Annotated in this window: 113 protein-coding genes and 5 pseudogenes (1 of these 118 running past the window's edge); 56 read left to right on the top strand and 62 right to left on the bottom strand. The window is 59.1% G+C overall.

Going from position 1 to position 112,592, the window contains the following annotated elements; all coding sequences use genetic code 11:
* The 4 genes and pseudogenes from SIAM614_RS25230 to SIAM614_RS32225 form a co-directional block, all read left to right on the top strand.
* Positions 1-130, top strand: partial view of a branched-chain amino acid ABC transporter permease gene (locus SIAM614_RS25230; RefSeq protein ID WP_006938949.1) — the end only. Its footprint begins 785 nt before the window's first position; 130 of the gene's 915 nt are visible here — the last part of the coding sequence; its start codon lies beyond the left edge, outside the window; it ends in the stop codon at positions 128-130.
* Entirely contained in the window at positions 127-1,122 is a 996-nt protein-coding gene (locus SIAM614_RS25225; protein ID WP_006938948.1) for a branched-chain amino acid ABC transporter permease, read from the top strand. The genes SIAM614_RS25230 and SIAM614_RS25225 overlap by 4 nt, the downstream gene beginning before the upstream one ends.
* Positions 1,123-1,379: 257 nt before the next feature.
* Positions 1,380-2,558 carry a pyridoxal phosphate-dependent aminotransferase gene (locus SIAM614_RS25220; protein WP_040441113.1) on the top strand — a complete coding sequence of 393 codons (1,179 nt, stop codon included), beginning with the start codon at positions 1,380-1,382 and terminating at the stop codon, positions 2,556-2,558.
* A 50-nt stretch (positions 2,559-2,608) separates the two neighbouring features.
* A pseudogene (locus SIAM614_RS32225) lies at positions 2,609-2,725 on the top strand (AsnC family transcriptional regulator); the annotation flags it as partial.
* A gap of 32 nt (positions 2,726-2,757) precedes the next feature.
* Here SIAM614_RS32225 and SIAM614_RS25215 read toward each other — a convergent pair.
* The 9 genes from SIAM614_RS25215 to SIAM614_RS25175 form a co-directional block, all read right to left on the bottom strand.
* Positions 2,758-4,230, bottom strand: a complete 1,473-nt coding sequence (locus SIAM614_RS25215) for an amidase (RefSeq protein WP_006938944.1) — start codon at positions 4,228-4,230, stop codon at positions 2,758-2,760.
* A gap of 2 nt (positions 4,231-4,232) precedes the next feature.
* Positions 4,233-5,468 carry an NAD(P)/FAD-dependent oxidoreductase gene (locus SIAM614_RS25210; protein WP_006938942.1) on the bottom strand — a complete coding sequence of 412 codons (1,236 nt, stop codon included), beginning with the start codon at positions 5,466-5,468 and terminating at the stop codon, positions 4,233-4,235.
* 13 nt (positions 5,469-5,481) lie between these two features.
* On the bottom strand, positions 5,482-6,885 hold the full coding sequence (locus SIAM614_RS25205; protein WP_006938941.1) for a M20 family metallopeptidase: 1,404 nt from the start codon (positions 6,883-6,885) through the stop codon (positions 5,482-5,484).
* Between the two features lies 1 nt (position 6,886).
* Entirely contained in the window at positions 6,887-8,464 is a 1,578-nt protein-coding gene (locus SIAM614_RS25200) for a gamma-glutamyltransferase family protein (protein ID WP_040441112.1), read from the bottom strand.
* 11 nt (positions 8,465-8,475) lie between these two features.
* A complete protein-coding gene (locus SIAM614_RS25195) occupies positions 8,476-9,477 on the bottom strand; it encodes an ABC transporter ATP-binding protein (protein ID WP_006938934.1) in 1,002 nt (333 codons plus the stop codon).
* Complete coding sequence (locus SIAM614_RS25190; RefSeq protein ID WP_006938933.1) at positions 9,477-10,463, bottom strand: ABC transporter ATP-binding protein; 987 nt, start codon at positions 10,461-10,463, stop codon at positions 9,477-9,479. Before SIAM614_RS25190 ends, SIAM614_RS25195 begins: the two co-directional genes overlap by 1 nt.
* Positions 10,460-11,359, bottom strand: a complete 900-nt coding sequence (locus SIAM614_RS25185) for an ABC transporter permease (RefSeq protein WP_006938932.1) — start codon at positions 11,357-11,359, stop codon at positions 10,460-10,462. Before SIAM614_RS25185 ends, SIAM614_RS25190 begins: the two co-directional genes overlap by 4 nt.
* Before the next feature lies 1 nt (position 11,360).
* Positions 11,361-12,278 carry an ABC transporter permease gene (locus SIAM614_RS25180; protein WP_006938930.1) on the bottom strand — a complete coding sequence of 306 codons (918 nt, stop codon included), beginning with the start codon at positions 12,276-12,278 and terminating at the stop codon, positions 11,361-11,363.
* A 71-nt stretch (positions 12,279-12,349) separates the two neighbouring features.
* A complete protein-coding gene (locus SIAM614_RS25175; RefSeq protein ID WP_006938928.1) occupies positions 12,350-13,861 on the bottom strand; it encodes an ABC transporter substrate-binding protein in 1,512 nt (503 codons plus the stop codon).
* 145 nt (positions 13,862-14,006) lie between these two features.
* On the opposite strand from SIAM614_RS25175, the gene SIAM614_RS25170 reads away from it, so the two are divergent.
* Positions 14,007-14,786, top strand: coding sequence for an IclR family transcriptional regulator (locus SIAM614_RS25170; RefSeq protein WP_229598013.1), 780 nt, complete (start codon positions 14,007-14,009; stop codon positions 14,784-14,786).
* A gap of 927 nt (positions 14,787-15,713) precedes the next feature.
* Here the strand turns inward: SIAM614_RS25170 and SIAM614_RS25165 are convergent.
* From SIAM614_RS25165 to SIAM614_RS25100, 14 genes are all read right to left on the bottom strand, one after another.
* Positions 15,714-16,469 (bottom strand): Crp/Fnr family transcriptional regulator, encoded by a 756-nt coding sequence (locus SIAM614_RS25165; protein WP_050789488.1) that lies wholly within the window; start codon positions 16,467-16,469, stop codon positions 15,714-15,716.
* A gap of 5 nt (positions 16,470-16,474) precedes the next feature.
* Positions 16,475-17,122, bottom strand: coding sequence for a c-type cytochrome (locus SIAM614_RS25160; protein ID WP_006938921.1), 648 nt, complete (start codon positions 17,120-17,122; stop codon positions 16,475-16,477).
* A gap of 12 nt (positions 17,123-17,134) precedes the next feature.
* Positions 17,135-17,668 (bottom strand): copper chaperone PCu(A)C, encoded by a 534-nt coding sequence (locus SIAM614_RS25155; protein WP_157140081.1) that lies wholly within the window; start codon positions 17,666-17,668, stop codon positions 17,135-17,137.
* A gap of 12 nt (positions 17,669-17,680) precedes the next feature.
* Positions 17,681-18,277 carry an SCO family protein gene (locus tag SIAM614_RS25150; RefSeq protein ID WP_006938911.1) on the bottom strand — a complete coding sequence of 199 codons (597 nt, stop codon included), beginning with the start codon at positions 18,275-18,277 and terminating at the stop codon, positions 17,681-17,683.
* 4 nt (positions 18,278-18,281) lie between these two features.
* Complete coding sequence (locus SIAM614_RS25145) at positions 18,282-19,136, bottom strand: ABC transporter ATP-binding protein (RefSeq protein WP_006938909.1); 855 nt, start codon at positions 19,134-19,136, stop codon at positions 18,282-18,284.
* Positions 19,133-19,846 (bottom strand): hypothetical protein, encoded by a 714-nt coding sequence (locus SIAM614_RS25140; protein WP_006938906.1) that lies wholly within the window; start codon positions 19,844-19,846, stop codon positions 19,133-19,135. Before SIAM614_RS25140 ends, SIAM614_RS25145 begins: the two co-directional genes overlap by 4 nt.
* Positions 19,846-20,805 (bottom strand): ABC transporter permease, encoded by a 960-nt coding sequence (locus SIAM614_RS25135; protein ID WP_006938904.1) that lies wholly within the window; start codon positions 20,803-20,805, stop codon positions 19,846-19,848. Before SIAM614_RS25135 ends, SIAM614_RS25140 begins: the two co-directional genes overlap by 1 nt.
* A 197-nt stretch (positions 20,806-21,002) precedes the next feature.
* Positions 21,003-22,379 carry an ABC transporter substrate-binding protein gene (locus tag SIAM614_RS25130; protein ID WP_006938903.1) on the bottom strand — a complete coding sequence of 459 codons (1,377 nt, stop codon included), beginning with the start codon at positions 22,377-22,379 and terminating at the stop codon, positions 21,003-21,005.
* 403 nt (positions 22,380-22,782) lie between these two features.
* A complete protein-coding gene (locus tag SIAM614_RS25125) occupies positions 22,783-23,319 on the bottom strand; it encodes a TlpA family protein disulfide reductase (RefSeq protein ID WP_006938902.1) in 537 nt (178 codons plus the stop codon).
* The gene (locus SIAM614_RS25120) at positions 23,313-24,116 is read right to left on the bottom strand and encodes a GntR family transcriptional regulator (protein WP_006938900.1); all 804 of its coding nucleotides are present in this window, start codon (positions 24,114-24,116) and stop codon (positions 23,313-23,315) included. Before SIAM614_RS25120 ends, SIAM614_RS25125 begins: the two co-directional genes overlap by 7 nt.
* A gap of 42 nt (positions 24,117-24,158) precedes the next feature.
* The gene (locus tag SIAM614_RS25115) at positions 24,159-25,112 is read right to left on the bottom strand and encodes a HEAT repeat domain-containing protein (protein ID WP_006938899.1); all 954 of its coding nucleotides are present in this window, start codon (positions 25,110-25,112) and stop codon (positions 24,159-24,161) included.
* Positions 25,113-25,122: 10 nt separating this feature from the next.
* Positions 25,123-25,356: a 4Fe-4S dicluster domain-containing protein gene (locus tag SIAM614_RS25110; protein ID WP_006938896.1), complete on the bottom strand. Its 234-nt coding sequence runs from the start codon at positions 25,354-25,356 to the stop codon at positions 25,123-25,125.
* A 21-nt stretch (positions 25,357-25,377) separates the two neighbouring features.
* Positions 25,378-27,114 (bottom strand): fumarate reductase/succinate dehydrogenase flavoprotein subunit, encoded by a 1,737-nt coding sequence (locus SIAM614_RS25105; RefSeq protein ID WP_040441078.1) that lies wholly within the window; start codon positions 27,112-27,114, stop codon positions 25,378-25,380.
* A 66-nt stretch (positions 27,115-27,180) separates the two neighbouring features.
* Positions 27,181-27,468 (bottom strand): gamma-butyrobetaine hydroxylase-like domain-containing protein, encoded by a 288-nt coding sequence (locus tag SIAM614_RS25100; RefSeq protein WP_081455350.1) that lies wholly within the window; start codon positions 27,466-27,468, stop codon positions 27,181-27,183.
* Positions 27,469-27,706: 238 nt separating this feature from the next.
* Here SIAM614_RS25100 and fdxA point away from each other — a divergent pair, with 238 nt between their 5' ends.
* From fdxA to SIAM614_RS31480, 9 genes are all read left to right on the top strand, one after another.
* Complete coding sequence (fdxA, locus tag SIAM614_RS25095; protein ID WP_006938890.1) at positions 27,707-28,033, top strand: ferredoxin FdxA; 327 nt, start codon at positions 27,707-27,709, stop codon at positions 28,031-28,033.
* 77 nt (positions 28,034-28,110) lie between these two features.
* Positions 28,111-28,926 carry a ferredoxin--NADP reductase gene (locus SIAM614_RS25090; RefSeq protein ID WP_040441076.1) on the top strand — a complete coding sequence of 272 codons (816 nt, stop codon included), beginning with the start codon at positions 28,111-28,113 and terminating at the stop codon, positions 28,924-28,926.
* Entirely contained in the window at positions 28,923-29,636 is a 714-nt protein-coding gene (locus SIAM614_RS25085; protein ID WP_006938884.1) for a putative sulfate exporter family transporter, read from the top strand. The genes SIAM614_RS25090 and SIAM614_RS25085 overlap by 4 nt, the downstream gene beginning before the upstream one ends.
* Complete coding sequence (locus SIAM614_RS33590) at positions 29,615-29,944, top strand: putative sulfate exporter family transporter (protein WP_081455349.1); 330 nt, start codon at positions 29,615-29,617, stop codon at positions 29,942-29,944. Before SIAM614_RS25085 ends, SIAM614_RS33590 begins: the two co-directional genes overlap by 22 nt.
* Before the next feature lie 656 nt (positions 29,945-30,600).
* The gene (locus tag SIAM614_RS33385; protein WP_006938881.1) at positions 30,601-30,732 is read left to right on the top strand and encodes a hypothetical protein; all 132 of its coding nucleotides are present in this window, start codon (positions 30,601-30,603) and stop codon (positions 30,730-30,732) included.
* A gap of 463 nt (positions 30,733-31,195) precedes the next feature.
* Positions 31,196-32,068, top strand: a complete 873-nt coding sequence (locus tag SIAM614_RS25080; protein ID WP_040441074.1) for a transglutaminase family protein — start codon at positions 31,196-31,198, stop codon at positions 32,066-32,068.
* A 610-nt stretch (positions 32,069-32,678) separates the two neighbouring features.
* Positions 32,679-33,065 (top strand): hypothetical protein, encoded by a 387-nt coding sequence (locus tag SIAM614_RS25075; protein ID WP_157140080.1) that lies wholly within the window; start codon positions 32,679-32,681, stop codon positions 33,063-33,065.
* Between the two features lie 69 nt (positions 33,066-33,134).
* Positions 33,135-33,278: a hypothetical protein gene (locus tag SIAM614_RS32220; RefSeq protein ID WP_157140079.1), complete on the top strand. Its 144-nt coding sequence runs from the start codon at positions 33,135-33,137 to the stop codon at positions 33,276-33,278.
* 114 nt (positions 33,279-33,392) lie between these two features.
* Positions 33,393-33,557, top strand: coding sequence for a DUF3309 family protein (locus SIAM614_RS31480; protein ID WP_006938877.1), 165 nt, complete (start codon positions 33,393-33,395; stop codon positions 33,555-33,557).
* Between the two features lie 299 nt (positions 33,558-33,856).
* Here SIAM614_RS31480 and nhaA read toward each other — a convergent pair whose 3' ends face one another.
* Positions 33,857-35,200 carry a Na+/H+ antiporter NhaA gene (gene nhaA / locus SIAM614_RS25070; RefSeq protein WP_006938876.1) on the bottom strand — a complete coding sequence of 448 codons (1,344 nt, stop codon included), beginning with the start codon at positions 35,198-35,200 and terminating at the stop codon, positions 33,857-33,859.
* A gap of 480 nt (positions 35,201-35,680) precedes the next feature.
* Between nhaA and SIAM614_RS25060 the strand changes: the two genes are divergently transcribed.
* From SIAM614_RS25060 to SIAM614_RS31475, 8 genes are all read left to right on the top strand, one after another.
* Positions 35,681-36,415 (top strand): Crp/Fnr family transcriptional regulator, encoded by a 735-nt coding sequence (locus tag SIAM614_RS25060; protein ID WP_040441102.1) that lies wholly within the window; start codon positions 35,681-35,683, stop codon positions 36,413-36,415.
* A gap of 290 nt (positions 36,416-36,705) precedes the next feature.
* The gene (locus SIAM614_RS25055) at positions 36,706-37,185 is read left to right on the top strand and encodes a DUF992 domain-containing protein (RefSeq protein ID WP_006938873.1); all 480 of its coding nucleotides are present in this window, start codon (positions 36,706-36,708) and stop codon (positions 37,183-37,185) included.
* Between the two features lie 306 nt (positions 37,186-37,491).
* Positions 37,492-38,250, top strand: a complete 759-nt coding sequence (locus SIAM614_RS25050) for a transglutaminase-like domain-containing protein (RefSeq protein ID WP_006938872.1) — start codon at positions 37,492-37,494, stop codon at positions 38,248-38,250.
* 133 nt (positions 38,251-38,383) lie between these two features.
* Positions 38,384-38,686 (top strand): hypothetical protein, encoded by a 303-nt coding sequence (locus SIAM614_RS25045; RefSeq protein WP_040441073.1) that lies wholly within the window; start codon positions 38,384-38,386, stop codon positions 38,684-38,686.
* Positions 38,683-39,036, top strand: coding sequence for a hypothetical protein (locus tag SIAM614_RS25040; protein ID WP_006938870.1), 354 nt, complete (start codon positions 38,683-38,685; stop codon positions 39,034-39,036). Before SIAM614_RS25045 ends, SIAM614_RS25040 begins: the two co-directional genes overlap by 4 nt.
* Positions 39,037-39,392: 356 nt before the next feature.
* The gene (gene hflK, locus SIAM614_RS25030) at positions 39,393-40,475 is read left to right on the top strand and encodes an FtsH protease activity modulator HflK (protein ID WP_006938868.1); all 1,083 of its coding nucleotides are present in this window, start codon (positions 39,393-39,395) and stop codon (positions 40,473-40,475) included.
* Positions 40,472-41,506, top strand: coding sequence for a protease modulator HflC (gene hflC / locus SIAM614_RS25025; protein ID WP_006938867.1), 1,035 nt, complete (start codon positions 40,472-40,474; stop codon positions 41,504-41,506). Before hflK ends, hflC begins: the two co-directional genes overlap by 4 nt.
* Positions 41,503-41,898, top strand: a complete 396-nt coding sequence (locus tag SIAM614_RS31475) for a hypothetical protein (RefSeq protein WP_006938866.1) — start codon at positions 41,503-41,505, stop codon at positions 41,896-41,898. The genes hflC and SIAM614_RS31475 overlap by 4 nt, the downstream gene beginning before the upstream one ends.
* A 1,041-nt stretch (positions 41,899-42,939) precedes the next feature.
* On the opposite strand, the gene SIAM614_RS25015 is transcribed toward SIAM614_RS31475, so the two are convergent.
* Entirely contained in the window at positions 42,940-43,743 is an 804-nt protein-coding gene (locus tag SIAM614_RS25015) for a substrate-binding periplasmic protein (RefSeq protein WP_006938864.1), read from the bottom strand.
* Between the two features lie 369 nt (positions 43,744-44,112).
* On the opposite strand from SIAM614_RS25015, the gene SIAM614_RS25010 reads away from it, so the two are divergent.
* Positions 44,113-45,267 (top strand): ROK family transcriptional regulator, encoded by a 1,155-nt coding sequence (locus SIAM614_RS25010; protein WP_006938863.1) that lies wholly within the window; start codon positions 44,113-44,115, stop codon positions 45,265-45,267.
* A 438-nt stretch (positions 45,268-45,705) separates the two neighbouring features.
* On the opposite strand, the gene SIAM614_RS25005 is transcribed toward SIAM614_RS25010, so the two are convergent.
* Positions 45,706-46,335, bottom strand: coding sequence for an FMN-dependent NADH-azoreductase (locus SIAM614_RS25005; protein ID WP_040441070.1), 630 nt, complete (start codon positions 46,333-46,335; stop codon positions 45,706-45,708).
* A 110-nt stretch (positions 46,336-46,445) separates the two neighbouring features.
* Between SIAM614_RS25005 and SIAM614_RS25000 the strand changes: the two genes are divergently transcribed.
* Positions 46,446-47,363 carry a LysR family transcriptional regulator gene (locus SIAM614_RS25000; RefSeq protein WP_006938861.1) on the top strand — a complete coding sequence of 306 codons (918 nt, stop codon included), beginning with the start codon at positions 46,446-46,448 and terminating at the stop codon, positions 47,361-47,363.
* A gap of 84 nt (positions 47,364-47,447) precedes the next feature.
* Here SIAM614_RS25000 and SIAM614_RS24995 read toward each other — a convergent pair whose 3' ends face one another.
* The 4 genes from SIAM614_RS24995 to SIAM614_RS24980 all read right to left on the bottom strand — a co-directional run bounded on the left by SIAM614_RS24995 (position 47,448) and on the right by SIAM614_RS24980 (position 52,597).
* Complete coding sequence (locus SIAM614_RS24995; RefSeq protein WP_040441095.1) at positions 47,448-48,464, bottom strand: DUF1214 domain-containing protein; 1,017 nt, start codon at positions 48,462-48,464, stop codon at positions 47,448-47,450.
* A gap of 82 nt (positions 48,465-48,546) precedes the next feature.
* A complete protein-coding gene (locus SIAM614_RS24990; RefSeq protein ID WP_157140078.1) occupies positions 48,547-50,187 on the bottom strand; it encodes a DUF1254 domain-containing protein in 1,641 nt (546 codons plus the stop codon).
* A 139-nt stretch (positions 50,188-50,326) separates the two neighbouring features.
* Positions 50,327-51,298, bottom strand: a complete 972-nt coding sequence (locus SIAM614_RS24985; protein ID WP_198137399.1) for a helix-turn-helix domain-containing protein — start codon at positions 51,296-51,298, stop codon at positions 50,327-50,329.
* 393 nt (positions 51,299-51,691) lie between these two features.
* Positions 51,692-52,597: a LysR family transcriptional regulator gene (locus SIAM614_RS24980; protein ID WP_006938853.1), complete on the bottom strand. Its 906-nt coding sequence runs from the start codon at positions 52,595-52,597 to the stop codon at positions 51,692-51,694.
* Positions 52,598-52,779: 182 nt separating this feature from the next.
* Between SIAM614_RS24980 and SIAM614_RS24975 the strand changes: the two genes are divergently transcribed.
* From SIAM614_RS24975 to SIAM614_RS24930, 10 genes are all read left to right on the top strand, one after another.
* Positions 52,780-53,823, top strand: coding sequence for an ABC transporter substrate-binding protein (locus tag SIAM614_RS24975; protein WP_040441068.1), 1,044 nt, complete (start codon positions 52,780-52,782; stop codon positions 53,821-53,823).
* Between the two features lie 4 nt (positions 53,824-53,827).
* Entirely contained in the window at positions 53,828-54,625 is a 798-nt protein-coding gene (locus SIAM614_RS24970) for an ABC transporter ATP-binding protein (RefSeq protein WP_006938851.1), read from the top strand.
* Positions 54,625-55,434, top strand: a complete 810-nt coding sequence (locus SIAM614_RS24965; RefSeq protein ID WP_040441066.1) for an ABC transporter permease — start codon at positions 54,625-54,627, stop codon at positions 55,432-55,434. The genes SIAM614_RS24970 and SIAM614_RS24965 overlap by 1 nt, the downstream gene beginning before the upstream one ends.
* A gap of 77 nt (positions 55,435-55,511) precedes the next feature.
* Positions 55,512-56,879 carry an FAD-dependent oxidoreductase gene (locus SIAM614_RS24960; RefSeq protein WP_006938849.1) on the top strand — a complete coding sequence of 456 codons (1,368 nt, stop codon included), beginning with the start codon at positions 55,512-55,514 and terminating at the stop codon, positions 56,877-56,879.
* Positions 56,880-56,893: 14 nt separating this feature from the next.
* Positions 56,894-58,060 (top strand): CaiB/BaiF CoA transferase family protein, encoded by a 1,167-nt coding sequence (locus tag SIAM614_RS24955; protein WP_031269506.1) that lies wholly within the window; start codon positions 56,894-56,896, stop codon positions 58,058-58,060.
* The gene (locus SIAM614_RS24950) at positions 58,057-58,833 is read left to right on the top strand and encodes an enoyl-CoA hydratase-related protein (RefSeq protein ID WP_006938847.1); all 777 of its coding nucleotides are present in this window, start codon (positions 58,057-58,059) and stop codon (positions 58,831-58,833) included. Before SIAM614_RS24955 ends, SIAM614_RS24950 begins: the two co-directional genes overlap by 4 nt.
* A gap of 14 nt (positions 58,834-58,847) precedes the next feature.
* Entirely contained in the window at positions 58,848-59,195 is a 348-nt protein-coding gene (locus SIAM614_RS24945; protein WP_006938846.1) for a 4Fe-4S dicluster domain-containing protein, read from the top strand.
* On the top strand, positions 59,192-60,055 hold the full coding sequence (locus tag SIAM614_RS24940) for a dihydrodipicolinate synthase family protein (protein ID WP_006938845.1): 864 nt from the start codon (positions 59,192-59,194) through the stop codon (positions 60,053-60,055). The genes SIAM614_RS24945 and SIAM614_RS24940 overlap by 4 nt, the downstream gene beginning before the upstream one ends.
* A 14-nt stretch (positions 60,056-60,069) precedes the next feature.
* Positions 60,070-61,506 carry an aldehyde dehydrogenase family protein gene (locus tag SIAM614_RS24935; RefSeq protein WP_006938844.1) on the top strand — a complete coding sequence of 479 codons (1,437 nt, stop codon included), beginning with the start codon at positions 60,070-60,072 and terminating at the stop codon, positions 61,504-61,506.
* A 10-nt stretch (positions 61,507-61,516) separates the two neighbouring features.
* Positions 61,517-61,993, top strand: a complete 477-nt coding sequence (locus SIAM614_RS24930) for a deoxycytidylate deaminase (RefSeq protein ID WP_006938843.1) — start codon at positions 61,517-61,519, stop codon at positions 61,991-61,993.
* 318 nt (positions 61,994-62,311) lie between these two features.
* Here SIAM614_RS24930 and SIAM614_RS24925 read toward each other — a convergent pair whose 3' ends face one another.
* The 4 genes from SIAM614_RS24925 to SIAM614_RS24910 all read right to left on the bottom strand — a co-directional run bounded on the left by SIAM614_RS24925 (position 62,312) and on the right by SIAM614_RS24910 (position 66,879).
* Positions 62,312-63,064, bottom strand: a complete 753-nt coding sequence (locus tag SIAM614_RS24925) for a DeoR/GlpR family DNA-binding transcription regulator (RefSeq protein ID WP_006938842.1) — start codon at positions 63,062-63,064, stop codon at positions 62,312-62,314.
* Positions 63,064-64,746 (bottom strand): ABC transporter permease subunit, encoded by a 1,683-nt coding sequence (locus SIAM614_RS24920; protein WP_006938841.1) that lies wholly within the window; start codon positions 64,744-64,746, stop codon positions 63,064-63,066. Before SIAM614_RS24920 ends, SIAM614_RS24925 begins: the two co-directional genes overlap by 1 nt.
* Entirely contained in the window at positions 64,743-65,783 is a 1,041-nt protein-coding gene (locus SIAM614_RS24915) for an ABC transporter ATP-binding protein (protein WP_006938840.1), read from the bottom strand. Before SIAM614_RS24915 ends, SIAM614_RS24920 begins: the two co-directional genes overlap by 4 nt.
* An 88-nt stretch (positions 65,784-65,871) precedes the next feature.
* Positions 65,872-66,879, bottom strand: coding sequence for an ABC transporter substrate-binding protein (locus tag SIAM614_RS24910; protein ID WP_006938839.1), 1,008 nt, complete (start codon positions 66,877-66,879; stop codon positions 65,872-65,874).
* A gap of 200 nt (positions 66,880-67,079) precedes the next feature.
* Here SIAM614_RS24910 and hisN point away from each other — a divergent pair, with 200 nt between their 5' ends.
* Positions 67,080-67,868, top strand: coding sequence for a histidinol-phosphatase (gene hisN / locus SIAM614_RS24905; RefSeq protein ID WP_006938838.1), 789 nt, complete (start codon positions 67,080-67,082; stop codon positions 67,866-67,868).
* A gap of 117 nt (positions 67,869-67,985) precedes the next feature.
* On the opposite strand, the gene SIAM614_RS24900 is transcribed toward hisN, so the two are convergent.
* The 11 genes from SIAM614_RS24900 to SIAM614_RS24850 all read right to left on the bottom strand — a co-directional run bounded on the left by SIAM614_RS24900 (position 67,986) and on the right by SIAM614_RS24850 (position 77,843).
* Positions 67,986-68,597: a GNAT family N-acetyltransferase gene (locus SIAM614_RS24900; RefSeq protein WP_006938837.1), complete on the bottom strand. Its 612-nt coding sequence runs from the start codon at positions 68,595-68,597 to the stop codon at positions 67,986-67,988.
* Positions 68,598-69,214: 617 nt separating this feature from the next.
* Positions 69,215-70,150, bottom strand: a complete 936-nt coding sequence (locus SIAM614_RS24895) for a BKACE family enzyme (protein WP_040441063.1) — start codon at positions 70,148-70,150, stop codon at positions 69,215-69,217.
* Between the two features lie 15 nt (positions 70,151-70,165).
* Positions 70,166-71,188, bottom strand: a complete 1,023-nt coding sequence (locus SIAM614_RS24890) for a branched-chain amino acid ABC transporter permease (protein WP_006938835.1) — start codon at positions 71,186-71,188, stop codon at positions 70,166-70,168.
* Positions 71,188-72,051, bottom strand: coding sequence for a branched-chain amino acid ABC transporter permease (locus SIAM614_RS24885; protein WP_006938834.1), 864 nt, complete (start codon positions 72,049-72,051; stop codon positions 71,188-71,190). The genes SIAM614_RS24890 and SIAM614_RS24885 overlap by 1 nt, the downstream gene beginning before the upstream one ends.
* A gap of 1 nt (position 72,052) precedes the next feature.
* The gene (locus SIAM614_RS24880) at positions 72,053-72,763 is read right to left on the bottom strand and encodes an ABC transporter ATP-binding protein (protein WP_006938833.1); all 711 of its coding nucleotides are present in this window, start codon (positions 72,761-72,763) and stop codon (positions 72,053-72,055) included.
* Complete coding sequence (locus SIAM614_RS24875; RefSeq protein ID WP_040441092.1) at positions 72,750-73,478, bottom strand: ABC transporter ATP-binding protein; 729 nt, start codon at positions 73,476-73,478, stop codon at positions 72,750-72,752. The genes SIAM614_RS24880 and SIAM614_RS24875 overlap by 14 nt, the downstream gene beginning before the upstream one ends.
* 56 nt (positions 73,479-73,534) lie before the next feature.
* Positions 73,535-74,821, bottom strand: a complete 1,287-nt coding sequence (locus tag SIAM614_RS24870) for an ABC transporter substrate-binding protein (protein WP_006938831.1) — start codon at positions 74,819-74,821, stop codon at positions 73,535-73,537.
* Between the two features lie 45 nt (positions 74,822-74,866).
* On the bottom strand, positions 74,867-75,793 hold the full coding sequence (locus tag SIAM614_RS24865) for a 3-hydroxyacyl-CoA dehydrogenase family protein (protein ID WP_006938830.1): 927 nt from the start codon (positions 75,791-75,793) through the stop codon (positions 74,867-74,869).
* A gap of 3 nt (positions 75,794-75,796) precedes the next feature.
* Positions 75,797-76,597: an SDR family NAD(P)-dependent oxidoreductase gene (locus SIAM614_RS24860; RefSeq protein WP_006938829.1), complete on the bottom strand. Its 801-nt coding sequence runs from the start codon at positions 76,595-76,597 to the stop codon at positions 75,797-75,799.
* Positions 76,594-76,944 carry a cupin domain-containing protein gene (locus SIAM614_RS24855; protein ID WP_006938828.1) on the bottom strand — a complete coding sequence of 117 codons (351 nt, stop codon included), beginning with the start codon at positions 76,942-76,944 and terminating at the stop codon, positions 76,594-76,596. The genes SIAM614_RS24860 and SIAM614_RS24855 overlap by 4 nt, the downstream gene beginning before the upstream one ends.
* 59 nt (positions 76,945-77,003) lie before the next feature.
* Entirely contained in the window at positions 77,004-77,843 is an 840-nt protein-coding gene (locus SIAM614_RS24850) for a cyclase family protein (protein ID WP_006938827.1), read from the bottom strand.
* A 162-nt stretch (positions 77,844-78,005) separates the two neighbouring features.
* On the opposite strand from SIAM614_RS24850, the gene SIAM614_RS24845 reads away from it, so the two are divergent.
* On the top strand, positions 78,006-78,776 hold the full coding sequence (locus SIAM614_RS24845) for an IclR family transcriptional regulator (protein WP_198137398.1): 771 nt from the start codon (positions 78,006-78,008) through the stop codon (positions 78,774-78,776).
* Positions 78,777-78,825: 49 nt separating this feature from the next.
* Here SIAM614_RS24845 and SIAM614_RS33380 read toward each other — a convergent pair whose 3' ends face one another.
* Positions 78,826-78,960 (bottom strand): hypothetical protein, encoded by a 135-nt coding sequence (locus SIAM614_RS33380; RefSeq protein WP_006938825.1) that lies wholly within the window; start codon positions 78,958-78,960, stop codon positions 78,826-78,828.
* A gap of 347 nt (positions 78,961-79,307) precedes the next feature.
* Between SIAM614_RS33380 and SIAM614_RS24840 the strand changes: the two genes are divergently transcribed.
* The 7 genes from SIAM614_RS24840 to SIAM614_RS24810 all read left to right on the top strand — a co-directional run bounded on the left by SIAM614_RS24840 (position 79,308) and on the right by SIAM614_RS24810 (position 86,451).
* On the top strand, positions 79,308-79,790 hold the full coding sequence (locus tag SIAM614_RS24840) for a TRAP transporter small permease (protein WP_006938824.1): 483 nt from the start codon (positions 79,308-79,310) through the stop codon (positions 79,788-79,790).
* Between the two features lie 2 nt (positions 79,791-79,792).
* On the top strand, positions 79,793-81,094 hold the full coding sequence (locus tag SIAM614_RS24835; protein ID WP_006938823.1) for a TRAP transporter large permease: 1,302 nt from the start codon (positions 79,793-79,795) through the stop codon (positions 81,092-81,094).
* Positions 81,095-81,112: 18 nt separating this feature from the next.
* Positions 81,113-82,123 (top strand): TRAP transporter substrate-binding protein, encoded by a 1,011-nt coding sequence (locus SIAM614_RS24830; RefSeq protein WP_006938822.1) that lies wholly within the window; start codon positions 81,113-81,115, stop codon positions 82,121-82,123.
* A 175-nt stretch (positions 82,124-82,298) separates the two neighbouring features.
* Entirely contained in the window at positions 82,299-83,279 is a 981-nt protein-coding gene (locus SIAM614_RS24825) for a VOC family protein (RefSeq protein WP_006938821.1), read from the top strand.
* Between the two features lie 2 nt (positions 83,280-83,281).
* Positions 83,282-84,775, top strand: coding sequence for a bifunctional 3-(3-hydroxy-phenyl)propionate/3-hydroxycinnamic acid hydroxylase MhpA (gene mhpA, locus SIAM614_RS24820; protein WP_006938820.1), 1,494 nt, complete (start codon positions 83,282-83,284; stop codon positions 84,773-84,775).
* A 5-nt stretch (positions 84,776-84,780) separates the two neighbouring features.
* On the top strand, positions 84,781-85,623 hold the full coding sequence (locus SIAM614_RS24815) for a fumarylacetoacetate hydrolase family protein (protein WP_006938819.1): 843 nt from the start codon (positions 84,781-84,783) through the stop codon (positions 85,621-85,623).
* Between the two features lie 36 nt (positions 85,624-85,659).
* The gene (locus SIAM614_RS24810) at positions 85,660-86,451 is read left to right on the top strand and encodes a DNA-binding transcriptional regulator (RefSeq protein ID WP_006938818.1); all 792 of its coding nucleotides are present in this window, start codon (positions 85,660-85,662) and stop codon (positions 86,449-86,451) included.
* 133 nt (positions 86,452-86,584) lie between these two features.
* On the opposite strand, the pseudogene SIAM614_RS33685 reads toward SIAM614_RS24810, so the two are convergent.
* Together SIAM614_RS33685 and SIAM614_RS33120 are read right to left on the bottom strand one after the other, a co-directional pair.
* A pseudogene (locus SIAM614_RS33685) lies at positions 86,585-86,791 on the bottom strand (IS30 family transposase); the annotation flags it as partial.
* A gap of 74 nt (positions 86,792-86,865) precedes the next feature.
* Positions 86,866-87,165 (bottom strand): hypothetical protein, encoded by a 300-nt coding sequence (locus tag SIAM614_RS33120; protein WP_006938816.1) that lies wholly within the window; start codon positions 87,163-87,165, stop codon positions 86,866-86,868.
* 43 nt (positions 87,166-87,208) lie between these two features.
* Between SIAM614_RS33120 and SIAM614_RS33585 the strand changes: the two genes are divergently transcribed.
* The 3 genes and pseudogenes from SIAM614_RS33585 to SIAM614_RS31465 all read left to right on the top strand — a co-directional run.
* Positions 87,209-87,607: a sulfatase-like hydrolase/transferase gene (locus SIAM614_RS33585; RefSeq protein ID WP_081455348.1), complete on the top strand. Its 399-nt coding sequence runs from the start codon at positions 87,209-87,211 to the stop codon at positions 87,605-87,607.
* Positions 87,571-88,065 carry an alkaline phosphatase family protein gene (locus tag SIAM614_RS30850; protein WP_157140074.1) on the top strand — a complete coding sequence of 165 codons (495 nt, stop codon included), beginning with the start codon at positions 87,571-87,573 and terminating at the stop codon, positions 88,063-88,065. Before SIAM614_RS33585 ends, SIAM614_RS30850 begins: the two co-directional genes overlap by 37 nt.
* Before the next feature lie 249 nt (positions 88,066-88,314).
* Positions 88,315-88,469, top strand: a pseudogene (locus tag SIAM614_RS31465) (zinc-binding dehydrogenase); the annotation flags it as partial.
* 5 nt (positions 88,470-88,474) lie between these two features.
* On the opposite strand, the gene SIAM614_RS24795 reads toward SIAM614_RS31465, so the two are convergent.
* The 6 genes from SIAM614_RS24795 to SIAM614_RS33365 form a co-directional block, all read right to left on the bottom strand.
* Positions 88,475-88,855, bottom strand: coding sequence for a DUF6481 family protein (locus SIAM614_RS24795; RefSeq protein ID WP_006938813.1), 381 nt, complete (start codon positions 88,853-88,855; stop codon positions 88,475-88,477).
* A 395-nt stretch (positions 88,856-89,250) separates the two neighbouring features.
* Positions 89,251-89,460, bottom strand: coding sequence for a cold-shock protein (locus SIAM614_RS24790; protein ID WP_006938812.1), 210 nt, complete (start codon positions 89,458-89,460; stop codon positions 89,251-89,253).
* Between the two features lie 422 nt (positions 89,461-89,882).
* Positions 89,883-90,110 carry a hypothetical protein gene (locus tag SIAM614_RS32600; RefSeq protein WP_006938810.1) on the bottom strand — a complete coding sequence of 76 codons (228 nt, stop codon included), beginning with the start codon at positions 90,108-90,110 and terminating at the stop codon, positions 89,883-89,885.
* On the bottom strand, positions 90,111-90,725 hold the full coding sequence (locus tag SIAM614_RS33375) for a sulfatase-like hydrolase/transferase (RefSeq protein ID WP_006938808.1): 615 nt from the start codon (positions 90,723-90,725) through the stop codon (positions 90,111-90,113).
* A gap of 13 nt (positions 90,726-90,738) precedes the next feature.
* A complete protein-coding gene (locus SIAM614_RS33370) occupies positions 90,739-91,068 on the bottom strand; it encodes a sulfatase-like hydrolase/transferase (protein ID WP_006938806.1) in 330 nt (109 codons plus the stop codon).
* Positions 91,052-91,279: a sulfatase-like hydrolase/transferase gene (locus SIAM614_RS33365; RefSeq protein WP_006938804.1), complete on the bottom strand. Its 228-nt coding sequence runs from the start codon at positions 91,277-91,279 to the stop codon at positions 91,052-91,054. Before SIAM614_RS33365 ends, SIAM614_RS33370 begins: the two co-directional genes overlap by 17 nt.
* 665 nt (positions 91,280-91,944) lie before the next feature.
* Between SIAM614_RS33365 and SIAM614_RS24780 the strand changes: the two are divergent.
* Together SIAM614_RS24780 and SIAM614_RS24775 are read left to right on the top strand one after the other, a co-directional pair.
* Positions 91,945-92,861 (top strand): annotated as a pseudogene (locus tag SIAM614_RS24780) (LysR family transcriptional regulator).
* Positions 92,862-93,027: 166 nt separating this feature from the next.
* A complete protein-coding gene (locus tag SIAM614_RS24775) occupies positions 93,028-94,419 on the top strand; it encodes an amidase (protein ID WP_040441090.1) in 1,392 nt (463 codons plus the stop codon).
* 32 nt (positions 94,420-94,451) lie between these two features.
* On the opposite strand, the gene SIAM614_RS24770 is transcribed toward SIAM614_RS24775, so the two are convergent.
* Positions 94,452-95,264: an IclR family transcriptional regulator gene (locus SIAM614_RS24770; RefSeq protein ID WP_157140073.1), complete on the bottom strand. Its 813-nt coding sequence runs from the start codon at positions 95,262-95,264 to the stop codon at positions 94,452-94,454.
* Between the two features lie 195 nt (positions 95,265-95,459).
* On the opposite strand from SIAM614_RS24770, the gene SIAM614_RS24765 reads away from it, so the two are divergent.
* The 7 genes from SIAM614_RS24765 (at position 95,460) to SIAM614_RS24735 (ending at position 104,734) form a co-directional block, all read left to right on the top strand.
* Positions 95,460-96,983, top strand: coding sequence for a M81 family metallopeptidase (locus SIAM614_RS24765; protein ID WP_006938789.1), 1,524 nt, complete (start codon positions 95,460-95,462; stop codon positions 96,981-96,983).
* A gap of 127 nt (positions 96,984-97,110) precedes the next feature.
* Positions 97,111-98,754 carry an ABC transporter substrate-binding protein gene (locus SIAM614_RS24760; protein ID WP_006938787.1) on the top strand — a complete coding sequence of 548 codons (1,644 nt, stop codon included), beginning with the start codon at positions 97,111-97,113 and terminating at the stop codon, positions 98,752-98,754.
* 92 nt (positions 98,755-98,846) lie between these two features.
* Positions 98,847-99,788 (top strand): ABC transporter permease, encoded by a 942-nt coding sequence (locus tag SIAM614_RS24755; RefSeq protein WP_006938785.1) that lies wholly within the window; start codon positions 98,847-98,849, stop codon positions 99,786-99,788.
* The gene (locus SIAM614_RS24750) at positions 99,788-100,672 is read left to right on the top strand and encodes an ABC transporter permease (protein ID WP_006938781.1); all 885 of its coding nucleotides are present in this window, start codon (positions 99,788-99,790) and stop codon (positions 100,670-100,672) included. The genes SIAM614_RS24755 and SIAM614_RS24750 overlap by 1 nt, the downstream gene beginning before the upstream one ends.
* Before the next feature lie 3 nt (positions 100,673-100,675).
* Entirely contained in the window at positions 100,676-102,343 is a 1,668-nt protein-coding gene (locus SIAM614_RS24745) for an ABC transporter ATP-binding protein (RefSeq protein ID WP_006938779.1), read from the top strand.
* A gap of 59 nt (positions 102,344-102,402) precedes the next feature.
* On the top strand, positions 102,403-103,563 hold the full coding sequence (locus SIAM614_RS24740) for a M20 aminoacylase family protein (protein ID WP_006938777.1): 1,161 nt from the start codon (positions 102,403-102,405) through the stop codon (positions 103,561-103,563).
* 40 nt (positions 103,564-103,603) lie between these two features.
* Positions 103,604-104,734, top strand: coding sequence for a M20/M25/M40 family metallo-hydrolase (locus SIAM614_RS24735; protein WP_006938776.1), 1,131 nt, complete (start codon positions 103,604-103,606; stop codon positions 104,732-104,734).
* Positions 104,735-104,879: 145 nt separating this feature from the next.
* On the opposite strand, the pseudogene SIAM614_RS33105 reads toward SIAM614_RS24735, so the two are convergent.
* Together SIAM614_RS33105 and SIAM614_RS24725 are read right to left on the bottom strand one after the other, a co-directional pair.
* A pseudogene (locus tag SIAM614_RS33105) lies at positions 104,880-105,212 on the bottom strand (flavin reductase family protein); the annotation flags it as partial.
* A 316-nt stretch (positions 105,213-105,528) separates the two neighbouring features.
* Positions 105,529-106,431, bottom strand: a complete 903-nt coding sequence (locus SIAM614_RS24725; protein ID WP_006938774.1) for a LysR family transcriptional regulator — start codon at positions 106,429-106,431, stop codon at positions 105,529-105,531.
* A gap of 91 nt (positions 106,432-106,522) precedes the next feature.
* Between SIAM614_RS24725 and SIAM614_RS24720 the strand changes: the two genes are divergently transcribed.
* Positions 106,523-107,539, top strand: a complete 1,017-nt coding sequence (locus SIAM614_RS24720) for an NADP-dependent oxidoreductase (protein WP_006938773.1) — start codon at positions 106,523-106,525, stop codon at positions 107,537-107,539.
* A gap of 123 nt (positions 107,540-107,662) precedes the next feature.
* Here the strand turns inward: SIAM614_RS24720 and SIAM614_RS24715 are convergent, their stop codons facing one another.
* The 5 genes from SIAM614_RS24715 to SIAM614_RS24695 all read right to left on the bottom strand — a co-directional run.
* Positions 107,663-108,526: a class I SAM-dependent methyltransferase gene (locus SIAM614_RS24715; protein ID WP_006938770.1), complete on the bottom strand. Its 864-nt coding sequence runs from the start codon at positions 108,524-108,526 to the stop codon at positions 107,663-107,665.
* A 269-nt stretch (positions 108,527-108,795) separates the two neighbouring features.
* The gene (locus tag SIAM614_RS24710) at positions 108,796-109,587 is read right to left on the bottom strand and encodes a hypothetical protein (RefSeq protein ID WP_006938768.1); all 792 of its coding nucleotides are present in this window, start codon (positions 109,585-109,587) and stop codon (positions 108,796-108,798) included.
* Positions 109,588-109,705: 118 nt separating this feature from the next.
* Complete coding sequence (locus tag SIAM614_RS24705) at positions 109,706-110,251, bottom strand: hypothetical protein (RefSeq protein WP_006938766.1); 546 nt, start codon at positions 110,249-110,251, stop codon at positions 109,706-109,708.
* Positions 110,252-110,435: 184 nt separating this feature from the next.
* Complete coding sequence (locus SIAM614_RS24700) at positions 110,436-111,461, bottom strand: DUF1214 domain-containing protein (RefSeq protein ID WP_157140072.1); 1,026 nt, start codon at positions 111,459-111,461, stop codon at positions 110,436-110,438.
* A 71-nt stretch (positions 111,462-111,532) separates the two neighbouring features.
* Positions 111,533-112,592, bottom strand: a 1,060-nt coding sequence (locus SIAM614_RS24695; protein ID WP_006938763.1) for a DUF1254 domain-containing protein, incomplete at its 5' end; no start/stop codon positions are given.

Here is a 112,592-nt window from a genome sequence, read left to right as displayed (position 1 = left end):
TGTCGGGCTGGCGGAAGCGTTAACGATCCAGGTCATCGGCGCTGAATGGCGCGCTGCAGTCGCCTTCGTCATTCTCGTGGCAGTCCTTCTGCTGCGCCCCAACGGACTTTTCGGAAAGGCAACGGCATGATCTTCGACCTGCTTTCCTATGGCGCGTTCTTTCTGACGATGGCCCTCAGCTACGCGGTCATCTGCCTCGGCCTCAATGTGCAATGGGGACAGACCGGATTGTTCAATGTCGGCGTAGCGGGTTTTGTAGCGGTTGGCGCTTACACCTCCGCGCTGCTGACAACCCCTTTCATCGTGGATCGCATCGGTGGTTTCGGCCTGCCTATCGTGATCGGCTGGCTCGGTGGAGGGCTTGTCGCGGGGCTCTTGTCCGCAGCCCTTGGCTTACTCACTCTGCGGCTAAGATCGGACTACCTCGCAATCGCGACATTTGGCGCTGCAGTGATGATCCAGCTTGTGCTGCTAAATCTGGTCGGTCTCACGGGTGGTCCTTTCGGTATCGGCTTTATCCCCCGCCCCTTCGGCGAATTTGCAGAGAACACCGACCTTTTCAGCTTCGCAAATCTGGCGGTGATGGCTGCGCTCGTGAGTGTGACCTATCTTGTGCTTGAACATTTGGTCCGTTCGCCCTGGGGGCGCGTCTTGCGCGCGATCCGTGAAGACGAGACCGCCGCCCGCGGCCTTGGAAAAAATCCGGAATCCTACCGGCTTCAAGCCTTTGCCATCGGCGGGTTCGTGATGGGGCTCGGAGGTGCGGCGCAAGCCCATTTCATCGGCTTTATCGCTCCCGATAATTACCTTCCGACTTTGACATTCCAGGTCTGGACAATGCTGATCATCGGCGGATCGGGCAACATGCGGGGCGCTATCCTCGGCGGCGTGCTCGTCTGGGGCATCTGGGCGGTATCAGGTAACATCGTTTCACAACTCTTTCCGGCCAGCGAGCAGGCGCGTGCGTCCTCGCTGCAGATCGTACTTATCGGGATTGCTCTGTGTGTCGTACTGCTCGTTCGCCCGCGCGGCATTCTTGGAGAAAACGCGACAGTTTCACGGCACGTCAAGGCCCGGAGAAAGCCCGCTACGGGGAGCGCCCGCCTGAGTTCCCGGACATGATTTCTACCTTTGTCCGCAGAGGCGTCCCCACGCGAATGCACGCGTGGGAGAAACAGGGATTGGACACTTCCCTGCACTGAAAAAGCCATATGTCCGGCCTTAAACCAAAGCAGGTAAATCTGCTGGCGACCTCACGGACGTGTGGGGCCCCCCGCCTGGTCATTTTCCGCCGCCCATTTCCGCCTCGGCCAAAGGCCACAAGCAGCGGGAACCAATGCAATCAATCAGATCAACCGGAGATGAAGATCGGTAAGATGATGAAACACCTTGCAAAACGCATCACCAATACATCGCCGAAATCCTTCGGCATGTACCAGAAAGCGGCAATGTCTGGGCGTGACGACTTGATTCACCTCGAAGTCGGCCGTCCTTTCGCCGACACGCCGCAACACATCAAGGACGCAACGATCAAGGCTCTTCAGCACGGCTGCGTCCACTATTCCGATCTCGCCGGGCTGCCGCATCTTCGCGAGGCCCTTGCCGAAAAGCTCAGGCGCAAGAACAGCCTGGACGTCGGCCCCGACCGGATTATCGTCACCAATGGCCTGACGCACGGTTCCTATGCCGCTCTTATGGCCTTTCTCGATGAGGGTGACGAGGCAATCCTGCTTGAACCCTACTATCCGCAGCATATCGGCAAGATCGAAATGGCGGGCGCAGTGCCGGTGATGGCGCCGCTCGACGCTGCGAACGGGTTTCGGCTCGATGCTGCGATGATCGAGGCAAAGATCACCGCACGCACCAAGGTGATCGTGCTCATCAATCCCTGCAATCCGACGGGTCGCGTCTATAGCCGGGAGGAGCTGCAGTCTCTGGCGGATCTGGCGATCAGGCACGATCTGATCGTCGTATCGGATGAAGTATATGAGGATATTCTTTATGACAGCGCCGAGCATGTCTCCATAGCCTCGCTTGATGGCATGGACGACCGCACTGTCACACTGTTTGCCTTTACCAAGAGCTATGCCATGGACGGCTGGCGTCTCGGATACATGGTCGCGCCCAAGGCGGCAATCGGTGCGCTTTTGAAGATCACCGCAAGCGACGTGACGCACGTGAACACGTTTATTCAGGAAGGCGCCGTCGCCGCGGTAACGGGCGACCCGGCGATATTGAAAGACCTGATCGCGGAAGACGCTGAAAAACGCCAGGTGGTTGTAAGCCGCCTCAATCAAATGCCAGGGATCACCTGTGAATGGCCCGAAGGCACGATCTACGCCTTCCCAGATATTACCGGCACCGGCCTTGGCTCCCAGGAATTCGCCGACAAACTTCTCGACGCATCCGGTGTTGTGGTCGAGTCAGGCTGCTTCTACGGCCCGACAGGCGAGGGCCGCGTGCGCGTCTGCTTCGGCTCTGCGTCACTTGCGGACATCGACACCGCCCTGAGCAGAATTCAGGCTTTCGTTACCGCACTCGTTCCCGAAGTGGCCTAGGTGTGGAGCCTGCCCCATGACGGCAAGCGGTGCTGCGCGCCGTGCGCAAGCACCTTCTGGAGATCCGCGCCCGGCGCTTGACCGCCTTTAACAAGCTGCATGGCAAACAGCTCATAGTGCTGCCCGGCGTGCGCCAGACCTGGATTTTCTTCGTAATGCGAGCGTGAAGGACAACGTGCCACTGTCCTATTGTGCATTATCAACCTTCCAGGATCGGCCTTGCGTTCCTGAGTGCCGTCAGGTCGGGTTTTGGCACCGCAAAGGTGTCCTCTCCGATTATCGCGGCTTCGATTTCCGCGGCAACTGCCAGCACGCCAAGGTCATCGTTGCGTTTGCCGATGATCTGCAGACCGAAGGGCATGCCAAGCTCGTCGCGGCCCATCGGGATGGTCACGGAAGGATGGCCCGGAATGGTCGAGGCGTAGGCAAGGGCCAGCCACTGATAGTAGCTTTGTGTTGCCACGCCATCGATCTCGACCGGGTAAAGTTCATGCCAGTCGCGCGGGCTGATTGTCACCGCCGGCGAGAGGATGTAGTCGTGTTTGTCGAAGAAGCCCTGCCAGTTGCGATAGTAGACACCCTGCCGGTTCATCGCATCGGCGACATCAAGTGCCGAATAGGAAAGCCCCTCCTCGACATTTGCCATGATGTTTGGCCCGAACCGTCCGGGATACTTAAGCGTATTGGCATGGTGAGCGCCGAGCATCATGATCGCGCGCAGAACGGCAAATATCCGGTCAGCGCCGGTACAGTCGGGGGACGTTTCTTCTGCTGAGGCGAAGAGTGGTGTCAGGTGCTCCACCCGCTTGCGGAAAGCGCACCGGATCACCTTTTCCGTCATCGCGAAGCCGAAATCTTCGGTGAAGGCGATCTTCAGCGCGTTCAGGTCGCGGCGTGGCAGCGTGGCAAAATCCTCAGGGTTCCACAGCGTCTTGCCGTCCATGACCCCGGTGAAAGGGTCGAGACGGTCTGGCCGCGCCATGACCGATAGCATCAGGGCCGTGTCGGCGACCGTGCGGGCCATCGGGCCGGAAGTCGGCAGATGCATCAGAGCGATGCTTCGATTGTCGCCAGGTACCACGCCCGGAGATGGGCGGAAGCCGACAACGCCGCAGAACGCGGCCGGATTGCGCAGGCTGCCGCCGGTATCCGAGCCGGTGCAAAGCGGGGCCATGCCTGTGGCAAGGGCTGCCGCCGAGCCGCCTGACGACCCAGCAGCACTCTTTGCCGGGTCATGCGGGTTGCCCGTCGGCCCATACACCGTGTTGATCGTATTGCCGCCGGCGGAAAACTCCGGATTGTTGGTCTTTCCGAGCACAAGGCCGCCTGCCAGACGCAGGGCGGAGACAATGGCGTCATCCCTGACGGCAATATTGTCCTTGAAGAGGTCCGAACCAAAGGTTGTCGGCAGCCCGGCTACATCGATCATGTCCTTGACGCCAAAGGGCAGACCGTGCACCGCGCCAAGGGCGTCGCCCTTCATCACGGCAGCTTCCGCCTTGCGGGCGTCATCTCGCAGGCGATCGAAATCGCTCGCAACCACGGCGTTGATCGCCGGGTTGATCGCCTCTGTCCGGGCGATGCAGGCCTCGGTCAGTTCAACGGGCGACAGCTTGCGCCTGCCGATGAGTTGGCGGGCTTCAATCGCTGTCAGGTCTGCGGGGTCGGACATGTTCAGAGATACCTCAGGCGGGAAGGAGAAAGTTCAGGTACCGGGGCGCTTCCGGTCGCCATCTCTTCGGCAAGCAGGGCCGCGGTTGTCGGGCCCAGAGTGAAGCCCTGGTGACCATGCCCAAAGTGGAACCACAGCCCCTTGTGACGCGGCGCCCTGCCGGCGAGTGGCAACATGTCGGGCATGCAGGGACGATTGCCGAACCAGGGCTCGGTCTCGACGGGCTCTCCCAGCTCGACCAATTCGGCCGCCGCTGCAGTGCTTCGCTGCAATTGAACGGGTGAGGGTGGTGCATCAATGGTGGCAAGTTCCGCTCCGGTCAGGACCCTCAGCCCCCGTTGCATCGGAGACAGTACAGTGGCGCTTTCGCCCAACAGCATGGGAGCGTTCAATGTGCCGCCACCGATAAAATGACGGTGGTAACCGCGCTTGCGAAGCAGGGGAATATCATAGCCGAAGCGCTTGAGAAGAACGGGCGACCATGGCCCGAGCGCAACAACGGCTTCCCTTGCCGTGACGGCTCCCTCACGCCCGGTCACGGACCAGCCGGCATCCTGTTCGCAAAGCGTGGCCGCATCCACCGTGACGATGCTGCCGCCCCTTGAGATGAACAGAGCGGCATAGGCCCGCGTCAGATCTCCCGGGTCCGCGCAGCTCCAGGTTTCGGGCCAGTGGACCGCACCGGCGAGGACCGGTTTCAAATGCGGTTCTGCAGTTGCGAGTTCCGACGCAGTTTCGAAGGTAACTTCAACTCCATACTCGCGCGAAATGCGTTCCGCCTCCTTGGCAGAGGACTCGAGGGCTTGCTGCGTTTTGTAGACAAATCGGAGGCCGGATCTGCGGATCAGATTGTCCGCACCGGCCGCGGCGATCAACGGAGCATGGTCGGCGGTCGCGCGCCGGACCAATCCGGCATAGGTCTGCGATATCTCCCTGTGCCGGGCGGGAAGGGACGAGCGAAAATAGAGCCACAGTGGACGCAGATAGGCCGGCAGCGCGGTCAGGTGGTAATTGACATCGTTGCTGCGCTTGAAAGCAATGTTGAAGAGCGTGGTCAGGGAGAGGGGCAGGGGATAAGGCTCGACGGCCTCGCTCTGAATGACCCCGGCATTGCCGTAGCTCGTCTCCTGTCCGACCTCCCGTCTGTCAACAAGAACAACATCCCGTCCGGCACTCTGCAGGGCCAGGGCGGTCGAGACACCCACCATGCCTCCACCGAGAACCAGAACATCCGACATTGCCCCACTTCCCCTAAACGCCGGAGCTGCCGGCATGCCCCCGGCCTTCTCCGATATCCCAGAACAGCCCTGTCATCATTCGTAAGGCCTCGCGGCTGGAAGACAAGAGAAGGTGCTCGTCCGGTGCGTGTTGGGAGCAACCGGGATAGGAATGCGGCAGCCAGACGGTCGGCAGTCCAAGAGTTTCGGAAAAACTCTCATTGGGAAGGGAGCCGGCAAGGTTCGGCAGAAGCACAGGCTTCTTGCCGGTTGTCTCTCCCACCGAGACCGCCACGCGCCGGACCCATGGATGATCCGGGTCGAGGCGAGTCGCGTGAAACCTGCCCCGTTCCGTTGGAACCACTTGAACGTCCGCATATCCTTCGCGGTCGAGGTGCCTGCGCAGTGCGGGGAGAATGTCTTCCGGGTCGGTGCCAACGACATAGCGGAGCTGGCAATGGGCATTCGCCCAGCCGGAAATGGCATTGACCGGGGCTTCCGGAACGCCGCTCTTTTGGGCCAGTACAGCAAACGAATTCCAGCCGAAGACCCGTTCGGAGGGTGTCAGCGATTCTTCTCCCCAATCCGTATCGACACAGGGGCCGTCAAAGCCGCCGACCGGGCAATCCTTGAGGGTTTCCCGGATTGCTGGCGACAGGCTGGTCGGCCGCCACTCCGGCACCTTGATCTGCCCCCGCCGGTCGACGATTGATGATATGGCGTGGGCAAGAACGATCGCGGGATCCTTCAACAATCCGCCCCAGTTGCCGGAATGGTGCGCGCCCTTGCGGAACTCGACGCGAAGATCGAAATTCACCGCGCCCCGCGATCCCATGAACAGCGTCGGTCTGTCCGGATGGAGGCGTGGCCCGTCTGAAGCGATCAGGACGTCGGATTGCAGAAGGTCCTTGTGAGCCGAAAACAGCGCATCGAGGCCGGGTGATCCGCATTCCTCGGCCATTTCCAGAATGACCTTTGCGTTGAAGCCAAGAGACCCGCGAGCTTCAATGACAGCCCGCAGAGCGGCAAAGTTGATCAGGTGCTGGCCCTTGTTGTCCGCAGTTCCCCGGCCATAGGCCTTGTCGCCCTCGACGACGACCTTGAAGGGGGCGAGGTCCTGCCGCCACTCATCCGTCTGGGCGCGGATCACATCGCCATGGCCGTAGGTAAGAACGGTCTCAAAGTCCGGATCTTCTATCCGCTCGGCGTAAAGGAAAGGACAACCGGCCTCGTCCGGATTTTCCAGGATACGGCAGTTGAAGCCCATGCCCTCCAGCATGGGGATGGCCGCTTCAATGAGATAGCGCTTAAGTTCAGGGCGGGCAGCCGGTTCCTGGCTTTCGGTCGGATAGGCAACCAGCCTGGAGAGCTCTTCGACAAAGCCTCCAAGATCTGCGTATTCCTCAATATTTTTCAGTGCAGAAGAGCGGCTTGTCATGTCAGTTCATCACGTCCTTTTCGGCCACGGCATCGCCCCAGGGCGACATGATTTCCGTGCAGCCGGTGTTCATTCCGTTTTCCCGCATCACGCCTGCGGGACAGGCGAAGGCATAGGGATAGACCGTTCGTTTCGTGGTTACGGCAGGCTGGATTTCTTGAAGTGCTGTAAGGATCTCGGGCGCCAGATCCTCGTCGGCGACGGTGGTCGTCCCGCCGGAATTATCGACGCGCGGCTGGTGGAAGGCCTCCTCCAGATCCATGCCGAAATCCATCATGAAGGAGGCGAGGTTCAGGGTGGCCGGCAGGATCTTACGGCCGCCAGAGGCCCCGATGGCAAAACGCCTGCCATTCTTCTCGCCTATCGTCGGGCAGACATTCATCAGGCAGCCCTTGTCCGGTGCCAGCGAGTTGGGTTTGCCGGGTTCCGGGTCGAACCACATGATGCCGTTGTTCATGAGAAGGCCGGTGGCCGGAGAGACGACACGCGAGCCGAAGATCGAAAGCAGGGTCTGGGTGACGGCGACCATGTTGCCATGCCGGTCGACGACAGAAAAATGGGTGGTGCAGGAGGGCGCGTGCGGGGCATCTTGATCGCCCATGAATTTCAGGCGGTTCCTGTAGGTGGCGCCAAGCGCCTCGACCATGGCACTGTAGCTCTTCCCGTCCGGCGTGCTGCCCGGTTCAAAGGCATTTTCCATCATTGCGAGGCATTCGGCGAGGTTCGGGCCTGCGGTCAATCCTTTGGAAGCGTGGACAAGGCCGCCGCGATAGGGAACCGCAATAGCTTCGCGCAGCTCCGCTTTGTAGGCTGCCAGATCGTCCAGACCGAGCGAACCGCCCTTGGCCCTGACGTCGGACACCATGGCGCGGGCGATGTCGCCTTCATAGAAGTCCCGGGCGCCTTCCCTGGCAAGCCATTCCAGCGTTTCGGCCAGTCGGCTCTGGTCGAGCCTTTTCTCCGACAGGGCCGTCCAGCCGGCTATCGTCGGCCATTGCCCGTCTTCCAGAAACAGACGGGCTGCATCGGGATCCTTTGAGAGCGCACGGGTGCTGGAGGCAATCAGCAGAGAAGCATACCAGTCGATCAGCAGACCTTCCCTGGCGAGTTTCCCGGCGGGCGCGAGCAGCTCCTTCCAATCGACGCGGCCGAAAAGCCGGTGCGCCAGTTCCATGCCGGCAACGGTGCCGGGGACCGCAATCGCGGTTGCGCCCTGGACGTTTCGGTCTTCCTTGACGGACGGCCAGGGAAAAAGGTCGGAAGACCGGCCGGAGCCGTCCAGCGGATAGTCCGCCGGATCGAGACCCTTGGGAGACCGCATACCGAAGAACAGGGTGTGGGCTCTCTGCTCTGCCTCGCGCCAGATCATCATGCAGCCGCCGCCGGCAGGCCCGCTCATCCAGGGCTCGACGACGCCGACCGCAAAGGAGGTCGCGACGGCCGCGTCTATCGCATCACCGCCTGCCTCCAGAATGGCGGCTCCGACTTCGGCCGCCTTGCGATGCTGGGCCGCCACGATGCCGCCACGGGTCGGGATGACCTGCTTGCGCACAGTCTGGGTGGTCGAAAAATTGCTCATGGGTTCACCGGTCATGCAGGGACGAGAGATCGTCCGTCAGCGCCTTTACGAAAGAGGTGACAATCCACCTGGGAGGTGGCGGATTGCAGATGCGGTGGCGGGGTGGTGGAACAGACGTCCCTGGCCGCCGCGCAGCGGGGGTGGAAATGACATCCCGTCGGTGGAGATATGGGATTGGGATATTGTGCACCCAGGTGGATATCCGGGACAGAGAGTGAGGGATCAGGGGTCAGCACCGATTCCAGGAGTGCCTTTGTATAGGGATGCCTGGGACCGGCAAAGAGCTCACCGGCAGGTGCTTCCTCGACAATTCTACCTAGATACATGACAGCGACCCGAGTCGCTAGATGTTCGACAACAGCCAGATTATGGCTGATGAAGAGATATGTGAGCCCGAGTTCCTCGCGAAGATCCGCAAGCAGGTTCAGGATCTGCGACTGGATCGACACATCGAGGGCGGACGTCGGCTCGTCGCAGATGACGATTTCCGGATTGATCACCAGGGCCCGGGCAATGGCGACCCGCTGGCGCTGCCCACCTGAAAGCTGGCCCGGATACCCGCGCCGCGACCGCTCCGGCAATCCGACGAGGTCGAGCATTTTCGTCACCGCCTTTTGGCGCGAGACGCTGTCGCCGATCTTGTGAACGACCAGGGGCAACGACACGATTTCCTCGATCGATTTCCTTGGATTGAGTGAGGAATAGGGATCCTGGAAGATCGGCTGAATGCGGCGGGCAAGAAGCTGGCGGTCGGCCGGCCCGATCTGCCTGCCGTCGACCAGAACCTCCCCGGTCGTCGGATTTTCCAGTCCCAGAAGGATCTTGGCCAGCGTCGATTTTCCGCAACCGGATTCGCCGACCAGGCCGAGGACGTCTTTCTTGTAAAGGCGAAGGGACACGCCACCGAGCGCCTTCAGCGGCTGCGGCTTGGAAAACATGCCCTGTTTCACCTGATAGGTTTTGGTGATGCCTGTGAGTTCGAGCACCGCTTCGCGTTTGTTCTTGCCCGACATCACGCCACCTCACTTATCAGGGTTTCATGAACACAGCGATACATGTGCTCGCCGCTGGCGGTTCGTTTCGGAATGGTCTCTGAGCAGGCGTCATTTGCCAGAGCGCAACGGCTACGGAAGGCGCAGCCGGCAACGTCGCCGACGAGCGACGGCACGATCCCGGGGATGGAGCCAAGTGGTTCTCCCGGCTTCGTCTTGCCGGGTACCGGGATGCAGTCGAGCAGCCCGCGCGTATAGGGGTGCGAGGGAGCGTCGAAGATGGCCTTCGCCGTGCCGCTTTCCACGATTTCGCCGGCATACATCACCGCAACCTTGTCGGCGATGCGGGCGACGACGCCGAGATCGTGGGTGACCAGGATCAGCGCCAGGTTCATCTCCCGCTTCAGGTCGGCGAGCAGGCGCAGGATCTGAGCCTGGATGGTGACGTCGAGAGCCGTCGTCGGCTCATCTGCGATGATCAGGTCCGGTTCACACATCAGCGCCATGGCAATCATCACCCGCTGGCGGAGGCCGCCTGAGAGCTGATGCGGGTATTGCTGGAGGCGGCTTTCAGCGGCCGTGATCCCGACCTTGCCGAGAAGATCTGCCGCCTGCGCCATGGCTTCCGCCTTCGACACCCTGCGATGAAGCTGCAAGGCTTCGCAGAGCTGGTCGCCGATGGTGTAGGCCGGGTTCAGCGAAGTCATCGGTTCCTGGAAGATCATTGCCATGCGGTCGCCTCTGAGCGCCTGCATTTGCCTGGGTGTCAGCGATCTGAGATCTCGGCCCTCGAATTCCAGCTTTGCGGCACCGACTTGTATCCGCTTGCCGAGCAGGCCCATGACGGCGAGCGAGGTCAGCGACTTGCCGGATCCGGACTCGCCGACGATGCAGAGCGTTTCGCCCCGTTTCAGCGCGAAGTCGATCCCGCGCACGGCGTGCAGGGTTCCGGAGCCAAGAGGAATGTCGACGGTCAGGCCTTCCACATTGAGGATAGTCTCGCTCATCCCTTCGCCTCCGGTGCCGTGACATCGCGCAGTCCGTCTCCCAGGAGATTGATCGCAAGAACGAGCAGGAACAGTGCAACGCCCGGAATGGTGATCAGCCATGGCTGGAACAGCATCATTTCCTTGCCCTCCGAAATCATCAGACCCCAGGAGGGGGTTGGCGGTTGGACACCGAGACCGAGGAAGGAAAGGGCGGCCTCCAGGAGGATGGCATGGGCCATTTCCAGCGTCATGACGACGATGAGGTTGTTGACCACATTGGGCATGATCTCCGAAAGCACGATGCGCGTCGTGGAGCAGCCGATCGCTCTGGCGGCATTGACATATTCCAGCCCGCGGATCTGCATGACGGAGGAGCGCATGACAACGGCAAAGCGGTCCCAGAGCAGAAAGCCGAGCACCAGAATGACGATCTGAAGCGAACCGCCGAAAAGCGCAACGATTGCAAGCGCCACCAGAACGACGGGCATGGCAAGGCGCACATTGATAAGGAAGGTCACTACGAGATCGACCTTGCCGCCGAAATAGCCTGCCGCGACACCGAGCGCCGTACCGATCATGCCCGAAATGAGAGCGGTCACGATGCCGATGAGCAGCGAGATGCGGGCACCGTAAAGCAAGCGTGCCAGATAGTCTCGTCCGAGCTGGTCGGTGCCGAGCAGGTGGTCCGGATCCCAACCCGCCATCCAGAAGGGCGGTTTCATCCGGGCAAAAAGGTCCTGCGTGTAAGGATTATGATCCGCAAGCAGTGGCGCGAAAACCGCAGCGGCAACGACCAGAGCGAGGACTGAGAGACCGAACAAAAGGCCATAGTGCCCGAAAATGCGGCGGCGGAGCATGGCGCCGGGACTGATCGCGACGATGGTTTCAGCCGTGAGTGCGGGAGCATTTGCCATGTCAGCCTACCCTGATGCGCGGGTCGAGCCAGGCATTTGCCAGGTCCGACAAGAGGGTGAAAAGAATGTAGAAGCAGGAGAAGATCAGGATCAGTGCCTGAACGGTAGGCAGGTCGTGCCGGCTGATCGATTCCCAGGCAAGATACCCGGCTCCGTGGAGGGCAAAGATGGCTTCCACGACAATTGAACCCCCTAGCATGAAACCCATCTGAACAGCGGAGAGGGAAACGACCGGGACGATTGCGTTTCGGAGCGCATGCTTGAAAAGCACCCTGCCGGCGCCGGCGCCCTTGGCCCTGGCTGTGCGGATGTAGTCGGCGTTCAGAACTTCCAGCATGCCGGCCCGCGTCAGCCGCATGATCGCGGGCATAGCGTAATAGCCCAGCACGACCGTTGGCATGATGAAATGCCGCCAGGTTTCGGAGCCGGAGGGCGGCAGCAGGCGGAACTTGATCGAGAAGACGACGATCATGATCAGGCCGAACCAGAAGCTCGGCATGGCCTGGCCGGCAACCGACAGGAAAAGGGCGGTGCGGTCAATCAGGGAGTTCGGCCGCACCGCAGCTGCGACGCCGAGGGGAACGGCCGTCAGCAGCGCAAAGGAAATGGAACAGACGCCCAATAACATGGTGATGGAGAGCCGGTCCGAAATCAGGTCAGCGACCGGCATCTTGAAATAGTAGCTCTCGCCGAAATCGCCATGAAGGGCTTTCCAGAGCCAGTCGGTATATTGCACCGTCAGGGGACGGTCGAAACCGAATTGCCGGTTGATTGCGGCAATGTCGGCCGCAGTCGCATTCTCGCCGGCAATTGCGGCTGCCGGGTCCCCCGACAGATGCAGCAAAGAGAAACTGATAACCGAGACTGTGAACGTCACAAGGACGGCCAGGCCAAGGCGCTTGAGAGCGAAGGCGAGCATGGATTGAACTCCGCAAGGCTATGCGGGTCTCGCCTCGGGCGAGAGCGAGACCCAGGCGGTGGTGGTCCGCCTTACTTCCAACTCATGTCGAAGAAGCGGACAATTTCGTCCGGCGTCGGCGTGAAGGCGACGTCCTTCGAAAACACGTAGTTGGAATTGTAGGAGAAGAGCGGGATCCAATAGGCTTCCTCCGCGATCTTCTTCAGGGCCTTGGAGTAGTTCTCCTTGCGCACTTTGTCGTCAACCGACTTGTCGCCGGTATCGAGCCAGGTCTTGACCTCTTCGTCGCGGGCGAAGTCCTGATCGCCAAACTTGAAGAACTGGCTTGTGATGGCCGACACGTCATTGATCGAATTCGATCCCCAGGTCAGGAAGCCGAAGCCTGCGCTGCCCTTTTTCTGCATATCGCGCAGAGCGGAATACTTGAGGTAATTCAGATTAGCCTTAATCCCGACGTCTGCCAGATAAGCCATCATCGCTTCGGCATAGGGTCGATTCCGGTAGGCGTAGAAATCGACCGTGAGCCCGTCCGGATAGCCGGCCTCGGCAAGCAGCGCCTTGGCTTTGGCCGGGTCATAGGAATAGGTCTCGACGTCCTGTTCGCAGCCGAACTGGCTCGGGAAGCACGCCGAGTTGACGACTTTGGAACTTCCTTTCAGGAGGTTTTCGACAATGGCCTGACGGTCGATGGCATAACCGATTGCCTGACGGACTTCCTTCTTGGCAAAAGGACCTTCGCCGCCGCGACCCGCCGCGTCCATGGTGATATAGCCGATCCGCATGGTGCTTTCATTGGCGACCGTGAACTGGTCCATGGCGGCAAGTTGCTCAGCCTGGTCAGCGGGGACATTCCAGATCATATCGATGCCGCCCGAAAACAACTCGGCCAGCTGGGTGTTGATGTCCGGGATCGTGCGAATGTCGATCGTGCCGATGGAGGGCTGCCCCTTGGGACCGCCGTAGTAGCCGTCGAATTTCTTCAGGACAAAATGCTTGCCCGGTTCGACGCTTTCCACCCTGTAGGGGCCAGTTCCCACCGGCTTGAGCGCCATGCCGGATGGGCCAACCTCGGCGTAATAGTCGTTCGGATAGATCGCGACCAGACCGGAGAGATATTCAAGCGCTGCGGGGAAAGGACCATTGGTGGTAATCCGGACCGTGTATTTGTCGACTTTTTCGGCGCCCTTCATCCAGTTGACGTTGCCGGGCACGGTGACGTGGTTGTCCGGGTTGACAACGTAGTTGACCGTGAAGACCACGTCGTCAGCGTCGAATTCCTCACCATTGTGAAACTTGACGCCTTCGCGCAGCTTGAATTCCAGGGTGGTTTCGTCGACCCACTTCCAGGATGAGGCCAGGTTGCCGACATAGTCTCCGGTTGTCTGATCCCGGTAGACCAGGCCGTCCCAGACCTGGCGCGCAAAGATGGTGCCTTCGCGGGCCGACTGAAAATAGAAATCGACGGATTCCAGTTCCTTCGAAAAGGCAGTGTGAAGCGTGTCGTCCGACTTGTTCGCAAACACCTGACCGCAGGAGAGCGCGGTGGTGAGAGCGATTACACCTGTCGCTAAGAATGGTTTCATCTGTTCAAAACCGGCACGTAGCCGACCCTCTGGTTGATTTTTGTTTTATTATTATATAATACGTTATATCGTATCTTCATTCAGTGTATTTTAAGCGGGTACTTTGTCAAGCGCCCGCTGCCGTTAGGTAGCCATGGCAAGACAAGTGACGAAAACGATTAAGGAAAAACAGGACACGCTGTTCGTTGGATCCCTGGAAAAGGGGCTGCGGATCATGGCCGCCTTCAATTCCCACCGAACCGAACTGGGGTTGACGGAGCTTGCCGACATCGTGGGGCTGGACAAGAGCGCTGCACAGCGGTTCACCAACACGCTGCACAAGACCGGTTATCTGATGAAGGATCCGGAAAGCCGGCGATTCCGCCCCTCGTTGAAGTTCCTGGAGCTCGCGGCCGCCTACATGTGGTCCGACCCCTTCGTCCAGCTTGCAATGCCAAAGCTGATCGACCTCAGCCACGATCTCGGCGAGCGGATCAACGCAGCAAGACCGGCCGGCACCGACATCATCTATGTCATCCGGATTCCGACCCAACTCACCAGTTTCTCGGCGATGCTGATCGGCAACAAGGTTCAGGCGCTGAGTTCCTCCTCAGGCCGGATCATGCTGGCACACATGAGTGAAGAGGAGCGGCGGATAGCGCTTGAAACCTGGCCCATCGACCAGATCACACCGCGAACGATCACGGACCGGACCCTGCTCGCCCGGGAAGTGGAGGAAGCCGCGCAGCAGGGATACGGGATTACGGTAAGCCAGAACATCATCAATGAAATCGGCATCGCCGCACCGGTATTCGACCGCACACGCAAGGTTGCCGGAACGGTGCAGTGTTCGGTTTCATCCCTGAAATGGTCGCTCGACCGCGTTCACGCGGAAATTGCTCCGCGGCTCATGGAAGTCGCTAATTCAATCAATCTGCCGCGCTAACCAGTGGGCCCACAGAATTTTTGGGCGGTGAGCAGCCGGCTGATTTTCCCGGCTGGCTCGCAGTATCGGAACAAAGAAACAAAGAGCCGACGGATTGAATTGCCCCGCGTTTTCCAGCCGCCATCGGTTCATCCTTGCCCCAATGGGCGCGCAAAGCCCCGGCTCATAAAAGATGCCTGGCGCCGACAGGGCCGTCTTCTGCGAAGCAGACCTGCGCAAACGATCGTTCCCCGAATGGATCGAGACACAGGCGGTTTTGCCGGGTTTGCATGAAGCCGGCAAGCGCGTCCTTTCCGTCCGCCACTTCCGGGACGAGATTGACACTGCCGAGAGTTCTTCACGCACTATCGGAACCAGGACGTTGACGCGATGGTGTCACTATTCACCGAAGAGGGCACCATCAACTATTACCCCGCCGATTTGCGAGGACCCGCCTCCGGGGGAGGGCGGAGGCATATGGGGTGCCCTGTTTGATGTATTTCCCGATCTGACCGACGAGGTGACGGCGACCTTGGGAGCGCCGATGGAAAGACCGTGACGGTTGAAGCGACCATCAGCTGCACCCAGTCGAAGGATGCCTTCGGTATCGAGAATAAGGGATTACGCCACGTCCTTCCGCATGTCTTCATCCTGCAGAGTGACGAACCGAGCCGGATTCGGCACATGGTGGCATCTTGGGACAATGCTGACTGGTATTCACAACCGGGCAGAGCTCATCTGGCGCTTAATCCATGACATGGAAGTTTATGAGCTCGCTTGTGACCAGAGGAATTTTAGTTAGGACAGCAGATAGCGCTTCGGTTCTGCGCCGCCAAGTCGGTCGTTTGCAACCTCGAATTAGCTCCCCAGAAGCAGACATTTCTTAATCTTTGATGAGACGACCGGTTTGCTCTCATATTAGCTATTGTTCCTGAAGACTTGAGCAGCTCAGGACACAACCCCTAGCAGCATTTCGTAATTTTCGATTGTCATTCGGCTGCGGCTCACCGTTATCAGTCCCTTCTTTTGAAACTTGTCGAGTGTCATGGTCGCCCACTGGCGCGTTGAGCCGACGATCGCGGCCAGGTGCTCGTGGGTGATCTTCTTTTCGATCACCAGACGGTTGCCCTCCGGCCGGCCGTGGGTATCGGCAAGGATGATAAGCAATTGCGCCAGGCGCTCGGTCACCGACCGCGTGCCGAGCATCTGCACGAGGGCTGAATAGCATTTCCCCTTGGCGACGAGGCCGTTGATGATGCAGATCGCGAAGGATGGCATCGTATCGATCAATTGCCGGATGCGCGCGCCGGTCAGATAGAGAAGTTCGACGTCTTCCTGCGCATCCGCAGACCACATATGGGTGCCGCCACCGAATATCTCCGGACCACCGACGAAATGACCCACCGTCCAGAGGGCGAGAGTGATCTCCCGACCGGAAGGACCGGCATAGAAAGTGCGCACAGTGCCCTTTTCGATCAGCCAGATGCCGCTGTGACGGTCGCCCTGGAAGAATACGCCTTCGCCCTTTGCGCACCGGACCGCGGTGCCCGCAGCTCTGACCGCGGCAAGGTCCGTCTCGTTCAGCCGGCTGAGGAAATCTGCCCCTTCGTCAAGATCGGAAAGGACTTCGCTCAGATAGACGGCAGAAACCCGGTCCGGAGCCGGGGTCGCCTGGTCCTTCATTCTGTCTGGGTCACGCAACATCCTGTTCACGGTGTCCTCTCCGGTCTGTCCTGGGCGGCGATGTAGGTCGCCAAATCCGATACGTCTTTGTCGGAAAGCTGCGCTGCGATTGTCCGCATCACGCCTTCCGGATCGTTGGTGCGAATGCCCGCCCTGAAGTCCATCAACTGCTTGACCAGATAGTCCTCGTGCTGCGCCTCCAGCCAGGGCGCGAGCAGCATCGCCGGATCCGTCGTTCCATGGCAGGACAGGCAGGCCGGGATCCGTCCGCGCCCTTCCCGGAAGATCGCCTCCGCGTCACCAATATTGGCCGCGTCCTCGACGGGGGCCGCAGGCGGCGGTGGCAACGAAGAGAAATAGTCCGCAATAGCCGGCAGGTCCTTTAGGTCGACCTCGGTTGTGATCGCCTGCATCTGGCCGCGGTCGTTCTCCCGTCGCGCAGTGTGGAAGTCCCTGAACTGCTTCTCGATATAAGTCTTCCTTTGGCCGGCCAGCTTCGGAAACCTGGACATCGGACTGATGCCGTCGAGCGAGTGGCACAGGCCGCAGACCTCCCAGGGCTGCAGACCACTCGTGTCGATCATGTCCGCCGGCACCGAAACTGCGTGCAGCGACAGGACCAGGCAGAGCCCGGCAACGACACCCGCGTGTCTAACGCTTCCGAAACCGGTCATTTGCCGAAGACCTCAGTTCATCTTCATGGAGCTGTGATCGTGGGAACCACCTGACATGTCACCCGGCTTGACGACGTCAACAGGGACTTCCAGTGTGGTTCCGGTGCCGAACTGCAGCGTCAACATGAAACGGTCGCCGGCTTCGAAGCGTTTCTTCGCGCCCATCAGCATGACGTGCAGGCTGCCGGGCGCGAAGCTCACGCTTTCCCCTTGCGGGATCGAAAGCTGTGCGACGGGTTCCATGGTCATCAGCCCGTCCGCCATGGCGGTCTTGTGGAAATGCGCCATCGCAAAGGCCGGGCTTTGGACGGCAACGAGATCGGCGTCTGAACCGCTATTGTTTGCCAGCGTGAAATAAACCGCAGCTGTCTTGATGCCCGGCGCTACGGCGGGAGACACGGCGTTCGAGACGACGATGCCGACAGCCTCCGCCTGCATGTGTCCTTGGCTCTCTTCCGCAAACGACGACGCAAGCCCAAGGCTGCAAAGGGCGAGGGCGGCGGCGAAAGCTGAGGCTCGCTTCCGGGCAAGGATCCATGTATCCACGTCGATCTCCTCTCAGTTCAGGGTTTCCAGTCCGCGCATGTGGCGGAACAGGTGGGTCGCGGTCGTTACCGGGTGAAACGGCGGGCTTATTTTCGCGGTGATTTCGCCGTCCGGATTGATCACGGTGACGGCGGCGCTGTGGGTGACGTCGTAGGCGTCGGCCTCGGGATCGGATTTTTCCAACCGGTAGAAACCGTCGATGCTTTCCACCAGCCTGTCGATTTCCGTCCGCTCGCCGGTGATACCGGTAAAGGAAATGCCGAAATGCTTGACGTAATCCCCCAGCACGTCTTGATCCCGGTCCGGGTCGACCGCGAGAAACACTACCTCGGGCAGATTGTCCGGCGTGATGAGCTGCGACAGTTCGGTGCGAACGGCCTCCAGGTTGGCGAGCGTGAACGGACAGACGTCCGGGCAGTTGGTGAAGCCCAGGAAGAGCAACGTCCAGTGCCCCTTGAGCTCTTCCTGGGTGAAGGGCGTCCCGTCCTGTGCGACAAGTGAAAATTTCGCGACCGGCACAGGCTCATCGAGCACCACGCCCTTGACGTCCTGCGCGGATACGCCGAACGAAAGGCAGATAAACAGGAGACCGAGAAACATCCGCATCATGGTTTCACCTGTTCTGCTGTTCGAACGCTCTGAGGCTTTCAGAGCGGATCTGGTCGAGGCAGATCTTCTTCAGCGCCATGAATTCCGATCCGGTCGCCATGGCTGGATCTCGCGGCCGTGGCAGTGTGACGTTGAAGTCGTCGATGACGGAGCCGGGGCTCGCACTCATGATCAGCACCCGATCGGCCAGGAAGATCGCCTCGTCCACGTCGTGGGTGACGAACACAACGGTGATACCGAACTCGCTCCAGATCGACAGGAGGTTCTCCTGCATCATGAGCCGCGTCTGCGCGTCGAGAGCACCGAAGGGTTCATCCATCAGGAGCACGGACGGATAGTTGGCCAATGCCCGGGCGATGCCGACGCGCTGCTGCATGCCGCCGGAGAGTTCGGCCGGGTATTTGTCCGCGAATTTCGATAGCCCGACCATTTCCAGGAATGTGTTGGCGATGGAGCTGCACTCGACATTCGTCCGCCCGGCGACCCTGGGGCCGAAGGCGATGTTGTCGCGGATGGTCTTCCAGGGAAACAGCGAGTACTGCTGGAACACCATTCCCCGGTCCGGCCCCGGTTCCTTGACCGGCTTGCCGTCGACGAACACTGTGCCGCTCGACGGATTTACATAGCCGGCGATCGAGTTCAGGAGCGTGGACTTGCCGCAGCCGGACGGGCCGAGGATGCAGACGAATTCACCTGGCTTGATGTCGAGCGAGGTCTTTGTGACCGCCTGGTTGGCCGTAGCGCCCTTGCCGAAGACGATCTCGACATCCTCGATTACGATATGACCGAAATCCTTCTGGGCCATGGCCTGGGAACTGTGCGGAATATGTTCTTTCAGGGAAACGACCTGCGTGTTCATGCATGCACTCCTTTTGCGGAGGAAATCTTGTGGTCACGGCCGGTAGTCCTGCCGTCCGGCAGGCCCTCGGGCGCCGGATCGGCGATGACGAGCATCGTGACAGCCAGTATCAGGTAACCGGCGGCCGACAGATACGGCCCGACCGGTTCGATCCAGAAGGATGCCGAGACACTCAAGCCCAGCATCGACAGACCGACGATCCAGCTCGGCGTTGCGCAGCAGACGACCCAGCTCATGGTAGCTGAGGTGAGGGCGACGAACCCGGCACCCAGCCCCGAGGCTGCACCCATCTTCAGACGTTTGCCGGTGGAGCAGTTCCGCTTTGAGCGCAGCAGCACGATGTTGGCAGCAAGCAGCGCGGTCAGCACCAGGACCTGGAGCACCTTGTAAGGCAGGATGTTAAGTGCCCACTCGGAAATGCCGTGGCCGAAGTCGTAGTTCATGTAACCGATCTCGATCAGGTACTCCTGGGCGACGATCGGCGGGACGTCGGAGAATGACGGCGTCGAACGGAAGATTTTCCAGACGCTTGCCGGCCAGTTGTAGAAGGTGATGTAGTTCGGCAGGGTGCCGAACCGGACGATCAGCGCCGCCATCAAGAGCGCATAATAGCCGGCCGCGAGACCCACCGACAGCATCAGCCACAGGCCCAACCTTGAGCGAACGGCACGGCTGGCGGTCATCAGTCTGGATGCGGGTGCGAGAACCATTACCGCGCTCTTTTCTGCCAGGCGAGCAGGGGCTGCATGGCGAGCCGCACCGCGTATGTGGACAGCGTGCCGAGTCCGCCGATCACCAGCATACCGACGACGATGTCGGGATAGTTGATCAGCGAATAGGCGTTCCAGGTGAAATAGCCGATACCATACTGGCCGGAGATGATTTCACCAGCGAGCAGCGAGAACCAGCTCACCCCCATGCCGATGGCAAGACCCGCCGCAATGGAAGGCAGCGCAGCCGGCAGGATCACGTGCCAGAAGATCTGCAACCTGGAAGCGCCGAGCGACTTGGCCGCGCGCACCAGCACTTCCGGCGTCTGCTCTACGCCGTGCAACGTGTTCAGCACGATCGGAAACAGCGCGCCGAGCAAGGTGATGTAGATGATCGAAGCCTCTTCCGTCGGCCACATCAGGATGGCCAGCGGGATCCAGGCGACGGCCGGAATCGGCCGCAGCACCTCGATATAGGGATAGATCAGCGACCGGATGAGCTTGGAGCGCCCCATCAGCACGCCGGCCAGGATGCCGATAACGGCGGCGGTGATGTAGCCGATCAGGATCCGCTGCATCGACACGGCGATGTGGATGTAGAAGTCGGTTTCGCCCAGATGGGTCCAGAATGCCGTGAAAACCTTCTCCGGTGACGGGATGTTTTCGAAGTTTATGTAGAAATCGACCTTGTAGGCGGTCGCGAAATGCCACAGGAAGATACCGGTGGCGAGGGAGACGACACTCAGCGCAATGTTGAGAACATTCTTCCTCAAGAAAGCCCCCCCATGCGAAAGCCCCGACTTGACGGCCCTGAGAACGTCCCCGCCGGACAGCCCTTCCGACAGGCCGGGCGCCTCCGCGAAACCGATGGAATCTTCCTTCCTCTGAACGGGTGCGGACGGTGTCGGCTCGCAAATTTTTTCGCCGGCCACATCCACGGCCTGACCCAGATTACTCATTCAACTCTCCCTCGCGAGAGCGTCGTCCGAACATGGACGAAACGCTCTGACCTTTTTGGTCGATCGGTTTGCCGCAGTCAGGTGCCACCATGTGGCTGCGAAAAACAGATCAAGACGGCGGCGGTCCCGAACGGAAACGGGCCGGAACTTGCAGGCCGGATGCCGCGCATCTCTTCGCGGCACCCGTGGTTGTGAGGCTATTCGGAAGGAATGAAGGCCGCGACAGCGGTCGGCAGGTCGATCACGTGCCCCTTGACCTCAGCCGCGTAGCTTTCGGCGTCCGGCTTGCGCAGGAAGGTTTCGTAGGAGCCGTCCTCGCCCTGGACGAAATAGGCGGTCTTGCCGAACAGCTTCAGGCCGGTGGACTTGTCGTAGACATAGGTCGCGTTTAGCTTGGCGCCGGTTCCCTGGAACTCGGCAACGGCCTTGAGAAACTCTGGCAGGGTCTCATATTTGAGAATGCCGTCACGCGAGTGCCAGATCTCCACTGGCAGGCCCAAATTGGCGGTTTCCGGATCCACGACCTTCGCCTTGTCGGCCTCGTAATCCATGCCGAGATCCGAATAGGCCGCCTTGATGTAGTCCTCGGTGATCCATTCGTCGAAATCGAGCGGAGGGATCGCCTTTTCCTTCACCAGCACAGTGTGGTCGAACTTCAAGGCTTCGATCCAGCCGTCCTTGATGGTCGGATCGAGCGTCAGGTGGCCACCGTTGGAGAAGTAGATGTAGAGAACCTCCTTCTCGACACCGGTCCATTTCTCCATCAGGTCAACAGCCTCGCTCGGGTTCTCCTGGATCCAGTTCCCGGCTTCGATCACGGCCTTCAGGAAGGCGGTGACCACTTCCGGATATTCCTCGGCAAAGTCCTGGCGGACCACGACGCCGTGCAGATAGGGAACGCCGGCTTCGCTGCCGTCATAGATCTTCCGGCCCGTGCCGCGGAATTCCATGATTTCCGACCAGGGGCAGAAATCCGAATGCGCGTCGATCTTGCCGGCGGCAATGTTTGCGGCACCGACGGCCGGGCTCTGGTTCTTGAGCGAGACTTCTTCGGTGATGCCGTTGTCCTGCATCGCCTTCAGAAGCATGCCCCAGGCGGCGGACCCGACCGGCGTCGAGACGGATTTGCCCTTCAGCTGGTCGAAGGAATAGATGTCGCTCTCCACCGGCACGACGACGGCGTTGCCGCTGCCCTTGAGATTGTAGCCGGTTCCGGCGACATAGAGCGTGCGCAGGGAATCCGTTTCCTGGAACTTCGCGCCGTTCACGATGAGCGGATAGTCACCCATGACGCCGATGTTTAGCTTGTTGGCCAGCATCTGGTTGGTGATCGGTCCGCCGGAAGAGTAGTCCGCCCAGGTGATGTTGTAGTCGACATCGGCGTAGTCGCCGTCCTTCGGAAGGTTCTTTTCCAGAAGTCCGAGTTCCTTCACCACGATGCCTGCGGTGTAGGTGTCCGTGCACATGCTCTGGTGACCGATCGCAATATCGATGGTCTTGGCGAATGCAGGAATGCTGGGGAGTGCGACCGCGAGCGCGAGCCTCAATCCGAATCCAAGTGTTTTCTGCGTCATAACGTTCCCTCAAGTAGTGCCGCCTATCTCAGGACGGTTTTATTGGCGCAAAAGCCGTGCCAGCTTGCGGGATGAAAAATCGAAGAGTTCTGTAATAGTTTGAAAAGACTACGTATTTATAGGGATGACGGAATGTCCCGTCCCCGGATACGGGTAAGTCCAAACCCGGAAACGCTTATCCACATGGCAGGTTGCGCGGTTTTTATGCAGCGCAACAAGCTTAACCGTAATACAAGTTCGAAAAACCTGTATTAATAGGTCACGTTTTAAGTCTGCGAAAAGACGAAAATCAGCAAACCTGATGGTCAGGCTTGTTCTTTATTCTGTCTGAAATTTGGTGAAAAGAGATACAGGCTTGCCAACAAGGATTGGAAAGCAAGAAATACTTTATTTTATCTCCGGCTCAGCTCAAGGACTTGAGACCGGATATCATGGCCGGGGAGTCCCAGACCCTTTCACCGATTGCTCCGTAGATCACGCGGCCCTTGGGATCCAACAAATAGGTCACCGGCAGGCCTCGTATGAACCACTTGCTCACAAGTTTGGTGTCCTGATCTAGCAGAATAGGCAACGCATCGTGATCAATCTTCTCGAGGAAATCACGGACCCTGTCCTCCCGGTCACCGACATTGACGGCGAGAACAGCAAACCGATCCAGGCCCAGTTGGCGGTTCAGGCGCGCCAATGTCGGCATTTCCTTCCGGCAAGGTGGACACCAGGTCGCCCAGAACGAGATCACCACAATCTTTCCGCGGTAGTCCTCGATCTTGTGAATGTTGCCAGAAAGGTCCGGAATGTCGAGTTCGGGTGCGTCGATCACCATGGGCGGCTCGGCCAGGCCCAGATACGTGAAGTCATGTTCAGCGCCAAAGGCGGGCGTCGCGGCGACCGCACCGGCAGCAAGTCCTCCCAGAATGTCCCGACGGCTGAAGCTCACCATCTCGGTACCCTGATCTTGAATTGATGACAGTCCGCGCGCACGAACAGGTGCTCGTAGTCTATCGGCCTGCCGGATGCATCATAGGTGAGACGTTCGGTGCGGATCACAACGTCACCTTGGTTCACATTCAGGAGACGGCCGATGTCGGGTTCCACCGGGACCACCGTCATGGTGATGTCGGCGAAGCCGATTTCAATGCCGAGCTTGTTTTCGATGAGCGCGAAAATATCGGTGTGCGGCAGATCGAGCTCCAAAAGCCGCTGGCCGATGGACAACGGAAAATAGCTGACGTCGATGCTCATCGCCTCCTGGGCCGCGATGCGAATGCGGCGGATCTTCACCAGGTCTTCACCGCGTTTCACGCTGAGCGCCGCCGCTGCGGCGGCCGGAGCCGCGACGATGTCGGCGGACAAGACTTCGGAGCGGGTTTCCACGCCGAGGGGCGCCATCAGTTCGCCGAAACCTTGCAGGCGGCCGAGATCCTGGACCGCCTGCAGGGTGCAGACGAAATAGCCCTTGCCCTGATGCCCGACGATCAGGCTGGCGTCCCGCAATACATTGAGGGCCAGCCGGATGGTAACCCGGCTGACCCCGAAACTTTTCATCAAGGCACTTTCACTGGGAAGGTAGCTGCCGGGAGGGAAATCCCCTGCCAGGATCGCTTCCATCAGCGTGTTGCTGATTTCCTGATACTTGTGAGGACGGGGAGAGGTGGTGGAAGACGGAAGGCTTTCACACATGCGGCTGCCAACATGCGCCTTGGTCCGAGCCGTCACCTGTTCCACCTGTTTGCTCACACTCAGCCTCTCCCCTTTCTGAAATGCTGCACAGCAGCATTGTTACTCAATTTGCGTCAAAGCCCAACGAACATTTTTGCGGACGTCAGGATCCGGATCGTTCACCAGGTTTTCGAGGTAAGAAAGGGCGGACCGGTCGGCGATCTCGCCGAGCGCGGCGGCCGCTTCCTTGCGCAGGTTTGAAACCGGTTCTCCGAGCTGCGCTCCAATCCGTGCAACAGCTGCGACGACCCTCTGCTTGCCGAGGCTTCGGACCGCCTTGACCCGTACTTGCCAGTAAGGATCATCGAGGAGCGCGATCAGCGGATCGATACTGGTGCCGATAGCGAACTTGCCGAGGACTTCGGCGGCGATTTCCCGCACCGCCCAGTCCTCATCGTTCAAGGCAGTCAGCAAGGCGTCCTTTGCATGCGAGGATTTGGAAAAGGCAAGCGCGCCGACCGATGTGCGCCGCACGTCCGGATCCTCATCCCGGCAACAGGCGATCAGCGCCGGCAGCGCTTCCTCCGCCTTCAGGTATCCCACGACGCCGACAGCCTGGATGCGCACGGCGGCGACCGGATCCTTCATGGCCTCGATACCGTTGGCGAGCGCATCGGGCCGGCGAAGCTGCTTCAGGCCGAGCAGCGCACCTTCGCGGACCTTCGGGTTCTCGTGGGACGTAAGCGCCAGCAGCGGATCTGCCGCATCCGGGTCCTTGAGTTCCGACAGGCTGTCGGTCGCAGCCTGGGCGACTTTGCTTTCGCTGTCCTGCAGCGCCCGGCACAGCGCGGTCGCAGCCTCAAGACCATCGAACTCACCAAGCGCGATGGCGGCCTGCAGCCGGACTTCGGCGCTTTCGTCGGCGATCGCGCTTGCAATCATCGGTATCGCTTCCGGATCTGCCGTGTCGGCAAGATCCATCACTGCTACCCGGCGGACCGCCGGGTCCGGATCGGATAGCTTGTCGGCCAGGACTTCGAAATCGCTTTCGTCTTCAAAGGGTTCGAATACCATCGGGCCCTCCTCAGCGCAGAAGATACGGAATGTTGACGGTCACCGCGTTGGTCGGACAGTCCGCCTCGCAGGGCATGCAATACCAGCACTCGTCGTATTTCATGTAGGCTTTGCCGGTCAGGTCGCTGATGCGCAGAACGTCCAGCGGACAGACGTCGACACAGACCGTGCAGCCCTTGTCGGCAATGCATTTGTCTTCGTCGACCACAACAGGAACGGTCGTCGGTGTATTTGCGATGGGCATCTTTGTCTCCGTATGTCCGGGTCAGGCCTGCGCGGTGATGCGCTGCTTGTAGTAGGCGTCCTTTTCGTCCTCGCCGATCGGGATGATGTAGGGCGCGACGTCCTTCTTCTCGCAGGTCATGACACCGTTCTCCTGAGAGAGCAGCACATGGCACTTCCAGTCCACGTCATTCGACCCAGGATAGTCGGAGCGCCAGTGATAGAGGCCCCAGCGGCTTTCGGTGCGGTATAGCGAGGCGAAGGCCGCCATGTCGGCGCAATCCAGGATGCTGGCGACCTCCATGGAGCGCATCAGTTCATGCGCGTCCCGAGCCATCATCTGGGTTTCCATGTCGTGGCGCACTTCGGCGAGGCGTGCCTGGCACAGCTCGTATTTAGCCGTCACTTTTGGCGGTTGCAGGTAGTCGTTCACCAGACGGCGTATCTTGTATTCGATCTGGTTCGGCGGAATGCCGTCGTCGCGCCTTGTCGGTGCCAGAACACGCTCCTGTTCGAGGGAGGTCGCAGCGTCGTCGAAATCGTCGAAATCGACGTCGTCTGCGAACTCGATAGCGTGTTCGCCCGCGATCGCACCGTTTGTGAACGCGCCCAGCATGTAGTTGTGCGGGACGCTCGCCATGTCTCCGGCGGCATAGAGGCCTGGCACGGTGGTGCGGGCGAACTCGTCGACATAAACCCCGGAGGCCGAGTGCCCTGAGCAGAAGCCGATTTCCGAAATGTGCATCTCGATCATCTGCTCGGAGTATTTCGTACCGCGCTGCTCGTGGAAGCGGCCGCGGCTCGGCCGCTCAACCGTGTGCAGGATGTGCTCGATGTGATCGGCGGTATCCTTGTGCAGGTGGTTGAGCTTGAGGAACACCGGTCCCTTGCCAGACTGCAGTTCGTTGTAGAACTCCTGCATCATCTGGCCGGACCAGTAGTCGCATTCGATAAATCTCTCGTTCTTCGAGTTGGCCGTGTAGCCCCCGAAGGGACCCGCCACATAGGCGCACGCGGGACCGTTGTAATCCTTGATCAACGGATTGATCTGGAAACACTCCAGATTGGCGAGCTTGGCGCCGGCGTGATAGGCCATGGAATAGCCTTCGCCGGAATTCGTCGGATTCTCGTAGGTGCCATACAGATAACCTGATGTCGGCAGGCCGAGTCGGCCGGCCGCGCCCATGCACATGATCACGGCCTTGGCCTTGATCACCAGGAACTCGCCTGTGCGGGTGTTGACGGCGATGGCGCCTGCAGCGCGGCCGCTCTTTCCCGTCAGGAGGCGCGTGGCCATGTAGCGGTTGGAAATCAGTACGCGTGCCCGGCGCAACTGGCGGTATAGCGCCTTCTTGACGGTGTCGCCATTGGGCATCGGCAAGACGTAGGTTCCCATGTGGTGAACCTTCTTGACGTCGTATTCGCCGTTCTCATCCTTCTGGAACCGGATGCCGAACTGGTCGAGCTCCTCGATGATGCCGTAGCAGTTCTGGGCATATTTGTAGACGGCCGCCTGGTCGACGATGCCATCATTGGCGATGGTGATTTCCTTGGTGTACTGCTCGGGCGTCGAATGCCCGGGAATGACGGCATTGTTAAGCCCGTCCATGCCCATGGAAATGGCGCCGGACCGTTTCACGTTGGCCTTTTCCAGCAAGATGACCTTGGCATTCGGGTTCTTCTTCCGCGCCCTGTAGGCCGCCATCGGTCCGGCCGTGCCGCCGCCGATCACCAGCAGGTCGCAATCCACTTCATTCAATCCTGCACGAAGGTCATCCATGCCTGTCTCCACTCTCTCCAGCAATTTCATTCACACTAGGGCCGGCTGCTCCGGCCGGTCGGTCAACTAATTGCCCTTCAGAAAATCATTTGGTGTCAGAGGGCTGTTTTTCCGGGCGGACAGCGCCGATTGGGCGAGGTCTTGCAGATAGGCCCAGGGATAGATCGCGCGGTCATACCCGTCGGAAAAGACGATGTTGATCGCGTATGCCCCGATTGGGCGGAGCGCGCTGATCGTCACGTCCGCGGCAGCCGGTACGGCAAGGCCCGAGAGTTTCAGTTTCTTGCTGCGCGCCGACTGGCTGTTGTCCCGCAAAAACGGCGCGGTGAAGAAAGCACCTGTCCGTCCGGCCAGTCAGCTCAGTCTGCGCTTTTCGGTCACCGGATTTCCTCCGGCCTTCACAGTTTCTCAGCCGGTCGGGCGAGGGAAGGGGGGCAGTTGGTTCCGATGGGGTCGGGATCACGGGTTTCAGCTCCTTGCCTTTGGTGGAAGCAGCTGACCACACGCCTGGAAACGCCAATAGCAACTAATTGACCGACAATTCGGAAAAGGACCGCAATAACGGCGAAAGTTCATCACAACGGAGGGGCCAATGACCTTTGTCGTCACTGAAAACTGCATCCGGTGCAAATACACCGACTGTGTCGAAGTCTGTCCGGTCGATTGCTTCTATGAGGGCGAGAACATGCTCGTCATCAATCCGGATGAATGCATCGATTGCGGCGTCTGCGAACCGGAATGCCCCGCCGAGGCCATCCTGGCCGACACCGATCCCGAAGCGCAGAAATGGATCGATCTCAATGCCAAATACGCCGCGCTCTGGCCGGTCATCACAGAAAAGATCGATGCCATGCCAGATGCCGAAGACTGGAATGGCGTTGAAGGCAAGCTTGAGCAACTGAGCGAAAAGGCCGCCTGAAGGCGCCCAAAGGCGGGTGCGCCCGCCCGCCAAAACGGCACCGAGCCGCGAACCCGACCCAACCGAGAGAGCTTTCCATGAATGTCATGACCCGTCCCGAGGAGCTGGAGGCCTGTGCACCTGCAGGCACCTTCGTCGAAACCGTCACCAAGGTCACCCATTACACCGACCGGCTGTTCCATTTTCACATGACCCGTCCCGCCGGGTTCCGGTTCCGCTCGGGCGAGTTCGTCGTGATCGGGCTGATGATCGAGGGCAAACCCGTTTTCCGGGCCTATTCGATCGCCAGTCCGTCCTGGGCGGAGGACATGGAGTTCTTTTCCATCAAGGTGCCGGATGGGCCGTTGACGGCGCATCTGCAGAAAATCCAGCCGGGCGATGCGATCCTGATGCGCAAGAAGCCAACGGGAACGCTCGTCAACGACGCACTGGTGGCCGGGCGCCGGCTCTACATGTTCTCCACCGGCACGGGCATTGCGCCTTTCGCCAGCGTGATCCGGGATCCGGAAACCTACGAGAAATTCGATGAGCTGATCCTGACGCATTCCTGCCGGGAAGTGGCGGAGCTCAAATATGGCCAGGACCTGGTCGACGCGGTCAAGCAGGATGAGATGCTGAAGGAGTTCTTCGATAGCTCGAAACTGAAGCTCTACAACTCCGTCACTCGCGAGCCCTATCCCTTCAAGGGGCGCATTACCGACCTGATCGACACCGGCAAGCTATTTAAAGATCTCGGCGTCCCACCGCTCGACCCGGCGAACGACCGGGCCATGATCTGTGGCTCCGCGGCCATGCTCAAGGATACGAAAGCGCTGCTGGAAAGAGCCGGTCTGACGGAGGGGGCAAATAATCGTCCCGCGGAATTCGTCATCGAACGGGCCTTCGCCGGATGAACCGGGAAGCGCTTTTCCGCGTCCTGCCCGGTTTTTTCCTCTGCCTTGCCCTCGGCGGTCTTGCCTACGGGGTGAGCGTTGCAGGGAACAGGCTTACGGGGCAGCGGTATTTCGAGCTTTTCACCTGCGCGATCGTTCTCGGCATCGGCGTGAGGTCGTCTTTCGATCTGCCGGCGTTCTGGTCGGGCGGCATCCGGTTTGCTGCGGTCACCATCCTTGAGATTGCGGTTTTCCTGCTGGGTTTCTCACTCGATTTCAGTGTCTTTTCAGGCAACAGCCTCGTCTTTGTCGGCTGCATTCTTGGCTTCGTCACCGTCATGGTGATCTTGAGTTTCACGATCTGCAGGGCGATAGGTCTTCCGGAGCACCTCGCGGTGCTGGTGGCCTGCGGCAACTCGATCTGCGGCAACGCCGCGATTGCCGCAGTCGCTCCGGCTGTGCGGGCCTGTAACGAGGACGTTGTGGCGGCGATTACCTTCAGTTCGATCCTCGGCGTTCTGGTCGTCGTTTTTCTCCCGCTTCTCGAGCCGGCGTTCGGCCTTAACGCCGTTCAGTTCGGCACCTTTGCCGGGCTTACAGTCTACGCGGTCCCGCAAGTTGTTGCCGCGACCGCCCCGGTCAGCATGGCAAGCGCCCATATGGGCACGGCGGTAAAGCTCGTGCGCGTGCTGATGCTCATGCCTGCGGTCTGCTTGCCCCGCTGCTTTTAAGGAACCATGAGACTGCGGCCCGCATCGCGGGCAAGCCGCGCCTGGCGTTTGCAAAGGTATTCCCCTGGTTCATTCCCGCATTCCTGACGGCCGCCCTGGCGAACAATCTGGGATTGGTTCCCTTAAGCGTCAGCTCGCTGACTTCAGATCTTTCGCGGACCTTGTTTGTTGTTGCCATGTGTGGTCTCGGCCTCAGCGTTGACCTGCGTCGGATGCTGACGGTCGGACCAAGACTTGTACTCGGCATTACCTCGTGTCTCGCCGTTCTGTCCGTCTTCAGTTTCCTTTTGGCCCGGTCGCTTGCCTAGCGTTGTTGAGACCAGATGCACCGCCAATTCAGCCATACAGCGTCTCGTGAGCAGGCCCCAAAACCGGACATTTGCAGCGTGGCAAACGAGCGATTGAGATTGACTTCAGCAGGCAATCATCGGGGGGCTTTCACGGCGCATCTGCCATTCGGCGATAAGTCGTGTCCTATCTGTCGTTGATTGACATAGACTTTCTGAACGAGGCGGTTTCAGAGATGGCGTGGGTTGCCGGTCCGATCGGTCGATCGCATCTTCACCGGTGTGGTTAGCCACCTGCAGCCGCTGCATTCGGTGAGCCAGAAACCGGGGTGATTTTCATCGATCTCGGCCTGAACGCGCGGTCAAAAGTTTCATCTTCATTTATGGGTCACATCCTAACCCACATCAGCATGCGCCGCCACCACAGCAGCTATGTTGTGAATTAGCTACAAGCATGGATGTTTCCGCTAATCCGGCATCATGTGGAGGCCAGGAAGACATTTCTTATCATTGCAGACAATTACTGACGGGGACTGAACTCAACCCAGCGTTCCAGTTACCCTGAGGAAGTCCCATGGGTCGTTCATCAAATACGCCCATACCCGTCAAAGAAGCTAATACAGCGAATCTCAAGGGCGCGAATGTTTATGGATTCGATGACAGCATAGGAGAATGAAATGGCAAAGGGTAAAAGCCGCCGCGGCAAAGAAGACAGAAAGCCGAAACAGAAAAAGACCAAACCTGTCCCGGCTCCTTCTTTCAGTAAGGGATTGACCATCGAGACGGTACCGAAGGCAAAAAAAGCCTGAGCCGGATTTGTGACAGGGCAATCGCCTTGTCGGCTACGCGGATGGACTGCAGTGTTCAACTTGCAACCGGTCACCCGATCATGCCTGCAGCCCAGCCACTACCGAGCGCGACCATAGTTCGCAGATGGCGCGTCTTGGGGCTATCCGCGGGTCTTCGGTCTGGTCTGGGCCTACGTGGCTCACACCAACAGCTGCCTGGATGCACCTGGCAAGCGATCGAGGGGATCCTCGGCACAGCCAGCGAAGGCGACAGTCTTCGCGTCGAAACCAACATCCCGGCGGATTGGCCAGGCTTCTCAATGCCTATGAGAGTAGCGGGTGCCTTGTGTGAATTTCGCGTGGTCCACACTCTGGCAGGGCTGCCGGTGCTTCTACCGCTTGACGGCACCTCTCACGATCTGGTGCCTGGTCTCAGCCCTCTGCGTTGCGCGCCCCTCTTGCGCCAAATATCAGAGAGACTCTCATGACAATGCTGAGCACATATCACGTAACGGCATACCGTTATCTGGTGCCGGTCTTGCTAGGACCTCATCGGATGATGCTGAGGCCGCGTGAAGCGCGCGACCTGCGGCTCATTTCACATGACTTGACGGTGACGCCAGAGGCTGAAATCACCTGGGCTCATGACGTCGCGGGCAACGCCGTCGCGACTGCCCGATTCAGCGAACCGACCGAACAATTGCTTGTCGAAAGCCGGGCAACAGTTGAGCTCACCGCGTCGGCCTGGCCGGTATTCACCATTGCTGCCGAGGCCATCAATTACCCGTTTTTCTATTCTGATGACGACATGATCGATCTAGGAGCGCTTTCAACACCTCAATACCCCGACCTTGACGGCCAACTATCCAGATGGGCCGAGGGTTTTGTTCTTGGACGTCCAACCGATACATTGTCCCTGTTGAGGGACATCGCGATCGGCGTCTCGACCTGCATTGCCTATCTTAGTCGCGAAATGGAGGGAACACAGACGCCGATGGACACTCTATCGCGCGGATCAGGGTCATGTCGCGACATTGCGGTCCTGTTTGCGGAGGCTGTGCGAAGCCTTGGTTTCGGAGCCCGTATCGTCTCCGGCTACCTGTTCGATCCTGAAAAGCGTCTCGTGGGTCAAGAAGGTACGGGCACCACCCATGCTTGGGCGGAAGTCTTTGTACCAGGTGCGGGCTGGGTCGCTTTCGATCCCACGAACCAAAGTGTCGGATCGAAAAATCTGATCCCCGTTGCCGTCGCCCGGGGGATTCATCAGGTCGTCCCGGTTGCAGGCAGCTTTGCGGGGCCTGGGAACGCTCTGGCAGAAATGTCAGTCGAGGTGCATCACACAGTGCTTGATGAATAAAGCTGAAATGCTGCCCGTGCACCAATCGGACGCCGCGGCATCTGGAAACACCGAATGGAGCACCGCAGATTTCGCAACCTGGGCTGACTCAATCCAAACCACGCCAGATCCACTCCAGTTCTAGCCGTTCCGGCTGAAGCTTGGGCGTAACACGTCCGACTGGCTGAACACGGAGCCGACACTCGCCAAGGTCAATCTTGCAGTCCCCCCTTTTGGCTGGATGAATACTCGATCGAGCTTCCGATTTGAGCCGACAGCGCCTTTACCAGCCGTGTTCCCAAACCTCCGTCGGTCTTGCCGTTGCCGGCACTCCCAAGACCTGGCCCGTTGTCGCTGACCATAATCAGGATCGATCCCTTTGAGGCGAACTTAACTGGACAGCAGGGCCAGGTGATTAGCGATCCGGTGGTCGGCCTCGAGGGAACCGATGGAGCGGGCTTTTGCCAAAGGCTTTTATCCCTTCAACCACTGATCTGGGTCAGTGCCGTATTGCCTGCTTTCCGTTAAGGTGAATGACACCGAAGAAACAGGCCTGACCTACTTCGGTTCAATCGGAGCAAAGTCCCCGGCGATTTCTGCCGAAACGGACGGTGCCCGCAAGGATCCTCAAATGGCATACGTACCGAACAGACTGAGACAAGACCCGCAATACGACCTTTTTCTACAAGCCACTGTCGGCGACGATGTTCGCGGAACCAGTGTCACCGTGCTTTCGATGCTCGCCCGGCTTGGCGTCGATCCCTGGGTTGAGGCGGCGACGCTGACTCATTTGAAGGAGGTAGTTGCGCGGCAAAGACTGGAGGCGCTCCTGGGCCGCTTCACCGATGTACCGTTGTTCGGTCCGGCACTAGACATGGCCGTCTCGCGGCTGATCGCTTGTCTTCCGCGCGTCGGCAAGGACGTTCCCACGCCCCGACCGACCGCAATATCCATCTATTGGCTGGTCGGCATCGGCCTGCTGCTGGCCTATGCCGGCTTGCAAGCCCATGGAAATTAGAAGGGGACTGGCTGCCTCTTCACCCAGCCTCCACGGTCTTCTGAACATCGGCATTCATTGAGGGACATGATGATCAACCGGAACCTTCTTCTGATCCTTGTCGGAGTGCTCGTCGTCGTGGCGGTTGGCGCAAGCTACCTTTACTACAACGAACGCCAGCGCGGGATCGATATCGAGATCGGCCAGAACGGCATTTCCATCGAAGGCAAATGAGCAAAATGACGCCGCCGGAGCGTTGCGAAGACCATTGAGCCGTCCAGTCGCCGAGGTTCAGATCAACAGGACTTATCGCGAGAAGCGATAGTCCATCTTTCAGGAGAAACCATCATGTCACTCGGCTTGATCCTCATTATTCTGCTTGTCATTATTCTGCTGGGCGGATTCAGCGGCCGTGTCGGCGGCTATGGTTTTGGCTTCGGCCACGCCGGGGTCGGTGTGCTTGGTGCTGTGCTGATCGTCGTCATCGTGCTGGTACTGCTTGGCCGTATCTGAAACGGCTTACCGTCAGGGGGATGTCACTTTCAGTGCCCCTTAACTCTCACCGGAGCTGTTCCTGAGGGCTTGCCTATTTAGACGGCCGGCCGCGACCTCCATGTTCGCAGTCAGAAACTGTGGTTCCTCGTCGCCCCAGAACCCTCGGCGACAATCAGACTCAAGAAGTCCCTGACGATCTCGTCAGCGGAAGAGCGTCTCGGGCAGGGTGTGGACCCTGCCGGCAGAAAACCAGACCCAATAGTGCCTGATTGAGTTCAGTCAGCCGGCCCAAAAGGTTTTGTTGGCGTTGTATATTTTCACACTTCCCCGGCTTTCCCGCTTCGGCGGAAGTCAGAGCGCGTCACCAGCCACAAGAGCGCAAGTAGACCTATAATCGCTGAGACTGCGGATCCCATAAGAATTCCGAGCTTTGCGGCCCCTAGTAGCTCCTGATCAAATGCCAGGTTCGCGATGAACAGCGACATTGTGAAGCCGATACCGGCGAGAAATGCGCCTGCAGTCAAAAACGGCCATGACAGATCAGGGTGTCTCACCGCAAAGCCCAAGCGAACAGCCGCCCAGCTGAAACCGAGAACGCCAAGAGGCTTGCCCAGCACCAAACCTGCGACAATCGCCAAAGAGATTTGCTGACCAAAGTAGGCCATGTCGATCGAGATCCCGGCATTCGCCAGGGCGAAGACCGGCATAACGGCAAATCCCACCCATGGATGCAGCACTATTTCGAGCCTCTCGACCGGAGAAAGGGTCTCTGAAACCGCCCGGCCGGCCTCACGAAGGTCATGCCGATCCGGAGTGTCTCCGCTCCAATGTTCTCCTCCTGGATAGGTAAGCACCTGCTCGAGAATTGCCCGCAGGCGTGTATCGCTCACCCAATTTTGTGTCGGTGTCATTAAGCCGAGAAGAACTCCGGCAATGGTTGCATGAAGGCCGGAGGCGTCGACGCACAACCAGATTGCGCCGCCCGCCAAAAAATATATGGGCATGCTTCTAATTCCGAGGCGGGCAATGCTGGCCACCAGACCAAATCCCAGTACCGCTGCCCCTAAAGCAGTCCAGTTAAACGCCTCACCGTAAAACACAGCCACAACAAGAATAGCGCCGACATCGTCAAATATAGCCAATGACAACAAAAAGAGCCGGAGAGAAGGTGGTATGCGCCGCCCGAAGAGTGCGAGGCACCCGATAGCGAATGCCGTATCGGTGGCCATGACGGTTCCCCATCCGCGTATCCCCGGATTCCCGGCGATCAACACCAAATAGATCGAGACCGGCACGATCATCCCCCCGAGCGCAGCAGCAAATGGTAACGCAGCCCGCCTTGGGATCCTCAATTCTCCGAGAACAATTTCTCGTTTGAGCTCGAGAGAAATCACAAAGAAGAAGAACGTCATCAGTCCATCGTTGATCCAGTGCCGCAACGAACGGGTGAAATCCAGCGATCCGAAATGGAGACCGATCGGTGTTTCCCAAATGGCCTCGAAAGACAGAGCCCAGGGCGAATTGGCCAGGGAAAGGGCGAGCAGCAAAGCAAGGAGCAACAGTCCGCTTGCCGCTGCCTCGATTTTCAGAAACCGTGCGAATATCTTCGTGAACCGGTCGGCAATCTCCTGAGGAAGGCTAGCGCCTTTTGAACCGGTCATGTCAATTCCTGTCCTCGCCGGAGAATTGATGCCTCTTCGCACATCCATGTGTTGAGGCTGGCTTGGCCGCCCGCAGGCCCGGATCAGGTCAGGACCTGCGAACCGAGTTCCCGCCAGCGATAATCCGATTGATCAGTCCGGCGACACCGCGGTGCATTTCCAAGTCTGCTTCAGGAAAAACGGCATTCTCATGTGACGCTGCAGCGTCGCGAAGCACACCTATGATTTCATGTTCGGGGAGAATAGCGTGATCATTCATGGCAAGCAGGAGAGCCTCACAAATTGAGAGGGCCGCTATTCCTGAATAGTCTTTTGGGTTGGGCATCGCCGGCGTTCCTTCCCGTGGGGACGAGGTCCCCATCGATTGCGAACCTGTTGATTATCATCAGCCTCGCAGAGATCGTGTTATGCTGCACTGATCGAAAGCAGTCCTTGCGCCGTGGATATGAGTTATTTTTCCTCGGCACTGGAGGCCTTTTTTTGAACACCGTCGACATCAGCCCACTTACACGCAAACTCTCTACATTCGTTGCTCTGTCCGCGAATGAACTTGCCGTTCTCGAGCGCTTGTATCAGTGCCGCAGAACATTCGTCGCAGGACAAGACCTCGTGGAACAGGGGCAGTCGAAACAGGCGGCCTATATTTTGGCGTCAGGCTGGGTGTGTTCCTACAAGATTCAGCCTGACGGGACGCGCCAGATCGTCGACTTTCAGATCCCTGGCGATTTTCTAGGGTTGCGCAGTGTTCTGCTTCGCACTTCGGACCACAGTTTCGAGCCGATCACGCAAATTCAGGCCGCGGAGGTGCAGGCGGAGGAACTTCTCGAAGCGTTCGCGACGAGTCCTCGCTTGGCAACAGCCGTCCTTTGGGCAGCGTCGCGTGACGAAGCGATGGTCGTTGAGCATCTGGTGGGCATTGGACGACGCACATCGCTCGCGCGCATGGCGCATTTCATGTTGGAGCTTGGGGCCCGGCTCATGCTGGTCGGACTGGGAAGCAGGACTGGTTACGCTTGCCCTCTGACCCAATATCATCTGGCCGATGCGCTGGGACTGAGTGCTGTGCACGTTAATCGTGTCCTCAGGCAGCTGAGGGAAAGGGGCCTGGTTACGTTCCGGGACGGCTGGGTTACATTCGACGACCATGAACGCCTGAGTGAGCTTGCGGGGTTTGATCCGGCCTATCTTGATCAGACTGGTCCGCTGTTGAGATAGATCTCTAAACTGGCGATGAAACCGTCAGATCCGGCGGAATCCATCAAGACCGGCATGTTGATCAGCAACGCCTCAAGGATGCCACTTCCGGATTGTCCAAAGCCGCATTCGAGCGGAAGATCCCGACAAGCTAACCTCAATCAGCACGAGATCCATTGGTCTTGAGTAGAGTCGCTTCGATCCTCGAGTCTTGCTCCCAAGATGGTGAAATATTTTCGGAGCAAAGAACCCGAAGCGCCGGGAGAAGCAAACTGTTGAGCCAAGGCGTTCTAACAGGAAGGAAAAAAACAATGAGAGCCATTTTCACCCTCGCGGCGGCAGCGGTAGCAGCCGCCACGATCGGGCTCCCGGCATTTGCCGAGGTAAATGGAACCAGGCTGGGTGTGTTGGAATGTGAAGTTGAAGGTGGAATGGGACTTATTGTTGGTTCAAGCAAGAAACTCCAGTGCACCTTTACCGGTCAAGATGACAGCTCCGAGACCTATTCCGGTTCGATCAGCAAGATCGGCCTGGATGTAGGCATAACCGGAAAATCCTACATCAAATGGGTCGTATTCACGCCTGCCGGAAGTGAGATCGGCAAATTCTCTCTTGCCGGGTCCTATGCAGGTGTTTCGACCGGAGTATCCCTCGGAATCGGCCTCGGTGCCAACGCTCTCGTGGGAGGGCAACAAAAGAATATCGGATTGCAACCCTTCAGCGTCGAAGGCCAATCCGGCTTGAATATTGCTCTTGGTATTTCAACGCTCAACCTTGAGGCCGCGCAATAAGCTTCAGTGTTGCGGTCATGTGGACCACGGTATGCGGCAGCTGCACAATCGAACAATCTCGACCCGGTGTTGAGCCTGCCCCGGCAGAAATAGCATCGTGGAGCTTGGTTTCGATTGTGCCTTTGCGAAAAACGGGCAGCAACGAAAACACACTCCTGCGATGAAGGCTTCGATCAAGAGCTCGCTACTATGAAACAAGAACGGCCCTCAAAAGTCTGTCTGGCGAGCTCCGGATTGGCCAGAAAAGACCCGCTCCGGATCAGTTTGGGCTGCCGTCTCGATTTCGAATTTTCAAACCACACACCGATGCTCGCAATGCTCAACGTGCACAATGTTCATTTTGGTGAAATCGAGCGCCTTGACTATTTGACCACTTCCCCTTGCGTACCTCTGGAGAGTTTCCGGGATACTTTCGGGAACTGGTGCATCAGGCTGACAGCGCCAGCCGGCGCCTTTACAATGATTACAAACGGTACTTTCTTCGACCATGGCAGGAAAGATCCGGTTTTCCCTACTGCCTATCAGCATGCCGTCCAAGACTTGCCGTCTGGCACCCTCATGTATCTGGTGGGGAGCCGCTACTGCGACACCGACCTTCTGTCGGAGGAGGCTTGGCGATTGTTTGAAGGAAGCGCTGCCGGCTGGAACAGGGTTCAAGCGATTTGCGACTACGTGCATCAGCATGTGACCTTTGGTTATGAGCATGCAAGAGCGACACGAACGGCCTCCGAAACGTTGGCTGAAGGGCGGGGCGTTTGCCGCGACTTTACTCATCTGGCGATCGCCTTCTGCCGATGCATGAACATACCGGCTCGCTATTGCACGGGATACCTGAGTGATATTGGTGAGCCGGAACCACATCTCCCGGGTGATTTCGCAGCCTGGATGGAAGTTTTCCTGGCAAACCGATGGTGGATCTTTGATCCGCGCAACAACCAGCGCCGCATCGCACGATTTCTGATTGGCCGCGGGCGGGATGCAGCCGATGTTCCGCTAACACAGACATTTGGCGAAAATACTTTAAGAAATTTCGAAGTTTGGACCGCGATTTCGGATCGAGACTAACTTCGATCAGCACACAACCGGCTGGATCGATCTAAAGTCTTTGAAACAATCTCGCCTCCGTATGAATTCATCGACCAAGATGATTCAGGGAGCTTGATTGAAGCTTAAACAACGAAAAACGGCAGACATTCCCATGAACACCCGATCTACCAGATCGACGGTGAAGTTCTTGCAACCCTTCTCTTTGAGGGAGCATTCGGGTGTCTTGCCTGCCGGAGACTACGAAATCGTTGTCGAAGAAGAACTTCTTCAGGATATGAATTTTCTCGGATACCGAAAGTCGGCGACGTATCTGATCGTTGACGGCAAGGGGAGGACCGAGATGCGGGAAATCTCCGGAAACGATCTCGAAGCCGCGCTCAGGCGAGACCGGGCCGCCGGCGATGACAGACAAAACTGCAAGGTGGCAATCACTCCGCAGGAGGACCTGAAATGAACACTCCCATTTGGCTGAAGCCTGTCATCCTGGGCGTTGTGATCGGCGCAGTGACCGCTACCACCGTTGGCTTTTCCTGGGGCGGCTGGGTAACAGGCGGAAAAGCGGACAAGATGGCGAACAAGCTGTCGCACAACAACGTTATCGCGGCGCTGGTACTGGTCTGCGTTGAAAAGTCCCGGACTGACACCCTGCGGGCGAACAAGCTGGCCACAATTCGCGAGACCTCAGCCTATCAGCGCAGAGGTGCTCTTATGGAGACCGGTTGGGCGACACTTCCCGGCTCGGAAACCGCTGACCGGGATCTTGCAGAAGCTTGTCTGGCTGAACTCAAACTCGACAAATCCTGAAGCTGTTTCTCCGCAAGCCCGGAGCGACCTTGATGCCTAAACGGATCTTTCCGGCCGTTGCAGGCGGCGATATCGAAGCCGCAGATATACATAAGCCCGGGCCTTTGACACTGCAGGCGTTCTTCTGTCGGAGACAGACGAAACACCAAACAGATCAGATCGCAATTCAGGCTGCCGAAAACGAAGGTATGTCGGTGTTGGAGAAGCGGAAAAGCTTCACGTAGTACAGGCCGGAAGCACGCGCGCCATGCCGGGTCATGAAACACCGCCGTGAGGCAGAGGCCCGGACCAGACCCTAGGGTGTGGGCTTATTTTTCGAAAAACCAACCAGACCGTTCCGCTTGCAAAAGCGTCTCATGAAAGGCAACAACATGATTTCCCAAAGCACTGGTCCGGACAATTCCGGACCCTGGGGACAGGGGCCGAACGATCGCTCAGCGGATATCGACGCCTTTCTTAGGCAGGGCCGCCGGCACCTCAGTGGCATTCTTCCGGGCGGTTCTCCTCCGGGCCGCGGCCTTCTGATCGCCGTCGCTCTTGGATTGGCCGCTTACGGTCTCTGGTCTTCCTATTACACCGTGCCCAGTGACTCCGTTGCGGTCATTCAACGTTTCGGCAAGTTCGTCGCCGAGGTTCCGCCGGGGCTGCATTTCAAGTTCCCGCTCGGGATCGACACAGCAACGATTGTCCCGGTTAAGCGTCAATTGAAGCAGGAATTCGGCTTTGCAACGCCCGGCGGGAACGACCCCTATCAAAGTCCCACCGACGGGCGGCGCGAGACCGAGATGGTCACCGGCGACCTGAATGCGGCGCTGGTCGAATGGGTCGTTCAGTACCGTATCTCAAACCCGGTCAAGTTTCTGTTCGAGGTGCGTGAGCCCGCCGCCACCCTCCGCTATGTCTCGGAATCCGTGATGCGTGAGGTCGTTGGTGACCGCACCGTCGACGAAGTCATAACAATCGGCCGGCAGGAGATCGAAAGCGAGGCGCTTTTGAAGATGCAGGCTCTGGCCACGAAATATGCCATGGGCATCAGCATCGACCAGGTGCAACTCAAGAACATCAACCCGCCCGAACCCGTCCAGGAATCCTTCAACGAAGTCAACCAGGCACAGCAGGAAAAGGAACGACTCATCAACGAGGCGCGCCGGGAGTACAACAAAATCATTCCACTTGCTGAAGGCGAAAAGGATCAGCGTATCCGTGAAGCAGACGGCTACCGGCTGAAACGGATCAATGAGGCCGAAGGTGACGCGGCACGCTTCACTGCGCTGCTGGCGGAATATCTCAAAGCACCCGATGTGACACAGCGGCGGATCTATATCGAGACCCTTCAGGATGTCTTGCCCGGCATCCAGTCGAAGATCATCGTCGATGGATCCACCAGCAGTATCTTGCCACTTCTCAATCTCGATCGCCAAAAGGAAACCAGCCAATGAAGATCATATGGGGACTTCTGGCCGGAATCGCGGCCATCGCACTGGTCACGGCTTCTACCGCCGTTTACACGGTCAGTGAAATCGAACAGGCGATCATCACCCAGTTCGGTAAACCCGTTGGCGAGCCCATTACCACGGCAGGGCTCAAGCTGAAACTTCCCTTCGTTCAGGAAGTCAACCGCATCGACAGTCGGGTTCTGGAATGGGATGGCAATCCTTCCGACATGCCGACGAAGGACAAGCTTTACATCTCGGTCGATCTGTTCGCCCGCTGGAAGATCACTGACCCCTTGCAGTATTTTCTTCGGCTACGCGACGAACGCAGCGCCCAGTCCCGGCTCGACGATATTCTCGGTAGCGAGACGCGCAACGCGGTGGCAAAGCACGAACTGATCGAGATTATCCGAACCACGAAAGGACGTACGCCCTTGCGGGACACGCTCCTGACCGATGAGGAACTTGCGCAGGATATCGGGTCACTTGTTCCCATCCAGAAGGGCCGCGCCCTCGTGGAGCAGGAAATCTTCCAGGCCGCCGCACAAAAAGTCGAGGTCTTCGGGATTGCACTGCTCGACATCCGCTTCAAGCGTATCAACTACAATGAAAGTGTCCGGCCGAAGATCTACGACCGGATGGTTTCGGAGCGCCGCCAGATAGCCGAACGCTTTCTCTCGGAGGGCAACGGCGAGGCTGCACGTATTCGCGGCAACAGGGTGCGCGATCTGAACAAGATCCAATCCGAAGCCTATCGTGCCGTCGAGGAAATTCGCGGCGTGGCAGATGCGTCCGCTGCGGACATCTACGCGCAGGCGTATAACACGACGCCCCGGGCTGCGGAATTCTACGAGTTTACCCGGACAATGCAGGCTTACAAGGACATGATTTCCTCGGGAACAACCCTCGTCCTGTCGACAGACAGTGACCTTTTCAAGTTCCTGAAGGGGATGCAGGCTCAGGTTGGGAAACAGGATCGCCGCCAGCCGGATAGCGGCGGCGATTTGGTCAGTGACCTGACGGATAGCGGACAATGACCAAGTCGTTTTCGACCGATCTGGCGGGACTACCCAACTGGAAACAGCGCGAACCTGCACCCATTTCGGTCCCTTCTCCAGATCCGTTCAATTTCATGAACCGCGCGCTCGAAAATTGGGACGACGAGGGAGGAGCACCCGCGCAGGATTCCATGCACAGTGAGTATGGCAAGCGTGTCGAACCAGACGGCTCCTGGACGATTTACCACGTCTTCTCCGGCATTCCGGCGACAATTGGCGGCAACCTGATGGACGACATGAACGCGAAAGACGCGCTGGATCAAATGACAAATACAAATACCGGCAATTCCACACGGCGGGCGGCACGCCCAAAGAACTTGAAGGCACGGTTCTTGGCTGCCTGGTGGGCCCGACTGACCAAATACTTCTGATTTGGCCTCTTGTTACTGCCAGTGTGATCAAGCTTCTCGTTCACCGTTCCGTCATGGTGATGGCCGCTTTCTAAGGAGATCCTTTACGACTTTGCTCCGAGATGAAGACTAAGTGATCCCTCAGATTCTTCTGCAATAGCGAGCAAAGAGTGAAGGACCTTCGTTTCGCTCGAGGCGTCAGATCCCCGTTCCCTGATGGCGAAAGGCAATTCAACCTTGCCTGCCGCAGTGTTCACGCGAACTTAAATAAAGAAGCTGGTCACCGGGCCGCACTGCAACTTTGGTCAACTTGATTTCTGACATTTGTCAGCCTCCTATGTCGTCATTCACGTGCCATTGAAACTTGCGAGAGTCTGGGCTTTCTGCGTTGCGACGTGCGAACCCATATCCAAGGTCAAACGTTTTCGTGATTAGAAGCGCGTTGTGTCTGGTTCTTTCGGAAATCGCGACGGGTGCGAGCTTGAACAGGGTGACCAAGCATTCGAGGAAATGCTTGAGATAGTCGCATGAATCACATCGATCGAAACTGATTGTGTTTGGTCTCCAACCAGTCTCAGATCTTCAATGCGAGTGAACAACCTTTTTGGAAGGCACACCTAGGCGAATGGCAAGTTTCGTCAGTCGACAACCAACATCTGCCAGTCCGCTGACGGCCCCCGGGACCTGATGGGCGGGTCTTGGCATAACCGGCTAGTCAGTAATGCGCTTCCAAGTCAGACGGCCACGCATCCATAGATCTTTCCGAAAGCAGACATTCCTGACGCAAATTCGTACAAAAGGAAGACCCGCAAAGCACCGCCAGCGATGATGCCTCTTTGCGAAAATTCGACCAAACGCTCTCCAGCTACCTTAACGCTCGCCAAAAACTTGAGAACTGAAGTCAGAAGCGGCTGCGACTGCCTCGAAGACTGTTCGCTTGCGGCGGTGACACGAGTGGCTGCAGATCTTGTCTCTACTGTTGCTTCACAAACTCCGGCGATGTTGTGTGACGTTCCGCCGGTACCGGTAAAGGTAAGCGCGTTTCGCACTCAGCTAGACTTTCTACGTGATTTTCGTGACATACCTTGCCATGACTTGTTGGCGCAGATTGGAGCTCAGCGTGGTCCTGATTTTTTCGTCGACCTTTTCGACCAGGGCTTGAGCATCAGGAAAAGTCTTACGCAATCCGAAATGGATCCCTTCCGGGCGCAGGCCACAAATATGGCTCCCGGAAGCACTCGAAAGAGTGTCCTGATACCCGAGTTCTCTCATTTTGAACTGTATGGTCAGAGGGTCAGCTAATGCGAAATCCGCATGTCTGGCTCGCAGCATTGAAATGACAGACTCTGTTTCCGCTACCAGTGTCCGGTTGGGATGGCTGCGCCAGATCTCGTCTGCCCGGCTGTCGCCGATCAGGTCGACGGTCGTAAATTCGTAGAGGTCTTCGATCGAACGCGCCATGGGGATTGCGCCGGCATTCGGGTTGTCCTTACTGAAAAAAAGGCGCCGTGAGGCATAAACAGCAATCGGGGTTGGTGCAAAATACGCATATGAATGACGTTCGTCCGTAACCTGACAGCAAAATACATCCGCAGCACCCGCCGCCACCATGCTTTGCGCACGCGCCCATGGATAACCGCGGTGGAGGAAGGACCCGATGCAAGGGCCGTCCAAAATATTCAACAAATCGATGAGGACACCCCGCATCGCCATGACGTTCTTGTCGAGATACGCATAAGGCGGCGCGTCTATCTGAAGAGCGCTGTTCAGCACCGCCGGCTGGCCTGCTTTTGCCATTGCTGGAACCACCTTCATGGTCGGCAGGCCGGCAATGCATGCTGAGAGAAAGAAGCGTCTCGTGATCATCTCGGTAAAACCTCGGCAGAGACGAAAGATCCGCTGGAGCAGCCTTGGCTTTGTTATTGCTTTCCGGTGTGGGGACCGGTGCCTGGCATTGCTCCAGCAGGATTGCGAAGTCGATGGGTCCGCCGTTCTTTTTATTTTTCTGCGTTGTCGCGAGGACTGCTGCTGAAGTGGAGGCCTAAGCCCCTCTTTTCTACACAAAGAGTGTAACAAAAAATCTTCCGTTCCGGAACCCGATTTTTAATCGGGGAGCAAACTTTCAAATAAAGGCTTGTTTTTGAATGGATAACACCCAACAATCATGCTAGTTCACTTAGCAAGATCTCCGGTTATTACGCCGGGAATGTGATAATTGCCCTAGAAGTCGGACCAATGGATTATTCGCCAGATTCTCTGATTTCGAGCCGCTTCCTTCGCAAGGGAGAAAATTCGGTCGTGTCGCAGAATGAACGGAACATCCTGCGGCTGCTCCGGCTCTATCCGGGCATGCAGCGCTCGGCCCTCAACGATCATCTCGACCTGACACAACAGTCGATCTACCGGATTGTCGATACCCTCGTGGACAGGGGCATGGTAAAACTAGGCGCTCCGATACCCGGGCAGGGACGCGGGCAGCCGAGCCCCACCCTGCATCTCAACGGCAATTATGCCTATTCCTGCGGAATATCGGTCCACGCAGATACCATCTACATCTACTTCATGAGCTTTGCCGGAGAGCTGATTGCGCAGGACTCCATCGGTCTTGCCGGAAAGACGATGGCGACAGCCCTTTCAAAGGTGAGGGAAGTCATTGTCAAATTGCGCAGCCAACACGCGCTGACCGAGGAAGCCAATATCGGCATCGGTGTTGGCTTCATGGGCTACAATGTTGGTGGAACCCGCTTCAGCGGCCCCCTGCCGTTACATGAATGGTCGCTGATCGAATTAGGTCCCCTAATGTCGGATGCGCTCGGCAAACCTGTCTGGGTTCATATCTCGGGACAAACGGCTGCAGCTGGCGAGGCTATGTTCGGCGTCGGCCGGTACATCCAGAATTTTGCCTATCTCTTTATCGGCTATGGCTTTGGCGGCGGCTTGATAAGCAACGGCGAATTGCTGCTGGGCGGCAACGGAAATGCAGGCGAGTTTGCCTGTATCCTCGATCCCACTGAAATCGATAAACGTCCTGCGCTGCAGTACCTCATGAAGCGACTTGAGATGAACGGAATCAAGGTTCCGACAGTTGACTATTTACAACGGAATTTCAGAGCCGATTGGCCAGGCGTCAAGGAATGGCTGGATGACATCACACCGGTGTACAATCGGTTGATCAATGCCATCTGGGCAGTGTTTGGCCCACAGGCTATTGTCTTCGGTGGTCAAGTTCCCCCGGCACTTGCAAGAATGTTGATTGAAAGAACCGTGTCATTCGAAATACCCCGTTATGGCGTTCCTCATCCGCCGGCCAAACTCATTGTGAGCGAAGTCAAAGGCGATGCTGCGGCAATCGGGGCCGCGGCTGTTCCGTTCAAGCGAATGGTTTTCTAGGGTTAGCCAGGAAATAGCTACCACGATCAATGGGAGGACTTCTCGCCGGTGAACAGGCGAGAATGACATTAAGATCCTTTGGTTTTCTGCCCCTCCATTGCGGCACGCCAGCTTTGTATGCCGTCAACCAATGACAACTTCACAAAATCACAAACCGGTCTCTGAAGCCGGGCAATACTTCAGCTGTGCCTGCAGAAAGGATGGCTACAAGACCAAATGGTGTGTGTCCCGTAACGTATACCAAACGGCCTCCGGCAAACCTGGCGCAGTCCAGGGGTCTGAGTTCTGTTGAGCGATTGATGGTGCTGTGATCGGCTTGAATGCCGCGATCAGAAGTGCGGACCTTATGGAAAACCCGCCCTCCTGACAAACGCAGGAGAGCGGGACCGCAGCTTCAAGAATTTGCCAGTTTGGCCGTCAAAACCGGCTTTACGCCTGTCAGGCGGCCGCCATGTACAGTCCTTCGACCAGGTCGTTGACTTCCTTCTTGGCAGAAGCGATTGCCTGTTCCTGGACTTCCGCACCGAAGGCAAGTTTCTCTGCCCGAACGAAGGTAACGTCCGTGATGCCGATGAAGCCCAGCAAGGTGCGCAGATGCGGTTCCTGAGCGTCCATGAGCTGCGCCGGTCCTTCGCTGTAAAGGCCTCCGCGTGTCAGCACGACGATGGCGCGCTTGCCCTTCAGCAGCCCTTCCGGACCGGATTCGCTGTAGGAGAAGGTTACTCCAGCGCGCAGCACGTAATCGAACCAGGCCTTCAAGGTGGACGGAATGCCGAAATTATACATGGGCGCGCCCATGACGATCAGATCAGCCGCCTTCAGTTCGGCAATCAGTTCGTCGGAGAGCGCTTGCGCAGTCGCCTGCGCTTCGTTTTCTGTTTCGGCTGCGCGCAAGGCAATCGTGGACTCCTGTGTCAGATGCGGTACAGGATTGCTTGCCAGATCGCGCGTTATGACCTTGGCGTTGCCGTCCTTGAGACGCAATTGATTGACCAGGTGAGAGGTAAGCTGGTTGGACACGGAAGCATCGCCGAGCACACTGCTCGTGAGTACGAGAACTTTAGACATTGAATGTACGTCCTTATTTTCATGAAGAAAAATCAGACGCAACTTGGTTCCTGGCGGCGTTTTCTGGAACCGTCATTTTCCGCACCAGATTGTTGCCCTGAGAGGAACGCATGATTGATCTGGATGACATGAGATGCTTCGTCGAAGTTGTCGATTGTGGCAGCCTGAGTGCCGCCGCCACACGGCTTAACATCTCCAAATCCGTCGTCAGCCGGAAAATTGCGCGGATCGAAGACCTGCTCGGTACGCGGCTCCTGGATCGAACGACACGCGGCATCGCCCCTACGGAGGCTGGCCTGGAGTTCAAATCGAGAAGCGAGCGTATCCTTCTCGAGTATGAGGAGACACTGGAAGCAATTTCAGAGCATTCGAACGAAATTGTCGGAGAGCTGCGCCTCTCGGTGCCGCTTGCATTCGGCACCAGACACCTGGGACCCGTGCTCGCGTCGTTGGCATGCCGTTATCCCCGTCTCAAGGTGGATGCCTCTTTTTCCGATCGGGTAGTCGACTTGATTGGGGAACGGTTCGATGCCGTGATCAGGATCGGTCACCTGCGTGACTCCAGCTACATCGCGCGCAAGATCGCGCCGATAAGCTCGATTGTCGTTGCCAGTCCGACGTATCTGGAGCGAAATGGAACACCACAGTCGCCCGAAGATCTGACGGCGCATGACTGCCTTATTTACACTGCCGCACTTTCACCGGACTGGGTCTTCCAGTCCGGCAACAGAAAGATCTCGGTGCGCCCGTCCGGACGTTTGCGCACCGACAACGGGGACACAACGGTCGCCTGGGCGGTTGCGGGGCTGGGAATTGCTCACGCACCCCTGTTTCTCGTCAACGAAGCGGTTGAACGCGGTGACCTCGTTCCCTTGTTACTTGACTACCCGACACCGGAAGTCGGTCTTTACGTGCTGCGCGCCCCAGGCGCGAACACGCCCAGGAAAGTCAGAGTTCTGATCGATGCTCTTGTCGAGAATGTCTCCGGGAAACTCAACTGGGCGGATTGGACTTATTCGCGCGATTAAGAGACATACGCGTGCCCGCCCTGACCGGACCCGAAACGGGTAGCGCCGTGTTGGCGCCTCCCGTGGATCGGAGGTTCGAAGCGCTCAGTTTGCGGCGACCGCCGAAGGAAAGCGCCAATGTCCTTCGATCAGTTCCTTCTTCGGCCGGTACATGCGCACCACGTAGTTCCAGCTCTCGACCAGCTCGAACCTGTTCGGGCCGTCGCCACCGAAGGAGATGGTGTAGGATCCGTCTTGGTTCGGTTTGGCGGTAACGCTGTTGAAGGAATAGATGCCGCTCTTGTTCGCGGGAAGATAGCCCTTTGCATCGTAAAGCGTTACCGACCAGAAGGCTTCCACAGGAACCTCCTTCGGCACATTCAGCACATAGGGCGTCTTGCCGTCGTTCTTGTCGACCAGGCCGACAGCGTAAATGGCATCTTCGTAGGGATTTCCGCCCCAGCCCGCAGCAGCTCCCAGTGTCCAGTAAAGCTGATTGAGGTCTTCCTTGATCCCGAAATAGCCGCGGGTGCTCGGCCGTGTCTGGGCGATTTGCTGAAGCAACTGACGCATCGTGTCCAGGCTCTTCTGATCCCAGTTCGGAACATTGAATTCTCCTATGTTGACCTGCTCCAACTTGAGCTGGTCCTGAAGCGCATGCGCTGACTTCATGTCGTCGGGGTCGGCCGGGTCCGCAAAGGTGCGGACCACGCAAAAGGCATAGCGGGTGCCCATCAGCTCCTGCGTGAATTCGAAATAGCCCGGGCCATAGACCGTCGGCAGGATCGAGTGCTGCTCGCTCAGGCATTCCAGTGACTGAAACCTGTTGCCTGGATCGGGAAGATAGATGGTCACTGGCGTCGTCAGGTCGACGATCAGCATTGAATAGAGCGTATCGACATTCGACCGGATGACAATCTGGTCGGCCGCATTGACCATCTCACGCTCATGCAGGAACTTGCCGAAAGCGCCCTTCTGCACGTAACCGGCCATGTTCGTGTTGCTTTCGGCATGAACATAGTTGTCGATGGTGACCTTGACGGGGTCGGAGCCTTCTGCGGATGCCGGCGATGCAAAGACAAGCGCTGTCGCGACGTATAAGGAGCACATCATTACGCGCATGATGGAAATTTCCTCCTCGGAATATGTTGAGCCGGCTGGCGGATGGCCATTCCCGGCCACCGGACAGCCCGCAAATTTCTCGTTATTGAACCAGCTCGATTTCCGTCGGCCGCCAGGACTTGTCGAAGAAACCCGGCAGGGGGCTGTAGAGGCGCAGGATCGTGAACCACCCTTTGTCCGGATCTGATTGAATCCAGTTGCCGCGCTCAACGCCATCCGGTTGCTCGGGACTGAAATAGACCGTCGTGCTGCCGTCCTCGCTCGCAACGGCAGCAGGGCTCGGGTATGACTGACTGCCGGCACGCGGGTATTTCTGCGGTGTCTGCAGCATCGAACGGGTCTGGTTGTCGTAGAGTGTGAACGACCAGAAGGCCGCCGCCGGAATACCTTTCGGCAGCGTCACCTTGTAGGTTTTCGAGCCATCGTAAGGATTGCCGTCAGCATCGACGAAGCCCATCAGATACTGCGATCCGACTTCCGGAATGCGCATGATCATGCCAGGGCTGTCGAGGGTATAGGCGTAGTAGAAGGCGGTACGGCTGTCGAGAGTCCGGGCGCCGGTTGGCGGAAACGGCTTGAAGATACCGTCCTCGAATTTGGGCGGCGGCGTTTCGAAAAAGGCTCCGCCTTGGAACAGCATGTTTCCCCAGCTCGACCCTTCGTAGTAGGCCCAGTCCGGTTGCTTTTGGGCAAATTGCCATTGCAGCGCCCGCCCGAAAGCCTGTCCGGTCTGGGCGGCATCCGAAAGGATTTGCTTCATGCGTTCGTCAGGTTCGAAGGGTTTGCCGTGAACGATGCCGATCGCAGCGAGCTGTCCGGCAAGTTCGACGTCATAACTCGTAGCCGATTCATTCTGGACGTTTTCGTTCAGCAGCTCGAAGAAACCGTAGTCGCTTGGCGGAATGGTGTTGAACGAAAGCCCGCTTCCCTCGATGAATTTCATCTCCGGGATCTGAGGCTCACCTGCAAGGCGAACCTTGCCCTCCAGCGCTTCGGCAATCGAAGTGCCGAAGCTGCCGGGTTTATAGGCGTAAATCTTGAGGTTCTGTTTGACGTTGTCGACGGCGGGCTTCGGATCGTCACCGTTTGCGATGAATGCCCTCAGCGCATAGAGAACCGTGTTGGTTTTCGCATGAGCAACGAAGTAGCCCCCTTCCGGAAGCGGGCCATCATAATCAGGTCCGACGATGAGATATTTACCACCAAGGCCCCGGTCCGGGCCCGGCTTGCCGATATCGATCACCCATTGAAACCACATGTCGTTGAGCGTGCCCAGACCATCGGTCGGCTGGTCGATCACCACCGGGCCGTCGGAAAGATCGATATAGGCCATGTAGTAGACCGTGTCGGCGTTCGCGGTCAGGAACAGAGAGGTGGAATCCATAAGATCGGAGAAGATAATGACGTCGCCGCTGCCGGCGCCAACGCTTTCCATGCCCTTCTTGATCGCAAGCGCAGAAGCACCGCGGAAACTGTTGTTGTAGGCATTGAGCGCACGTGTGAAATCAACCGTGTCGAAAACGGTTTGCGCTGTCTTGTCGGTCGGCACGCCCTTGTTGAATTCCAGCGTACCGATACGCGTATCGACGGCCTGGGGCGCCGACATTGCCTTGAGGACATCGGAGGAAACATCCGCCAGGACGGTGCCTCCGATGCCGACAGTCATGGACGCCGCCACTGCGACCCCCACTGCGATCATTCTGCTTTGAGAAAAAGACTGCATTCGATCCTCCATTGGAAAAAATCATTGATGGAAGTCCCGGGCACGGTTTCGCGCCCGGCCGAAAAAGCAAAAATACGTCTTGCCAGGTGTCGGAGCCTCGTCATTTCACGACATGCCCCTGCGTTTCCTTAAAATGAGTTCAGTGCCGGTTTTGCTGCGTTTTGCGAAATTCCGTCGGTGTAACGCCAGTCCACTGCCGGAAGGACCGGGAAAAATTCGACGCATCCTGAAAATCGAGTTCCAGCGCAATATCGAAAATTCGAAAGTCGGGGTCCTGCATCAGGAGCAGGGTCTTTTCGAATCTGATCTGCGACAGGAGTTCGGAATAGTCCTGTCCGAGGGCGGAAAGTTTTCGTTGAAGGGTACGCGGATGCATACCCAGCGCCTGGGCCACATGTTCCAGCCCGCATTGCCCTTCGGGCAGCAGGGTCGCTATGACCTGCCTCAGCGAGCCGAGGAAATCGTCGCTCGGCGTTGCGCTATCGAAAGCGTCCTTGTCGGGGATAGCGCAGCTGAGAGCGCCTCGCTGGCGCAACGGAAGGCTGAGCATGGACGCTGGAAAGGTAAAGCCGCTGACTTCGGGCCGGCAGAATTCCGGATCGGAGAATTCCTCCTTCAAAATCAGGATATCATCGAGGTCTTGCACAAGGACGCATGCTGGCTGCCAGTGCGAGCCCGCGGCAAGCCGGACGGCCGCCCGCATCAGCAACAGGGCGCAATGGCGTGCGTGACGGCTGCCGGGCCCGGTTTTGTGGACGTAAGCATGGCAGAAGCAGACCGTTTCCTTTGTCTTTTGCGTCCACCAGACGCGCTCCGCCGAACTGTAAAGTGAGAAAGTGGACCGGAGTTTGGTCAGGGCGTCATGCAAGGTGAGAGAACGGCATATGCTCCGGCCGAAAGCGCCCAGTTCGCAGATCTGAAAGTTCCTGCCGACGAGAACGCCGAAATCGTCTCGCCCGAGCTTGCGTGCGCCCTTCTCGAGAAAACTGTGTGCGAGATGCACGGGAACCAGTGCTTCACCATCCCGGTGTACGATCGCCGGAACCAGATCACGCTCAATGCCGCGTTCAACAAACACGTCTGCCTTGTCGAGAAATTCGACAAATGGCAAGTAGGCACTCCCTCGAACCTGCGGTACCGGCGTCATGTGGGCAGCTTTGCGTGTTGTTGCACCCTGCAAGATTACGCAACGTAAGAAATAACATCAAGACGAACTGCTTCGAATTTCGGAAACAGCGCGATTCAGTATCGAGATGGTTTCAGGGCACTCCATAATTTGCTGAATCGCGAAGGATCAAGAACCTGATGCCTTTGGCAATCGCTTGAGTGCGCCTTGAACTTGCGGAGTTCCCGTCACTTTGCTGGCAACAGCGAGCTGGTTCGTCCTGGGCTTTTGCGGGGGATTTTGCATAATGCTGACAAGCTCGGTTTTGCTACCTTGATCGACGAATACACTTGAGTGAACTGTCTGCACGCGTGCGTTCCAAAGCCTTTCCTTCAGGCCCTAGGAATCCAGTCGCAACTGGATGAGCGCGCGCTTGATTTCGTTGCCAAGCAACCTTTCGGGCGGAGAGATGCCTGAAGATGCGGACATGACGACACCGATGCGCAGGTTGGACAGGACGTCGTGCATGAGCGGAACGAACCGGAGAATACCCTGGTCGATTTCGTCGATGAAGCCGATTTTGGTGTAAAGACCAAGACCCCGGCCGGCGAGGATCATCTGCTTTGCTACATGCAAGGTATCGGTAAAACAGTTGGTCGACAGGGCGGAGGACATGCCCGATATCGCCTGATCGATGATGGAATTGCGGCCGCGTGCATCCACGGTGCGTACCATCTTCTGTCCGGCCAGTTCCTCGATGGCGAGGTTCGTGCGTTCCGCGAAAGGATGATCCGAGCGCATGATGATGCCGATTGGCGCAGTCTTGTCGGAGATCACCCGCACGTTGGGGTGCAGGTCGAAGGTGAAGGTGATGCCGATATCGGCAATCCCGCCTGCGACCGCGGTCATGATCTCGTCCGGCTGCGCCGTGGTGATCGAATAGGTGACCTGCGGATAGATCCGGTTGAAGTCGAGAAGGATACGGGGCAACAGGCCGTAGGTTACGGAATCGATGGCCGCGATGTTGAGGTGCCCGGACCGCAGATCGCGGATGTCGTCCAGCAAGGTGCGGGTGCGCTCATAGTCCTGCAGCGTCTTGCGGCAGTGTTCCAGCACGATGGCTCCTGCATCGGTCAGCGTCACGCCTTCAGGGGTACGCTCGAACAGGCGAACGCCCATCTCGTTCTCCGTGCTGATGATCTTCCGGTTCACCGTGGTGGAAGACACGTTCAGAACCGCGGATGCCTTGCGGATGGAGCCCTGGCGGGCGACTTCGTCGAAATAACGCAGAAAATTTGAATGCACGATGTCCCCCCGGACAGTGTGGCAAACAGTGCACCACAAAGCGTGGTGCATTTTATGCATCACCGTTAGCATGTTTTTGCACTTTTTGCACCGTGGTTCTTCCCGTTAGAGTTCACTGTGAAGTCGGCAAGGGGAACAGTCGGCCACAAACCGCCCAATCTCAAATGAGGGGGACCAACAGTATGTCATACCTATTCTCGAATGGATTGAACCGCCGCTCGATGCTCAAGACCATGGCCGCAGGCGCTGGTCTGGCAGGCGCCGGAACACTTGTGAATATCGTACCCGGCTTTGCTCAGGACACCTTCAAGGTCTCCATGCAGCTCGGCTGGCTGGCCGGGAACGGCAACCTGGGAGAAATCGCGGCCGACAAGCTGGGCTATTTCGCAGAAGAAGGACTGGAATTCGAAATCGTGCCGGGGGGGCCGAATGTCGATGGTGTGGCGTCCGTCGCGTCCGGACGGTCCAATCTCGGCCAGGTGTCTTCCAGCCCTTCGCTGATGCTGGCGCGCTCGGCCGGCATTCCGGTGAAGTGTATTGCCGCAGGATACCAGCAGCATCCATACACGTATTTCTCGCTCAAGAAGAACCCGATCAAGACACCTCAGGACATGATCGGGAAGACCATCGGCACCCAGGCGACCGGGCGGATACTGTTCCGCGCGCTTCTGGCCAAGAACGGCATATCCGAGGACCAGGTCGAACTGAAGGTCATCGGCAGCGACATGGCACCGTTGCTGACCGGACAGGTGGACGCGATCACGGGCTGGAAGACCAACGTCAACGCGCTTTCGATCCTCGGTGATCAACGTGTCGACATGTCCCTCTGGGATGCCGGTATCCAGCTCTATGCCAACCCCTTCTACACCACGGATACGATGCTGAACGAGCATGGCGACAAGGTGCAGGCCATGATCCGGGCCATCTCGCGTGGCTGGGGCTGGGTTCGTGAGAACCAGGAAGAGGCGGTCAACTATCTGGTCGAACGCCTTCCGAACCTGGACAGGGAAAGCGAACTGAAGGCGGTGCCGCTGGTGGTCGGTTACTCCTTCAACGAAAAGACCGCCGAAAACGGCTGGGGCACCATGACCCGCGACAACTGGCAGGCCCAGATCGAGACTTACGAAAATCTCGAGCAATTCGCGAACGGTGCGCCCGCCGTCGACGATGTGATGACGCTGTCGGTTCTGGAGAGCACCGCAGACACCCGCCCGAAGGTCGGTTAAGGCCATGGAAGCGGTATTGGAAAATCTGGAGGCAGGCACGATGGTGCCTGCAGCCAGCCTGCGCAATGCCTGGGTCAAGTTCGGTCAGTTCACCGCGATCCAGGACATCAGCCTGGAGATCGAGGCCGGAGCTTTCTATTCCATTCTTGGCCCTTCGGGCTGTGGCAAGTCGACCTTGCTCAGGCTGGTCTCTGATCTCATCCCGCCCGCGTCCGGGGACGTTTCGATCTTCGGCAAGACGACCGAAGCTGCCCGTCTGGCACGGGAATTCGCCTTCGTGTTTCAGGATGCAGCGTTGCTGCCCTGGCGCACGGCGCTGGAGAATGTCGAGCTGCCGCTGGAGATGGGGCGGAGCCGTGGGATCCAGATCCCGGTCAGCGACAAGTCGCCGATGGAGTTGCTTGAGCTGGTCGGGCTCAAGGGCCGCGAACACGCATTGCCGCACGAGCTTTCAGGAGGCATGCGCCAGCGTGTGGCCATCGCCCGCGCGCTGGTCTGCAAGCCGAAACTGCTGCTGATGGATGAGCCCTTCGGTGCGCTCGACGAGATGACACGTGATCACCTGAACCTTCAGCTTCTGAAGGTGTGGGAAGAGACCGGCGTGACGATCCTGTTCGTGACCCACTCCATCCCGGAAGCCGTGTTTCTGGGGCAGAAGGTGCTGATGCTCAAGGCGCATCCGGGCCGCCTGCACGAGATCGTCGATATCGATCTGCCATACCCGCGCACCACCGAGGTGCGGGATACGGCTGAATTCACCCGATATTCCGCATATTTGCGCAAACTTCTGGAGGCGTGCTGATGACTGCCGTCGACGAAACACTTGGCATGCCGATGGACGATGATGCAGCCGAAAAGGCATTGGCGCGAAGAGCACGGCTGACTGCCGTTGCAACGCCGGTGCTGACAGCGATCGGCCTGATCGCCACGTGGGAAATCGGCGTTCGAGCCTTTGGCGTGCCGAGCTATATCGCCCCGTCCCCCAGTGAGGTCGCAACGACGCTGGTGACCGAATTTCCGCAGTTGATGCGGAACTTCTGGCCGACGCTGTTCGAAAGCGTTCTGGGCTTTGTCGTTGGCAACGTGGCGGCGGTGCTGATCGCGGTCGCCTTCGTGCACAGCCGCATGGTCGAGCGGGCGTTTTTCCCGATCGCGGTGTTCATCAACACCATTCCGATCCTGGCCATCGCGCCGATCCTGGTCCTGATCTTCGGGGCCGGCTTGACCGCCAAGGTCGTCATCGCCGCCTTGATCTGTTTTTTCCCGACGCTGGTCAACATGGTCCGCGGACTTCAATCCGTCAGCCCACAAGCGCTGGAGCTGGCCCGGATCCTGTCCGCTACCAAATCTGAAGTGTTCTGGAAAATCCGTCTGCCGTCTTCGCTGCCGTTCCTGTTTTCGGCTTTGAAAATCGCGGCAACCACCTGTGTCATCGGCGCAATCGTCGGGGAATGGGTTGGTGCGGACGTCGGTCTCGGCGCGTTGATCATCGATGCGACCTTCAATTTCCGCTCTGCCTTGCTCTACGCGACGGTCTTCCTGTCGTCGGGCCTGTCGGTGCTGATGTTTGCCGCCGTTTCCATTGCCGAACGCATGATCGTGCGGTGGTGAACCGGGTCTGAACAAAACGAAAATCTGAACTGAAACCGGGCCGTCGCTTGGCGGCCCAACGGGAGGAGTGCGCCGAAATGAGCACCAACACAACGCAGATTTCCATGAACCGCAATGAGCAGGTTCCGGTCGTCGCAGACTGCGACGTGGTCGTCATCGGCGGCGGTCCCGCCGGCTTGAGTGCGGCCGTCTCGGCCGCCAGAAACGGCTGCTCGGTCACCTTGCTCGAGCGCTACCACCACCTCGGCGGCATGGCCTCCGGCGGAATGGTTCTGGTTCTTGACGACATGGTCAACGAAGGCAATGAAATTGTCACGACGGGCATCGTCAACGAATTCGTCGACCGCATGTCGGCCCAGGATGGCGCTGTGTTCCCACCGCCCGAAGACTGCCTGACGAACTGGGAAATGTGGAAGAAATGGTCCCGTTGGGGCTGCATCGATTTTCACAAGACCGGCATGCCGCAGCCGATCATTCATGCGGTGGCATTCGACCCCGACTGCTGGAAACGGGTGAGCCTCGACCTGGCACGTGAGGCAGGGGTCCATCTGCGCCTGCACTCCTGGTTTTCCGAAGCGCTGGTGGAAGATGGCCGTGTCACCGGCGTGATCTGCCAGACCAAGCTTGGCCGTCAGGCCGTCAAGGCGAAGATGGTGATCGATGCCAGCGGCGATCTGGATGTCGCCTCCTCCGCAGGGGCGTCTTTCCAGACCGGCCAGTACATCGTCACGACCGTGTTCCGCCTGTGCGATGTCGACACGGACAAGGCGGAAGCCTTCGAGTTCGAAAATCCGGAAGAATACAAGGCCCTGGACCGTCAGGTGCGCCGGGTGATCGGTGGCGCCTGGGGCATGTGGTGGCTGAAGACGCCGTTGCCGGGCATCGTCTGGTGCAACTGCCCGCACATGCCCGGGTATGACGGCCTGTCGCCGGAACACATGCTGGCGGCGGAAGTCGAAGGCCGCGAGCGCATGATGAAGCTGCTTGCCTTTGTACGCGCCAATCTGCCCGGTTTCGAAAACGCCAAGATGCTCGGGGCTGCGGAACAGATCGGCATTCGCCAGACCCGTCTGCTGCAGGGCGAATATGTGGTCACCCGCGATGACGTGCGTTCCCGCCGCCATTTCTCCGACAGTGTCTGCCGGGGCAGGGACTACTACACGCCGTACAGGGCTCTGCTGCCCAAGGGCATCGACAACATGATCGTTGCCGGCCGCCACTACTCGGTGGAAAGCGAAGCCCAGAAGCTCTCGCGGGAAATCCCGCCGTGCATGGCGCAGGGCGAAGCAGCCGGCGTCGCGGTGGCGGTCGCGCTGGAACAGAACTGTGCACTGCGCGATGCCGACGTTGCAACAATCCAGAAACGCATGCGTGCCCAGGGCGCCGATCCCGGCGACATCCCATCAGCAAATGCGCTCGTCGAAGGCACCGTCGCTGCAGAATAAAAAGGATAACAAACGTGAATACCCAAGCTTTCCCACTCTCCGGTGTCCGCATTCTGGACTTCACCCAGGTCATGCTGGGTCCATGTGCAACCCAGATGCTGGCCGACTTCGGCGCGGACGTCATCAAGATCGAGCGCCCCGGTGCGGGCGACCTGTCGCGGCACTTCTTCGACGTGCGGTCGGAAGAAGGCATGAACAATGCCGTCTTCTCGTCGCTGAACCGCAACAAGCGGTCTGTCGAGATCGACACCAAGTCCGATGAGGGCAAGCAGATGGTGTATGATCTGGTACGCAACGCGGATGTGGTCGTCGACAATTTCCGGGCCGGCGTCATGGATCGGCTGGGCTTCGGCTATGACGCGCTCAAGGCGATCAATCCCCGCATCATCTGCGCATCCGGAACAGGCTTTGGCGAGAAGGGACCCTATGCCCACAAGGGCGGACAGGACGTTCTGGCCCAGGCGATGAGCGGTGTCATGGAAAAGACCGCCGATCCGTCGATCGAACGGTCCATCTATCCCACCACCTTGTGCGACTACACGGCAGGCATGCATCTGGTTCAGGGCATTCTGGCGGCCTTGCTGGCGCGGACGAAGACCGGGCGCGGCCAGCGGGTATCCGTTTCGCTCTACGATTCCATGATCGCGATGCAGATGCAGGAAGCCGCCCAGTGGACCAAGCACCGCGAAGTGCTGAACTGGGCCGCCATGCCCTTGACCGGTGTCTTCGACACCACCGACGGTGCTCTGGTCGTCGTCGGAGCCTTCAAGGCGAACCCGCTGCGCGATATCTGCACTGCGCTTGGTATCGAGGACCTTTCCCCCACCTATCCGGATCTCGCCAGCCAGCGCGCCAACAAGCCATATCTGCAGGACCGGTTCCGGGCGGTGTTCGCAACCGACACGACGGCGCACTGGATCGCCAGGCTGGAGGAGCAGGACCTGCTTTGCGCGCCCGTTCGTGCGCTCGGCGAGGCACTCGAGGACCCGCAGACCGCCATCAACGGCATGCTGCTGGATTTCGACCATCCTGTCCTTGGCCCCTTGAGGGTCGTCGGGTCTCCCGTGCACCTGAGTGAAGCACCGCTGAAACTGCGGCACGCACCGCCGCGTCTGGGTGAACACACCGACGAAGTCATTGCCGAGTTCGGCCTGCAACAGGTGGCAGGGGCGGCGGAATGAGCGTCCTTTTCACCCTCGAAAACCATGTCGCCCGGGTCGTCATCGACCGCCCGGAGCGCATGAACGCGGTCGACCGGGCAACTTCGGACGAACTGGAAACCATCTGGCGGAAGATCGAAGCGGATCCCACCGTGCGCTGCGTGGTGTTGACCGGTTCGGGGGAACGCGCCTTTTCCGCAGGTGCGGACCTGAAGGATAATAACGGCCTGAGCGGGCTGGAATACTGGGCGTCCGCAAACCCGCTGGGGTTCGGTGGCATCGCTCTGAGGCGCTCGCTGAAGGTGCCGGTGATTGCCCGTGTCAACGGTCTGGCACTCGGCGGCGGCATGGAAATGGTTCTAGGCTGCGACATCGTGATTGCCAGCGAAACGGCCAGGTTCGGCCTGCCCGAAGCAAAGGTCGGCAACCTTCCGCTGGCAGGCGGGATGACGCTGCTTCAGCGCCTCGTCCCCCGCAACATCGCCGTCGGCCTGATGATGACCGGTCGGATGGCGAGCGCAGCGGAGATGGAGCGCTACGGTCTCGTCAATGCGGTCGTCCCGCAGGGTGAACTCGATGCGGAAGTGGACCGCTGGATTGCCGACATTCTGGCAAGCGCACCGCTTTGCGTTCAGGCGATCAAGGCCACCGTGCGCGAAACCGCAGAATTGCCCCCGGACCAGGCACAGGCCGTGCGATCTCCCGAACTGATCGCGGCCCTCACATCCGGAGATTCCCTCGAAGGGGTTCGGGCGTTCCGGGAAAAGCGCGCTCCGGTCTGGCAAGGCAAATGAGTTGAGAGATCAAGATGGCGCTGATCATCAAGAGCGAATGCATTGATGTGAAGGACGGGATCTGCACCACGTCCTGTCCGGTTGACTGCATCTATGAAGGCGAGCGGATGTTCTACATCCACCCCGAAGAATGCATCGAATGCGGCATGTGCGAGAGCATCTGCCCTGTCGACGCGATCCGCTACGACGACGAGGTGACCGGTGCGGACCGGGCGTTCGTCGAGATCAACAAGGACGTATTCCAGGGCCCGGACGGAGGACTGGTCTCGCCAGGCGGCTGGACCAGGGGCGACACGCCTTTCCGGGACCACCCTGCAGTGCGGGATTTTTTCAAACGCGATTTCGAGGAACAGACGACATGAAGGGGATAGTTGCGGCGGTGCCGACACCGCTGGATGCGCAAGGCGCTCCGGTGAAAGACGTCTTTCTGGAACATTGCACCTGGGCGCTGGCCAACGGGTGCGATGCGCTGAATATCCTGGGAACGACCGGTGAAGCGAATTCTCTCGGTCTGGCCCACCGCAAGAAGGTGATGGCCTGGGCAGCAGACGCCTTTGACACAAGCCGGCTGATGGTTGGCACGGGCCTGACGTCACTTGACGACACGCTGGACCTCACGCGCGCGGCCGCCGACATGGGCTACGGCGTCGCGCTGGTCCTGCCGCCCTTCTACTACAAGCCCGTCAGCGAGGATGGACTGGTTGCCTGGTACGAAGCGCTGGACCAGGCACTCGGCGAGACACCAATCGAAATCTATTTCTATAATTTCCCGCAGATGACGGGGCTGAAGATACCCGCTGATGTCGTCGAGCGTCTGGCAAAGGCCCATCCGAAACGGTTCACGGGCATCAAGGATTCCTCCGGCGATCTCGACTATTGCCGGGAGCTTGTCCGGAGACTGCCTGACCTGAAGGTGTTCCCGAGTTCGGAAACGGCGCTCGCGGAGGGGCCCAGCACCGGGTTCGCAGGCTGTATTTCCGCCACCGTGAACATCAGCGCTCCCCTTTGCGCGCGGCTTCTGCAGGACCACACAGACAAGGCACTGGCCAGCCGGGTTGCTGGCATCCGGGCAGACATCGCTGCCCACCCGCTGGTCCCGGCGGTCAAATATCTTGTTGGCCGGCGCGCGGCTGAAAGTGCCTGGAACCGTGTCCTGCCTCCCTTTCAACATCTGGACGCTGCCGCATGCGGGTCTCTCGACCGCATTGCCCAAACCCTTTGAAACCGGAATTTCCAATGACAAAGCACGACAATCTGATCGGCGGCAAATGGCTGCCTTCCAACACCTACTCCGAAAACCGCAATCCTTCGAATACCGATGAGGTTGTCGGCCTTTATGCCCAGGGAAGCGTTGACGATGTCGATGCCGCCGTCGCGGCAGCGCGCAAGGCTGCGCCTGGCTGGGCAGCGGCAACGCCGCAGGCCCGGCATGATCTCCTGGAAGCGGTTGGGCGAAAGCTGGCGGAACGGGCAGAGGATTACGGCCGCCTGTTGTCGCGCGAGGAAGGCAAGACACTTGCGGAAGGCATCGGCGAAACCACGCGCGCCGCCCAGGTTTTCAAGTTCTTTGCCGGCGAAGCGCTGCGCGTGACCGGCGATCTGCAGGCCTCCGTGCGGCCGGATATCGACGTTGAAGTCACGCGTGAGCCTGTGGGCGTGATCGGCCTGATCACCCCCTGGAACTTTCCCATCGCCATTCCCGCCTGGAAGACAGCGCCTGCGCTGGCCTATGGCAACTGCGTTGTCCTGAAACCGGCGGATCTGACGCCTGGCTGCGCTCATGTCATTGCCGGCCTTCTGGATGAATGCGGCTGCCCGCCCGGTGTCTTCAATCTGGTGATGGGTCGCGGCTCCGTCGTTGGCGAGGCCATCGTCACCCATCCGGATGTCGATGCGGTTTCCTTCACTGGGTCCGTTGCCACGGGCAGTCATATCGCCGAGGTGTGCGGACGGCTGAAACGCAAATGCCAGCTTGAAATGGGCGGCAAGAACCCGATGGTGGTGCTGGATGATGCCGATCTGGATGTCGCCGTCTCCGCGTGCCTGAACGGGACGTTCTTTTCCACCGGCCAGCGCTGCACAGCGTCCTCGCGCATGATCGTGCAAGCAGGCATTCACGATGCTTTCGTTGAGAAGCTGCAAGCAGCGATGCTGGCCCTGAAGGTGGGGGATGCGCTGGACCCGGCAACACAGATCGGACCGGTGGTCGACGAGAAACAGCTCTCCTCCAACCTTGCCTATGTGGATCTTGCCCGCAAGGAAGGCGCAAAGGTGATTGGTGGAAAGCGTCTCGAACTTGACGTGCCCGGCACCTTTCAGGCTCCGGCCCTGTTTCTCGAGACGATCAACTCCATGCGCATCAACCGGGAAGAGATTTTCGGTCCCTGCGGATCCGTCATCAAGGTGGCAGACTTCGAGGAAGCCATTACCGTCGCAAACGATACCGAATTCGGCCTGTCAGCCGGTATCTGCACCACAAGTCTGAAGCACGCCCGCGACTTCAAGCGACGCGTCAGGGCCGGTATGGTGATGGTGAACCTGCCGACTGCCGGTGTCGATTTTCACGTTCCTTTCGGGGGCACTAGGGGATCGTCCTTCGGACCGCGCGAACAGGGCCGCTACGCGGCAGAGTTCTTCACCACGGTCAAGACCAGCTACATGTTTGCAGGCTAGGAGAAGCACAATGAGCAGGAATTCCGGCAAATGGCGCGACCGGTTTCTCGGCCTGTGCGATCACATCGCACAATGGTCGGAAGATCGAGACTTCAAGGTGGGCGCCGTTATTGTCGGGCCTGGTCAGGAAATCCGCGCGACAGGCTATAACGGCCTGCCGCGGGGTGTCTCCGGAACGGACGAAACCCGTCTCGACCGTCCGAGCGGCGAAAAGTTCTTCTGGGTGGAACACGCCGAACGCAATGCGATCTATAACGCGGCCCGTGCCGGCGCGGCGCTTGCCGGCTGCACCCTCTACGTCAACCGGTTTCCATGTGCCGATTGCGCAAGGGCGATTATTCAGAGCGGGCTTTCCTGTGTCGAATGTCCGCCAAAGCCATCGCAGGACGGCAAGTTGGACCACAGCTTCGATGTTTCAGAAATCCTACTAAAAGAAGCCGGCATTCACCTTTCACTCACTACTCCAATCACTGCCCGACGGAGTTGAGACGAAACGTCTGTCTGACGCTGAAGATTTTGCCGAATTGATACACTGTCCGGGTATGGCGGCCGTTCGTCGCGCCACGCAAGAACGCCAGCCACCGACAATCGGATCTTACCAAGCTCGCCTAGGCGTTTAATCGTTTGCAGAGATCGTCGGGTTCGCGAGACCGTCCAGGCCGCGTTTTTGACAGGTCTCTGCCCGATCCCTCGCACCTGAGAAACCGCAGCGGATAAAGCGGAAGGCCACGCACCTGGAATGCACTGCGGCAGCAATTATGGCACCGCATCCAGCGCGGCGCCGCTGGTGAGCGTCTTCCGTTTGTCAGGCCACGACATCTACGCCGGCTTGACGGAAGGCCGCTAACTGCTCTTCATCTACCGCCGTGTTTGTCACCAGCCTGCCGATCTCTCCAGCTTCCCAGGACTGAACCCTGCTGGTTTTGCCAAGTTTGCTCTGGTCGGCCAGAATGACCGTCTGCAGCGCTTGTGCCGCCATGGCGATAGCGATTTCGGCTTCCTGCAGGTCGTAGAAAAAGGCGCCTCTTGCCGGATGCACCGCAACCGGGGCGGAGAAGCACAGGTCGACACGAAAACGGCGGATCTCGGACAGGGTCAGTTCACCGACCGTTGCCGGCACGTCGGCGGCCATCCGTCCGCCGAGCAGCAGCACTTCCTTGCCGGCTCCCTGCAGCGTGGTGGCGATATCCAGGGAATTGGTGATCACTGACAGGCCCGACAGTTTCGCCAGTTCGCGGGCGAACAGCGCCGTCGTCGTGCCCGCGTCCACAAAGATGGTCTGGCCGGGCTGGATCAGACCGGCGGCCTTGCGGGCAATCTCCGACTTTGCCCGGATCTGCGTTGTCATCCGCTGGCGGAAAGGCTCCTCAGAACGCGGATCAGGCAGGACCGCCCCGCCATGCACGCGGTTGACCTGTCCGGCCTCCTCCAGGTCCAGCAGATCGCGGCGCACCGTCTCGCGAGAGACGTTCAGCATCTGCGCCAGGTCGTTGGCGCTCACCTGCTGCTTCGCGCCCAGCATCGAGAGAATGAGCCGGTGACGTTCCTTTGCCCACATCAGACCGGCCTCTTGATCCGGTTGCGCCGTCCCATCAACTCAAGCGTTCCCTTCATACTCAAAAGCGCGACGCTGACGACAGCCATCACGCAGGTGGAAAAGGCAGCCGCCTGTGACGTCAGACCGGCATCGTCCAGCCGCATGATGGTGACCGCCGCAACGCTCAGATCGGGCGTGGTGAGGAAGACAACCGCCGACAGGGTTACCATGGATCGCATGAAGAGGAAAAAGAACACCGAGACAAGCATGGGAGCGATGAACGGCGCGATGATATCGACGGCCGTCCGTGCCATTCCGGCCCCAAGGCTGTCGGCCGCTTCCTCGAGCGCCCGGGGCAACTGGCGAAAACCGGTCATCACCGTCAGAAAACCCTGCGTATGGTAGTGGTAGAAGTTGATGATCGCGATGAGAGCGGCCGTCCCGTAAAGCAGGTAGAGCGGTGTCGCCGTTGAATTGAAAGTCAGGATATAGGCGAGACCCAGGACCATCCCGGGGACTGCGGCCGGCATGGCGGCGAGCATCTGGATGGGCTGGGCCGCACTGCGCGGCAGGCGGCGCAGTCCAAGGCACAGGAGGAAGACGGCAAGCGTGCCTCCCGACGCCGCCATGAGCGATATCACGATGGTCATCCAGAGCGAGGAATACCCCCCGGCCAGAGTGATGTCGTAGTGCTTGAACGACAGCGTCATGTTGTAGGGCCACAGGGTGACAAAGCTTGCATAGACGACGATGCCGATTACCGCGACGATCCCGGCGCAGACCAAAAGCGACAGGGACGCCATGACCGGGTCGCGCACGGGCGCAAAAGATGACCGATACGGCACCTGGCCAGCCATCTGCCCGACCTGCTGACGTTTCATCGCCTGCCGCTCGATGGCATAGGAAACCACCGTCGGCAACAACAGCATGATGCCGACGACGGCACCCATGTTGAAGTTCCGCTGCCCGACCACCTGGGAGTAGATTTCGGTCGCCAGAACCGAGTAGTCCCCGCCGATCACCGCCGCGTTGCCGAAATCGGTGATCGTGATCGTGAAGCAGACGAAAGCCGCGTTCAGAATCCCGAAGCGCGCCGCGGGCAGCGTCAGATCGCGAAACTGGCGTGACGGCGAAGCGCCCATGACTTCCGCTGCTTCGTAGACGCGTGCATCCAGCAGGACCAGCGCCGCACCGATAATCATCACCGCCTGCGGCAGAGCGTAAAGAGTGTTGGCGATCAGCAGTCCCCAGAAGCCGTAGATTTCGATTTCGACACCAAGGGCGCGGCTGATGACGCCGTTGCGCCCCAGAAGGAAAATCAGGCCGAGCGCCTGCACAAGGGAAGGGGCGAGAAGCGGCAGGACAATCACGCCGCGGATCAGCCACTTGCCCCGGAAAGCGCAGCGATAGAGCCCATGAGCGATGATGAAACCCAGGAAGACGCTGAGGACTGTCGTGGCAGCTCCCATGATCAGGGAATGTTCGGTCGCACGCCAGAACCCCGTCGATCCCAGAACCCGCGTGTAGTTTGCAAGCCCGTAACCATCGTCAACCGTCAGGGAACGCAGGAACACGATCACCATCGGGTAGAGAAAGAAGAGGACGAGCCCAAGCAGCGGCAGCCCAACGCAAACAAGCGTCAGCAGCCGGTCCGCATCCAGCTGTCTGCGTGCAGGCGTGGTCATCTTTTCCACACCGCTCATGCGGCGGTCTCGGCAGGCTGGTGGGCCAGGTCGTCAGCCACCCAGGTGCAGGCTTCCGGCGGAATGCTCAGGTTCACGCGTTCGCCCTCGTGACAGGAATTGTACCCATGAGTCTCGACGACCAGCGGGCCGATCGCGCTGTCGACCTCGAGCCGTCTGAGATTGCCAAGGAAACTGATGCTGCGCACGGTGGCGTTGCCGTCCTGTGCCGGGGTCAGACCGATCTGTTCCGGGCGAATGCAGGCAACATGCTCCGCTCCCGCTCCCCCCGGCCACTTTGCCATCAGATCCGGGAATTCACGCCGGATCGGGTCGGCAGAGACGAGATTGCTGATCCCCATGAAGTCCGCCACAAAGCGCGTCGCCGGTCGGTGGTAGAGATCTTCCGGTGTGCCGGCCTGCACCACGACGCCATGGTTCATGCAGATGATCTTGTCCGCCAGCGCCAGCGCCTCTTCCTGATCGTGTGTCACCATCAGGGTTGGAATGCCGAGCGAACGCTGAACATGGCGGATTTCATCTCGCAGTTCGGCTCGGACCTTCGCGTCCAGCGCCGAAAGCGGTTCGTCCAGCAGCAAGACGCGCGGGTCGACGGCGATTGCCCGTGCCAACGCGATCCGCTGCTGCTGTCCGCCGGACAGCTGACCGGGGAACTTGCCAGCGACTTGCGGCAGCTTCACCAGCTCCAGAAGCTCAGTCACACGCCGTGAAATCTCCGACCGCGGCGTGCCACGGATCTTCTGCCCGTAACCGATATTTTCGGCCACTGTCATGTTGGGAAAGAGCGAGTAGGACTGGAACACGATCCCGAAGCCCCGCTTGCGTGCGGGAAGGTTTGAAAGCGCCGTCCCCTCCAGAAGGATTTCACCGCTGTTCAGCTCCGTCAGCCCTGCGATCAGCCGCAGGAGCGTCGTCTTCCCGCAGCCGGACGGACCCAGCAGGCAAACGAATTCCCGTCGATCGATCTCGATCGAGACGTTGTCGAGCGCTTTGAAGGACCCGAAGGTCTTGGTGGCGTTGCGGACAGTCAGATACACGGCGGATCAGGTCTCCTGTCAAAGGTGCGCGGGTCTCCAGTGAAGTCCCGCGCGCTTCTGGCGGCAGCCGGAACTGCCGCGGGCACGATCAGCGGCCCAGCTTTTCTTTCCAGGTTTCCTTCACGGCCGTCTGGTTCTTGGCCGCAGTGACGAAATCGATTTCCGCAAGGACAGTCGCAATATCAGCTGGCAGGCCCGCTTTTTCAGCCGCTTGCGAGGCATCGACACCCGGAACCGTGATCAGCGCCTTGTACTGCTGGTAGAGGCCGATTGCCTCGTCCGACATTGTCCAGTCGAGGAAGGCCTTTGCCGCGTCCTTGTTGTCGGAGCTGGCCATCAGGCCGGATGCTTCCAGTTCATATCCAACGCCTTCCTCGGGGAAAACCATCGCCAACGGATAGCCTTCCTCGATGGACTGCATCGCGGTGAATGCCAGCGAGATGCCAACGGTGTATTCGCCGACGCGTGCGGATTTGCAGGGCTTGGATCCTGACGAGGTATATTGTGCCATGTTCGGATCGACGGCTTCGAGCTGTGCCCAACCGGCCTCTTCGCCCATGGTTTGCAGAACCGCGTTGACGTGCAGATAGCCGGTACCGGATGAATTCGGGTCCGGCATCAGGATCTCGCCCTTGAAGTCCGGGTTCTCGAGATCCTTCCAGCTCTTGGGCATCGGAAGTCCCTTTTCCTCAAGCCGTGCCGTGTTCACGCAGAACGCGCCCATGTAGCCGATCGGAGCAAACCATTTGCCGTCTTCACCGCGGAAGGAGGCCGGCAGAACGTCGATGCCCTTGGCTGCATAGGGTTCCAGCATCTCCAGGATCTGTGGGTCCATCATGGCGCTGACGGCCCATCCCCAGATCACGTCTGCCTGCGGGTTCCCCGCTTCGGCCAGAAGACGCGCGCCGAGCTTGCCCGTGGACAGTCGCAGCACATTGATCTCGGTTTCGGGCATCGCCTTCTTGGCTGCCTCGACGTAGGCCGCGATCTCTTCTTCCTCAAGCGCTGTGTAGACGGTGATTTCGTCCGCGGAGGCTGTTGCCGCCATGCCGACGGCAAACAGCGAAGCCAAGGTGAATTTGCTCCAGGTCTTCATGTCGTCTCTCCTTCTTGATCCACGTGTTCGTGTGCCAGTGCCTGCCCCGGATCGGATCCTCCCGAGACCCATTCTCATTGCCGCGCCCTCTGTGCACGGACTTGGGGATTTTTGTGTAGTCTTGCATTTTTGTGGATTTTGTCTAGAGTTAATTTGCCGGCTGACCTTTGTTGCAGCCTCCCCGCAGACAAGGAAAACCCATGCAAATCTCCACGACGCCGCCCGAGACGGAGATGCTGGCACGTTTTGCCGACGGGCTCGCCGACGTGGCCGACGCCATGGCGATGACCTACTTCCGCAAGCCATTGGACGTGGAGCAAAAGGCCGACCTTTCGCCGGTCACGCAGGCTGATCGTGCCATCGAGGCAGCAATGCGTGAAAGCATCCTCAAAGAGTTCCCGGCCCATGGCATCCTTGGCGAAGAGCACGAGGACGCGCGTCTGGATGCCCAATACCTGTGGGTGCTCGACCCGATTGACGGCACGAAGAGTTTCGTTTCCGGGATGCCGACCTTCGGCACGCTCATTGCCTGCCTTTGCAACGGCACACCGGAACTTGGCATCATCTCGATACCGCCGACGGGCGAACGCTGGACGGGGCTGCGCGGCAAACCGTCAACATTCAATGACGCGCCCTGCCGCACGAGCCACCGGACCCGGTTGGCCGACGCGATCCTTTACACAACAACACCCGACACGTTCGATGCGGCGGGAAGCGGCCAGTTCGAGACGCTCTCCCGAAAGGTCGCCATGCGCCGCTTCGGGGGCGACTGCTACGGCTACGGCCTGTTGGCTTCGGGCCACATTGATCTGGTGTTCGAAATGAATCTGCATCCCTACGATTACATGGCCCTCATTCCGGTTATCGAGGGTGCGGGAGGCGTGATCACCGACTGGAAAGGCGACAGCCTGGGTCTGCACTCGGAGGGTCAGGTTCTCGCCGCGGCCAACGCCGCCCTGCACGCAGAAGCTCTTGCCGCCTTGTCTTGACCTGACCCGCTACGCCCTTCCGCGAAAAAAACGCCGATTGCTCTCGACAGGTCGCTCTCGCCGCCGACAGGCGCATCACCCCTAAATCGCGTGTGCGCCTTTGCCGAACCCCGTCGTCTACACGCGACGACCTGACGTTTCGGTGCCAACGGTGCCACTCCCGACCGGCGGTTGCGAAATTGCTGCAGCACCAGACATCCACTCGCGACGCAGAATGGCGTATTGCATGGTGTTTTCGTAGATCGGATTACCCGCCTCGTCATTGATGAACGATACGAATTCAATGAACAGGCCTTCCCGGCGCATGCCCAATTTCTCGCAGAGGCGCTGCGAGGAAATGTTGTGGTCTTCGACATAGGCATAAATCCGGCGAATGCCTTTAACCTGGAAAAGATGGTCGAACAGCGCTCTTGCGGCTTCAAACGCATATCCCTGTCCACCGAATTGCGGGTTGAGGTTCCAGCCGACCGAGGCTGTCCCAGCCTCCTCCTCTTCTCCGTCAGCGCCAAACAGATCGCCGATGAGCTGACCAGTCTGTTTCAGACAAATCGCCACGCTGCCCTCATCGAGGGTCCGTTTCCTGACCTCGACCTCCGCTTCCGCCAGATTTGCGAGCTTGAGTGAGAGGAAGCAGCGTGCGGTGGGCGCATGCAGATACGCAAAAAGGTCTGCTGCATCTCCCTCCCGGAAGGGCCTCAGGATCAGGCGGTCGGTTTCAATGATCTGCATCTACGAACCTCTTCGAAAGGCGTTTATTGACTGGTTCTAGACAAGCTGCGCCCCCGGCCAGTGCAAAGAAAACTGCGACCGCCAGCATCGCGATCACTCCTGCGCATTACCGGCATAGATGAAGACGGGGAGTGGAGTACCTTTCTCGATGACGTGGAAGCTGTCTTCGAACGCCTGCTGGAGAAAAAACAGGTCGGCATCTAGAACAGTTCGGAGCCAAAAAGCTGAACGCAATTACCGCGAAATGTCCCCTTGCGCCATCCCCTTTCGTGGCAGCTTCGAAGGGGTACAAAAGTACGGCCATTTCTCTGTTTCGCCGGCCTCGTCCCTCAAAAACCGCCGATCACTGCTTTCACAACAAGCGACGCCGGAAGTCAGTTTAGGGTGTGGACCCGTTTAACCTGAAAATCAGCTACAGCAACAACGCATGCCCATTTCGGACCATCGTCGTTTTCCGGCTGTCCCCCTAAGAGCAGCCTTTCATTGTCCGTGAACTAAAGACTGCAAGGAGTACAAGCAGAAGTGCGGCGTGGATCACCTGAATGCCTTTAAGGAGCATCGAGTGACCCAACAGCATCGAAAACGCTTGTTAAAAAGGCAACTGATAGCCAACCCTCTTAAAACGACACCCGGTCAGCGCCCTTCAGATCAAGGATTTCCCTGGCTTCGTCGGGGGTTGCAACGTCGTTGCCTAGCTCTTCGACAATCCGGCGGATCTTGGCAACCTGCTGGGCATTGGAGTCCGCCAGTTGCCCACGGCTGATGAAGAGGCTGTCCTCCAGGCCAACCCGTACATTTCCACCCATCTGACTGGCGGTCGTCGCCAGCGGAATCTGGGCATTGCCGGCTGCCAGGACCGACCAGCGATAGTCGTCGCCAAAGAGCTTGTCGGCGGTTTTTTTCATGAACACCAGATTGTCGATATCCGCCCCGATTCCGCCCAGGATGCCCATGACGAACTGGATGAAGATCGGCGCCTTGAACAACCCGGCATCCATGCAGAATTTCAGATTGTAGAGATGGCCGACATCGTAGCATTCGTGCTCGAACTTGATGGCATGCGGGGCCAGGGTTTCGGCCGCTTCGCGGATGTCCCTGAACGTATTTCGAAAGATGTTGCCGTCGGAATTGGCGACATAGTCCTTCTCCCAGTCGAATTTCCAGTTGTCGTAGCGTTTCGCCAGCGGATGGAAGGAAAAGTTCATGCTGCCCATGTTCATGGAACACATCTCGGCGCTGAACGTGGCCGCCGGCCGGATCCGGTCCTGGATGGACAGTGTCAGGGAACCGCCGGTCGAGATGTTGATGACCGCGTCGCTCGCCTGCTTGATGCGCGAAAGAAACGGGGCGAAGTCGTTCGGTTCGACCGAGGGCGCACCGGTCTCGTTGGTTCGGGCATGCAGATGCAGGATCGAAGCGCCAGCCTCAGCGGCATCGATCGCCTGACGGGCGATGTCGTCATAGGTATAGGGCAGGGCATCCGACATGGTTGGCGTATGAATAGCGCCCGTGACCGCGCAGGTGATGATGGTCTTGTTACGTGTGCGGGCCATGGCCGCCTCCCGATGTTATGATTTCTTTTTCACCACCCGCCTCGCCAGCGGGAACAGTTCCAGCCCTGTTCGCTCCTTCAGCGTTCCCCAGAGCCCTTTCGGTGCTTTCAGCATCACGGCAATTGCCACCACGCCGAGGATCAGCAGATAGACGGTGCCGAGATCGGAGAGGGTCTCGCGTAGCAGGAAAAACACGATCACACCGATGATCGGGCCTTCCAGCGTGCCAATGCCGCCGATCACGACGATAAAGATCACGAACGCCGTCCAGTCGTTGACACTGAAGGCGGCATCCGGCGAGATCCGGAGTTTCTGCAGGAAGATGAGCGCACCGGTCATAGCGGTCAGGCCGGCGGTGAGAACGTAAACGACGAACTTGTTGCGCCAGATGTCAATGCCGAAGCTCTCCGACGCAAGTTCGCTGTCTCGGATCGCGGTCAAGGCCAGGCCGTTGCGCGATCTCAACAGCAGATAGATCACCGCCAGAACGATCACGGCCATGGCAAGCGCAAGCCAGTAGGTGGTCGCCTCGCGCATTGAGCGGCTGGAGGCCATGTCCCGGACGATTGCGACGGGCAGGCTGGTACCGGAGCCGCCTCCCAGGGCGGAAACTTGTGCAAAGGACAACCGGAACACCTCTGCGATCACCCAGGTACCGATGGCGAAATAGGCGCCGCGCAGGCGGAAGATAAGCAGGGCAACCGGAACGGCGATAACAGCGCCGAGCAGCCCTGCGAGCGGGATTGCGGCCAGGGGAGAAAGGCCGGCGAAGATCGCCAGCGCGAACAGCATGTAGCCGCCGAAGCCGACGAAGGCCTGCTGGCCGACGGAGACAAGCCCTGCATAACCAGCCAGCAGGTTCCAGAGACAGGCAAGCGACAGATAGAGGAATATCTCGCTGAGGAGCCGCATGTCGGCCCGTCCCGCCCACAAGGGTGCCGAGACCAAGACGATCAGCACCAGCACACCTGCAACAGCCGCCACACGGCTCGCCGTTGAAGAGCGGGAAATGGAATAGGCATGAGCTGACGTTGTCATCAGTCGATCCTCGGAAACAGGCCGCGCGGGCGGACGGCAAGGACGATGAGGAAGGCGATGTGACCTGCAAGCAATTGCCAGCCCGGATTGATCTGTGCGCCGATGTTCTGGCTTACCCCGAGGATGATACCTCCGATCAGCGTTCCCCAGAGGTTGCCCAGACCTCCAATGATCACCGCCTCGAAACCGAAGATCAGACGCCCCGGACCGATTGAGGGATCGAAACTGGTGCGAATGCCAAGAAAGACACCGGCAAGGCCGACGACCGCCAGCGAGAGCGCCATGGCGAGCCCGAAGATATGGGCCTTGTTGAGCCCCATGAGCTGAGCGATATCCTGCTTGTCCGAAACCGCACGAAAGGCGCGCCCCAGTGCAGAGCGGTAAAAGATCCATTGCAGACCGGCGATCACGGCGACAGCCACGCCAAACATCAACAGTGGCAGGACGCCGATATTGAGATCGCCGGGGAGGGCGACGCTGGCGGTTTCCAGTGCGCCGGCGCTGATTTTTTGCGGGTCGGCGCTGTAGATCTCCAGAAGACCGTTCTGAATTATGACGGAGAGGCCGAACGTAACCAGAAGCGGCGGCAGAATATCATCGCCCAGGGTCTGGTTGAGGACCAGCCGCTGCAATCCATAGCCGATCCCGGCCATGACCGGCACGACCAGGATCAGGGCCAGCAACGGCGACAGGCCGAGCGTCGTGGTGATGGTCAGGCCAAGAAAGGCCGCAAGAACGATGAAGTCACCGTGAGCAATATTCACCAGCCGCATCACCCCGAAAATCAGCGAGAGGCCGGCGGCGAAGAGCGCATAGAGCCCGCCCAGCAGAATTCCCTGTAGGATGGCGTTGATCCAGTCCATCTTATACTCCGAAATAGGCGGCGCTTATGGCTTCGCGGGTGAGTTCGTCCGGTCGGCCTTGCAACGAAACCCGGCCTTCCTGGAGGCAGTAGACCCGGTGGGAAACGCTCACCGCCTTGGCAATGTCCTGCTCCACGATAATCGCGCTCATGCCCTCGCCGATGATGGCCGGCAGCGCTTCGTAGATGGACTTGATGACGATCGGCGCGAGACCGAGGCTGATTTCGTCGAAGAGAAGAATATCGGGGTTGGACATCAGCGCTCGGCCGATGGCGACCATCTGCTGCTGACCGCCTGAGAGTGCCGTGGCAGGCACATGGCGGCGTTCCTGCAAAAGCGGAAACAGATCCTGGACGGTCTTCAAGGTCCATGGCCCTTTCCGCCCCATCTGACCCCCGATCATGAGGTTTTCCTCCACGGACAGGGACTGAAAAAGCTGCCGTCCTTCCGGCACCATGGCGATGCCCAGATGCGCCACCTGATCGGCTCTCAGCGCGCCGATTGCCCGGCCTTTCCAGACAACCATCTCCGGCTTGTTCCGGATCAGACCGGTGATCGAGCGCATCAAGGTGGTTTTGCCAGCTCCGTTCGCGCCTATGATGGCAACGACTTCGGCGGGCTGAACATCAATGGAGATACCGAACAGGGCCTGGAAGTCACCGTAATGCGCTTCCAGTGCCTTCGTGGAGAGCAGAGCGTCAGGCATCGGCATCAACTCCCATGTAAATCTCCTGTACCGCCTGACTGGCCATGGTCTTCTTCGGGTCGCCGTCGGCAATCTTGCGGCCGAAATCGATGACGATCAGCCGGTCGACGACGGACAGAAGCGCATGGACGATATGCTCGATCCAGATGAGGGAGAGGCCCGTCTTGCGGATGGTATTGATGGTGGCCACCAGCTCGTGGCATTCCTTTTCGGTCAATCCGCCGGCGATTTCGTCCAGAAGCAGGATGCGGGGCTTTGCGCAGAGTGCGCGCGCCAGTTCCAGTCGTTTGCGGCCAAGCAGGTTCAGTTTGCCCGCCGGGTCGTTGGCCCTGTCGATCAGACCCGTCAGTTCAAGAATTTCAAGGCAGTGGGCGTTTGCCTTGGCTAGCGGACCAGCCGTGCCGTGTATCGCCGCCACCAGGGTGTTTTCAAAAACACTCATACCGGCAAAGGGTTGCGGGACCTGGAAAGATCGGGCGATGCCGCTACGGCACCGCCGCGCCGCGGATTGACGCGTTATATCCTGGCCGTTGAGCAGGATCTGCCCACTGTCGGCGCGGATCGTACCGGTGATCAGGTTGAACATAGAGGTTTTTCCGGCCCCGTTCGGCCCGATCACACCAAGCGCCTCGCCGTCACCGAGCCGATAGCTCAGATCATCGGCCACGGTAACCGCGCCATAGGCTTTGGAAACGCCCTTGAGTTCGAGAACAGCAGTCATGAAGACCTTCATGTCTGGGGCGGCACACGGCCCGGGAGCCGTGCGCCAGCCATGGCTCAGGACAGTAGCTTCAATTCGCCTGTGGTGGCGATGAACGGAGCACTGCGGTTTGCAGTAATCACCAGATCGAACCCGTTGGGGCCTTTCTGCCACTGACCGGCGACAAGCGGCGTCTTGGTCACATTCCGGACCGGACCGTTGCTCCAGTCTACCGGGCCGACCACCGTAGACAGTTTCGTCTTCTGGATGGCTTCCAGGATCGCGTTCGGATCTTCGAGATCGGCGCTGCGCCGGATCACGTCCGTCGCAACCTCAAAGAGTGCGTGTTTGAAGCCGATCGGCTGGGTCCAGGGGCGGCCGGACGCAGCCATGTAGCCGTCGGCCAGTTCCTTCGAAGACACACCGGTCAGCGACGACGAGAACGGGTGGTTGGGCGACCACCAGATTTCGGAGGTCAAGCCGTCACCGCGATCGCCCAAAGACTCGATCACGGAGGGGAACAGCAGTGCCTTGCCTATGGTTACAACCTTGGGCGTGAACCCCTGCTGGGCGGACTGCGCCCAGAAGGTTGCAAAATCCGGAGGGATCATGTTGCCCGTGATGATGTCACAGCCGGCTTCCTTGAAGGCGGAAATCTGGGACGAGAAGTCATCGGTCAAGGGTTGGTAGCGGCCCGGATCGGTCAGCGCATATCCCTCACCTGCGAGAGCGGGCGGAAAGCCATGGATCTCGTCGCCCCAGGCATTCCCGTCAGCGTCGTTCGGGAACAGGCCGCCGACCGTCTTGGCGACGCCACTTTGCTGCCAGAGGTCCAGGAAAGCGTTGATGACGTCCTCAAGCCCCCAGAAGAAATGGTATGTATAGTCGAAGCCAGTCTGCGGATCGCCGTTGCGGCCGAAGAAATAGGGTTGCCAGGGACAATCGGTGGTGATGCAGGGGACTTCGTTGAGTTCCGCCTGGTCCGACACCGGGTTGGTCGTGTCCGGGGTCGAGGCGGCGACAATCAGGTCCACCTCCTCTCCGAGCAACAGTTCGGATGCGACTTCCGCGGCCCGGTTCGGGTTTGATTGGCTATCCTTCGAGATGATCTCGACCTGATAGGTCTTGCCGTTGTTTTCAATACCGCCGGCCAGGGCTTGCCTGATACCGGCAAGGACATAGTCGTCGGCTTCGGCGAAGCCGGCGAGTGGTCCGGTACGCGGGCTGACATGCCCGATTTTGATGACCGGGTTCGCGGCGTAGGCCCGTGTACGGGTCAAAATGGCGGGCGCGGCCAGACCGGCCGATGCGCCGGCCAGAAACGTGCGGCGGGAAATCCCTAATGTCTTCCGAAGATGCGTCATCGTTTCTCCTCCCAGATGCGCTTGTGCGCTTGATACGGCGGCTTCCTAGTCCTCCAAGATGGTTTCGAGCTTCCGCAGATGGGTCGCGACACGCTGCCGGACATCCTCCATGTCCTTCGGCGTCCAGCTCCTGAAGCCTTCCCCGCTTTTCATGCCAAGCTTGCCTTCCTCCACAAGCCTGCGCAGATAGGGGGACGGTTCCGGCCGGTTGTCCAGATCGGCCAAAACGTTTTCATGAATGTCGAGTGTCAAATCGGTGCCGACCAGATCCGCGTTCGCAAGGGGCCCCAGAACCGACAGGCGGCGGCCGAAACTGGCGTTGACAACCACGTCCACGGCCTCCGCCGTGCAGACACCGCTTTCGACGAGGTAAATTGCCTCGCGCCACAGGGCATGCTGCAGACGATTGCCGATGAAACCGGCGACGTCCTTATCCACCCGAACCGGTGTCTTGCCGACGCTCTCCAGCAAAGCCATGGTTTTGTCGATTGTGGACTGCGCCGTCCGTTGAGTTCGGATGACCTCCACAAGGGGGATCATGTGCGGCGGGTTCCACCAATGAGTTCCGAGCGCCCGGGTCCCGTCATCCAGGTCCGCCATGATGGTGGTGATCGGAATGACGGAGGTGTTGGAGGCGAGGATCGCGGTTGCCGGCGCGTGCCGCTCCACCTCCTTAAACAGCGACCGCTTCAGGTCCGGCTTTTCCGGAGCTGCTTCAAACACGAAATCTGCTCCAGAGACGCACGCGGGAAGACCGGCTTTTGCCGTGATCCGGGACAGCGTTGCGTCAATCTCCGGCCGGGTGTAGCCCATCGCCTCGAGGCTGGCCAGGACTCGGCCCGGCAAGACCTCAAGGCTTGAGGGCAGGGGATCGTAAACCCTGACGTCATGCCCGGCATTGGCGAATGTCAGGGCAATGCCGTGTCCCATGAGACCTGCGCCCAGCACCGCGATGATTTTTGTGTCTGCCATCACCTAGCCCGCCGTATAGCCGCCATCGGCATAAAGTATGTGGCCCGTATAGAAATCCGAAGCTCTGGAACTCAGGAACAGTAACGGGCCGATGAGGTCTTCCGGTTCGCCAAGTCGTCCTTTCGGCACACGGGCCAGAAAGCCGTCTCGGAACCCGCGCGCCTTGTCGTCGTCCTCGAACATCCAGGCGGTGAGTGGCGAGCGGAAGACGGTCGGTGCGATCGCATTGACCGTGATCTTGTCTTCGCCGAGCTCACAACCGAGCGCCTTGGTGATGCCATCGACGGCAGCCTTGGAGGCGCAGTAGGCGGTATAACCGGCAGGATGTCCCAACAGGCCTCGGGCCGACGAAACCAGCACGATCTTGCCGCCGCTCACCTGCGTCTTCATCTGCTTTGTGGCCGCACGGGCAAGCAGCCAGGACTGGGTGACATTGGCATCCATGACGTTTTCGAAATCGCCGGGCGTCAGCGCGTCAATCTTGGCAACCTTGTTCATGCCGGAGGCGACAACCAGAATGTCGAGAGCGCCGAACCGTTCCCGGGCAAGCGCAATCAATCGGTCGCAAGCGCTTTCATCACTCGGGCGAATGGCAAGGCAAACAACTTCGGCGCCCAGGTCTTGGCACGCGTTTTGAACGTCTGACAGAGCGTCGGCGTTTCCGGCCGCCAGCACAAGCCTGCAGCCCGCACCGGCTAGCGCCTTGGCCGCGACGGCTCCGAAGGCGCCGGACGCACCGGTGATCAGGGCCACCTTGCCGGCAACATCGAAAAGGCCAAGAGGATTGCGCCAACTGTCGGTCATGGTTTTGTCTCCGGCGGATAGGGAATGACGACCAGCATGGTGCAGGTGTGGTTCGAGCGGTTCTCGATGGTTCTCACCTCGCCCGGCGCGATCGTGCAGCTATCGTATTTCTTCAAGATGGTTTTCGAGCCATGTGCCTCGACGGTCATCTCGCCCTCGAGAATGACATAGACCTTTTCAAAAGGTGTCGAATCCGGCCCGGCGCCTCCGCCCGGCAGAAACTGGCTGAGGCCCACCCACTGATTTTCCGGCCCGCCTGGCTCAAATCCCTGGAGACGCAATCCAACCACCGCCCGGTGGTTCGGCGCCTCATAGGGTTCGGCGTCTTCGAAACGTTTGATATGCATCGGCGTCCTCCCAGATCCCCGTATGCGGGCCGGCCGCCGAAACGGCCGGCTCAGTCAGATCAGAAGCTCTCGCCGGCTTCGATGCGATATTGCTGACCCTTGTCGATCATGGCCACCAGACGGATGATGCAGCCGTCACCGCGATCCCAGTTCCATGGGAAGAAGGCAAAGGTGCAGCGCTTGCCGGTGACTTCGTCGAGGTCGCCACCAACATTTTCAATGCCGAGAATGCCGTTGCTGAAAAGCTTCTGGTGCACCGGCTCCCACTCGGGAAAATCCTCTTCCCAGCCTCTGCCGCCGGACCATTCCTTATATTCCGCCTCCAGATGCGGCAGGATCGGACCGTTACGCTGCGGGCCTATGGCCGTTGCGAGCGGATGGTCGTTTGCCTGGGTATCATGCCCAACGACCTTGATGCCCTTTTCGACTATCCAATCAGCCGCTGACGGGACAAGGCCGGGGCAATAGGCGAAATAGTCGCCATCTTCATATTGCTTGTGCCAGCCGGTGTTGATGATCAGGACATCGTTTTTGCGAATGGCATGGCCACAGGCCTTTTCAAGATCGTCGCCGGTGATCTGCTCCCACTTCTTCTTCGGAATCGACACGACCAGGCCCGAACCGAAGAAATGCGGCAGCGGCACTTCATCGATAAACGGCGTGCCCTGGACCACATGCGCCGGCGCATCGATATGGGTCGTGACATGCATGGTGGTGGTGATGGTCTGCGACAGGACCCCGGATTTTGCCATGTAATGCTTCCGGTCGATCTGGACGTCCTGAAAGTAAGGCCAATTGGGGCACTGAAAGCCGTAGCGGTGCGAGAGATTGTAAAACTCCACGCCCATGTCGTTGTTCAGGTTTTCCTGAAACTCGATCCCGCGAATGGTCACTGACATGTTGGTTCCTCCCGAGGGTCAGTGCGTTGCTGTATTGCTTTACGGTACGATTGTATCATAATGCGGTCAAGCAGTTTCTCGACAAATCGAGAAACTTTGCCTATATGGCCTAGTCAGAACCGAACCGAATTGAACGGCGCGACTGGGAAAAATGGGCTGAAGATGACGGCGGACATCATGGAAACCGAACGAAAAACGCAATCAAACCAAGGAATTCAGGTCATTTCCCGGGCAGCGGAGATCCTGCGAATTCTCAAGAAGGACAATTCCGGACTGAGCCTCGGGCAGATTGCCGACCGTGTACATCTGCCCCGCTCTACGGTACAGCGGATCGTGAATGCGCTAATCGCCGAACGCCTCGTGATGGCCAGCGCTGCGGAAGGCGGATTACGGCTGGGGTCGGAAATCCAGTCTCTGGCCGCGGCTGGGCGGATCAACATGGCCGAGCTGGTCCGGCCGATCCTGGCGGAACTTTCCAGGGAGACAAAGGAGACGGTCGATCTCGCCGCTTTTCGCGACGACCATATGGTGTTCGTCGATCAGGTCGTCGGCTCCCATCGCTTGCGTACCGTTTCTGCCGTCGGAGAGGTTTTTCCGATGACGGATACGGCAAACGGCAAGGCTGCACTTTCCCTGATGGAGGACGATGTTCTTGTCGCGATCGCAGGGCCAGAGCTCAAAGCCGACGGTAAAACCGCCAAGCCGCTGTCGGAGTTCATGAAGGAGGTCGAAGACATCCGGAAAACCGGGATTGCCTGGGATCTCAACGAACATACGGATGGGATATCTGCGGCAGGTTTTGCGTTCAAGGACCCCATGGGGCTGATCTACGCCGTCTCCGTTCCGGTGCCGTCACATCGGTTTGAAAAACTGAAAGACAAGCTCGTGGAGCTGCTTCTGGACGCTCGGAAATCGATCTTGCAGCTCATTTGATTCATGACAGGAAAAGCTGCGGCTAAGATGCGGGTAGCCGACCCAGACCTCATCCATTTTCGGAGCTCCTCTTCTCGCGACAATGCACCTCGATTTCGTCCCGCGTCGCGGTGACGGCAGCATCGTTGTCACCGACGGGAACAAGAATAGCGGCATCACCGATCATGGCCCGATAGGGCTTCATGTCACAAAAGAGGCTCCACCGTCCATGAACGGCTACCCTTCCATGCGGTAAAGTATGCCTTTGCGCTACCCGCATCCCAATAAACGCGGATGCGGCGGAATGAGGGAGATCATCCAACCTGGGCGATGTCTGGGACTATCCGTCCCACCGGTTTCCCAGACCTGCATTGCGGCACTGCACTGTGTCCGCCTGGTGGACGCCTTCGTGTTTCGGGTACCTCGATCCGAGCTCTAATCCCTATAGTCCGACCGTTGCGTTTGGGAGGACCGCAGCGCTGCAGCCCTAAGGGCCTGTCGTTTTACAGGCACTTTGACCTCCGTCTTTATCTACAACGAGAAACGGATGTCATGCACAGCCCCTCTTTGAGAAAGATCGTCCCGAACAGTTTCTTGGCCGCCGCCGGCATCTGCTTTCTGTTTGGCACTGCCGTCACGGTCTGCGATGTCGTCCTGCGCGCGATTGCCGGGACGAATGTTCCAGGTGCCATCGAGTTGACGTCGCTTTCCATCGGCCTCGGTGCGCTTCTGTCCATGCCGGTCTGCTACGCCAAACAGGGACATGTCAGCGCAAAACTGCTTTCCGAGTTGGCACCGGCCCGCTTCGCACGGCCTTTTGGCCTCTTGGGGAGTGTCGTGTCTCTCGGCTTTTCCGGACTGATCCTCTGGGCTGTGGGCCAGAACGCTCTTGCCAAGGCGGGTTCCCCGGAAACGACACCTGATCTCGGCTTTCCGATACCGATCGCCCTGACCGTCGTCACGCTGGCCCTCCTTGCAGCCTTCCTCGCCGCGATGGCGGGCGTCTGGTTGGTCGTTCGGAACGAAAAGGCTTGATAATGGACGGACTTCTGCTCGGCGGGCTCGGCTTCGGCGCCGCCATCATCATGATTTTTCTGGAAATTCCGGTCGCCGTCGCCCTTGGTCTCGTCGGTCTTCTGGGCGCTGCGATGATCATCGGCTTTGCCGGTGCAATGACGATTGGCGCGACCACGGTCTGGGACAGTGTCACCAACTACACGCTGACCATGCTACCGCTGTTCGTCCTGATGGGAAATCTGGCAGCGCACAGCGGCTTGTCGGCCAAGCTGTACCAGTCCATGTCGGTGCTTTTCGGTCATCGCCGGGGCGGACTGGCGCTTGCGACCATCGGCGCTTCTGCCGGTTTCGGCATGATCTCGGGCTCGTCTCTTGCCACCACCGCCACCATGGGCCGGATCGCCATGCCCCAGATGAGGCAGGCGGGATATTCGAAGTCACTTTCGGCCGGGTCCGTCGCAGCCGGTGGCACGCTCGGAATCCTGATCCCTCCGTCGACGGTTCTGGTGATATATGCGTTCATCGCCGAACAGTCGATCCGCGAACTCCTGCTTGCCACCACCGGCCCCATCTTTCTGGCAATCCTTCTCTATTGTCTGGCGATCTGGGTCCCGATCTGGGCCGGCTGGTCGACTGCGCCCCAGCACGAACGCGCCCACCGCGACGAACGCCGCGCGGCGCTGAAGGAGCTGCTGCCGCCGCTGGCGATCTTCGGCCTGATCATGGGCGGCCTTTACAGCGGCGTCTTCACAGCCAACGAAACGGCGGCCATCGGCGCAGCCCTGGTTCTGGCCTACGGGTTCCTGTCGCGCAGATTGTCGCCGAGTGGATTTCTCGAGGCTGTCAGGGATACGGCACTGACCTGCGGGGCGCTGTATCTCGTCATGATCGGCGCCAATCTGTTCAATTTCTTTCTCGCGCTGTCAGGCCTGCCGTTCGCGTTGACCGGCATGTTCTCGGGGATCATCGATCAGCCGCTCCTCGTCATTCTTCTGATGCTGGCAATCTACCTTGTGCTCGGGACGCTCATGGACAGCCTCGCCATGCTGCTGCTGACTGTCCCGCTCTTCGTTCCGGTCGCACAGGCCGCCGGGATCGACCTGGTCTGGTTCGGCATATTCGCGGTGATGGTCGTCGAAATGGGTCTCATCACACCGCCGGTCGGCATGAACCTGTTCGTTCTCAAGACCGTGTCCCCCGACATCCGGTTGACAGAACTCTGGAAAGGCGCGGCGCCGTTCGTCACTGCCGATTTCATCCGCGTCGCCATCATCATCGCCGTCCCGGCGATCGTGCTCTGGCTGCCGCTCAATGCCATGTGACTTCAAAGGGAGGAATTCATGTTCAACAAACTGCTGAAAACCACGGCCATCGCGCTCTTCTGCGCATCATCGCTGACCGCAACACTTGCGGAAGCCCGCCAGATGCGTGTCTCGTCGTTCGAACCAGCGCAGGGTTTCTATTCCGCCAAGATCCTTCAGCCCTGGATCGACAAGGTCAACGCCAAGCTTTCCGACGGGACTGAATTCAAGCTGTATCCCGGTTCGATCCTGGGTGCCCCGCCCGCACAGGCGGATCTGTTGAAGGCTGGTGTCGCCGATGTGGCACTGGTGGTGCCGACCTATACACCCGGCGTCTTTCCCCTGACAGGCGTGGTTGAAGTGCCGGGCATTGTCAGCAATGGCGCGGAGGGGGCTGACATTCTCAATACACTGTTTGAGGACGGCAGCCTTGCCGGGGAATATACCGACTATAAAGTCATCGCGCTGTTCACAACACCTTCCTACCGGTTCTTCATGGCAAGCGATCCGGTCACGGAACCTTCGCAGCTTTCCGGTCTCAAGTTGCGCTCACCGTCGAAGTTCGGCTCCGAGCTTTTCGACATGGTCGGTGCATCCGGTGTCGGACTGCCCGCGCCTCAGGTCTATGAAGGTCTGGAACGAGGCGTGGTCTCAGGCGCTGTCTGGGTAATGGACGCCTATCGAACCTTCCGCCTCAACGAGGTTGCTCCGAATATCACCACCACCGGCTTCATCGCTTCGCCCATGGCAATCCTGATGAACAAGGCCACCTACGACAGCCTGTCCGACGCCGACAAGGCCGTCATCGACGAGATGTCGGGCCGTGCAACGGCGGAATGGATTGCCTCAGTCGTCGATGCGACAGATGCCGAGATCGAAAAGAGCTTCCGGGAGAACGGCAAGGTCAACTTCATTGATCTGGACGATGCGGGCCAGGCCGCCTGGGACGAGGCATTCGCGGGTGCCGCGCAAGCCTGGGTCAAAGGTCAGCCGGACGCGGACGCCGCTGCGACCACTCTGGAGCGTGCGAAGGAAATCGCCGGAGAATGAGCCGGCCCGTGTCTTCCGCACCTGGTATGGCAGGAATGACCGGTCCCGTTCGACCAGCGGACGGACAGGTGGCCCACAGCCTGTCCGTCCAACGGACGGCGCCCAATCTCGCCTGGGAGCGGGCCGTCTGCGGCGCCTAAACTGTGACATCGCAAATTCAAACAGGAAAACGACCATGGCAATCAATGCACTGGGCTATCTCGGCGTGCGCTCCGACAGGCTGGATGACTGGAGCGACTTTGCCGGCAAGCTGCTCGGAATGCAGAAGATCGACCGCGGTAAAACGGCGCTCGCCTTTCGAATGGACGACCGGATGCAGCGCCTGCTCGTGTCGGATGAAGAGGGCGACACCCTCGCCTTCATGGGCTGGGAGGTCGAGCATGCGGATGACCTTCAGACCTATGCGGACCGGCTCGAAAGGTCGGGCGTCAAGGTGACCCTCGGCTCAAAGGCGCTGTGCGACCGGCGCTTCGTCGAAAGCCTGATCGCCTTCGAGGACCCGATGGGCAACCGCATCGAACTGTTTCACAACCCGATGATCGCATCAGACCCTTTCCGTCCGGGCCGGCCGATAGACGGCTTTCTGACCGGCCCCATGGGAATGGGGCACGCGGTGCTGCATGTGAAGAACATTGACGTCATGCTGCCCTTCTACCGGGACCTTCTGGACTTTCACGTCTCGGATTACGGCCTTCAGCCGTACGGGCTCTACTTCTTCCATGTGAACGGACGCCATCATTCCTTCGCAATGGTCGGATCGGGACAGGCCGGCTTCCATCACTTCATGGTCGAATTCCAGAACCTCGATGACGTCGGGCAGGGGTACGACCTTGCCCAGCAGGAGGAGGGCCGTGTCGCCTATACGCTCGGCCGGCACACCAACGACTACATGACATCCTTTTACGCCAACTCGCCTTCGGGGTTCTTCGTGGAGAACGGCTGGGGCGGCCGGGTCATCGACCCCGCCACCTGGGAACCGCACGAGACCCACGACGGGCCAAGCTTCTGGGGCCATGAGCGCCTCTATCTGACCGAGGAAGGCGGACGCAAACGCCTGCGTGACATGCGCCTTGAAGCCGCTCGGGCCGGCCGGCGTTCGCCGCCCGTCGTGGAGTGCCCGTGGCTTTACGGCGAACTTGCAAAACAGGGGAAATAACCATGGAGCATTTCGACGTCGCCATTGTCGGCTATGGGCCGGCCGGCGCAACGCTCGCTCACCTTCTGGGCCAATGCGGGCTGAAAACGCTCGTTCTGGAGCGGGAAAACGCACATTATCACCTGCCGCGTGCGGTGCATTTCGATGCCGAGGTGATGCGCGTCTTCCAGTGGATCGGCATCGCCGACGAGATGGAAAAAAAGACCCATCACCATCCGGGCATGCGCTTCGTTGATCCGCAGGGCAAACTGCTTCTCGACTGGCCGCGGCCGCAGGGTGAAGGGCCACAGGGCTGGCGGGCGAACTACCGATTCCACCAGCCAGACCTTGAAGAATTGCTGCGCGACCATCTGGGTCGGCGACAGGATGTCGAGGTGCGCAGCCGCTGCGAGGTTTTCCATGTCGAGGACAAGGGCGATCGGGTCGAACTGCGCTACGAGGACATGAGCTGCGGCAGCATCGAACGTATCTCGGCGCAATATGTCGTCGGCTGCGACGGAGCACGCTCGCTCATACGCCGCTATATCGAGAGCGGCATGGAAGACTATGGCTTTCATGAACGCTGGCTCGTCGTCGACGTGATCCTGAAGACCGAAAAACCGGAACTTGGTGATCATTCGATCCAGTATTGCCGGCCCGAAAGACCGGCGACGTACGTGCGCACCCCGGGAATGCGCCGCCGCTGGGAAATCACCGTGCTGCCCGAAGAAGACAGCGCGCAGATCACCAGGCCGGAAAATGTCTGGGCGCTTTTGTCCGACTGGATCACACCGGACGAAGCGGATCTCGAACGCACCGCTGTCTATGTCTTCCACTCGCTGGTCGCGAAAGACTGGCGCAAGGGACGGCTTCTGCTGGCTGGCGACGCCTGCCACCAGACACCGCCCTTCATGGGCCAGGGAATGTGCGCAGGCACACGCGATGTCGCCAATCTGTTCTGGAAGCTGGCGCTCGTCTGCAAAGGCAAGGTCACGGGCACCAACGCCGAACTTTTGTTAAACACCTATGAGAGCGAACGAAAACCGAATGCCCGCGAATACATCCAGACGGCCGTGCGTCTTGGCGGCTTGATCAACACCGCCGGAACGGAAGAAGCGCTCCGCGCCGCCCTGCCCACGCCTGACGGGTCCGCCCGCATGGAAAGCATTGCTCCTCCCCTTGGGCACGGCCTTGGACAGGGGGAGAAGGCAGGCCGTCTCTTCGGCCAGCCGCGCCTCAACGACGGAACGTTGATGGACGCTGTTTTTCCGCATCAGTTCGTCGTGGTCGCAGAGGCGGGACTTGCGGAAGGGCTCGTGTTGCAGGAAGGCGTCGCCCTGGTGACGACAGAGACCTCGAACGCGGCTGAGCACCTCGCCCGCCTCGGCGCGCGCGCCACCGTTCTCAGGCCCGACCGGCACACGCTGGGCGGCGCCGACACAAGAGATGAGCTCGAAGCGCTGCTGGCGCTCGTGCTTCCGAACCCGATCGAAACACAACAACCGGAACTGGTCTAACACCCATGAAACTCTGTTCTTTTTCCAAGGACGGCGCGTCCTCCTACGGACTTGTGACCGACAAGGGGCTTGTCGATCTCGGCAGGAGGCTTGCCGAAAAAACGCTGCGCGATTTCCTCGCCAGCGGCGACATGGCAAAAGCTGCCAAACTGGCTTCGGAAGAGCCGGAATACGCAGTGGAGGAAGTGGCCTTCGATCCGGTGATCCCGAACCCGGACAAGATCATCTGCGTCGGGCTCAACTACCATGACCACATCACTGAAACCGGCCGCGAAGAAACGCCGAACCCGGTGCTGTTCGCCCGCTATTCCGGGTCCCAGATCGGACACGGCGCACCGCTGATCAAACCGCTGGAATCCGACATGTTCGATTATGAGGGTGAGGTCGCCGTGATCATCGGCAAGGAAGGCCGTCGCATCTCCGAAGAAGACGCTCTCAGCCATGTTGCAGGCTATTCCTGCTACAACGACGGCTCGGTGCGTGACTGGCAGAAACACACCCACCAGTTCATGCCCGGCAAGACCTTCGCCGGCACCGGCGGCTTCGGACCGTGGATGGTGACATCCGACGAAATTCCCGATCCGTCGAAGCTGCATCTGCAGACGCGGCTCAATGGTGAAGTGGTCCAGGATACGGACGTCTCGCTGCTGGTCACATCCATTCCCCGCCTCATCGCCTATTGCTCGACCATCCTGCCGCTTCTGCCCGGCGACGTGATTGTGTCAGGTACGCCGGGTGGCGTTGGTGCCAGGCGGTCTCCGCCACTTTTCATGAAGGACGGTGACGTCTGCGAGGTCGAAGTGTCGGGCATCGGCATTCTGTCGAACCCGGTGAAAGCGGAAGTCTGACTTTTTCCCAAGCCCGGCCTGTGCAATGGTCCTGCCATGCTCAGTGAACCGGCGACCTCTCCAAAAACATCCGGGTCCGTGCGCGCACTCGCGCGCGGACTTGCCATATTGCGCTATGTGAACAAGGTGGGCGAAGCTCGCCCGGGTGAGGTGGCCAAGGCTCTCGATCTGCCGCGCCCAACGGTCTACAGGCTTCTGGAGACCCTGGAGGAACTTGGCTATGTCGCGTTTTCCGCGACGTCAAACTACGTCAGGGTCACACGGTTCGCCGCAGCGCTCGGAGACGGTTACGCGCTCACCACGGAAATCACGCAAGCGGCCGGCCCAATCTTCAGCGAATATTCCAGACAGGTTGTCTGGCCGCTCGACCTTACAGTCTACAACAATGCAGCAATGGTCATCCAGGAGACGACCCATGGCCGGTCGCCGCTGTCGATCGACCGCGGCATGACCGGGTATCGTCTGCCGGTGCTGCGAACCTCCAGCGGGCGTGCGTATATCTCCTTCTGTCCCGATGAGGAGCGCGCGCTTATCTTGGATCATCTGCGCCGTCTCGGAGATGAGAAGGATGCCCCGTTTCTGGAGGAACGCTGGCTTTCAAGGCTGCTCGAAGAAACTCGCAATCGCGGCATCGCCATCAGGGACAGCGGCGAATTTCGCCCGGAAACCGCTTCCATTGCCGTACCGATCCGCTCGGCCGGCGCTGTTCTGGGCTGCGTCTCGCTCATCTGGATCCGCAGCGCCATGAGCACGCCGGAGGCGCTTGAAAAGTTCGGGCCCCTGGCTCTCGAAATTGCCGAGAGGATCGCCGACGCACTGCGTGACTAGTCCATCGGCTGCTGTGAACGCTGAACGGGATCGAAGCGTTCAAGCCGCTGAAGCTCCTCTGCCGAAAAATGTGGCCGATGGGCATGAATTCCCCAAAAGGGCGTCGTCTCATTTCGCTGGCATCTTCTCCCTGAAGACTTCGGCCGGCGTGCCGGTTGGTGTTTTCGACGGTGCCTTTTTGCCAGGGATCACAGAACCAGGTCTGTGTTCCAATCTCTGCCTGAAGATGCGGCCACGCTACAAACTCGGTTCCACGGTCGAACGTGATGGATTTTCGGGAGCGGATTCGCAGGGGGCACATCGCATCGATGACCTTGCCGAGCACCAAATGTGCTTTCCTTTTGGCGCGTGAAGGCCTGAGGCTGACGTCAGTCTATTCACAGCCGACCTGCACTCTAACGCGTGCGGCTCTCCTCACAGGGCGTATTCCCACGCGTAGCGGTCTGACGCGCCCGACGCTTTCCGGAGAGAACCCGACGACCAGAAGATCGAAGCAACACTTCCGATGCCGGTTATCGCGCGGCTCTTGCGGGGAACTGGCATCTGGGCGAAGCGGAAGGATCTCGCCCGCATGAGGCCGGGTTTGACGAGTTTTACGGAATTCTTTCGGTCATCAGCGACATGTCTCAGCAACTTGATGAGCGCCTTTATCCAGACATGGTCCTGCGCCCCCGAAAGGCTGGCAGCGTTGAAGGAAATTTCAGAAGCAGCCATTACCCGGGGCGTCTAGGGGCAACCTCTCGAAGTTGCGGAGGAAATTACCTCGATAGAAGAACTTGCGGAAATTGATCAGAAATTTGCTGACTTTTCAGAAGATTTCATCCGCAGGGCATCTGCTGACAATGTTCCGTTCTTTCTCGAACATGCCTTTGCGCGTGTCCACAAAGACAGCTATCCGGCAAAGGGATATGCCGGAAAAAGTTCGGCCGGGTTCCCCTGCAAGGACGCCATTGTGGAGGTAGATGACATTGTGGCCCGGTTGATAGGCGTGCTCGAAGAGACAGGTCAACTTGAGAACGCCTTCATGTTTCTGACGCCGGACAAAGGGGCAAATGAAGACCTCTATCCCGACAACGGTTTTCAGCCGTGGCGGGGTAGGGAACGACCTGGGAATGCGGTGTGCGTGTGCCCTTCATCGCATATTGGCCCGGAATGATTGCTCCCGGCTGTGAAGGTGACGGCCTTATCGATCTGACCGACTTCTTAAATACTTCACTCGCATTGGTGGGCAAATCGGGTGCGATACCAAGCGAGCGCTATATAGACGGCATCGATCAGTCGTCATTCCTGCTTGCGGACAAGGGAGAGTCTCTGCGGGACGCCGTGTTCATGTATTCGGAAAACAATTTGATGGCGCTCCGATGGATGGAATACAAAATCCACTTCAAGGTCATGCAACAGCATGCGCCCAGGAGGAACCTGGATCAGACAACGGTGTCGGATGTGGGCATGAGCCCCTGGGTCTACAATCTCTATACCGATCCCAAGGAGCAGGCGAGTTCGGGCCATTCCAGGTTTGAATGGGGTCTGCCACAGGCTCTAAAACGAGTTCAACGCCACCTCGCGACTTTTGCCGATTATCCAAGTACAGATATTGGGCTCGGAAAGCCCTAAATAACTTGGATTAACTTCTCTTGGGGGGGATTGCCCAACCTGCAAGTCCGCTACCGGCCCCAGAGCGGGTGGGTTGGTCTTGGCGTTGGGTGACCAGCCCGACCTGCTTCGCGCCTTCAAGTCAGTCATCGCACGCGTTCGCCCGCTGCCTTGAAACGACCGTCTATTGAATGGACCCAAATCCATCTTTTCTCCCGGCTGAGTTCTGCGATCGCCCAGATGATCTGACATAGGTCGACTATCACCCGGGCGACGGCTCTCGACGCAGGCGTCATCCGGCCGTCGGGGACAAGGTGTTTCCGTTTGCGCAGACGGCGGACGCCTTGGCCTGTGTCGAGACCGGACGCGCCAGGGGCAAGGTTGTGGTCACTTTAAGTAGGTGGGAGCACGACCATGCGTCATGACAACTTTAGGCCTGACGGGCCTTTCGATTTGCGTAGCGCCGGTCGCGTTCAGCTTTACGAGCTGCCTCGTCCTGCAGGACGCGCTCGATACGGGTCTTGTCAGCCAGCTCGCGCGCATCGATTTCAGCTCTGGCTGCGGCAGCAACGGCGGCTTCTCTTGCTGCTGCTTCCGTGGCAACGCGGTTTTGTTCTTCAAGTTTCGCCTGTTCGCGCTCGGCCCGGCGCTGTTCACGAGCTTCGGCGATCAAACGCCGCTCCGCCTGTTTGGCTTCTCGGGTCGGCTCGGCAGCTTCCCTGGCGGCACGAAAGGCCTCAACAAGGGCTGCCTTGGCGCCCGTCGCAGCGCTGCGACGGTCGGCGTGTTCGCTGTTTATATTTCTTTTCAAATCTCAATTCCATTTGACGGGTTAGATATAGCGGCTTCAGGACTTTCTTGCCCGTTTTGAAGCCGGCTTGGTTGCTGAGGCCACACTGTCTTGCAATTCCTTGGCAAGCCGAGCCTCGCGCAGTCCCTGGTTGTTTTCGTTGCGGGCGATTACGATCGAGTTCAGGTTTTCAATCGCACGTTGGCGTTCGAAGAGTTGCGACTGGGCTTTACCAAAAGCGGATTCGGCCTGCTGGCGAAGGTTGCGGTAGTTCTCGGTCGTAGCTTTCTTCGTAGTGGCCGCTCACCAGTGAGCAGCTACGAAAAAGGCCAGGCAACTTGCCTGACCTTGCTTGGTCTCATGCTTTCGACAGTGCCAGTACATCCGTGGTCAAGGGAAAGCAGATTCCGGATCTATCAGGCGGCCTGCAGATTGCAGGCGGACATCTTGCCCGACTTGGTGTCGCGCTCCATGTCGTAGCCGATTTTCTGGCCTTCAACGATTTCGTGCATGCCAGCACGCTCGACAGCGGTGATATGGACGAATGCGTCCGGGCCGCCGTTGTCAGGCTGGATAAAGCCGAAGCCTTTGGAGGAATTGAACCATTTTACTGTGCCAGTGGTCATGATGAACCCTTTCATAGCATAGAGAGAAGAACCGGCAAGCCAGAGGCTCGCAGGTGGTGATAACGATGCTTTAAAGGGAGGGTTCGTTAAGAACGCGGTGCCAATCGCGTTGTAACCAAAGCTCGGCAAGAAAATATCGATATCGTTCGTATATGGATTTTCAATGAGAATGTCAACGTCTACTTTTGTTCTTGTAATACCGTCAAAATGGATTGTTGTCGGACGAACAGAAAAAATCAGCCATGCGACCCAATAAAACCACCGGATAATTGTCACGTGATTTTTTGCCGGTTGTTGAAAATAAAAAGGGAAAAAGATTTTTGCGAATTTAATCTTGCGGTCACTTAGCCCTTGAGTGGCACCGTATCGCACGGATTCAACAATATCAGCGTCGAGCTATGTCCAGTTGTTCTCGCGAAAATTCACGAACGACCGCTGTCCTCCTCAGAGCTGTCTGTCAATAAGGTGCTCCCAAGTCGGTCGTTCCGAGGGTAGACATCGAATTTTCGCGCCTCCTCGTCGAAGAGTGCCTGAAGTTCGGCCAGCTTTTCAGGGTTCTCGGCGGCGAGATCATGGGTCTGCGAGAAGTCTTCCTCGATATTGTAGAGTTCCCAGATGCTATCATCGAAACCCACCGAGCCAGTGAGCACTCATGAAGCGCCATGGAACGAGGCGACGACCCAGCCGTCATGATAGAGAGCGCGATGGCCGCCGGTCTCGAAATACTGCGTATGTCGGGTGCCGGGTGCTGACGCATCGGCAAAACTATTTTCCATGCAGACACCCGTCGTGGGTGTCTGCTCTGCACCGTTCACGACCTTTGGCTCCGGAACGCCGACGGCCTCCAAGATGGTCGGGGCGATGTCCACGACATGATGGAACTGCGACCGGATCCCGACAGTGTCTGAAATTCGACTTGGCCAGCTGACGATCATGTCGTTCCGGGTTCCACCGAAATGGGAGGGCACGCGCTTCATCCACTGAAATGGAGAAGACCCCGCCCACGCCCAGCCGACGGGGTAATGGTTTTCGTGCGCCGGGCAGCCGATCTCGTCGATCTCCGGCAATTGGTTCTCGACCGTGTCCGGTATCCCGTTCTGGGTCATCATATTGTTGAGAGTACCAGTGACACTGCCTTCTGCACTCGGCCCGTTGTCGCTTGCCACGAGAATGATCAGCGTGTTGTCGCCCTCAGGCGTTGAACGAACTTGCTCGATCAACCTGCCGATTTCATGGTCCGTTTGCGCAAGAAAGCCGGCGAACACTTCCTGGTGCCTGCTAAACAGAGTTTGGGCATCCGCGTCGAGCGAGACCCATGTCTTTTTGCCGAGACAGGGTCTGTTCGCGCACCGCGTCCCATCTCTGATCGAACTTGCCTGAAAGCTTCTCGATCCAGTCTTTGCTGACATGCAGGCGCGCGTGGACAGCACCTGGCGCGAAATAAAGAAAGAAGGGCTTGTCTGGTGCGATCGAGTCTTGGCGGTCGAGCCAGGCGATCGCATCATCGACCAAATCGACGTTGAGATTGTAGCCCTCTTCGGGACGGGCTTCAGGCTCGACGGGCGTGTTGCGAAAAAGCTGGGGCTCCCCACTAGCTAGTTTCTCCACCCTGGAAACCGTACCAGTATTCGAAACCCAGTCCAGTGGACCAGCGATCGAACGGCCCGATCGGAGAAGTTTCCCAGTTTGGTGCGTTGTGCCAGTTACCGAAGGCTGCGTTGGAGTAGCCGTGATCCTTGAGGATCTCCGCAATCGTACCGGACGAGCGTGGCCATATGCTGTTGTATCCCGGATATCCGGTGGACAACTCCGTGATCATCCCTTCGAAGGCACAGGCGGCAGTGGAAGAAAAGATCCATCACGAGGGGGTCTTGGGCAAATGCCACGCCCGACACATTTGATCGGATGCCATCCCGCCTCAAAGTCTTTCGCGGTCACCAACCAGCATAAGCGTCTGCAAACATTATAAATGGAGCAGGAGCCGACAGTTTGCCTACGGTGCCAGAGTTGATGGGGCCGTTCCTGGCGTAACCCGCCAGTCCGCAAGCCATTCCCAGGTCAGTCGTTAAATTCGTCATATTGCCTGCCCGAAAGCTGGCATGACTGTGCCGCAACGTTGTGTCACCATGCGTAAAGTACGAACCGAAGTGTTCCCCGGGGCGTATCGCGTGACCGACATTTCCCCTCTGATGCTCCGACAGTTTGGCTCCCCTTCGTTACCTGGCGAACAGCCCATCTAGCGCCTGTGGACAGTAGGATTTCCATTTCATTGCATCAGGCCAATTGTCCACTGGCCCTAGGCGGAAGTTTAGCCGAGCAGGTTAAAGATCGGGCAAGTGAATGGAGCCTCGAAAATCTTCGCGAATGATATGAATTCGTTACAGCTTTCCTGTTTGCAAGACAGGCTGTTTGTGTGCTGCAGTTGAAGCGCGGGGCAGGCCCTCTGCCTGTTCAAGACCGCCGAAGTTTTCAGAATTGGACGCCATGCAACTTCAAGCCATCGCCTATTTCAACGAACTCGCCCGCTGCCGCTCGATACGCGAAGCAGCGCAGAACCTCGGTGTTTCCCCGACCGCTATCAGCCGGCAGCTTGAAAATCTCGAATATCATTTCGGGGCGCCGCTGGTGGACCGGACCGCCCGCGGAATTGAACTGACCGCAGCCGGCGAGCTTCTGGTTCAGCGCTCGCGCAGCGCCATGAGGGAGTTCGACCTTGCCCGGCAACTCATCGACGACATGCGCGGCCTTCAGCGCGGCGAGGTTACTGTTTACGTCAACGGAGCGACAGGCGGGGCCATTCTGGCCGGGGTTCTGTCCGGGTTTTCTCGGGACTTTCCAGCCATCCGGGCAAATTTGCTGGAAGGGTCAGCAACGGAGGCCCTGAAGTCTGTGCATGAGGGCGATGCAGATATGGCGCTGACCCTGTTTTCTCCTTCCGAGCCGAAAGTCACCGCCCGCAGCCGTGTTCCGGTGCGGCACGCGGCAATCCTGTCGCCTGCCCATCCGGCCGCCGGAGTGCGGGAAGTCTCCCTGGAAACCCTTTGCGCCTATCCGCTGGCCATGCCGGACACAAGCTTCAGCTGCGGCAGGCCTTTGAAGAGCGGCTGTCTGCTGCCGGTAGATCGCCTGCAGACGTGGTGTTCACGACGCGCTCCGTCACCATCCAGAAAGAGCTTGCCCGGCAAGGGGCTGCCATCCTCATCCTGCCGGAAATTTCCGTCGCCCGGGAGGTCCGCTCCGGAGAGCTGGTTGTCCGGCCCCTGGCACGAGATGCTGCCATCGACACGCTGATCCAGTTGAGCCTTCCGCAAGGGCGTACGCTGAGCTTTGCCGCCGAAAAGCTTTCCGCCTATCTGGAGGCCAGGTTGCGATCCTATGGGGAAACAGGGGTCATGATGTGAGTGCAACGGAAACCGTAGCACTGCGGCCACAATATCATCATTGAATTTACACGGAAAGTTCGGGCAGAGTTTGGATGCAGGCGATGCAAAGCGCCTTCTTTCCAAACTGAAACCGGCAGCAGTCTGCCGGGTTTTCTCCTCTTCCTTGACGTTTCCGGATGGTGAAATGAACGGCATACTTGATCTTGGCGTGCGCGAACTTCTGAAGGCTTTTTCCGGCAAGACCGTATCGCCGAGCGACTACATGGCAGCGGTTTGCGAAAGGGTGGAGGCTTGCGAACCGAAGGTGGGCGCCCTTTACGATTACCGGCCCGAACAGGCCATGAAACAGGCGGAAGAAGCGACGCAAAGGTGGCTGAAAGGCGCTCCCAATGGTGCGCTCGATGGTGTGCCCGTCACCCTGAAGGAACTGATCGCCACCAAGGGAGACCCTGTCCCGATGGGAACGGCGGCAACCGAACTGGTACCTGCCGATGCAGACGCGCCGACGGCTGCCAGACTCAAGGAAGATGGCGCGATCATCTTTGCCAAGACCACCTGTCCCGATTACGGCATGCTGAGTTCGGGTCTGTCGACGTTTCACCAGCTCAGCCGCAACCCGTGGGATCTCAGCACCAATCCTGGCGGGTCGAGTGCCGGCGCCGGGTCCGCTGGCGCGGCAGGCTATGGTCCCTTGCATATCGGGACCGACATTGGCGGATCCGTGCGGTTGCCTGCCGGCTGGACCGGTCTTTTCGGTTTCAAACCGACCCAGGGGCGGGTACCGGTCTATCCCTATTATCCGGGCCGCTGCGTTGGCCCAATGACCCGCACCGTCGATGACAGTCTCATGGTCATGCCGGTCATCACGCGGTCCGACTGGCGCGATGCGACCTCCGTTCCCTATGAGGCACTCGACTATGACGTCGCCCCGGCGAATGTGAAGGGCATGAAGATCGGACTTATCCTGGACGCAGGAACGGGATTGAAGGTCGATCCGGAGGTGCGCGATGCGGTGCTCGCCGCGGCCCGGATGTTTGAAGAGCAGGGCGCGGACATCGTCGACCTTGGCCCCTTGCTGACGCGGGAAAATCTGGATGGTCTCGACACGTTCTGGCGGGCCCGTTTCTGGTCCCAGATGCGGAAACTGAGCGATGAGGCTCGGGGCAAGATCCTACCCTATATCCTTGATTGGGCCAGCGTAGCCGCGAAGATCGATGGAGCATCTGTCGCAGCAGGTTTTGATCACATGCTCGCCATGCGCCAGTCTTGCGCAAGCGCCCTGAACGGGGTCGGTGCTATTCTTTCTCCGGTCAATCCCATCGTCAGCTTTCCCGCAGAATGGCCGGCTCCGACGAATGATCCGGCGCTGCCTTTCGAGCATATCTGCTTCACAATGCCCTGGAACATGGGTGACCAGCCAGCCTGCTCCATCAACTGCGGGTTCTCGAAATCAGGCATGCCGATCGGTCTTCAGATCGTCGCGCCACGGTTTGAGGACCTGACCGTTCTGCGCCTTGCCAAGGCATTCGAGGAATGGCGCGGGCCGATAACCAACTGGCCGGTGATCGCGTCGTGATGCCGGTCGGTGCTTGGAGAGCGGCTCCTGCCTCATACCCTGCTGATGGTCCGGGCAGCCTGGACCAGAAGCGGGGCGAATTGCCGGGTGAAGTCTTCGGGCGTCCATTCGGACAGGGAACCGGCCACGTGTATGGCGGCAACCGGCCGTCGTGCCTGGTCAAGAATGGCCGCACCTATGGCGATTTCGCCAGGCAGAACCTGCTCAAGCGCGGTGGCGTAGCCGGCTTCGCGGGTTTCCCGGATCTTTTCCTTGAGAGCCCCGAGATCCGTCAGGGTCTTGGGCGTAAACGCCGCCCTGTACGAGCGGGTCAGGATGCTGTCGGCTTCGGCTTCTTCAAGCTGAGCAAGAATGGCCCATCCGCCGGAGACGCAAAACACAGGAACGCTGTAGCCGATGAAGGTCGATGTGAGGATCTCGCGCTTGCTTTGCAGCCGGGATGCATAGACCAGTCGCAGATCGTCCCAGATGCTCAGATCCACCCTTTCCCGGACGGCTCGGCGCAATTCGAGCAGGATCGGGGTCGCCTTGACCACGACCGGGTTGAGCCGGAGAAAGTCGAGGGAATGGTCAAGCAGCCTGAGGCCTGGAACATAGCCCCGGTCATCCGGGTCGCGGGTGATGTAGCCAAGCGAGCGGAGTGTGAAGAGAATCCTCTGGACATTGCTGCGGCCAAGGCCCGTCAAGGAGCTGATTTCCTGCAAGGAAAGCGGTCGGTCGACCTGATGAAAGATCGACAGAACGTCCATAGCCCGCGCAATCGACTGAACGAAAAGGCCATCCTTTTCAGTCTCGCTGTCTTTTGGCGGCATGCTGGGCATCGATCGCAAATAATTTGAGCTCATGGTGCCTTCAAATAAATCGGTCCGACGATTGACCAGAGGCTGAAAAACCTTCTAGCATGATTATAGATACAACTGTATCGCACAGCGATACTCCAGTTCAAGACAAGATTTGGCGCAGCGCGGGACGCAAGACCACCGTCAGGTGGTTCACGGATCCGGTTGAAATGATCTCGGGCAGAGCGGAGGCGGTTTGAAGTGACTAAACGTGTAGCTGTTGCAGGGTTTCTCCATGAAACCAACACCTTCGCACCCTCACCAGCAACGTTCGCTCATTTCGAGGAAGGTGGCGGTCACATTCCGCTCAGCCGCGGATCTGAGGTCCTGAGCCGCAGCAAGGGTGTCAACATCGGCGTTGCGGGGGCTGCCGGGTTTGCCGAGGCAGCCGGTTGGGAGCTGGTGCCGCTTCTTTGGGCCGTTGCCATTCCCTCCGCCCACGTGGAAAAAGACGCCTTCGAGCAGATCCTCGGCGACCTGATCGAGCGCCTGAAGGCGGCGGGGCCGCTGGATGGACTATATATCGATCTGCATGGCGCGATGGTGTGCGAGCATCTGAATGACGGAGAAGGTGAAATCCTTGCCCGTCTTCGCGCCGCGCTCGGACCGGACGTTCCGATTGCCGCCAGTCTGGACCTTCATGGAAATACGACCCGCAAGATGGTGGAAGCCAGCGACGTCATGGTCGCTTACCGCACCTACCCCCATGTGGACATGGCCGAGACCGGCTACCGCACCGCGGTGCAGCTTGAGGCGCTGATGAGCCGGGGTAAGCCTTTCAAGAAGGCGTTCCGTCAGCTCCCGTTCCTGATCCCGATTCCCTGGCAGTGCACCGATATTGAGCCAGCCAAGAGCCTTTATGCAGACCTGGCCGAGCTGGAAGCGGGTAAAGTGTTCAGTGCATCCTTCCTGATGGGGTTTCCGGCGGCTGATTTCGCCGATTGCTGTCCGTCGGTTCTGGTCTATGCGGACGACGAGGCAACGGCAGCCGCCGCCGCTGACGGGTTTGTCTCCGCAGTTCTGGAGAAGGAAGCTGACTTCAATGGCGAAGCGCACGAGCCGGACGCCTGCGTGGCGCTGGCGCAAACCCTGAGCCGGAGTGCGGAAAAGCCTGTTGTCATTGCCGATACCCAGGACAATCCCGGAGCCGGAGGGGATTCCAACACCGCCGGAATTCTGCGTGCCCTCGTCAAGGCCGATGCACAGAAGGCCGCCATCGGGCTGATGGTCGATCCGCAGGCGGCGCAGAAAGCTCATGACGCAGGTGAGGGGGCTGATGTCACGTTGACCCTCGGCGGCAAATCGGGCGTTGCCGGGGATGAGCCTTTCACAGCCACTTTCACAGTCGAAAAACTCTCCGACGGGGAATTTACCGCAACTGGCCCCTTCTTCGGTGCCTCGCACATGAGCCTTGGCCTTTCGGCTTGCCTGAAGATTGGCGGGGTGAGGGTGGTTTTCGCAAGCCGCAAGGTGCAGCTTGCCGACCAGTCCATGTACCGGTTCGTCGGGATCGAACCGACGGAACAGGCCATTCTCGTCAACAAGAGCTCGGTGCATTTCCGGGCGGATTTCACGCCTATTGCCGAAACGATCCTGGTCTGCAAATCACCGGGACCGATGGCGCTGCTTGCAAGCGATCTACCGTTTGAGAACCTCAAAGACGGCATCCGCATGTCCCCATGCGGCCCAGCCTTCCGTGCGCCTGTGCCGCTGGCGGCGGGGTAGGCGCAATGACCGATCCGGGTGCTCGGGGCCACTCTTGCGGTCCTGTGCTTTGCCCGCACTCAACCGGCCGGAAACAGGCCGGGAAAAATCAAAACACAAAACATCACCTAACCAGACAGGAACAGACATGTTGAGTGTAAGAAACAGAGTTCAAGATCAGGCGAAACTGAAAGGCGTCTGGTCTGGCATTACCCAGCGGGCAGCCAGCGGTCTCATCGCAGGTGCGCTACTTGCCGGGACGGGCCTTGGAACAGCGGCACAAGCGGAAGAAAAGGTCATCACCGCGGTGATGCACTCCGGCTTGCGCGTGGTCGATCCGGTGATCACCACCGCCCATATCGTGCGCAACCACGCCTATATGATCTATGATGTGCTTGTGGCTGTGGACGAGAATTTCACGCCGCAGCCGCAGATGGCCTCCTGGGAAATCTCGGACGACAAGAAGGTCTATACCTTCACCCTGCGCGACGGCCTGCTTTTCCATGATGGTGCTCCGGTAACAGCTGCCGATGCGGTTGCGTCCCTCAAGCGTTGGGGACAGAAGGACTCCGGCGGCCAGTTGATCTTCGACGTGACCGAAAGCCTGGAAGCCAAGGATGACAAGACGCTCGTCTGGACACTGAAAGAGCCCTATGCGCCGCTGATCGACACCATCGCCAAGCAGTCGGCTCTGCCGCCGTTCATCATGCCGGCAAGTGTTGCAGCAACACCGGTGGACACCTCGATCTCCAGCTTCGTCGGCTCCGGGCCGTTCAAGTTCGTTGAAACCGAGTACCAGCCCGGCGTCAGCGTCACCTACGAGAAGTTCCAGGAATATGTGCCGCGCTCCGAACCTGCGAGCTGGATGGCCGGCGGCAAGGTCGTCAACGTCGACAAGGTCAAGTGGGTGACCATGCCCGACAGCCAGACCTCCATCAACGCGCTGCTGTCCAGTGAAATCGACTATATGGAACAGGTGCCGGTGGATCTGCTGCCGATCCTGGAGGGAAGCGATGAAGTGGTCGCGGAGGTGCGCGATCCGCTCGGCTACCAGACCATTGGCCGGATGAACTTCCTTTATCCTCCATTCGACAACGTGAAGGTCCGCAAGGCGGCCATGATGGCCCTAAGCCAGGAGGACGTGCTGGGCACGCTGATCGGCAATCCGGACTACTACAAGGTCTGTGGGGCGGTCTTTGGATGCGGTACACCGCTGGCCGATGAAACCGGCGCCGAAACCCTGATCAACGGTGGCGACATCGAAGGCGCGAAGAAGGCACTTGCCGAAAGCGGCTATGACGGCACGACGGTCGTCCTGATGCAGCCGACGGACGTTCCGACCATCTCTGCCCAGCCGATCGTGGCGGCGCAGGCCCTGCGCAATGCCGGCTTCAACGTCGACATGCAGCCGATGGACTGGCAGACCCTGGTGACGCGCCGTGCAAGCCAGTCCAAACCCTCCGAAGGCGGCTGGAACCTGTTCTTCACCAACTGGGGCGTGCCGGAAATCAACACGCCGCTGATCAATCCGATGCTCAATGGCCGTGGCGATGAAGCCTGGTTCGGCTGGCCGACGGATCCGGAACTGGAAGCTCTGCGCAAGGAGTTCATCAGGGCCGAAACGCCGGAAGAGCAGCTTGCAGTGGCAAAGCTGATCCAGGCCCATGCGCTGGATGTGGTCAATTACATTCCGCTTGGCCAGTATCTCTCGCCCCAGGCTCGCAGCACCAAGCTGGTTGATATGATCCCGTCGCCGGTGCCGGTCTTCTGGAACGTGAAGAAAGAGGACTGACACGACGCATCTTCAGCCAGGCGGACCGGGGCCTTGTGCTCCGGCCCGCCTGATCCTCCGACCTCAAGATCCTGAAAGGACCTTGAACGCCGATGATAGGCTATATTTTTCGACGTGTTCTGGCCGTAATACCGGTGATCACCATTGTCGCGGTGTTCGTTTTTCTGTTGCTGCGGCTGACCCCGGGCGACCCGGCGGCGATCATCGCCGGTGATGCAGCAACGCCTGCGCAGCTTGAAAAGATCCGCACCTCCCTTGGTCTGAACGATCCGCTGCCCGTTCAGTTCGCCACCTGGGTCAAGCATCTGTTCCAGGGCGATCTCGGCATCTCGCTGATTTCCAACACCTCCGTTTCCAGCATGATCGCGGACCGGATCTGGCCGACCATCAACATCGCGGTCTTGACCATCATCCTCTCTGTTCTTCTGGCAGTCCCCATGGGCGTTCTGGCCGCCTGGCGGCACAGGACCTGGGTGGATTACGCAGTGATGAGCTTCTCGGTTCTCGGCTTTTCCGTGCCGGTTTTCGTGATCGGCTACATCTTCATTCAGGTCTTTTCCATCGAACTCAGATGGCTGCCGGTGCAGGGCTATACGGCGCCCTCACAGGATTTCGCCAAGTTTCTGTCCAAGGCGATCCTGCCGTGTCTGACACTTGCCACCATCTATGTCGCGCTGATTGCCCGCATGACCCGGGCGAGCATGCTTGAGGTGCTGGGCGAGGATTTCGTGCGCACCGCCCGTGCCAAGGGCGTCAGCGAAACGGTGGTCCTGTTCCGCCACGCGCTGCAGAACGCCGCCGTGCCGATCCTGACCATCATCGGAACGGGCTTCGCGCTGCTGATTTCCGGCGTTGTGGTGACCGAGAGTGTCTTCAACATTCCCGGCATCGGCCGTCTGACCGTGGATGCCATTCTGGCGCGTGATTATCCGGTGATCCAGGCCATGATCCTTCTGACCAGTGCCCTCTACGTCTTCATCAATCTTCTGATCGACGTGTCCTACAGCCTGATTGACCCGAGGATCCGGTACTGATGACAACTCCTTCTCAAGCCGTATCCCATCTGCAGCCGGTGCTGCGCATCCTGTCTCTGCCGCGGCGCATGCGTCTTGGCATCGGGCCGATGATTGCCGCGGTCGTGCTGCTGATCATCGTTCTCGCCTCGCTTTTTGCGCCGCTTTACATTCCCCATGATCCGCTGGCGATCGACGCCCTGCACCGCCTCAAGGGACCGAGCGAGACCTATCCGCTCGGAACAGACGCCTTCGGCCGCGACCTCTTCTCGCGGGTGGTCATGGGCGGGCGGGTGTCCCTCTTCATCGGTGTCGGCGCAGCGCTGGTCAGCGTCGGTCTGGGTCTCGTGATAGGTCTTGTTTCCGGGTTCTTCCGCACGGCCGATGCGGTGATCATGCGGATCATGGACAGTCTCATGGCCATCCCGTCGATCCTGCTGGCCATCGCTCTGGTCGCGCTCAACGGGCCGAGCCTCTGGTCCGTGATCTGCGCCATCACCATTCCGGAAATCCCCCGGGTGGTGCGCCTCGTGCGTTCCGTCGTGCTGACATCCCGCGAGGAGCCATACGTGGAAGCGGCAATTGCGCTCGGCTCTTCCATGCCGAAGATCCTCTGGCAGCACCTGATGCCCAACACGCTCGCGCCGCTGACCGTGCAGGGGACCTATATCTGCGCCTCGGCCATTCTCGTCGAAGCGATCCTGTCGTTCCTGGGGGCCGGCGTCAGCACCGAAATCCCGACCTGGGGCAACATCATGGCCGAGGGCCGGCTCTACTTCCAGATCAAGCCCATGCTGATCTTCTGGCCGGGCCTGATGCTGTCCCTGTGCATCCTGTCGATCAATCTCCTCGGCGACACCGCCCGCGACCTTCTGGATCCGCGTCTGAAGAAACGGGAGGCTTGAGCCATGAAGTTCAGCACAAAATCCTTCGAGGGTATTCCTCCGGTACTCTCTATAGAGAACCTGACCGTTGGCCTGACCGGCAACCCCGGCGCCAAACCCGTGCTCAACGGCATTTCCTTCAAGATCAGGGCAGGGGAAACCCTCTGCCTCGTCGGCGAGAGCGGCTCGGGCAAATCCGTCACCTCTCTGGCTGCCATGGGGCTCTTGCCCAAATCCGCTCTGGAAGTGACCGGCGGCAAGATCCTGCTTCAGGACCGCAACCTTCTGGATCTCAATGGCCGCCAGATGCGTGATATGCGCGCCCGGCATCTCTCCATGGTGTTTCAGGAGCCGATGACGGCACTCAACCCGGTGATGCGGGTGGGGCAGCAGATCGAGGAAGTGCTCAATACTCATGTGAAGATATCCGCCAAGGAGAAGAAGCAGCGCGTTCTCGACATCATGGAGCAGGTGCATCTGCCGGATGTGGATCGGATCTACCGGTCCTATCCCCATCAGCTTTCCGGTGGGCAGCGTCAGCGGATCATGATTGCCATGGCGCTTATACTGGAGCCGCAGCTTCTCATCGCGGACGAGCCGACAACCGCGCTCGACGTGACCACCCAGCGGCAGATCCTCAGCCTGATTGCCGAGCTTCAGGCCAAGCATGGAACCGCCGTTCTGTTCATCACCCATGATATGGGTGTGGTGGCCGAAATTGCGGACACGGTGCAGGTCATGAAACACGGGGAGCTGGTGGAGCAGGCTCCGGTGGAGACGCTTCTGCGCAACCCGCAGATGGATTACACCCGCAAGCTGCTGCAGGCGGTTCCCAGTCTGACACCGCGTCCGGCCCGCGAAACGGCGCCGGTTGCATCAGCCTTGACCGTTCAGGGTCTGCGCAAGGTCTATGGATCTTCCGGCTGGCTGGTGAACCGGGAGCCGACCAATGCGGCCCGGGATGTCAGTTTCGAAATTCCGCGGGGGCGAACCCTCGGCATCGTGGGCGAAAGCGGCTCCGGCAAATCCACGGTCGCCCGCTGTATCATGCGGCTGATCGATCCCACGGAAGGTTCGGTCAAGGTCGGTGATCTTGAGATCGCCACTCTGGGCCGGGCAGCCCTCAGGCCGCATCGCCGTCACATCCAGATCGTGTTCCAGGACCCGTTCCGCTCACTTAACCCGCGCTGGACTGTCGGACGCAGCCTTGTCGAAGGCCCGCTGAACTGCGGAGAGGACAAGGGGGCGGCAATGACCAGGGCGCGGGAGCTTCTCGCCCTGGTCGGCCTTCCGCCCGATGCCATCGACCGTTATCCGCATCAGTTCTCCGGCGGCCAGCGCCAGCGCATCGCCATTGCCCGTGCGGTCGCCATGGAGCCGGATGTGCTGGTGGCCGATGAGGCCGTTTCTGCACTTGATGTCTCGGTGCAGGACCAGGTGCTCAAGCTGCTGGACGAGTTACAGCAAAAGCTGGGTATCGCGATCCTCTTCATAACCCACGATCTCCGGGTCGCAGCGCAGATCTGTGACGACGTCCTTGTCATGCAAAAGGGCCGGGTCGTGGAGCACGACACGGCGGCGAACGTTCTGGGCAATCCCAAACATCCCTACACAAAGGCCCTGATCGAGGCCGCCCCCGGCCGTGACTGGGATTTCGCCAACTTCCGCGAACTCAACGCCGCATCGGCCTGAGGGGACACCCCTCAGGCTCCCGCCAGAAAATTCTCCCTTTCCCTCTAAGGAAAACCTCCATGTCCGTCCTTCCCAAAATTGCCTCCTTTACCGATGACCTGATCGCAATGCGCCATGATTTCCACGCTCACCCGGAAATAGGGTTCGAGGAAGAGCGCACCTCCGAGATTGTCGCAAAGTGTCTGGCCGAGTGGGGCATCGAGGTGCACCGCGGCTTTGGCAAGACCGGCGTCGTCGGCGTTCTTGAAGGCAGCGGCGGCAGTGGCAGGACCATCGGACTACGCGCCGACATGGATGCGTTGCCCATGGATGAGCAGACCAATCTGCCGTTCAGCTCAACGGCGCCGGGCAAGTTTCACGGCTGCGGCCATGATGGTCACACCACCATGCTTCTGGGCGCGGCGCGCTATCTGAGCGAAACCCGGAACTTCAAGGGCAAGGTCGTCTTCATCTTCCAGCCCGCCGAAGAAGGGCTGGGCGGCGCCCGCGCCATGCTGGTGGATGGTTTGTTCGAAAAGCACCCCTGCGATGAAATCTATGGCATGCACAACAACCCGCTGGCCGCTCCAAACAAGGTGGGCCTGAGGCCAGGTGTCGCCATGGCGGGCGCAACATTCTTCGACATTGTCATCGAAGGACGCGGCAGCCACGGGGCAGCGCCCCACCACTCCAGGGATGCAGTTCTGATCGCGACCGCCCTGGTGCAGAGCCTCCAGTCCATCGTCAGCCGCAACGTCGAGCCGATCCAGCCGGCGGTTCTGTCCGTCACCCAGATCCATTCGGGCAGTGCCTATAACGTTATTCCGGAAAAGGCGGTTCTTTCCGGCACCATCCGCTACTTCGACGATGGTGTGAAGGAGCTGATCCACACCCGCATCCGTGAAATGTGCGCCGGCTTTGCCGTCAGCTACGGCGTTGAGGTGACGCCGGACCTGCGTCCGATCTTCTCTGTCTTGCGCAATGATCCGGACCTGTCTGCGGCCTATCTGGAAGCTGCTGCCGATATCGTCGGGGCAGAAAATGTGTCCGATCAGTCTGCGCTGGTTCCGGCCAGCGAGGACTTCGCCGACATGTTGAACGTGGTTCCAGGCGCCTATTGCACCGTTGGTCACGCGGGCGGCATCCCGGTCCACAATCCGGGCTTTGTTCTGGACGACGCCATCTTGCCTGTCGGCGCCAGCATCTATGCCCGCATCATCGAGCGTCGCCTCGCCATTTGAACGGCAGAGCCTCAAACGACGTCAAGAACAGGACAAGACGATGAATTTCAAGGAATTGCCTTTCGATTCCCAGCAGATGCTGCAAGGTCTCAGGACCTGGGTGGAATGCGAAAGCCCGACCTTTGATGCAACTGCCGTCAACCGGATGATGGACCTTGCCGCCTATGAACTGGCGGCGCTCGGCGCGGAGATCGAACGCATTCCAGGACGCATGGGTTTCGGCGGTTCTCTTCGGGCAAGGCTGCCGCACAAGAACAAGGGCACGCCCGGCATCTTGCTCAGCGGCCACCTCGACACGGTGCATCCCATCGGCACCCTGAAGGACCTGCCGTTCCGGGTTGAGCACAACAAGGCCTATGGCCCCGGAATTCAGGACATGAAAGGCGGAAATTACGTCAGTGTCGAAGCCCTGCGCCAGATCCAGGCCGCCGCGCTGGAAACGCCGCTGCCGGTCACTGTCCTCTTCACCCCGGATGAGGAAGTCGGCACGCCTTCGACCCGCGACCTGATCGAGAACGAGGCTGCGCGCAACAAATATGTGATGGTGCCGGAACCGGCCCGCCCCGATGGCGGCTGCGTTACGGGCCGCTATGCCATTGCCCGGTTCAACATCAAGACCATCGGCCGCCCCAGCCATGCGGGTTGGGCGCTGAAGGACGGCCGTTCGGCCATTGCGGCCATGGCCCGCAAGGTTCTGGAAATCGAGGCCATGACAGGGGACGACTGCACCTTCAGTGTCGGTGTCATTCACGCAGGGCAATGGGTCAATTGCGTCTCGTCTTCCTGCGCTGCCGAAGTCCTCTCCATGGCCAAGCGACAGGAGGATCTGGATGCCGGGGTCAAGCGCATGCTGGATCTGAGCGATTCCTCCGGAGACGTGATCGTGGAAGTGACCCGGGGCGTTACCCGCCCTGTCTGGGAGCCGGATGCCGGAACGCTGGCACTCTACGAAATCACCAGGTCCCTTGCCGGCGAGATCGGCTTCGACCTGACCCACGCCAGCGCAGGCGGCGGTTCGGACGGTAACTTCACCGGCGCCATGGGCATCCCTACCATCGATTCCATCGGCGTGCGCGGCGCTGGCCTTCACACACTCAACGAACACATCGAGATCGACAGCCTGGAAGAACGGGCCAAACTGGCAGCCGGTCTGTTTTTGACGCTGACGTGAGACGTTTCGGTCAGCCTGTTCTGGAAAGGCTCGGGTCTGCACCTGCGCTGGCGGCAGGCTGCACCATCCTTCCTGTGATCCCATTTCAGGGGGACGGCGTCTTCATGTCGGACTGATCGCCGGTGCGGGCATAGGTGTGTCAACGACCTCTCCGGCCGACCGTATCCATCAGCCGCTGGTCGATGTGGAGATTGGCCGTGTTGGTCGCAGCGCTGCGCACGAAGACGCCAACGACCTCTCCAAAAATGTTTTCGCGGGAAGGGCCGACCGCAGGGTTGAAAGGCTGCAGCACTCAAGAGCGGCCGGAATTGGCAGGATCCGCGGGCTTGCCACCATCTGGCCGGGGACGGTCAAAAGGTCTGCTTCACCCTGCTCATTCACCTCCGGGCGAAGTTGATCGCACAGGCTCCACCTGATCCACCAGTGCGGTGTCGCAAATGTTGCGCGCGGTATCCTTGAACCGCATGTCCGAATAGTTGCAACGCCGATGGTCGACTTGCTCGGTATCGGTGTGTTGCGGCCCACTAGCAACGACGCACCGATCATCTTTGATGTGACGCATACCCTTCAGATGAGAGATGCTGCTGCCAGAGCCTCTGGCGACTGCCGGCAGGCAAGACCAGGGAGTGGAACCTTGGTCGTGCAGGCCTCGCTGTTAGGCTGTCGCATCTCTTCGTTGAAGTGCATCCCAATCCTGATCAGTCCAAATGCGCTCGGCCCATCGCATTACCGTTCGCTCAGCTACGCCCCTTGCTGGAGCAGATGAAAGCGGGCGCATTCACGAAGGCCGAAGGTCACAGTGCTTCCGTCAGCATGTTCAGGAAGGCGCGCACAGCCGGGTTGGTCCGGCGGCTTTGCGGCCAGACGGCCGTGATGTTGTGACGTTCGACCGCAAATTCGGAAAGAACGGGTACCAGGTCTCCACGCTTGACCCAGGATGTTGCCATGAAGCTTGTCGCCATTCCGATGCCGGATCCCGCCGCGACGGTCGAGATCACGGCCTCGCTCGCATCGACGACGATTGAAGATGACGGCAAGATCTCGACATCGCGGTCTCCGATCCGGAACGGCCAGCGGAACAACTGGCCGCTGCTCTGATAGCGCAGGTTCACCGTCTCGTATGACTGAAGCTCGTCGGGATGGCTGGGCGTGCCTGACGCGGCAAGATAGGTCGGCGAGGCATAGCAGCAGAGCCGGTGCGGCGAGAGTTTCCGCGACAGGAGGCGCGAGTCGGGAAGGTCACCGATACGCACGGCAAGGTCGATTCCCTCCTCGATCAGATCCACCCTGTGATCGTTCAGTCTGAGGTCGATCGAGACCTTCTGATGGCGTGCGCGAAAGACAGGCAGCAAAGGGGCGATGACATGCAATCCGATCGGAAACGAGGCCGCAATGCGCAAGGTGCCGGCGGGTTCGGACCGGGCGGCTTTGGCGGCCTGTTCGATTTCCTCGGCATCGCGCAGCAGCTTGAGCGCCCGCTCGTGCAGATCGCGGCCCTCATTCGTGAGAGTGATTGAGCGTGTCGTACGGTTGAAGAGCGGGACGCCGAGTTGCCGTTCAAGACGCTGGACGCTCTTGCTGATCGCCGAAGGCGAAACGGAGAGGGAGCGCGCAGCGGCCGTATAGCTGCCCAGCGAGCCGGCACGGGCAAAAGCGAGGAGACCGGTTAGCCTATCAAGTCCAATTTGTTCCTTCATGTCACTATTAAAGCGAATTCGAGCACTATTATCAATCTGGAGGCAAGCCCATACATCCGGTCGACGAAACTAGAAAGGGAAAGAGGTCCCCATGACCGAGATGATGAAAGCCGTCCGCCTGCACGAATTTGGCGGCCCCGAGGTCCTGCGTTATGAGGAGGCGCCACGGCCGGTGGTCGGCACGGGAGAGGTGCTTGTCCGCGTGCATGCGGCAAGCCTCAATCCGCCGGACCTTTACCTGCGGGATGGCTACCGGGCGCTTCCGCCCGAGTGGCGGCCCAGCCTGGACTTTCCGCTGATCCTCGGCACGGATATCTCCGGTGTCGTCGCAGCCATCGGGGCGAACGTTCCGGATTTCAGCATTGGGGACGAGGTCTTTTCGATGGTGCGTTTCCCGCATGATCTCATGATCGGCAGCAATGCCTATGCCGAATATGTCAAGGTTCCGGTCTCCGACCTCGCGATCAAGCCTGCAGGTATCGACCACATCCGGGCCGCCGGTGCCCCGATGTCGCTGCTCACGGCGTGGCAGTTCCTTGTCGAGCCCGGTCACGATGCACCAAATCCGTTCCAGGATTTCGACCACGCGCCGATTGCGCTTGAAGGAAAGACCGTACTGGTCAATGGCGCCGGTGGTGGCGTCGGTCACCTGGCGGTTCAGGTGGCAAAGTGGAAGGGGGCCCATGTCATCGCCGTTGCTTCCGGAAAACACGAAACCGTGGTGCGCGATCTCGGCGCCGATGCCTTCATCGACTACACCAGACAAGCTGCTGAGACGATTGCACAGGATGTTGATCTCGTCATCGACGCCGTCGGCGGCTCCGGCATGCAACGTTTCCTGAGCGTGATCAGGAAGAATGGTGCGCTCTATCTGGTCAATCCCATTGGCTTTTCCGGCCATGAGGAGGCTACAAGACGAGGGATTACCGTTTCAACGGCACAGGTGCGCTCCAACGGCGCGCAATTGTCCGAAGCCGGACGCCTACTGGACGACGGGACGATTCGGGTCGTGATCGACAGTGAGTACCCGCTTTCAGACGCCTCCGCCGCCCATCAGCGGGCATCCGGAGGAGGGATTCAGGGCAAGATCGTCCTCGTCGCCAGATAGCTCGCAGCCACCCGAACACCGCTCTCCGATCGCAATCCGGTCGGGGAGAGCCAAACCGGAGGAATGCTCCCATGTTGATCGTGACCGGATACATGCATGTAGATCCCGCGGATCTGGCGGAATTTACTGGGGATCTGGCGTCGCTGGCGGTGGCGACGCGCCAACGTGCGGGCAACGTCTCGTATGACGCGGCCCTCGATGATGCGAAGGCCGGCGCATTTTGATCTCTTCGCCTTCACGGAAGGTCTCCGCGCCAGACCTGATATCGTTGATGATTGCCTGCTTTGACTCGGGTGTCTGTGCCTCGATGAGCATTGGGGCGCGTACAATTCCCTTGTACAGAAGATCGAGTAGATCATCGCCAGTTTTGCCAATCCAGATTGCCATCTTTTTCTGGAACGTCACAGATCCAAATCCAGAAGATTGCAGTGCGTCCGCTGCCTCGTTTTCTTGGGCAAACCGAAAAGGTGGCGGAGCGGGTGGTAGGTCGACATCCATGGTGCCGTGATTGTTGATAGCTGTCATCAGAAGCCCCATCATATCCCAGCCCTCGGCAGGTGGAAGCCAAGCGGTGTAGGAATATGCCCCACCAGGCTTTAGAACTCGCGCTGCCTCCGAAATGGCGCTGTCCGGTTCACCGACGTGCCATAGCCCGAAGAGACATGTTGCCGCGTCAAAACCAGCATCTTCGAAGCTGAGCTTTTCCGCATCTCCAACATCAAACAGCGCAGTCGGCACACGCTCCCGCGCAATTTCGATCATTGGTTCGGCAAAATCCACGCCCGTTACATGCGCTCCTTTTTGTGTGGCGGCTTCGGCCAAATCTCCGGTACCACAACAGATGTCCAGAAGGTTACGGCCGGATATATCTCCTAACCCCTCAAGTATTGGCCCGATCGCCTGTCGCGTTACACCAGCGAAATGTTCGTCGTAGAAGGGAGCTTTTTCGGCCCAGCCTTGATGTTCCTTCTCTCTGAAGCTTGTCATACGACCACTCTGAAGATTGCCAGCTGCGGCCTACTATACGGAATTGCGCATCAGGAAATACACTCTTGAACGGACAATCACTGCACAGACACGAAAGACGAGCTTTGGCTCGAACCTGCCTTGCAGAAGCGCTGCGCGGCGTGGCGATCCTCGCCCATTCGCGATTTTCCTTACGTTTAGATTTAAATCGATTGAGTTGAGTCGTGAGCCACTTGACTATTTGCGGACTTTGGCAGGAGTGCACACTGCGCCAGCCTCAAAACAACCGGCTATTTGGGGAAAAGGAACGTCACCGCTGCACGAGCCCCTAGTCCCTCGGGTCCATTGCTCGAACTTGCTGCGTAGTAGCGAACCCCCGCCTGAAAGCTGATCGGCTGCTTGTCGATCGTGACGAGTTTTGAAACCATTGCGTTGATGGGGATCGACCATTCATCGGAAACCCAATCGTAGGTGGACTCCGAATTCACGGTGAATGTCCAGGCATCCTTGGTGGTGTAAGACACAAAGGGCTGGATGAAGGTCGAGTTTACATCGCTGCGGTTCTCATCGCCTGCAAACGACCAGACGTGATTGGCGAGAGCTCCAACTGTCCATGGGCCACTTTGGTGAAGCACAACGCCTGTAGGACCTGCACCCCATTTCTTCGAGCTCAGCAATTCGTCAGTGCCAGTGGGTAGCAACAAAACCGGCCCCACGCCCCAAATAAGGCCACCAGGTCCTGGAGCCTGAGGGGAAACGAAGAGGCTTTGCGTCGTGTCGCCCAGTCCGAACTGCGTACCCGAGTTGCCTGCAATATCGTGTTGCCAGGCTACAGGGACAATCGTTCGCGAAATCAGGTTCCAATGTTCGTTCAGTGTTATCGGGATGACCGGTTGGATGTTCAAGGTCATCTTGTTGCCGTCCGATGGACCGATTCCCTGATCGTAGTTCCATTGCAACGGGACGCTGATCAGCGCGGCAACCGGGTTGGAAAGCCTCTTGGCCAGATCGGCATCTTCGGCGGAGCCGGAAGCTGATGAGCCAACAAGAATTGCGGTCGCAATCAAAACGCGTGTCAACATGTCGTCACCAGATCTATTGCTTCAGTGGTCGAAACGAGAAAACGTTGTCTGACTCTATGAGTTCGATCTCGCCTGGCTTCCAGGACTTGTCGAGCCGCTATTGCATTCCGGTTCATGTTTATCGGTACATATATGCCCGGCGATAGACGCGGCGCCGGGCGCCGGCATAGGAAAGCGGCGTCATCGGCATGCCAATGACATCGATAAAGACGGACACGTTTTCCCCGGTCGCAGGCAACTCGCCCTCGATCGTTTTCACCGCATAGACTAGATCATTTCCCTCAAGACGAGGATCCATCAGGACCACCACAGATTGACGAAGCGCGTCGCCTTCAAGAACCGAAATATCGGCATTCGGCGGATCCGAGAGGAAGCTGTCGGTGCCTTCGCTCCAGAACGGAAGGAATGCAGCGGTGGTCATGTTGCCGGCGATCCGTTCCGGTCTGTCGGAAAAGAACAGCGTCGTCGGACTGACATCCTTCAGAGTCAGCGTCATGGTTGCCGGATCGAATGCCATGCTTTTCGAAGTCTGCACAAAAAGGAAGTCGGCATTGTCTTCCGCGGCATGTGCTGCCGAATAGGAGCCTGCCGCCGCAATTACCGCGGTTCCGGCCAGGCTCGTTACCAGTGTCCGTCTGTTTACTGCAAGTTCCAGCTGTTTCATCGGAATTCTCCCAACAGATTGAAAGTGGAGCCACACCCGTTAACTGGAAGTGGCTCAGGAACAGAATTTGTTTGGCTTTTCTAATCGTCTGGGAGGACCCTGGGTCCTCCAGCGCTACGCATTTCGGCTTGTGAAGCCGCACCCGAGATGGCTCGGACAGTCTAGTGGCCGGGCCGTTTTCCGGTCACTTCTTCCGAGGCGTCGGCGGACCCGGGAACGTCCATATACCGTCCTGAATCGCTTCGCTCGGCTCATACATACGCACTGCGTAGTTCCAGCCGTCCATGATCGGCAGGCAATTCTCGACACCCTCGCCGCATCCGCCAAAGCGAATGGTGTAGGACCCATCACTGTTCGGCTTCGCGGTCAGATCGTTGAGGCTGTAGGCATGAAGGTCATTTTCCTGAAAATAGCCCTTGGCGTTGTAAAGGCTGATCGACCAGAAACCCTTGACCGGCACATCCTTGACCTTGAGTTCATATTCGCCCACCGGCAGGTCAGGCTGAACATTAACGTAAACCGCGGCCTTGTCCGGCAGCCCGCCCCAGGCGGACGCGGTGCCGATCAGGAAATGGACGGGGTTGACTTCCTCCTTGGAGCCGAAGGTGCTGATGTACCGCTTCAGCCCCTTGGCAAGATCGAGAACCGGTGCGAGTGTCGCCTCGTAGCTTGCCTTGTCGTAGTCCGGCATCACGAACGGTGCATCCGAACCGGCCGAAATCTCGATCATGTCCTGAAGCTTGTGAGCCTCCTCAAGATCCGCCTTGTCTTCCGGGTCTGCGAGCGTTCTGATGACAAGGCCGACGACAGGCGTATCGAACTTGTCCACTGTCAGTTCGTGGGCACCAGCACCATAGAAGACCTCATTGACGTAGCCGTCATTGTTGATGACCATCAGCGACATGTATCGCTTTCCGGCATCCGGCATGGTCACGGTCGCTCCCTTTGAAATATCGACGACGCCGAGACTGTACAGCGTATCGCGGTTCATCCGGATGACATTCTGCTTGTCGATCGGCGTCGGCGTCCGGTTATGGTGCAGCTTGTTGATGCCGTCCGCCAGCTTGATGATGCCGACAAACTCGAAGTCGGTCTGCGCCCTGTCGAAATTGTCGACATTGACGATGACAGGTTCGGCCGCGTGTGCCGCTAGGGGAAGCGGGGTCATGGCAAGCGCACATACCAGAGATAGAGAAGAAAAGCTTTTCATTCTAAAACCGAGCTCCATTTGAATTGTGATGTTCGAAGGTGAATTGATCGGGATTTCAGGTTTCAGCAACCTTACTTGACCAATTCGATTTCGCCCGGCCGCCAGGTCTTGTTGATCCAGGGCTCCAGCGGACCGTACATGCGCAGGATGGTAAACCAGCTCTTGCCCGGAATGGTCTGGAGCCAGTTGCCCTCCTTGCCCAGAGGCGCCTCTGGCGCGAAATAAACGTCGTAGGAGCCGTCGGCGTTCTTCTGAACCCCCTCGCTCTGACTGCCCATTGTCGGGAATCTCTGCCCAGTTTGCAGCAAGGAGCGCGTTTGCGTGTCGTAGAGCGTTACCGCCCAGAAATTGTTGACCGGAACGTCCGGCGGCAGACGCAGCTTGTACGTTTTTGACCCATCCAGCGGTTTCTTGTCGGCATCAAGATAAGCCAGGGCATAGTCGGAACCTTGCCCGACAGTCGTGGCCGCCATCGCCTGTGTCACACCGGTCGCATTGAAATAGAACAAGACACGCGCATCGAGACCCATCGCGCCATTGGTCTCAAAGGTCGTGTTCTTGTTCGCATAGGCGGTTGTCCAGGCACTATTGGTATCCGGGTAGATGAACACCCCGTCGATGCGCGGCTGATAGGTGATGGCCCGCGCAGTCGCGTTTCCGATTGTCGCCGCTTCGCCGAGCAGCTTCTTCATGCGCGCATCTGGGTTGAAGGGTTGGCCCTTCACGATGCCGATCGCGGCCAGAAGCCCCCGTGCCTCGGAGTCGATCGCGCCGATCGGCTCTTCCTGAACCACCTGGTTGATGCCCTCAAAAAAACTGAAGTCATTTGGCGCAATCGTGTTGTAGCTCTTGCCAGAGAAGTTGACGAACTCGGTTTCAGGCGGGTTGTCCGCCTGCGCCAGCGGATACACCTTGAGATTGGACTTGATGTTCTCGACCGCAGGCTCAAGACCCTTCGCGATGGAGCCGCGCAGGAACACGAGGTTGCTGTACGTGTCGGTTCTGATCACGAAATACCCTGCCGGCACCGCCCCCTGGTAGTCGGGCGGCAGCATCAGGTATTTGCCGCCTTTCCCCTTGTCCGGCCATCGCGCCAGATCTCGACAATCTGACCAGGCATCATCGACAAGC

Origin of the sequence: Roseibium aggregatum IAM 12614, from assembly GCF_000168975.1 — a bacterium.
GTDB classification, from domain to species: Bacteria; Pseudomonadota; Alphaproteobacteria; order Rhizobiales; family Stappiaceae; genus Roseibium; species Roseibium aggregatum.
Note: the sequence above shows the minus strand (reverse complement) of the source record. Positions and strands in the feature narration are given on the sequence as shown.

Excerpts from the sequence above, each read along its gene's own strand:
- SIAM614_RS25210 (WP_006938942.1), bottom strand. The coding sequence starts at position 5,468 with ATGTCGGATGTTCTGGTTCTCGGTGGAGGCATGGTGGGTGTCTCGACC.
- SIAM614_RS24990 (WP_157140078.1), bottom strand. The coding sequence starts at position 50,187 with ATGCAGTCTTTTTCTCAAAGCAGAATGATCGCAGTGGGGGTCGCAGTG.
- SIAM614_RS25125 (WP_006938902.1), bottom strand. The coding sequence starts at position 23,319 with ATGGTGAGCTTCAGCCGTCGGGACATTCTGGGAGGACTTGCTGCCGGT.
- SIAM614_RS25045 (WP_040441073.1), top strand. The coding sequence starts at position 38,384 with ATGAACACCCGATCTACCAGATCGACGGTGAAGTTCTTGCAACCCTTC.
- SIAM614_RS24760 (WP_006938787.1), top strand. The coding sequence starts at position 97,111 with ATGTTGAGTGTAAGAAACAGAGTTCAAGATCAGGCGAAACTGAAAGGC.
- SIAM614_RS25135 (WP_006938904.1), bottom strand. The coding sequence starts at position 20,805 with ATGAGTAATCTGGGTCAGGCCGTGGATGTGGCCGGCGAAAAAATTTGC.
- SIAM614_RS25040 (WP_006938870.1), top strand. The coding sequence starts at position 38,683 with ATGAACACTCCCATTTGGCTGAAGCCTGTCATCCTGGGCGTTGTGATC.
- SIAM614_RS24965 (WP_040441066.1), top strand. The coding sequence starts at position 54,625 with ATGACTGCCGTCGACGAAACACTTGGCATGCCGATGGACGATGATGCA.
- SIAM614_RS25185 (WP_006938932.1), bottom strand. The coding sequence starts at position 11,359 with ATGGCAAATGCTCCCGCACTCACGGCTGAAACCATCGTCGCGATCAGT.
- hisN (WP_006938838.1), top strand. The coding sequence starts at position 67,080 with ATGCAAATCTCCACGACGCCGCCCGAGACGGAGATGCTGGCACGTTTT.
- SIAM614_RS33385 (WP_006938881.1), top strand. The coding sequence starts at position 30,601 with ATGGCAAAGGGTAAAAGCCGCCGCGGCAAAGAAGACAGAAAGCCGAAA.
- SIAM614_RS24885 (WP_006938834.1), bottom strand. The coding sequence starts at position 72,051 with ATGGACTGGATCAACGCCATCCTACAGGGAATTCTGCTGGGCGGGCTC.
- SIAM614_RS25075 (WP_157140080.1), top strand. The coding sequence starts at position 32,679 with ATGGCATACGTACCGAACAGACTGAGACAAGACCCGCAATACGACCTT.
- SIAM614_RS25110 (WP_006938896.1), bottom strand. The coding sequence starts at position 25,356 with ATGCCCATCGCAAATACACCGACGACCGTTCCTGTTGTGGTCGACGAA.
- mhpA (WP_006938820.1), top strand. The coding sequence starts at position 83,282 with ATGGAGCATTTCGACGTCGCCATTGTCGGCTATGGGCCGGCCGGCGCA.
- SIAM614_RS25160 (WP_006938921.1), bottom strand. The coding sequence starts at position 17,122 with ATGACCGGTTTCGGAAGCGTTAGACACGCGGGTGTCGTTGCCGGGCTC.
- SIAM614_RS24940 (WP_006938845.1), top strand. The coding sequence starts at position 59,192 with ATGAAGGGGATAGTTGCGGCGGTGCCGACACCGCTGGATGCGCAAGGC.
- SIAM614_RS24790 (WP_006938812.1), bottom strand. The coding sequence starts at position 89,460 with ATGACCACTGGCACAGTAAAATGGTTCAATTCCTCCAAAGGCTTCGGC.
- SIAM614_RS33120 (WP_006938816.1), bottom strand. The coding sequence starts at position 87,165 with ATGGCTGCTTCTGAAATTTCCTTCAACGCTGCCAGCCTTTCGGGGGCG.
- SIAM614_RS24945 (WP_006938846.1), top strand. The coding sequence starts at position 58,848 with ATGGCGCTGATCATCAAGAGCGAATGCATTGATGTGAAGGACGGGATC.
- SIAM614_RS24900 (WP_006938837.1), bottom strand. The coding sequence starts at position 68,597 with ATGCAGATCATTGAAACCGACCGCCTGATCCTGAGGCCCTTCCGGGAG.
- SIAM614_RS24950 (WP_006938847.1), top strand. The coding sequence starts at position 58,057 with ATGAGCGTCCTTTTCACCCTCGAAAACCATGTCGCCCGGGTCGTCATC.
- hflC (WP_006938867.1), top strand. The coding sequence starts at position 40,472 with ATGAAGATCATATGGGGACTTCTGGCCGGAATCGCGGCCATCGCACTG.
- SIAM614_RS24750 (WP_006938781.1), top strand. The coding sequence starts at position 99,788 with ATGACAACTCCTTCTCAAGCCGTATCCCATCTGCAGCCGGTGCTGCGC.
- SIAM614_RS25220 (WP_040441113.1), top strand. The coding sequence starts at position 1,380 with ATGAAACACCTTGCAAAACGCATCACCAATACATCGCCGAAATCCTTC.
- SIAM614_RS25190 (WP_006938933.1), bottom strand. The coding sequence starts at position 10,463 with ATGAGCGAGACTATCCTCAATGTGGAAGGCCTGACCGTCGACATTCCT.
- SIAM614_RS24910 (WP_006938839.1), bottom strand. The coding sequence starts at position 66,879 with ATGAAGACCTGGAGCAAATTCACCTTGGCTTCGCTGTTTGCCGTCGGC.
- SIAM614_RS24870 (WP_006938831.1), bottom strand. The coding sequence starts at position 74,821 with ATGACGCATCTTCGGAAGACATTAGGGATTTCCCGCCGCACGTTTCTG.
- SIAM614_RS24715 (WP_006938770.1), bottom strand. The coding sequence starts at position 108,526 with ATGACAAGCTTCAGAGAGAAGGAACATCAAGGCTGGGCCGAAAAAGCT.
- SIAM614_RS25090 (WP_040441076.1), top strand. The coding sequence starts at position 28,111 with ATGAATGTCATGACCCGTCCCGAGGAGCTGGAGGCCTGTGCACCTGCA.
- SIAM614_RS24740 (WP_006938777.1), top strand. The coding sequence starts at position 102,403 with ATGTCCGTCCTTCCCAAAATTGCCTCCTTTACCGATGACCTGATCGCA.
- SIAM614_RS25050 (WP_006938872.1), top strand. The coding sequence starts at position 37,492 with ATGCTCGCAATGCTCAACGTGCACAATGTTCATTTTGGTGAAATCGAG.
- SIAM614_RS25105 (WP_040441078.1), bottom strand. The coding sequence starts at position 27,114 with ATGGATGACCTTCGTGCAGGATTGAATGAAGTGGATTGCGACCTGCTG.
- SIAM614_RS24755 (WP_006938785.1), top strand. The coding sequence starts at position 98,847 with ATGATAGGCTATATTTTTCGACGTGTTCTGGCCGTAATACCGGTGATC.
- SIAM614_RS24860 (WP_006938829.1), bottom strand. The coding sequence starts at position 76,597 with ATGACCGACAGTTGGCGCAATCCTCTTGGCCTTTTCGATGTTGCCGGC.
- SIAM614_RS25080 (WP_040441074.1), top strand. The coding sequence starts at position 31,196 with ATGACAATGCTGAGCACATATCACGTAACGGCATACCGTTATCTGGTG.
- SIAM614_RS24725 (WP_006938774.1), bottom strand. The coding sequence starts at position 106,431 with ATGAAGGAACAAATTGGACTTGATAGGCTAACCGGTCTCCTCGCTTTT.
- hflK (WP_006938868.1), top strand. The coding sequence starts at position 39,393 with ATGAAAGGCAACAACATGATTTCCCAAAGCACTGGTCCGGACAATTCC.
- SIAM614_RS24975 (WP_040441068.1), top strand. The coding sequence starts at position 52,780 with ATGTCATACCTATTCTCGAATGGATTGAACCGCCGCTCGATGCTCAAG.
- SIAM614_RS24970 (WP_006938851.1), top strand. The coding sequence starts at position 53,828 with ATGGAAGCGGTATTGGAAAATCTGGAGGCAGGCACGATGGTGCCTGCA.
- SIAM614_RS24920 (WP_006938841.1), bottom strand. The coding sequence starts at position 64,746 with ATGAGCGGTGTGGAAAAGATGACCACGCCTGCACGCAGACAGCTGGAT.
- SIAM614_RS25115 (WP_006938899.1), bottom strand. The coding sequence starts at position 25,112 with ATGGTATTCGAACCCTTTGAAGACGAAAGCGATTTCGAAGTCCTGGCC.
- SIAM614_RS25000 (WP_006938861.1), top strand. The coding sequence starts at position 46,446 with ATGATTGATCTGGATGACATGAGATGCTTCGTCGAAGTTGTCGATTGT.
- SIAM614_RS24855 (WP_006938828.1), bottom strand. The coding sequence starts at position 76,944 with ATGCATATCAAACGTTTCGAAGACGCCGAACCCTATGAGGCGCCGAAC.
- SIAM614_RS25005 (WP_040441070.1), bottom strand. The coding sequence starts at position 46,335 with ATGTCTAAAGTTCTCGTACTCACGAGCAGTGTGCTCGGCGATGCTTCC.
- SIAM614_RS24925 (WP_006938842.1), bottom strand. The coding sequence starts at position 63,064 with ATGTGGGCAAAGGAACGTCACCGGCTCATTCTCTCGATGCTGGGCGCG.
- SIAM614_RS24815 (WP_006938819.1), top strand. The coding sequence starts at position 84,781 with ATGAAACTCTGTTCTTTTTCCAAGGACGGCGCGTCCTCCTACGGACTT.
- SIAM614_RS24865 (WP_006938830.1), bottom strand. The coding sequence starts at position 75,793 with ATGGCAGACACAAAAATCATCGCGGTGCTGGGCGCAGGTCTCATGGGA.
- SIAM614_RS25130 (WP_006938903.1), bottom strand. The coding sequence starts at position 22,379 with ATGACGCAGAAAACACTTGGATTCGGATTGAGGCTCGCGCTCGCGGTC.
- SIAM614_RS24825 (WP_006938821.1), top strand. The coding sequence starts at position 82,299 with ATGGCAATCAATGCACTGGGCTATCTCGGCGTGCGCTCCGACAGGCTG.
- nhaA (WP_006938876.1), bottom strand. The coding sequence starts at position 35,200 with ATGACCGGTTCAAAAGGCGCTAGCCTTCCTCAGGAGATTGCCGACCGG.
- SIAM614_RS24930 (WP_006938843.1), top strand. The coding sequence starts at position 61,517 with ATGAGCAGGAATTCCGGCAAATGGCGCGACCGGTTTCTCGGCCTGTGC.
- SIAM614_RS24845 (WP_198137398.1), top strand. The coding sequence starts at position 78,006 with ATGACGGCGGACATCATGGAAACCGAACGAAAAACGCAATCAAACCAA.
- SIAM614_RS24735 (WP_006938776.1), top strand. The coding sequence starts at position 103,604 with ATGAATTTCAAGGAATTGCCTTTCGATTCCCAGCAGATGCTGCAAGGT.
- SIAM614_RS25015 (WP_006938864.1), bottom strand. The coding sequence starts at position 43,743 with ATGATCACGAGACGCTTCTTTCTCTCAGCATGCATTGCCGGCCTGCCG.
- SIAM614_RS25140 (WP_006938906.1), bottom strand. The coding sequence starts at position 19,846 with ATGGTTCTCGCACCCGCATCCAGACTGATGACCGCCAGCCGTGCCGTT.
- SIAM614_RS25010 (WP_006938863.1), top strand. The coding sequence starts at position 44,113 with ATGGATTATTCGCCAGATTCTCTGATTTCGAGCCGCTTCCTTCGCAAG.
- SIAM614_RS25195 (WP_006938934.1), bottom strand. The coding sequence starts at position 9,477 with ATGTCGGGCAAGAACAAACGCGAAGCGGTGCTCGAACTCACAGGCATC.
- SIAM614_RS24745 (WP_006938779.1), top strand. The coding sequence starts at position 100,676 with ATGAAGTTCAGCACAAAATCCTTCGAGGGTATTCCTCCGGTACTCTCT.
- SIAM614_RS24710 (WP_006938768.1), bottom strand. The coding sequence starts at position 109,587 with ATGTTGACACGCGTTTTGATTGCGACCGCAATTCTTGTTGGCTCATCA.
- SIAM614_RS24875 (WP_040441092.1), bottom strand. The coding sequence starts at position 73,478 with ATGACTGCTGTTCTCGAACTCAAGGGCGTTTCCAAAGCCTATGGCGCG.
- SIAM614_RS31480 (WP_006938877.1), top strand. The coding sequence starts at position 33,393 with ATGTCACTCGGCTTGATCCTCATTATTCTGCTTGTCATTATTCTGCTG.
- SIAM614_RS25205 (WP_006938941.1), bottom strand. The coding sequence starts at position 6,885 with ATGACAAGCCGCTCTTCTGCACTGAAAAATATTGAGGAATACGCAGAT.
- SIAM614_RS25085 (WP_006938884.1), top strand. The coding sequence starts at position 28,923 with ATGAACCGGGAAGCGCTTTTCCGCGTCCTGCCCGGTTTTTTCCTCTGC.
- SIAM614_RS24770 (WP_157140073.1), bottom strand. The coding sequence starts at position 95,264 with ATGAGCTCAAATTATTTGCGATCGATGCCCAGCATGCCGCCAAAAGAC.
- SIAM614_RS25145 (WP_006938909.1), bottom strand. The coding sequence starts at position 19,136 with ATGAACACGCAGGTCGTTTCCCTGAAAGAACATATTCCGCACAGTTCC.
- SIAM614_RS24960 (WP_006938849.1), top strand. The coding sequence starts at position 55,512 with ATGAGCACCAACACAACGCAGATTTCCATGAACCGCAATGAGCAGGTT.
- SIAM614_RS25150 (WP_006938911.1), bottom strand. The coding sequence starts at position 18,277 with ATGATGCGGATGTTTCTCGGTCTCCTGTTTATCTGCCTTTCGTTCGGC.
- SIAM614_RS25200 (WP_040441112.1), bottom strand. The coding sequence starts at position 8,464 with ATGAGCAATTTTTCGACCACCCAGACTGTGCGCAAGCAGGTCATCCCG.
- SIAM614_RS24705 (WP_006938766.1), bottom strand. The coding sequence starts at position 110,251 with ATGAAACAGCTGGAACTTGCAGTAAACAGACGGACACTGGTAACGAGC.
- SIAM614_RS25175 (WP_006938928.1), bottom strand. The coding sequence starts at position 13,861 with ATGAAACCATTCTTAGCGACAGGTGTAATCGCTCTCACCACCGCGCTC.
- SIAM614_RS25165 (WP_050789488.1), bottom strand. The coding sequence starts at position 16,469 with ATGTTGCGTGACCCAGACAGAATGAAGGACCAGGCGACCCCGGCTCCG.
- SIAM614_RS33365 (WP_006938804.1), bottom strand. The coding sequence starts at position 91,279 with ATGATCACGGAGTTGTCCACCGGATATCCGGGATACAACAGCATATGG.
- SIAM614_RS24850 (WP_006938827.1), bottom strand. The coding sequence starts at position 77,843 with ATGTCAGTGACCATTCGCGGGATCGAGTTTCAGGAAAACCTGAACAAC.
- SIAM614_RS33380 (WP_006938825.1), bottom strand. The coding sequence starts at position 78,960 with ATGAAGCCCTATCGGGCCATGATCGGTGATGCCGCTATTCTTGTTCCC.
- SIAM614_RS24935 (WP_006938844.1), top strand. The coding sequence starts at position 60,070 with ATGACAAAGCACGACAATCTGATCGGCGGCAAATGGCTGCCTTCCAAC.
- SIAM614_RS25215 (WP_006938944.1), bottom strand. The coding sequence starts at position 4,230 with ATGTCCGACCCCGCAGACCTGACAGCGATTGAAGCCCGCCAACTCATC.
- SIAM614_RS31475 (WP_006938866.1), top strand. The coding sequence starts at position 41,503 with ATGACCAAGTCGTTTTCGACCGATCTGGCGGGACTACCCAACTGGAAA.
- SIAM614_RS24810 (WP_006938818.1), top strand. The coding sequence starts at position 85,660 with ATGCTCAGTGAACCGGCGACCTCTCCAAAAACATCCGGGTCCGTGCGC.
- SIAM614_RS24995 (WP_040441095.1), bottom strand. The coding sequence starts at position 48,464 with ATGCGCGTAATGATGTGCTCCTTATACGTCGCGACAGCGCTTGTCTTT.
- SIAM614_RS24840 (WP_006938824.1), top strand. The coding sequence starts at position 79,308 with ATGCACAGCCCCTCTTTGAGAAAGATCGTCCCGAACAGTTTCTTGGCC.
- SIAM614_RS24890 (WP_006938835.1), bottom strand. The coding sequence starts at position 71,188 with ATGACAACGTCAGCTCATGCCTATTCCATTTCCCGCTCTTCAACGGCG.
- SIAM614_RS25055 (WP_006938873.1), top strand. The coding sequence starts at position 36,706 with ATGAGAGCCATTTTCACCCTCGCGGCGGCAGCGGTAGCAGCCGCCACG.
- SIAM614_RS24895 (WP_040441063.1), bottom strand. The coding sequence starts at position 70,150 with ATGGCCCGCACACGTAACAAGACCATCATCACCTGCGCGGTCACGGGC.
- SIAM614_RS24835 (WP_006938823.1), top strand. The coding sequence starts at position 79,793 with ATGGACGGACTTCTGCTCGGCGGGCTCGGCTTCGGCGCCGCCATCATC.
- SIAM614_RS25225 (WP_006938948.1), top strand. The coding sequence starts at position 127 with ATGATCTTCGACCTGCTTTCCTATGGCGCGTTCTTTCTGACGATGGCC.
- fdxA (WP_006938890.1), top strand. The coding sequence starts at position 27,707 with ATGACCTTTGTCGTCACTGAAAACTGCATCCGGTGCAAATACACCGAC.
- SIAM614_RS24775 (WP_040441090.1), top strand. The coding sequence starts at position 93,028 with ATGAACGGCATACTTGATCTTGGCGTGCGCGAACTTCTGAAGGCTTTT.
- SIAM614_RS32220 (WP_157140079.1), top strand. The coding sequence starts at position 33,135 with ATGATCAACCGGAACCTTCTTCTGATCCTTGTCGGAGTGCTCGTCGTC.
- SIAM614_RS25180 (WP_006938930.1), bottom strand. The coding sequence starts at position 12,278 with ATGCTCGCCTTCGCTCTCAAGCGCCTTGGCCTGGCCGTCCTTGTGACG.
- SIAM614_RS24880 (WP_006938833.1), bottom strand. The coding sequence starts at position 72,763 with ATGCCGATGCCTGACGCTCTGCTCTCCACGAAGGCACTGGAAGCGCAT.
- SIAM614_RS24720 (WP_006938773.1), top strand. The coding sequence starts at position 106,523 with ATGACCGAGATGATGAAAGCCGTCCGCCTGCACGAATTTGGCGGCCCC.
- SIAM614_RS24700 (WP_157140072.1), bottom strand. The coding sequence starts at position 111,461 with ATGAAAAGCTTTTCTTCTCTATCTCTGGTATGTGCGCTTGCCATGACC.
- SIAM614_RS24830 (WP_006938822.1), top strand. The coding sequence starts at position 81,113 with ATGTTCAACAAACTGCTGAAAACCACGGCCATCGCGCTCTTCTGCGCA.